Origin of the sequence: Blastococcus saxobsidens (genome assembly GCF_002938435.1) — a bacterium.
Lineage (GTDB): Bacteria > Actinomycetota > Actinomycetes > Mycobacteriales > Geodermatophilaceae > Blastococcus > Blastococcus saxobsidens.
Genome location: NZ_POQT01000010.1, coordinates 1 through 113,694, shown reverse-complemented (window position 1 = coordinate 113,694; position 113,694 = coordinate 1). Strand labels below are relative to the sequence as shown.

The following is a 113,694-nucleotide window of genomic DNA, read 5'->3' as shown; positions in this document are numbered from 1 at the left end:
AGGAGGAGGCGCGCCGCGCCGAGCAGGCCCGGGCCCGCGATGCCGCGCTGGAGGCCGCCACCCGCCGGTCCGCGGCCGGGCCGGCGTCCGCGGAGCCGGACGACATCGACCCCGAGGACCCCTGGGCCCCGACGTCCCGGCGCTGAGCGCGGCGAAGGACCGCCTCCGCGAGCCGGGCGACGGCCCCCCCGCCGGCCCTCAGGCCGTGGTCACCGCCACGGCCGGGCGCGCGGGCCGCCGACTCCGCGTCCGGGACACCGCCACGCCCAGGAGGCAGACCGCACCGCCGACGACGGCCAGCGCCGGCGGGGCCTCGTCCAGCAGCAGCCAGCCGAAGCCGATCACCAGCGGCGGCACCAGGTAGGTGGTGACCCCGAGGCGGCCGGCGTCCATCCGCCGCAGGGCGTAGGCCCAGGTGCTGAAGGCCAGCGCCGTGGGCACGACCCCGAGGTACACGACACCGGCGAGGGAGGTCGCGGGCGCACGCCCGAGCTCGGTCACCAGGGCCCCGGCCCAGGGCAGGCAGCAGACGGCACCGATGGCGCAGGCCGTGAAGGTGACCTGCAGCCCCGGGAGCCGGCCCAGCAGCGGCTTCTGCGCCACGACCCCGACGGCGTAGGTGAGCGCGGCCACCAGGCACAGCAGCACGCCCACCAGGTCGGCGTCCGCGCCCCGGGTGGCCAGGCCGATGAGCAGCACACCGGCGAAGGCGACCGTGACGCCGAGCACCAGCCGGCGCGGGAAGCCCTCCCCCAGCCACAGACCGGCGAACAGCGCGATGAGGATCGGCCCGAGGTTGACCAGCATGGCCGTGGTGCCGGCGTCGAGGTGCTGCTCGGCTGCGTTGAGCGCCACGTTGTAGACGGCGAACCAGCCCACCCCGCACACCGCGAGCAGCCGCCAGTCGCGCGCCGCGGGGCGCACCCAGCCGCGCCGGGTCACCAGCAGGCCGAGGACCAGGGTGCCGACGAGGAGGCGGGCGAGCGCCAGCGGACCCGGCGAGAGGTCCTCGCCGACCGCGCGGATGCCGATGAACGCCGACGCCCAGGCGAGGACGGTGACGGTGACCGCCATCAGGGTGCGGGCGTCGAGGGCGGCGGGCCGGGGCGTGCTCACGACCGGACCATAGGCGGCGCCCCCGACGGGGACCGGCGGCTTTCGGACACGGCGTCCGGAGTTGGCCGTCCACCGCCGGAGACTGGCAGGGACGACGCGGTCGGCTCAGCCCGGGGACGGGCTCCCGGCCAGGTACTCCGCCCAGGTGCGCCGTCCCCGCCCGCCACGGGCGGGCAGTGCGGCGCCGTCGCGCAGGGCCGCGCCCAGCCGGCCCGGGAACGGCGTGGAGAGGACCCGCGCCGTCGGTGCGCGCACCGCCGCCCACGCGCGGGCGAGGTCCCCGACCGAGTGCTCCTCGGGCCCGCCGAACTCCACCACGCCGCCGTCCGGCTCGGCCGAGGCGGTCGCGGCCAGGTGGGCGGCGGCGTCGTCGACGTCCACCGGCTGGACCCGCCAGCCCATCGGGACCGGCAGCAGCGGGCCGCGGCGGGCGGTCCCGAGGAGTTCGTCGGCGAACTCGTGGAACTGGGTGATGCGCACCAGGGTGATGGGGAGCCGCGAGGCGAGCAGCACCTGCTCGGCGGCGTACTTGGCCCGGTAGTAGCTCAGCGGCACCCGGTCGATCCCGACGATCGACACGTAGACCAGGTGCCGGAGGCGGTCGCGGTCCACAGCCTCGACCAGCCGACGGGTGCCCGCGACGTCCACCTCCCACGGGTTCCCGCGCGGATCGCTGGCGGCGTGCACGACCACCTCGGCCCCGGCCAGCGCGTGCCCGAGGTCGCGGCCGGTGACGAGGTCGCCCCGGACGCCACCCGGGCCGGTCCCGCGGCGCGACATCTGCCGGACCCGGTGCCCGGCGTCCTGCAGGTGCGGCACGAGACGGCGGCCGAGCCGGCCGGTGGCTCCGGTGACGAGTACATCCACGGTCGGCAGTCTGCCGCGCCCCGCCGTCCACCGACAGGGGGCGCTCCGGGACCATGCCCCGCACGGGCGTGCGCGGGGTCCTCGTCGACCGGCGGGGAATGGTCGCCGCGAGCACCGACCAGGAGCCGTGGGTGCCGGTCGCCCCGGCTTTCCGCGGGGTCAGCGCTCCTGGCCGGTGGGCCGCACGAGCACCTCGTTGACCGCCACGTGGGCGGGCTGCGAGACCACGTAGACGACGGCGCGGGCGATGTCGTCGGCCTCCAGCGCCCGCATGCCGGCGTGCATCCGCTCCGAGGCAACCTTGGCCTCGGGCTGGGTGATGTGGCTGGTCAGCTCGGTCGTGACCGCGCCCGGCTCGACCAGGCTCACCCGCACGCCGCGGCCGGTCACCTCCTGCCGCAGGGACTCGCTGAAGGCGTTCACCGCCCACTTGCTGGCGTTGTAGACCCCTGCGCCCTTGCGGGCGGTGCGCCCGGCGACGCTGGACATGTTGACGATGTCGCCGGACCCCTGCTCGACCATGCCGTCGAGCGCCGCGTGGGTCATGTACATGAGTCCCAGCACGTTGGTGTCCATCATCCGGCGCCAGTCCCCGGGGTCCGCGCCGGCGATCGTCCCCAGCAGCATGACCCCGGCGTTGTTCACCAGGACGTCGAGCCCGCCGAGCTCCGCGCGGGTCCGCCGGACGGCGTCGGCGCAGGCCTGCTCGTCGGTGACGTCGAGCTCCAGCGGCAGCACCCTGGCGCCGCCCTCGCGGAGCCGGCCGGCCAGCGACTCGAGCCGGTCGGTGCGCCGGGCGCCGATGGCGACGGACGCCCCTGCGCCGGCGAGGGCGAGCGCCGTCGCCTCCCCGATGCCCGACGACGCGCCGGTCACGAGGGCGACCCTGTCGACGAGGGGCTGTGCTGCCTTGGTCATGCGGCTCTCCTCCCGCGCCGCGACGTGCGGCGCTCCGGCGTCAGCCTTCCCGGGCTCAGGCCGGACCGCTCCCCGGGGCGGTCGCGCGGGTCAACGAGACGCCGAACCCGTGCACGGCCAGCCGCAGGAGGACCGGGCCGGGACGGAGCAGGTCCCCGATGCGCGCGGTGCTCGCCGCCTCCAGCTCCGCCAGGCCCGCGGCGTACACACCGGGCCCGCGGAGCCGGGCGGCCTGCAGCACACCGGTGTTCGCCCAGACCCTGCGCCGGGACTCCCGGAGGAAGGTGACGGCGGCCAGCCGGTTGGCCGGCGTGAGCAGCCGGTCCAGCCGGGTGCGGCTGCCGCCGGCCCGCCGCAGTTCGGCGTCCTCCGCGCCGACGCGCCGGGCGAGGACGCCGTCGATCCGGCCGTGGTCGCGGTGCCGGCGGTCGAGCACCGCCGGGTCGGTGAAGTGCTCGGGTGGGATGACGGCGAGCAGCGACTGCGGCAGGTCGTAGTTGATGTGCGCGTTCATGCCGAGGAGCACGTGCCCCTCCGGCCGCAGCTCCGGGTCCGCGCCGAACGCCCGGCGCCAGGGGCCGGGCGGGGCGCCGGGATCGGCCCGGTGCGCGGCGAGGGCGTCCAGGTAGCGCTCGGCGAAGTCGACGTCCCAGCGGGTCACCCACCCGGCGTCCTCGAACAGCCCGCGGTCGAGCCCGGCGGCCACGGCCCTGGTCGTGCGCAGGTACGTGCCGAGGAAGAACCGCGCCGGATTCCCGGTGTCCTCCAGCTCGGCGAGCAGATCGGACATCCGGGCCACCAGCGCGGCGACGGGCGAGCTCACCGCAGCGGGTCCCGGTGTCCGTCCGCGGCGGGTCAGAGGAGCGCGTCGAAGCCGTCGTCGGGGCCCAGGCCGAGCCCGGCCTCCAGCGGCGGCCGGTGCGGCTGGTCCAGCCCCCGCATGCGAGCCGCGTGCAGCGCCAGCAGCAGGTTCAGCCGCAGCGTCGGGTCGGTCGTGAACGGCCCGAGCATCCGCTCCAGCTTGCCGATGCGGTAGCGCATCGTGTTGTAGTGGAAGTGCAGCCTCCGAGCCGACTCGGCGACGTTGAGGTTGGTCTCCAGCAGGACGCGGAGCGTCTCGCGCAGGTCCGCCGAGTCGGCGTCGACGGCGTCGGCCAGCGGACCGAGCACCTCGTCGACGTAGGACCGCAGCTCGGAGCTGTCGGGGATGAGGGAGAGCAGCCGGAAGACGCCCAGCTGGTCGAAGTGGGTGACCGATGAGCTGCCGTGGATCTCCTGACCGACGCCCAGCGCCCGCTGCGCCTGGCGGTGCGCCTCGGCCAGCTCCGGCAGCGCCCCGGCAGGGCGCCCGATACCGGTCCCGAGCAGCCGCCCGACGCGGCGCAGCCGGCCGTTCACCCGCGAGGTCACCGCGGACACGAGCGCGGACAGCTCCTCCGGCGTCCGCCCGTCCAGCGGGAGCAGCGTCACGATCTCGGTGGCCAGGCCCGCGACGGCGGCGCCGGCCACCTCGGACTCCAGTGCCGCCCGCCAGCCGTCGGCCAGCCGGTCCAGGACGTCGAGGGCGCGGGTCGGGTCGGCGGTGGCGTCGGCCACGGTCTCGGTGGCGGTGACCAGGACCGCCACCGGGCCGTCCAGCCGCCAGCCGAACGACCGGGTGTAGGCCAGGGTGCGCTCGGTGTGCCCGACCGCGCCGCCGACCAGGCGACGGACCAGGTCCCCCTGGAAACGCAGCTCGACGGAGTGCACGGCCTGCAGCCGGATGACCGACAGCGCCGCGATGACGGCGGCCCGCTCCAGGACGCCACCGGCGCCGAGCATCATCGCGCCGGTCCGGTGCACCGCGACCAGCCAGCCGTGCCGCTGGTCGCCGGCCATGATCGGGGCGACGGCGTACTCACCCACACCGCCGGGCAGCTCGTGGTGCCCGGGGACCAGGAGGATGCCGTCGGCCGGCGAGAGGTCGGCGTCGGCCAGCACGTCGGCCGGGGTGACCACGGTCCGGTCGGCGCGCACGCCGGAGAGCCGGCGGGACGGGGTCAGCTCGGCGAGCGCGTCGTCGGCGGCCGCGTCGAGCAGCCAGAGCCAGTCGCTGATCTCCTCGACGTCCTCGGCGGGACCGGCGCTGGTGACGATGTCGCGGTCGGGGCCCAGGCCCAGCACCGCGGTGCCCTCGAGCATGACGGCCAGGCGATGGGTCACCTCGGCCAGGCCCCCGCCGGTCAGGGCGACCTCGGTGAACTCGTCGTCCATGCGCGAGGACAGCGCCAGCGCCTCGCCCTGCTTGGCCACGACGGTGCCGAGGACGGCGGAGACGATCTCGTCCAGGCGCGCGGTCGAGGGCAGGGCCAGCACCGGGAATCCGCGGCGGTCGGCCTCGGCCAGCAGTTCGCCCGGCAGCGGCGGGGGCCCGTCGGTCCGGCGGTAGGCCAGGGCGGCGGTGCCGACGGAGTCCAGCCGCTCGACCAGCGCCCGGCAGCTCGCCGGGTCGGCGGGCGGGAGGCGGGCGCCCAGGACGACGAGGACGTCGGGTCCGGCCGCGGCCAGGGGCTCGGCGGGGTCGTCGACCACCATGTGGCGGACGACGCGGCTGAGACCGGCCGCTCCGGCGGCGACGGCCGTGCCGGCCAGCGACGGCAGGTCCAGCGCCTCCTCGACGGTGAGACCCATGCGCTGCTGCCAGCTCCTGCGGTCGTCCCGGGCCTCGGCGCGCGGCGACTCGTCGACAGCCCAGTTACGACGGAACGGCAGGGTTCCATTACCGTGCGTAGAGGCCATCAGCGACGCGTCACTCTGGGTCACGAAGCGTCCCCTTTCAGTTCGCGTCCACAGTGCCACACCGCAGGATGATGTCAGGTGTCCCTGGACGCCGAGACCCATTCTTGGCGACTTCCGCCATAAGAAGGCGTGCGACGCGCCGCTTAGGTTCAACCCGATCGACCCGCTCGCTGGATGGTAGGCGTTCCCGCTCAGGCGGTGCCGCCGGTCCTCCCGCGAGGGGCTGGATCCAGCGGTAGGGGGCCGACCCACCGGCCTCCTCCGACCCGTCGGGGAGGGGCCGAGATGCGCGCGATCGACGACACCACAGTCCGGACCGGCACGAGCGATCGGGTCGCGCTGCGCGGCCAGGCGGCCCGCGCCGGTGTGCCCACCATCCCGCTCCCCCGGGAGTCCGCGCGGGCGACCGCGCGCACCGCCCGCCCGGCCAGAGCGGCGACCGCGGTGCCCGCTGCCGCCAGCACCGGCGTCGCCGAGCTGCTCCGCGGCCCGGTCCGCCCCGCCCGCGTGCTCCTCAGCTCACCGACGGCGGTCTACCTGCACGTGACCGGTGAACGCGGCTGCAGCGACGTCGTCGGCATCCTGACCGGCGACGCCCCCCGGCTGCCGCTCGGCTGCATCCTGTTCCGCCCGAGCAACGGCCGCCCGCTCGTCGGGCTGCCCGCGGGCGCCCCCGCGGAGGTGGGTGGCGGACGGGTCGCCGTCGGCGACCTCGCCGTCAGTGCCGCCGCCTGGTGGGACCCGCGCCCCCGGCTGCCCGGGGGGCGCCCGGCCCTGCTCCCCGAGGGCGTCCGCCAGCTCCGCAACACCCTCTACGGCGAGGGCGTGCCGCACAGCGCGTTCACCCTGCCGGGTCTGCCGACCGGCCCTGGCGGGCCGCTGGCGGCGCTGCGCGGCGCCGTCCGCCGGGCCGACCTCGAGGCGGCGCTGCGCACCGCGACCCGGCTCATCGGCGTCGGGCCGGGGCTCACCCCGGCCGGCGACGACGTCATGGCGGGCACGATCGCGGGCCTGGTCCTCCTCGGCCACCCCTCGGCGGAGCGGTTCGCCGCGGGCGTCTGCTCGCTGGCCGCCGGGCGCACCACTGAGCTGTCGGGGGCTCTGCTCCGGCACGCCGCCGCGGGCCGGGTGAGCGCCGAGTACGCGGCCGTGCTGCGCGGGCTGGTCGGTGAGAAGCTGCTCGCGCCGGCCGTCGAGCGGCTCCTGGCGACCGGCCCCGTCACCGGCCGGGCCCTGGCGCTCGGCCTGTGCACGGCGATCGACCTGGTGGAGCGGACGACCCGCCCCCGCTGACCGGAGCCGGCGTCAGCCGAGCGGCTGGACCCCTGTCACCGGGACCGGCAGGACCGGGCCCAGCGAGTCCCACTGGGCGATGCGGCACCCGTCGACCCGGGAGAGCTCGAGGTCGACGGGGCCACCCTGCCAGCGGCCGGTGATCCGCGCGGTCTGCGGGCCGCCGTACTGCTGGATGCACATCGTGTCGGCCGCGATCGGCGCGAACGGGTCGGTCATCCCGGCGAGGTGGTCGCAGGCCGCCTGCGCCTGGGGGTGGGTGCCCTCCACGAAGCCGACGCAGACCAGCGTCCACGACTCGGGCGGGCTGCCGTCCCCACGGTCGACGTCGATGCGCAGGTCGTTCTCCGCCTGGGAGATGCCGGTGCCGCCACCCGGACCGGCCGCGTCCGAGGGCGCCGGGCCGGCACCGCCGTCGGCGGCGGGCGTGCCGCAGGCGCCGAGCACGACCGCCGAGGCGAGCAGCAGGAGCGGCAGCAGACGTCGCATGCCGGTCCGACGAACGGAGCCCGCGAAAAGTTGCCCGCCGGTCACCGGGCTCAGATCCGGGAGGCGTGGATGCTGGTAACCAGGATGGCGCGGGCCCCGAGCTCCCACAGCTCGTCCATGACCCGGTTGGTGTCGGCCTTGGCCACCATGGCGCGGACGGCCGACCAGCCGGGGGTCTGCAGCGGGCTGACCGTCGGCCCCTCGATGCCGGGCGTGATCGCGGTGGCCGCGGGCAGGATCTCGTTCGGGCAGTCGTAGTCGAGCATCACGTACTGCCGGGCCACCAGGACGCCCTTGAGCCGGCGGCGGAGCTGGGCCACCGCCGGGATCTCCTCGGCCCCCTCGCGGCGGACCAGGATGGCCTCGCTGGTGAGCACCGGCTCGCCGATGATGTGCAGGCCCGCGGCGCGCAGCGTCGTCCCGGTCTCCACCACGTCGCAGACCGCGTCGGCGACCCCCAGCCGGCAGGCGGTCTCGACGGCCCCGTCGAGCTTGACGACGTCGGCCTTGATGCCCGACTCGCGCAGGTAGCGCTCGGCCAGCACTGGGTAGGCGGTGGCGACCCGCTTCCCGCCCAGCTGCTCCACCTGCTCGATGCCGGACTCCACGGGCGTGGCGAAGCGGAAGGACGACCGCCCGAAGCCCAGCGGCATGACCTCGACCGCGGCCGGGCCCTCCCCGTCGGCCGGCGCCGTCTCCAGCAGCATGTCGCGGCCGGTGACGCCGACGTCGAGCGTGCCGGCGGCGACGTAGACGGCGATGTCGCGGGGCCGCAGGTAGAAGAACTCGGTGTCGTTCTCCGGGTCGTAGACCGCGAGGTCCTTGGTGCTGCGGCGCTGCCGGTACCCGCTCTCGGCGAGCATTTCCGCGGCGGGCTCGCTCAGGACGCCCTTGTTCGGCACGGCGACGCGCAGCATGGGGGAACTCCTTCAGAAGCGGATGGAACGGCCCTCGCGCAGGGACCCGCGGCGCGCGAAGCGTGTCGTGGGGAGCGCGAGGGTCCTTCTACAGGTGGGTGTAGACGTCGTCGAGGGTCAGCCCGCGGGCGAGCATGAGCACCTGCACGCGGTAGAGGAGCTGGCTGATCTCCTCGGCGGTGCGCTCCTCGCCCTCGTGCTCGGCGGCCATCCAGGACTCGGCCGCCTCCTCGACGACCTTCTTGCCCGCCGCGTGCACACCGTCGCGGACGGCCGCGACGGTGCCGGACGCCGGGTCGCCGTCGGCCACCTTGGCGCTCAGCTCGGCGAAGAGGGAGTCGAAGGTCTTCACGAGCGGGCCTCCTGGCCGGCAGGGGTGGCGGCGAAGCCGGTCGTCCGCTGGGGCGCCCGCAGCTCGCGGAGCACCAGCGCCGTCTGCAGCGCGGCGATCGTGGCCTCCCAGCCCTTGTCCTCTGCTGCGCCGGGCAGGCCGGAGCGGTCCCGGGCCTGCTGCTCGTCGTTCGTGGTGAGGACCCCGTTGCCGATCGGCTTCCCGGCGTCGAGGGCCACCCGGGTGAGCCCGGCGGTCACCGAGTCGCACACGTACTCGAAGTGCGGGGTGCCGCCGCGGACGACCACGCCCAGCGCGACGACGGCGTCGTGCCGCTCGGCGAGCGCCTGCGCGACCACCGGCAGCTCCACGGCTCCCGGCACGCGCACGACCGTCGGCGCGACGACGCCGGACGCCTGCGCCGCGGCGAGCGCCCGGTCCAGCAGCGCGCCGGTGATCTCGGCGTGCCAGGTGGTGGCCACGACGCCCAGCGACAGGCCGGCCGCGTCGACCGGTCGCGCCTCGGGTGCGCCCGCGCCGCTCATGCCGGCTGCTCGTTCTGCCCGAGGGGCACGTCGGTGCCCGGGACGGTCGTGGCACCCGGGGCGTCCGCGGGGCCGGCCTCCGTCTCGGGCTCGATGATGTCGAGCAGGTGCCCCATGCGGTCCCGCTTGGTGCGCAGGTAGCCGAGGTTCTGCTCGGTGACGTGGCTCGGCAGCGGCACCCGGCCGAGCACCCGGAGGCCGTAGCCCTCGAGGCCGGCGCGCTTGGCCGGGTTGTTCGTCAGCAGCCGCATGGTGCGGATGCCGAGGTCGACGAGGATCTGCGCGCCGGTGCCGTAGTCGCGGGCGTCGGCGGGCAGCCCCAGGTCGAGGTTGGCGTCGACGGTGTCGGCGCCCATGTCCTGCAGCTGGTAGGCCTGCAGCTTGTGCAGCAGGCCGATGCCCCGGCCCTCGTGCCCGCGGATGTAGAGGACGACGCCGCGGCCCTCCTGGGCGACGGCGGCGAGCGCCGTCTGCAGCTGGGGACCGCAGTCGCAGCGCAGCGAGCCGAACACGTCGCCGGTGAGGCACTCGGAGTGCACGCGGACGAGGACGTCGTCGCCGTTCCCGATGTCGCCGTAGACGAAGGCCACGTGCTCGCGCTCGTCGTAGGAGCTGCGGTAGCCGACCGCGGTGAAGGTGCCCGGCGCCAGCGGGACGATCGCCTCGGCGACCCGCTCGACCAGCTTGTCGAACCGCTTGCGGTAGGCGATCAGGTCGGCGATCGAGATCAGGCACAGGTCGTGCTCGTCGGCGAAGACGCGCAGCTCCCCGCTGCGCGCCATGCCGGTCGGGTCCTTCTCGCTGACGATCTCGCAGAGCACGCCCGAGGGGCGCAGGCCGGCCAGCAGCGCCAGGTCGACGGCGGCCTCGGTGTGCCCGGGCCGGCGCAGCACGCCGCCGTCCCGCGCCCGCAGCGGCACCACGTGCCCGGGCCGGGCCAGGTCCGCCGACGTCGTCGCGGCGGCGGCGAGGGTCCGGATGGTGTGCGCCCGGTCCGAGGCGGAGATGCCGGTCGTGACGCCCTCGCGGGCATCCACCGTGACGGTGTAGGCCGTGCCGAGGCGGTCCTGGTTCACCCGGTGCATCGGCGGGAGGTCCAGGCGGTCGGCGTCGGCCTCGCTCACGGCCACGCAGATGTAGCCCGAGGTGTACCGGACCATGAACGCGACCAGCTCCGGGGTGGCGAGCTCGGAGGCGAAGATCAGGTCGCCCTCGTTCTCGCGGTCCTCGTCGTCGATGACGACGACGGGCTTGCCGCTCTTGATGGCGGCCAGGGCGGATTCGATGGAATCCAGCCGGACGGGTCCGCTCATGCGCGGGCCTCCAGCAGACGCTCCACGTACTTGGCGATCACGTCGACCTCCAGGTTGACGGGCTCCCCCGTGGCGCGCGCACCGAGCGTGGTCTCGCGGAGGGTGGTGGGGATGAGGCTGACCTCGAACCAGGGCTCGGGGTCGGCCAGGGGGCTGACGGCGCTCACGGTGAGCGAGACGCCGTCGACGGCGATGGAGCCCTTCTCGACGACGTAGCGGCCGAGCCCGGCCGGCAGTCCGATCCGGACGACCTCCCAGTGCTCGGCCGGGGTGCGGGACACGATCCGGCCCACGCCGTCGACGTGCCCCTGCATGAGGTGGCCGCCCAGCCGCGTCTGCGGGCTGACGGCGCGCTCGAGGTTGACCGGTGCGCCGTCGACGACGGCGCCGAGGCTGCTGCGGCGCAGGGTCTCGGCCATCACGTCGGTGGTCCAGACGCCGGTGCCGTCGGCCCCGTGCTGCACACCGGTGACCGTGAGGCAGACGCCGTTGACGGCGATCGAGTCGCCCAGCGAGACGTCGGTCAGGACGGTGCGGGCGCGGATGCGAAGGACGGCGGAGTCGCCCTGGTCCTCCCGTGCGGCCAGGGTGCCCACCTCTTCGACGATGCCGGTGAACACCTCAGCTCCCTCCGTCCGTGCCGTCCCCGCCGGTGCGGGTGCCCCCACCAGTGTGCCGGGTGGGGTGCAGCCGGATCTGCACGTCCCCGCCCAGGGGGGTGAGACCGGCGACCGAGAAGGACAGCGCCGAGCCGATGCCGCTGATTCCCAGGTCACCCACCAGGGAGGGACCGGCACCCAGGAGCTTCGGCGCGAGGTGGACGACGGCCTCGTCGACGAGCCCGTCGCGGAGGAAGGCGGCGGCCAGGGTGGGGCCGCCCTCGAGCAGCACCCGGCGGACGTCGCGGGCGAACAGCTCGGCCAGGAGCTCCGCCGGCGTCGAGGCACGGCTGACGTAAGTGGGCGCGGCGCCGTCCAGCACCCGGGCGGTGGCGGGCAGCCGGTCGCGGCGGTCGACGACGACCCGCAGCGGTTGCCGGGCGGCGTCCCGGCCGTCGGCGTCGCGGACGGTGAGCTGCGGGTCGTCGGCGAGCGCGGTGCCCGAGCCGACGACGACGGCGTCGCACCCGGCCCGGATGCGGTGCACCTCGGCGCGCGCCTCGGGGCCGGTGATCCAGCGGCTGCTGCCGTCGGCCGCCGCGACCCGCCCGTCCAGGGTCGCGGCCACCTTCCAGACGACGTAGGGGCGCTGCTCGCGGACGCCGGTCAGCCACCCGGCCAGGGCCCCGCGCTCGGCCGCCTCCTGCTCGACGCCCACGACGACGTCGACCCCGGCGGCCCGCAGCCGCTCCGCTCCCCCGCCGGCGAGCTCCGTCGGCTCGGGGACGGCGACGACGACCCGCGCGATCCCGGCCGCCAGCAGGGCGTCGGCGCACGGGCCCGTGCGACCGGTGTGCGCGCACGGCTCGAGGGTGACCACCGCGGTGCCGCCGCGTGCGCGGTCGCCGGCCTGCGTCAGGGCGCGGACCTCGGCGTGCGGTCCTCCGGGCGGCTGGGTGGCCCCCTCGCCGACGACCGTCCCGTCGGCGGCGAGGACCACGGCGCCCACGGCCGGGTTCGGGCTGGTGGTGCCCAGCACCGTCCCCCCGAGCTCGCGGGCCCGGGCCATCGCGCGCAGCTCGGCGTCGCTGACGGTCACCCGCGCATCGCCGCAGCGGCCTGCGCGCGCAGGGCCGCGATGGCCTTGCCGGGGTCGTCGGCGCCGTAGACGGCGGAGCCGGCGACGAACATGTCCACCCCGGCCTCGGCCGCCTGCTCGATGGTGTCGGCGTTGATGCCGCCGTCGATCTCGACGAGCAGGGTGAGCTCACCGCTGTCGACGAGCCGGCGGGCCTCCCGCACCTTGGGGAGCACGTCGGCGATGAAGGACTGGCCGCCGAAGCCGGGCTCCACGCTCATGACCAGCAAGGTGTCGAAGTCGCGCAGGACGTCGAGATGGTCCTCCAGCGGGGTGCCGGGCTTGACGGCCAGGCCGGCGAGCGCTCCGGCGGCCCGGATGTCGCGGGCGACGGCCCGGGCGTCGCGGCAGGCCTCGGCGTGCACCGTGACGTTGCGGGCGCCGGCCTCGGCGTACCCGGGCGCCCAGCGCTCGGGGTCGGTGATCATCAGGTGGCAGTCCAGCGGCACCGGGCTCACCCGCTGGATGGCCTCGACGACCGGCAGGCCGAGGGTGAGGTTCGGGACGAAGTGCGCGTCCATGACGTCGACGTGCAGCCAGTCGGCGTCGGCGACCCGGGCCACCTCGTCGGCGAGGCGCGCGAAGTCCGCGGCCAGCAGGCTCGGAGCGATCATCGGTTCCCGGGACACGTCCGCCGAGTCTAGGTGCGGCCTTCTCGTGGGCCCGCCCACTCCCGCGACCGCCGCCTGCTGCGCGAACGGGTGAAGCGGTTGTCCGTGGTCCACCGACGAGGTCGTGCATCCCCGACCTGCCCTCGTGAGCGACCCCGGCGCGCCCGACCAGCCGGAACTGATCGCGGACGACGCGACGGCGGCGGTCCGTGTCCAGGCCCGGCATGAGCTGCGCCACCTGGCCATGACGTCAGCACCGTTCATCGTCGGCTTCGCGCTCCTGCGCCTGGAACCGGCGCAGTGATCCCCGGGGGCGTGGGAAACCACGGTGGCGATAAGTCTGACCTTGGCGCTTGCAGCCTGGGCGCTCCTGGGTACCGAGCCCGGCCGCCGGCTGCAGAGCCGGCGCCTGCTGGCCGAGTACGCGGTGCGGCGGCACGCCGACCGGGACTGGGGCGTCGGCAGGCAGCCGACCGTCGCGCGGCGGACATGGCCCGGATGCGGGTCCTCGGTCCGCTGTTCCTGCTCGTCCTGTTCGCTCCGCACGTGGCGTTCGTGTCCTGGCAGGACCTGGCCACGACCCTGCCGGGCGCCGCGTTCGCGTTCGTCGCAGCGCTGTTGTTCCTCGCGGGGTGTCTTCGCCAGGCCCGCGCCGGACGCCGCTGGCTCGCTGACCCTCCCGGCCCGCCACGCGACTGACGGGCGCGCGGCCCCACATGTCTCCTGTGGCGACCGGGGTAGGGCCTGATCATGGCTTCCGACGCCCTTCCGCCCTACGACGGTTTCGACCGGATGGCGATCGCCGGCACCTGGCGCACCGGTCGCGCGGGAAAGACCGCCACCCACACCAACCCCCACACCGGCGAGACGTCGACCGAGATCCCGCTCGCCACCGCCGACGAGCTCAACGAGGCCTACGCCCGGGCCACGGAGGTCCAGCGCAAGGACGAGGTCGTGCGCTGGCACATCGAGGAGAGCGGGGCCGCCGCCCCCGCCGCCACTTCCGGGTACGCGGTCACCCTGCGTCCGATGAGCTCCGGCGGACGACCTGGTCGGAGCGCCGGAACTGTCGTACCCCCTGCATAGCCTGCGGGTATGTCGTCGGGTGGCGGGTTCGCGGTCGGGGTGACCGTGGTGCCGGTGGACCCGGTGCCCTCGCCGTGGGAGCTGGTCGATCCGGATCCGGCTCCCCGGTCGGGTGAGCCGTTGAGCGCGTGGTTGCCGGCCGGCCGCAGTGCTGGGGAGGCCGCGGCGCTGCTGGGGCAGATCGTGGTGGCCGAGGCCCAGCTGGCGGCGTTGCGGGTGGAGCTGGCGATGGACCTGGCCGCCGCCCGCCCGGCTCCGATTGGTGCGCTGCCGGGCGGTGAGCGTGCCGGGCACACCGGCCCGCGCGATGCCAGTGAGTTCGTGCCCGATGAGTTGGCGGCGGTGCAGAACTGCAGCCGGGCGGCGGCGGTCACCCTGCTGGAGCACGCGGAGATCCTCACCACCGTGCTCACCGGGGTGTTCGAGCAGCTGCGGCTGGGGCGGCTGGACTGGCCCCGTGCCCGGGCCATGGCCGCAGAGGTCGCCGCCACCGGGCGGGAGACCGATCCGGGCGTGATCGCCGGGATGGAGGCCGCGGTGCTGCCCGGCGCCGGGGAGCTGGGGGTGGGCAAGCTGCGGGAAGCGGTGCGCGCCGAGCTCATCGCCCGGGATGCCACGGCCGCCGACCGGCGACGGGAGTCCCGCCGCCGCGCAGCGGACGTCACTGTGCGCCCGGTCGGGGACGGGATGAGCGAGTTGCGCGCCCTCATGCCCCATCCCGAGGCCCGCGCCTGCCGGGACACCGTGGACCGGCACGCCCGTGCGGCGAAGGAGGCCGGTGACGACCGGCCGATCGGCATGCTGCGGGCCGGGGCTGCGGCTGATCTGATGCTGCGCCCCTGGCAGGACCAGCCGCCGGTCACCGCGCAGCTGACCGTGGTGGCCCCGCTGACGGCGCTCACTCCCACCGGATTCATGGCCGCCGGTGGCCCGCGGCCGGCCGCGTTCACCCCGCCCGGCACCGCTACCCCGCCCGGCACGGCTTCCCCGGTGGGTGAGGTCGATGGTGAGCCGATCACCGCCGCCCACCTGCGCGAGCTGCTCACCCAGCTGGACGCGCTGTGCCCCGGCGGGCTGCAGGCCCCGACGGGCGGCAGCCTGGAGATCGCGATCACCGACCGCACCGGCGCGCTGCTGGCCTTGACCGACCGCGGCGAGGTCGCACGGCTGGCCCGCCGCGGCTGCCCCGAGCATCCCGAGGCAGCCTGCGCCTGCCCGGTGCTGACCGCACCCGGCGCGGTCGACCGCTACCGCCCCTCGGCAGCCCAGCAACGGTTCCTGCGGGTGCGGGACCGCACCTGCCGGCATCCCGGCTGCACCGTGCGCGCCGGCTGGGCCGATCTGGACCACGTCGTCCCGCACGCCGCCGGCGGGGAGACCTCCTGCGACAACCTCTGCTGCCTATGCCGGCGCCACCACCGGCTCAAGACCCACGCCGAGGGCTGGGTCCACACGTTGAGCGACGAGGGGGTGCTGACCGTCATCACCCCCTCCGGGGTGACCCGCACCAGCCGACCACCCTGCTACCGCGTGCTCACCGAACCACCGCACCCACCACCATCGCTACCCGACCCGGACGACGATCCACCGCCGTTCTGAGCGAGCGTCAGCTGGTGCGGCGGAGCAGCGCCATGAACATGGCGTCGGTGCCGTGCCGGTGCGGCCACAGCTGCCCGTGCTCGCCGCGGGCCATGTCCGGGACCTCGGGGAACAGCGGCGCCACCGGGAGCACCTCGACGTCGTCCCGCCGTGCCGCGGCCTCCACCACGTCGGTGGTCTCGGCGGAGTGCGGCGAGCACGTCACGTAGGCGACGACCCCACCCACCCGGACCGAGCGGAGCGCGCTGTCCAGCAACGCCGTCTGCAGCTCAGCCAGCGGTGCGACGTCCTCGGCGGTCCGGCGCCAGCGCACCTCCGGGCGACGCCGCAGGGCGCCCAGCCCGGTGCAGGGTGCGTCGAGCAGCACGCGGTCGAACGAGCCGGGCTGCCACGGCGGCTGCGTGCCGTCGGCGGCCAGCACCTCGACGTCCCGCTCGTCGCGCAACGCCTGCCGGACGAGGTCGGCACGGTGCGGCGCCCGGTCGGCGGCGGTGAGCCGGACGCCGTCGGGCCTGGTGGCGGCCAGCAGCCCGGACTTGCCGCCGGGGCCGGCGCACATGTCCAGCCAGGCGGTGTCCGTGCCCTCGAGGGGCGCACGGGTGAGCAGCAGGGCGGCGAGCTGGCTGCCCTCGTCCTGCACCGCGGCGCGGCCGGAGCGCACCGACGCCAGCCGGCCGGGATCTCCCCCACGCAGCCGCACCGCGTACGGCGACCAGGGGCCGGGTTCGCCACCGGACTCGGTCAGCAGGTCCGCACGGCCCATCCGCCGGGCGACGAGGTGCACCTCGGGAGCCGCGTCGTCGGCCAGCAGCGCCGGCTCCAGCTCGTCCTCACCGTCGAGGGCGTCCCGCCACGCCTCGACGATCCACCGCGGGTGGTCGGTGGCCAGCGCCAGCCGCTCGTCACCCTCGGCGCCGAGCGCGGCCAGCCACGCGGCCCGGTCCCCGCCCGCGGCCACCTTGCGCAGCACGGCGTTGACCAGCCCGGCCGCCCCCGGCCCCACGATGGCGCGGGTCAGGTCGACGGTCGTGTCGACGGCGGCGTGCGCCGGCACTCTCAGGTCGACGACCTGGTACGCGCCGAGGCGGAGCAGGTCCAGCACCCGCGGGTCCAGCTCGGCCAGTGGCCGCGAGACGAGGCCGGTGAGGATCGCGTCGAGGGTGCCCTGCGCCCGCAGCGCCCCGTAGGCCAGCTGGGTGGTGAACGCGGCATCCCGCTCGTCGAGCTTCCGTTCGCGCAGCAGCTGCGGCAGCAGCAGGTTGGCGAACGCCTCCCGGGAGGAGACGGCGTCGAGCACGTCGTAGGCGGTCAGCCGCGGCCCGTCCAGCACCGGGCGACGGGTGGCCGGGTGCCGGCGGGGTCCACGCCGCGACGGCGGCCGGGTCACGCGCCCACCCGCTCGCCGGCCGCGGGACGCGCGCCCCGGGCCCAGTCAGCGGCGGGCAGCATCCTCTTCCCGGCCGGCTGCACCTGGGAGAGGCGGACCGCGCCGCTGCCCGTGCCGACGACGACCGCACGTCCGTCGAGCAGGACCTCGCCCGGCGACAGGTCGGGCCCGCCGGCCACCGGCTCCACGGGTGCGACGCGCATGCGCTCGCCGCGCCAGGTGGTCCACGCGCCCGGGGCGGGCGTCACCCCACGGACCCGCCGGTCAACGACATGGGAGGGCAGCGCCCAGTCGACGCGGGCGTCGGCGGTCTCCACCTTCGGCGCGAGGCTGATCCCGTCCGACGGCTGGGGCCGGGGCTCGAGCGCCCCGGCCTCGATGCCGTCGAGGGTCGCGACGAGCAGCTGCGCCCCGCTCACCGCGAGCCGCTCCAGCAGGTCCCCGGCGGTGTCGCGCGCGCCGATCGCCTCGGTGAGGGTGCCGAACACCGGCCCGGTGTCCAGGCCCGCCTCCAGCCGGAACGTGGATGCGCCGGTCACCTCGTCGCCGGCCATGATCGCGTGCTGCACCGGCGCCGCCCCGCGCCACGCGGGCAGCAGCGAGAAGTGCAGGTTGACCCACCCGTGGCGGGGCAGGTCCAGCGCCGGCTGCGGCACGAGGGCGCCGTAGGCGACGACGGGCGCGCAGTCGACGGCGAGGTCGGCCAACTGCGCCAGGAACTCCGGCTCGCGGGGCGAGCGCGGCTGCAGCACCGGGATCCCGGCCGCGTCGGCGCGCTCGGCCACCGGCGAGCGGCTCACCGTGCGGCCCCGTCCGGAGCGGGCGTCGGGCCGGCTCAGGACGGCGACGACGTCGTGGTCGGAGGCGAGCAGCGCCTCCAGCGACGGGACTGCGGGCGCCGGCGTACCGGCGAACAGGAGCTTCAGTGCGGGCTCACCTTCACGACGGGGAGGTAGCTGCCGTAGCCGGACCACTCGGCAGCCTGGATCTCGGCGAGGGCGGCGGCACGGTCGGCATCGGCGAGCCGGTCGACGAACAGCACGCCGTCGAGGTGGTCGGTCTCGTGCTGGATGGCGCGGGCGAGCAGCTCCGAGCCCTCGATCCGCACCGGGTCGCCGTGCATGTTCCAGCCGGAAGCCGCCACGTGCAGGTGCCGCAGGCAGTCGTAGCGCAGGTCGGGGATGGACAGGCAGCCCTCGGGGCCGTCCTGCATCTCCTCCCCCACCGCGGCGACGTCGGGGTTGACCAGGTGACCGACCTCGCCGTCGACGAACCAGGTGAACACCCGCAGGCCGACGCCGATCTGGGGTGCGGCCAGGCCCGCGCCACCGGCGGCGTGCATGGTCTCGGTCAGGTCGGCGACGAGCTGCCGGAGCTCCCGGTCGAAGTCGACGACCGGGGCGGCGGGCCGGCGCAGGACCGGGTCGCCGAACAGCCGGATGGGGGTCACGCTCACCGGTCGATCGTAGGTGGCCACAGCAGGTCGCCCGCGCCCGCACGAGGTCGGCCGCCCTGCAGGGGCCCGCCGCGAGCCTGCGAGCGGTGGGGGGCAGGGTGGTCCCTTCTCAGACGAGGTCGAGCGGGTCGAGCTGCACGCGGACGTGCTCGGGGGCCTTCTTCGCGCTGCGCACGCCCTGGACCTCGGCCAGCGCGTGCGCCAGCGCCCCGCCGTCGGTGCGCGGCACCCGGACCAGGTACCGCTCCCGCTCGCCCTCCTGCCCGGGCCGCGGCCGCTCCGGCACCGGGCCGAGCAGGTCGGCGTCGCCCGGCAGCCGCGCGGCCGCCAGGAACTCCGCCAGCGCGGCCGGCGACCCCGCCAGCGACGCCATCCGGGTGACCGGCGGGAATCCGAGCTCCCGCCGGTCGGCCAGCTCGCGCTCGGCCAGCCAGGCCGGGTCCCAGCGGACCAGCGCCTGGGCGACGGGGTGCGCGGCGTCGGCGGCCACGATCACCAGCCCACCGGCCGACGCCGGCCGGACGAGCGCCGAGGCGTTGGTCCACCGGCGCAGCGTCTCCTCACCGGCGCGCAGGTCGGCCCGGCCGAGGAGCGCCCAGGAGTCCAGCAGCAACGCGGCGCCGTAGCCGCCCTCGGCCACCGGCTCGGCCCCCGGGGTGGCCACCACGAGCGCCGGCCCGGCCGGGACCGACGCGAGCACGCCCGACGTGCTGCCGGAGGTCCGGACGGTCGTGCCCGGGAAGGCGCGGGCCAGCTCCTCGGCGGTGCGCGACTCCCCCACCACCGCGGCGCGCAGCTTCGTGGCGTGGCAGTGCGGGCAGTCGAAGGTCGCGGCCGGGCGGGCGCACCAGCGGCAGGCCGGGATCCGGGTGCCCCCCGGACCGGGACGCGGGGAGATGCCCAGCGGCCCGGCGCAGGCGGCGCACCGCGCGGGCGCCCGGCACCGGGCGCACGACAGCGACGGCACGTACCCGCGGCGCGGCACCTGCACGAGCACCGGCGCACCGGCGGCCAGCGCCTTGCGGGCCGCCTCGTACGCCAGCGAGGGCAGCCGGGCGGTGCGCGCGGCGGGGTCGCGGGCGAGCTCGAAGTCGTCACCGAGCGCCTGCACCCGCGGCGCCGCGGCCCGCAGCACCGCACGGTCGGCGACCAGCTCGTGCGCCCACGCCGACTCGACCAGCAGAGCCGCCTCGGCGGTCCGCGAGGTCCCGGCGACCACCGCGGCGCAGGAGTCCAGCCAGGCCCGTTGCACCAGCACGTCCCGCGCGTGCGGGTAAGGCGCGTGGTCGTCCGAGTGCAGGTCGTCGCCGTCGTCCCAGACGACCACCAGGCCCAGCTCGCGGACCGGGGCGAACATCGCCGCCCGGGTGCCCAGCACCACCTGGGCGGCACCCCGCGAGGCGGCCAGGAACCGGCGGTAGCGCTTCTCGGGCGAGTCGTCGGCGCGCAGCACCGTGAACGAGTCGGCGGGCAGCAGCCGCTGCGCCGCCGCCGTGAGCCGGTCGAGGTCCTTGCCGTCCGGCACGACCACCAGCGACCCGCGCCGGCCGGAGAGCGCGGCCCGGCAGAGCTCCACGAGCCGGGTGGGCCAGTCCTCCCCGGGCAGGGCCGTCCAGACGGCGCGTGCGGGCCGCCCCTCGGCGAGCGCCGTCAGCAGTGCCGGCCCGGCCTGGTAACGGGCGAAGCCCGCCGGGTCGGGCGGCTCGGGCAGTTCCTCCGGCGTGGGCGAGGGCCGCTTCTCCGCCGCGGCGCGGCGCGGCGGCAGCGCGAGGCGCAGCACGTCGCTCGCCGTGCCGGCGTACCGGTCGGCGACCGCGCGGACCAGCCGCGCCACCTGCGGGGTGAGCACCGGCTCCCCCGAGGGCACGTGCGAGAGCGGCTGCAGGGTGCCGCTGAACTCGGTCGTATCGCCCAGCTCCCAGACGACGCCGTCGACCAGCCGGCCGTGGAAGCGCACCCGCACCCGGCAGCCGGCCTGCACCACGTCGGCGAACTTCTCCGGCACCGCGTAGTCGAACGGCCGGTCCAGGTGGGCCAGCGGGACGTCGACGACGACCCGGGCCACCTGCACCCGGCCAGTCTCCCCGCTCATGCCGACAGTCCTGGCCCCGTCGGGGCCGGGCGCGGTGCTAGGCGACAGCCGAGCGCAGCGCCTCGACGCGGTCGAGGCGCTCCCACGGGAGGTCGAGATCCGACCGGCCGAAGTGCCCGTAGGCGGCGGTGGGCCGGTAGATCGGCCGCAGCAGGTCCAGGTCGCGGACGATGGCGCCCGGACGGAGGTCGAACACCGAGGTGATCGCCTTCTCCAGCAACTCGTCTGCGACGGTGCCGGTGCCGAAGGTCTCGACGAACAGACCCACCGGGTGCGCTGTACCGATGGCGTAGGCGACCTGCACCTCGCACCGACGGGCCAGGCCCGCGGCGACGACGTTCTTGGCCACCCAGCGCATCGCGTAGGCGCCGGAGCGGTCGACCTTCGACGGGTCCTTGCCCGAGAAGGCACCGCCACCGTGCCGCGCCATGCCGCCGTAGGTGTCGACGATGATCTTGCGGCCGGTCAGTCCCGCGTCACCCATGGGTCCGCCGATGACGAACTTGCCGGTCGGGTTCACCAGCAGCCGGTGGCCGGTGGTGGGCAGTCCGAGGGCGGCCAGCTCCGGCTCGACGACCAGTTCCTCGATGTCGGGGGTCAGCAGCGTCTCGATCGAGATGTCCTCGGCGTGCTGGGAGGAGACGACGACCGTGTCGACGGCGACCGGGCGGTCGTCCTCGTAGACGACGGTGACCTGGGTCTTGCCGTCGGGGCGCAGGTAGGGCACGGACCCGTCCTTGCGGACCGCCGACAGCCGCCGCGACAGCCGGTGTGCCAGCGCGATCGGCAGCGGCATCAGCTCGGGCGTCTCGTCCGTGGCGTACCCGAACATCAGGCCCTGGTCGCCGGCGCCCTGGCGCTCGATGGCGTCGTCGGAGGTGCCGCCGGTGCGGGCCTCGTAGCCGGTGTCGACGCCCTGCGCGATGTCGGGCGACTGCGCGCCGATGGAGACGCTCACGCCGCAGGAGGCGCCGTCGAAGCCCTTGCGGGAGGAGTCGTAGCCGATGCCGAGGACCGTCTCGCGGACGATCGCCGGGATGTCGACGTAGCCGGCGGTGGTGACCTCACCGGCGATGTGCACCAGTCCGGTGGTGATGAGGGTCTCCACCGCGACCCGGCTGCGCGGGTCCTGGGCGAGCATCGCGTCCAGGATCGAGTCGCTGATCTGGTCGGCGATCTTGTCCGGGTGGCCCTCGGTCACCGACTCGGACGTGAAGAGGCGGCGTGGCACTCGGGGACTCCCTGGGATCGAGGGCGGGTGGGCGGTGCGATCGGGGCGAACGTTACCGCCGCGGCGCGTCAGCGCTCGCCGCGGTCTCCCAGACGCGTGGTGACGGCCGTCCAGATCGCGGCGGCGACGGCGTCCTTCGTGCCCCGTGGCACCTCGGTGCTGCCGCCGTCGGAGGCGAGCACGACCGCCGCGTTCTCCGGCCGGCCGAACACCTGCCCGCCCGAGACGTCGTTGACGACCAGCAGGTCGCAGCCCTTGCGGGCGAGCTTGGCGCGCGCGTGGGCCAGGACGTCGCCGTCGTCGTCGCCGGTCTCGGCGGCGAAGCCGACGACGAGCTGCCCCGGTGCCCGCTTGGTGACCAGTTCGGCCAGCACGTCGGGGTTGCGCACCAGCGGTATCGAGTTCGGCTCGCTGGCCGCACCCTTCTTCATCTTGGTGGCGGCGACCGCGGCGGGGCGGAAATCGGCGACCGCGGCGCTCATGACCACGGCGTCGGCGTCCGCCGCCTCGGTGAGCACCGCCGAACGCAGCTCCTCGGCGGTGCCGACCGGCACCACCCGCACGCCGAAGGGGGCCGGCAGCTCGACGTTCGCCGCGACGAGGACGACCGCGGCACCACGGGCGGCGGCGACCCGCGCGAGCGCCCAGCCCTGCTTGCCCGAGGAGCGGTTGCCCAGGTAGCGGACGGGGTCGAGCGGCTCGCGGGTACCGCCGGCGCTGATGACGACCCGGCGGCCGGCGAGGTCCGGGGCCAGCGCGTCGGCACCGCCGGCGAGGACGACGGCGGCCAGCGCCGCGATGTCGGCCGGCTCCGGCAGCCGCCCGGGACCCGAGTCGGGCCCGGTCAGCCGGCCGACCGCCGGGGGCAGGACCACGGCTCCGCGGCGGCGCAGGGTGGCCACGTTGTCCTGCGTGGCGGGGTGCAGCCACATCTCGGTGTGCATCGCCGGCACGAACACGACCGGGCAGTGCGCGGTGAGCAGCGTGGCGGTGAGCAGGTCGTCGGCGCGGCCCATGGCGGCCCGGGCCAGCAGGTCCGCGGTGGCGGGGGCGACCACGACGAGGTCGGCTTCCTGCCCGATCCGCACGTGGGCCACCTCCGGCACGTCCGACCAGACGTCGGTGGTGACCGGGTTGCCCGACAGCGCCTCGAACGTGGCGGCGCCGACGAAGTGCAGCGCCCCGGGCGTGGGGACGACCCGGACGTCGTGCCCGGACTCGGTGAGGGCGCGCAGCAACAGCGCGGCCTTGTAGGCGGCGACTCCACCGCTGACACCCAGAACGATCCGGCTCACGTGCTCATCCTCCCAACACGGCGACGCACCCGGCAGGGACTGCCGGGTGCGTCGTCATCAGTCTGGGTGGCCCGTCCGCGCAGGGACGGGACCGTCTCAGTTCTCGCCGGCGGTGTGGGCGAGCAGGCCCTCGTTGATCTCGCGGAGCGCGATCGACAGGGGCTTCTCCTGAGGAGCGGTGTCGACCAGGGGGCCGACGTACTCGAGCAGGCCCTCGGAGAGCTGGCTGTAGTAGGCGTTGATCTGGCGCGCGCGCTTGGCGGCGAAGATGACCAGGCCGTACTTGCTGCTGGTGCGCTCGAGCAGCTCGTCGATCGGCGGGTTGGTGATGCCCTCGGGGGCGGGTGCGACTCCGGACACGGGCGGGCGTGCTCCTCAATCGGTTCGGCGGGAGTGAGCGCCGGCGGCGACGGCCTTCGGCCGCCATCTCACTCGTGAGCGCCGGCACCCTGGGAGAGCCCGGGTGACGGCGCAGTCAGCAAGCCTACCAACTCGTCCGCGGCGCGGGCCACGTCGTCGTTCACGACGACCACGTCGAACTCCCCGGAGGAGTCGAGCTCGGCCTGCGCGATGCGCAGCCGGTGCTCCTGGACGGCGGCCGGCTCCGAGCCCCGGCCGGCCAGCCGGCTCTGCAGCTCCGCCCAGGACGGCGGGGCGAGGAAGACCAGTTGCGCCTCGGGGGCCCGGGCCCGCACCTGGCGGGCGCCCTGCAGCTCGATCTCCAGGAGCGCCGGCCGACCTGAGTCCAGCCGGGCCCGGACCGGGGCCACGGGGGTGCCGTAGCGGTTGCCCGCGTACTCGGCCCACTCGAGCAGCCCGTCGGTGGCGATCAGCCGGTCGAACTCGGCGGCGTCGACGAAGTGGTAGTGCACCCCGTCGACCTCACCGGGCCGGGGGCGGCGGGTGGTGGCCGACACCGACACCCAGACGTCAGGGTGCCGGCGCCGGACCTCCGCGATCACGGTGCCCTTGCCCACTCCGGAGGGGCCGGAGAGCACGGTCAGCCGTGCCGGTGTTGCTGCTGCCACTCGTCGTCCTCGCCCGGTCGTGCGTGCGTCGGGCCGGGCTCAGCCGACCTGGTCGCCGCCGAACTCGGTCTCCAGCGCACGGCGCTGGTTGGCGCCCAGACCCCGCACGCGGCGCGTCGGGGAGATCTCCAGGCGTTCCATGATCTTCGCAGCCCGGGCCTTGCCGACCCCCGGCAGGGACTCCAGGACGGCGGAGACGCGCATCTTGCCGATGACCTCGTCGGTCTCGCCCTGCTTGAGGACGTCGCCCACGGTGGCGCCCTTGCTCTTGAGGCGTTCGCGGAGCTCGGCGCGCGCCTTGCGGGCGGCGGCGGCCTTCTCGAGGGCTGCGGCGCGTTGTTCCGGGGACAGGTCAGGGAGGGGCATGGTGCAACCCAATCGTGTCGACGCCGACCCCGCTGGGCCGGCGGTGTTCCGCTGTGTCAGAAGGAGCGGCAGCTCGCTGCTGAAAGCGTCACCGCCACGGTAGTGCCCGGCAAATCCGCAGGTCACGCGCCACCGCGCAGGGACGGTGCGACTGTCGCGCGGCGACGAGCCCGCACCCTGGCCACGCGGCCGGTTACGCAGCGTAATGACAGCAGGTCACTGGCGAAGACCGACCGGACTCGTTCCGCAACGCGTCGGCCCGTCCCAGGTCGGTGCCACGGCGTCGACACGCCGTGGATCCGACACGCCGGAGGGCGGAGCCGGAAGGCCGTGGTCGGGCGCCGCCGTCAGGTGGCCAGCTCCCCGGCCCACCGCTCCGCGGCGGCCCGCAGCGCCGCCGGGTCGGGACCGGCGCCCAGCACGGCCCGGGACACCGTCGGGACGACGGCGCGCCCGGTGCCGAACAGCCGGCGCAGGTCGGCCACCGTGCCACCCTGCGCGCCCAGGCCGGGGGCGAGGACCGGCCCGCGGAGACCGTCCAGGTCCAGGTCCAGCTCGGGCAGGGTGGCGCCGACGACGACGCCGAAGGAGCCGAGGGGGTCCCCGGGGCCGTTCCAGCCCGCCACGGTGTCGACGACGACCTGGGCGACCGAGCGCTCCCCCACGGTCGCGTGCTGGAGGGTGCCCGCGTCCGGGTTCGAGGTGCGGGCGAGCACGAACAGGCCGCCGCCGTGGTGCTTCGCGGTGCTGACCGCCGGCGCCAGCGACTCCGGCCCCAGGTAGGGGCTCACCGTCATCGCGTCCACCGCCAGCGGGTGGTCGGGACGCAGGTAGTCGGCGTAGGCCGCCATGGTGGAGCCGATGTCCCCGCGCTTGGCGTCCAGCAGCACCAGCGCGCCGGCCGCGCGGGCCCGTGCGACGCCGTCCTCCAGGACCGCGAGGCCCCCGGAGCCGAAGCGCTCGTAGAAGGCGATCTGCGGCTTCAGCAGGGCCACCGATCCGGCCAGCGCCTCGACGACGGCGTCGGTGAACCGGCGCAGCCCGTCCAGCGAGTCGCCCACCCCCCAGTCGAGGAGCAGCTGCTCGTGCGGGTCGATGCCGACGCACAGCGGGCCGCGCTCGGCGACGGCGGCCGACAGGCGCTGCCCGAAGGGGACGATCACGAGACCTCCACGGCTCGGGGCAGGGTCTCCCCCAGTGCGGTGATGCACCGCTGGGCGAGGAAGGGGTCGGAGAAGGCGCCGGAGGCGGACTGCACGGCGTCGGCGCCGAGGGCGAACAGCGCCTCGAACGACGCCGGGTCGGTGACCCCGCCCATCGCCAGGACGTCGAAGTGCACGCCGCCGGCCTCGCGCAGGCCGACCAGCCGGCGGGTGAAGTCCAGCGCGGGGTCGCGGACGGCGATCCCCGACAGCCCGGCCAGCTCGCGGCCGGGGAAGGTGGGCACGCCGTCGCTGCGGCGCACCCGGCTCTGCAGCGTGTTGATCCCGGCGATGCCGTCCACCAGCGGGGCCAGCCGCGGCACCAGCGCCGCGAGCTGCCCCTCGTCGAGCCAGGACAGCTTCGCGACCAGCCCGGTGCGGTCGTCCAGCGCCCGACGGACGGCCTCGACCACCGCCACGGTCGCGTCGGGGTCCAGGCACAGCGGGGGCTTCACGCCGCTCCCGGAGGCCGACAGCGTGTTCGGGCACGACAGGTTCAGCTCGACCACCGGCGCACCGGCCTCCTGCGCCATCCGCGCGGTCCCGGCGAAGTCCTCGACCAGGTCGGTGCCGTTGCCCTCGCCCATGACGCTGACCAGGAGCAGCACGTCGTCGGAGACCGCGGCCAGCGACCGCTCCAGGTCGGCCATCCACTCCTCCGGCTCCGGCGACGGGACGCCGAAGGAGTTGACGCTGCTGACCGTCGGCGAGCCGGGGCCGACCCAGTCCCAGGGGTCGGAGACCACCTCGGCGGCGGCGCCCGGCGGGAGGCTGGCGGTCTGCCGCGGGGCGAACGTCCAGTTCGGCTGCTCGTTGGCCGGGTGCGCCCGGCCGCGGACCGTCTTGTAGGTGAGCACGCTGTAGCCGTTGGCCACGTTGTGCCGCACCCACGCCTCGCTGCCGTTGAGCACGCAGGCGGGCACCCCGAGCGGGAAGCCCACCGTGCGGCCCAGCAGCGGCCAGCGCCGCGCCCCGGCGGTGGGCCGCTCCGGCAGCCGGGGCCCCACCGGGCGGGCCAGGTTCGCACCGAAGGACCCCAGGACGTCGTAGGCCGGCGTCGGGACGCCGTGCGCGGCCAGGAGCTCGGCGTGCCCGGCGAAGAACAGCACGCGGGTCAGCAGGGGGAGGTCGTGCTCCCCCGCCTCCCCGTCGGCCAGCCGCCGCGCCAGGGCCCCGGCGTCCGCCGCCAGGGCGTCCAGCTCCGTCTGCGGGGGTCGGGCGAACCGCGTGACGCCGGCGAGGAACGCCGCCGGCAGGTCCGCGAGCGCCCCCCGCACGGCCAGCTGCCCCGCGATCCGCCGGACGACGTCCTGTCCCGGCGGCGGGGTCACGCCTGCGTTCCCGCGAAGGCGCTCGGCCCGCCGCGCGTGCCCCCGGCCAGCGCCGCGTGCACCTCCTGCAGGCTGCGCACGCCGACGTCCCCGCGCCGCAGCGCCTCGATCCCCTGGACGGCGGCGGACAGCCCCTGCACCGTGGTGATGCACGGGATGCCGGAGCTCACCGCGGCAGTGCGGATCTCGTAGCCGTCCAGCCGCGGACCGCTGTTGCCGGGCGAGCCGAACGGCGTGTTGACGACGATGTCGACGTCGCCGGCCAGGATCGCCTCGACGACGTTGCCCGGGCCCTCGCTGAACTTGCCGACGACCTCGCAGGTCACGCCGTGGCGGCGCAGCACCTGCGCGGTGCCGGCGGTGGCCAGCACCCGGAACCCGAGGTCGGCCAGCCGCTTGACCGGGAAGACCGCCGAGCGCTTGTCCCGGTTGGCCAGCGAGACGAACACCGTGCCCTCGGTGGGCAGCGCGCCGTAGGCGGCGGCCTGCGACTTGGCGAACGCGGTGCCGAACTCGGCGTCGAGGCCCATGACCTCGCCGGTCGACTTCATCTCCGGCGACAGCACCGTGTCCACGCCGTGGCCCTCGACCGTCCGGAAACGGTGGAACGGCAGGACCGCCTCCTTGACGGCGATCGGCGCGTCCTCGGGCAGGTCGGTGCCGTCCCCGCTCGCCGGCAGCACCCCGAGGATGCGCAGCTGCGCGATCGTCTCGCCGACGGCGATCCGGGCGGCGGCCTTGGCCAGCTGCACCGCCGTCGCCTTGGACACGAACGGCACCGTGCGGCTGGCCCGCGGGTTCGCCTCGATGACGTAGAGGATGTCGTCCTTGATCGCGTACTGGACGTTGATCAGGCCGCGGACGCCGATGCGGGCGGCGAGCTTCTCCGTCGCCGCGCGGATCTTCAGCAGGTCCGCCGACCCCAGGGTGATCGGCGGGAGGGCGCACGCGGAGTCGCCGGAGTGGATGCCGGCCTCCTCGATGTGCTCCATGACGCCGCCCAGGTAGAGGTCGGTGCCGTCGTAGAGCGCGTCGACGTCGATCTCGACGGCGTCCTCCAGGAACCGGTCGACCAGCACCGGGTGGGCGGTGCTGACGTCGGTCGCCTTGGCGATGTAGGCCTCGAGCGTGGCGTCGTCGTAGACGATCTCCATGCCGCGGCCACCGAGCACGTAGGACGGGCGGACCAGCACCGGGTAGCCGATGCCCGAGGCGATCTCGTGGGCCTCGGCGTAGGTGGTGGCCGTGCCGTGCTTGGGAGCCAGCAGCCCGGTGTCGGCCAGCACCCGGGAGAACGCCCCGCGGTGCTCGGCGTCGTCGATGGCCTCCGGCGAGGTGCCCAGCACCGGGACGCCGGCGTCCTTCAGCCGCTGGGCCAGGCCCAGCGGGGTCTGGCCACCCAGGGTGCAGATGACCCCGGCCACCGGGCCGGCCGCGCGCTCGGCCTCGACGACCTCGAGGACGTCCTCGAAGGTGAGCGGCTCGAAGTAGAGCCGGTCGGCGGTGTCGTAGTCGGTGGAGACGGTCTCGGGGTTGCAGTTGACCATCACCGCCTCGTAGCCGGCGTCCTGCAGCGCCATGACGGCGTGCACGCAGGAGTAGTCGAACTCGATGCCCTGCCCGATCCGGTTCGGCCCCGAGCCCAGGATGAGCACCGCGGGCTTCTCGCGGGGCCGGACCTCGGTCTCCTCGTCGTAGGAGGAGTAGTGGTACGGCGTTCGGGCGGCGAACTCCGCGGCGCAGGTGTCGACGGTCTTGTAGACCGGCCGTACGCCCATCCGGCGGCGCAGCGCGCGGACGCCGTCCTCGCCGGCCAGCTCCGGCCGCAGCGCGGCGATCTGGCGGTCGGACAGGCCGTGCCGCTTGGCCCGCCGCAGCAGCGGCTCGGTCAGCGACGGCGCCTCGCGGACGGCCTCGCCCACCTCGCGGACCAGGGCGATCTGGTCGACGAACCATGGATCGAACCCACTGGCAGCCGCTACCTCCTCCACCGTGGCACCGGCGGCCAGCGCGGCCTCGGCCGTGTAGAGCCGGCCGTCGACGGGCGTGCGCAGCGCCTCCAGCAGCTCCTCGGCCGACCGGTTGTCCGGAGCGCCGGTCCAGAAGCCTGCCGCCTTCGTCTCGGTGGAGCGCATCGCCTTGCCGAGGGCCTCGGTGAAGTTGCGACCCATCGACATGACCTCGCCGACGCTCTTCATCGTCGTGGTCAGCCGCGGGTCGGCGCCGGGGAACTTCTCGAACGCGAACCGCGGGATCTTCACGACGACGTAGTCCAGCGACGGCTCGAAGGACGCCGGGGTGACGCCGGTGATGTCGTTGGTGATCTCGTCGAGGGTGTAGCCGATGGCCAGCTTTGCGGCGATCTTCGCGATCGGGAAGCCGGTTGCCTTCGACGCCAGGGCCGAGGACCGGGAGACGCGCGGGTTCATCTCGATGACGACGAGGCGCCCGTCGGCGGGGTTGACCGCGAACTGGATGTTGCAGCCGCCGGTGTCGACGCCCACCTCGCGCAGCACAGCGATGCCGACGTCGCGCATCCGCTGGTACTCGACGTCGGTGAGGGTCATGGCCGGGGCGACGGTCACCGAGTCACCGGTGTGCACGCCCATCGCGTCGATGTTCTCGATCGAGCAGATGACGACGACGTTGTCGCTGCGGTCGCGCATCAGCTCGAGCTCGTACTCCTTCCAGCCGAGCACCGACTCCTCGATGAGCACGGTGTGCACCGGGGAGTCGGCCAGGCCGTGGGAGGCCATGCGGCGCAGCATCGCCTCGTCGGTGGCGAAGCCCGAGCCGAGACCGCCCATGGTGAAGCTGGGGCGGATGACGACCGGGTAGCCGACCTCCCCGGCGGTCTCGATCGCCTCCTCGACGGTGCCGCACACCCGGGAGCGCGGGGCGTCGGCGCCGATGGACCGGACGATGTCCTTGAACTTCTGCCGGTCCTCGCCGCGGTTGATCGCGTCGACGTCAGCGCCGATGAGCTGGACGCCGTACTTCTCCAGCACGCCGTTCTCGTACAGGCCGATGGCGATGTTGAGCGCGGTCTGCCCGCCGAGGGTCGCCAGCAGCGCGTCGGGGCGCTCCTTGGCGATGACCTTCTCGACGAACTCCGGCGTCAGCGGCTCGATGTAGGTCGCGTCGGCGATCTCCGGGTCGGTCATGATCGTCGCCGGGTTGCTGTTGACCAGGCTGACCCGCAGGCCCTCGGCGCGCAGCACCCGGCAGGCCTGCGTGCCGGAGTAGTCGAACTCCGCGGCCTGCCCGATGAGGATCGGCCCGGAGCCGATGACGAGGACGTGCTTCAGGTCGGTGCGCTTGGGCATCAGGTGTTCTCCCCGGTGGTGTGCTCGACGACCGGGGCGGGCCCGCCGGCGTGCACCTGGTGCGACCGGGCCTCCTCCATCAGGTCGACGAAGCGCTGGAACAGTGGCGCGGCGTCGTGCGGACCGGCCGCGGACTCCGGGTGGAACTGCACGCTGAACGCGGGCACCTCCAGGCAGCGCAGGCCCTCCACGACGTCGTCGTTGAGACCGACGTGGCTGACCTCCACCTGCCCGTAGGGGGTGTCGGTCGGGCGGTCCAGCGGGGCGTCGACGGCGAAGCCGTGGTTGTGGCTGGTCACCCGGACCGTGCCGCTGACCCGGTCGAGCACCGGCTGGTTCAGGCCGCGGTGGCCGAAGCGCAGCTTGTAGGTGCCCAGGCCGAGGGCGCGGCCGAGGATCTGGTTGCCGAAGCAGATGCCGAACAGCGGGCGCCGGGCGTCGAGCACGCCCCGCACCGCGGCGACGGCGTAGTCGGCGGCGGCCGGGTCACCCGGGCCGTTGGAGAGGAACACCCCGTCCGGGCCCGCGGCCAGCAGCTCCTCGGCCGTCGCGGTCGAGGGCAGCACGTGCGTCTCCACGCCGAGGGCGGCCAGGTGGCGCGGCGTCGCCGTCTTGATGCCGAGGTCCAGCGCGGCGATGGTGAACCGCTTCTCCCCCACCGCCGGGACGACGTAGGCCTCCTGCGTGCTCACCGTCGGCGCCAGATCGGCTCCGGTCATGCTCTCGGCCGCCGTGACGCGAGCCAGCAGCTCGTCCGCGGAGAGCTCGGTGCTGATGCCGGCCCGCATGGCGCCGCGGTCGCGCAGGTGCCGGGTCAGCGCGCGGGTGTCGATGCCGCTGATGCCGACGACGCCCTGGGCGGCCAGCTCGTCGTCCAGGGTGCCCGTCGCACGCCAGTTCGCCGGCCGGCGGGCGGGGTCGCGCACGACGAAGCCCGCGACCCACATGCGGCTGCTCTCGTCGTCCTCGTCGTTGACCCCGGTGTTGCCGATGTGCGGGGCGGTCATCGCGACGATCTGGCCCGCGTAGCTGGGGTCGGTCAGCGTCTCCTGGTAGCCGGTCATCCCGGTGGCGAACACCGCCTCCCCGACCGTCGTCCCGGTGGCGCCGTAGGCCTCGCCGCGGAACGTGCGCCCGTCCTCGAGGACGAGCAGTGCCTCTCTCACTTGGTTGCCTTTCCGTCGAGCACGGTCGGCACGCCCCGGAGGAACGTCGCGACCACCCGGCCGGGGAGCTCCCGGCCGGCATAGGGGCTGTTGCGGCTGCGGCTGGCCAGCGCCGCCGGGTCCACCGTGGCGCGGGCCGACGGGTCGACCAGGACCAAGTTCGCGGGCTCACCGGGGGCAAGCGGCCGGCCGTGCTCGCCGAGCCGGCCGATCACGGCCGGGCGCACCGACATGCGGTCGGCGACGCCGGCCCAGTCCAGGCGGCCCGGCTCCACCATGGTCTGGATGACCACCGAGAGGGCCTGCTCGAGCCCGAGCATGCCGGGCCGGGCCTGGGCCCACTCGCTCTCCTTGTCCTCCACCGCGTGCGGCGCGTGGTCGGTGCCGACGGCGTCGATGGTGCCGTCGGCCAGCCCCGCGCGGAGCGCCTCGACGTCGGCATCGGTGCGCAGCGGCGGGTTGACCTTGAACACCGGGTCGTAGCTCTCGGCGCACTCGTCGGTGAGCAGCAGGTGGTGCGGGGTGACCTCCGCGGTGACCTGGACGCCGCGGGACTTCGCCCAGCGCAGGATCTCCACCGAGCCCGCCGTCGAGACGTGGCAGACGTGCAGCCGCGCACCGACGTGCTCGGCCAGCAGCACGTCGCGGGCGATGATCGCCTCCTCCGCGGCGGCCGGCCAGCCGGTCAGGCCCAGCTTCGCCGACCGGTCGCCCTCGTGCATCTGGGCGCCGACGGTCAGCCGCGGCTCCTCGGCGTGCTGGGCGACGACGCCGTCGAAGGCCTTCACGTACTCCAGCGCGCGGCGCATCAGCGCCGGGTCGCTGACGCAGTGCCCGTCGTCGGAGAAGACCCGCACGCGGGCGGCGGAGTCGGCCATGGCGCCGAGCTCGGCCAGCCGCCCGCCCCCCAGCCCGACGGTCACCGCGCCCACCGGGACGACGTCGACCAGCCCGGCCTCCTGGCCCAGCCGCCAGACCTGCTCGACGACGCCGGCGGTGTCGGCGACCGGGTCGGTGTTGGCCATCGCGTGGACCGCGGTGAACCCGCCGAGCGCGGCGGCGCGGCTACCGGTCTCCACCGTCTCGGCGTCCTCGCGGCCCGGCTCGCGCAGGTGGGTGTGCAGGTCGACCAGGCCGGGCAGGGCGACCAGCCCGGCGGCCTCGATCACCTCGGCGCCGGTCGCGGACAGCGAGTCGCCGATCGCGGCGATCCGGCCGTCCTTCACCAGGATGTCGGCGGGGTCGCTGCCCAGCGGCCGCGCCCCCCTGATCAGGTACGTGGTCATTGCTGAGACCCTCCGAGCAGCAGGTAGAGCACGGCCATGCGGGTGGAGACCCCGTTGGCGACCTGCTCGACGATCGTGGAACGGACGGAGTCGGCCACCTCGGCGGCGATCTCCATGCCGCGGTTCATCGGGCCCGGGTGCATGACGATGGCGTCGTCGGGCAGCGCGGTCATGCGCCGGGCGTCCAGCCCGTAGCGGCGGCTGTACTCCCGGGCGCTGGGGAAGTACGAGGCGTTCATCCGCTCGGCCTGCACCCGCAGCATCATCACCACGTCGCTCTTGGGCAGCACGGCGTCCAGGTCGTAGCCCACCTCGGCCGGCCAGCTGCCGACGCCCACCGGCAGCAGCGTGGGCGGGGCCACCAGGGTCACCTCCGCGCCCAGGGTGTGCAGCAGACCGACGTTGGAGCGGGCCACCCGGCTGTGCAGGACGTCGCCGACGATCGTCACCCGGACACCCTCGAGGCGGCCGAGCCGCTGCCGGATCGTGTAGGCGTCCAGCAGCGCCTGCGTGGGGTGCTCGTGGGTGCCGTCGCCGGCGTTGACCACGCTGCCGCGCACCCAGTTGGCCAGCCGGTGCGGCGCCCCGGAGGCCCCGTGCCGGACGACGACGGCGTCGGCGCCCATGGCCTCCAGCGTCAGCGCGGTGTCCTTGAGGCTCTCGCCCTTGGAGACGCTGCTGCCCTTCGCCGAGAAGTTGATGACGTCGGCGGACAGCCGCTTGGCCGCGAGCTCGAAGGAGATGCGGGTGCGGGTGGAGTCCTCGTAGAAGAGGTTCACCACGGTGCGCCCGCGCAGGGTCGGGAGCTTCTTCACCTCCCGGCCGGCCAGCGCCTGGTCGATCTGCGCCGCGGTGTCGAGCACCAGCGTCGCGTCGTCCCGGTCGAGGTCGGCGGCCTCCAGCAGGTGCCGTTTCACAGGACCTCCTCCGTCACGAGCACCTCGTCGACGCCGTCGGTCTCGGCGAGGTGCACCTTGACCTGCTGGCTGCGCGACGTCGGCACGTTCTTGCCGACGAAGTCGGCCTTGATCGGCAGCTCCCGGTGCCCGCGGTCGACCAGCACGGCGAGCTGGACGCTGCGCGGCCGGCCGAGGTCGCGCAGGGCGTCCAGGGCGGCACGCACCGATCGGCCGGAGAAGAGGACGTCGTCGATCAGCACCACCAGCCGGCCGTCGATACCCGCGTCGGGCAGCACCGTGGGCTCCAGCGCCCGGACGCCGCGCAGGCGCAGGTCGTCGCGGTAGAGGGTGATGTCGGCGGTGCCGACGTCGACGCTCGTCCCGGTGAAGGCCTCGATGCGTGAGGCCAGCCGGCGGGCCAGCGGGGCACCGCGGGTGGGGATGCCGACCAGCACGAGGTCGGACAGGCCTCCGTCGGCCGATCCTGGGTCGATGGTCGCGGCCCGCTCGATGAGCTGGTGGGCCATGCGGTCGACGACGCGGGCGACGTCGGCGGAGGAGAACAGCGTGCCGGACGTGCTGCCGGGAGTCGTACTCCGGGCAGGCTCGGACGAGCGGGCCATGAGGCCTCCTTCCCCGCCTCACTGGACGGGTCGTTAAAGGAGTGGTCGGACCGGGGCCGACGGTACTGCACCCACGTGCGCTGCACGTCGGGCACCCGTCGGCGGCCGGTCCCAACACTCAGCGTGACCGGGCGCTCACACTCGATTCCCGAGCAGGCTGCCTGTTGTGATCCGGGCTCGGCCAGTACGCTGCGTGACGACGAAGACCCATCCGAGACGACGGACAGTGAGCAGACAGCGATGAGCACCGACTACTCACGGGCCCTCGGCGCCCGGCTCCGCGCCATCCGCAACCAGCAGGGCCTCTCGCTGCAGGGCGTGGAGGACAAGTCGCACGGCCGCTGGAAGGCGGTCGTCGTCGGGTCCTACGAACGAGGCGACCGCGCCGTCACCGTGCAGCGCCTGTCGGAGCTCGCCGTCTTCTACGGCGTCCCGGTCTCCGAGCTGCTGCCCGACCCGCGGCCGAGCTCCGCGGTGACCTCGACCAACAAGATCGTGCTGAACCTGGAGTCGCTGGGCTCGCTGCCGGCCGACGAGGCGGGCCCGCTGGCCCGCTACGCCTCCACCATCCAGGCGCAGCGGCACGACTACAACGGCAAGGTCCTCTCCATCCGCGCCGAGGACCTGAAGTCGCTGGCGATCATCTACGACATGAGCCCCGACGAGCTCACCTCGCGGCTGATCGAGTGGGGCGTCCTGTCGCCCGGCATGGAGGGCATCGTCAGCGCCGGTGGCGACGACGAGCTCGAGGAGGACGTCGACGAGTCCGCCTGGGGCGACCGGCGGCGCGCGCCGCGCTGAGCGACCGCACGACGACGGGCCCCTGCCGATCCGGCGGGGGAACGTCGGCATTCCGGCCCTCGTCGGTATCGACACGCGCGGCGGACGCCGGGCTCGCCCTCGCGCCAAGGTGCTCCCACCCCGGGCGGCGGTCCCGGCAGGCACGGGGGCGCGCATGCCGGCTGTGGAGATGGCGGAGGTCACCAGGACCCGGCGCAGACGGGCTGCTCGTCGGCGTGGGCGTCTGGCTGTTCGCCCGCCGCGACATCCACTGAGACCGGCTACGCCGTGGGCACCTCGGCGGCGAGGATGCCGCCCAGCACGCCGTTCACGTACCCCGGGGAGTCGTCGGTGGACAGCGCCTTGGCCAGCTCCACCGCCTCGTCGATGACGACGGCGTCGGGTACGTCGTCGACCCAGAGCAGCTCGTAGGTGGCCATGCGCAGGATCGCGCGGTCGACGTCCGGCAGCCGGTCCAGCGACCAGTTGGCGGCGTGCGCCTCGATCAGCTGGTCGATGCGCGTGCCGTGCTCCTCGACGCCCTCGACCAGCCGGACGGCGTGGTCGGGCACCGGCGGGTTGCCGTCGGCGACCCGCTCGCGCAGCAGCTCGAGGCGGTCGCGGCTGCGGACGTCGGCCTCGTAGAGGACGTCGACGGCGCGCTTGCGCGCCTTGGTCCGTGCGGCCATGAGGGGATCCGGTCGCTCAGTTGACGCGGCCGAGGTACCGGCCGTCGCGGGTGTCGACCTTCAGCTTCTCGCCGGTGGTGATGAACAGCGGCACCTGGATCTGCGCACCGGTCTCCAGCGTGGCCGGCTTGGTGCCACCGGTGGAGCGGTCGCCCTGCAGGCCCGGGTCGGTGTGCTCCACCACGAGCTCCATGGTCACCGGGAGCTCGACGTAGAGCGGGTTGCCGTCGTGCACCGCGACGACGACCTCGGTGTTCTCCAGCAGGTAGTCGGCGCCGCCGCCGACGGTGGTGGCCGGCACGTAGATCTGGTCGAACGTGTCGCCGTCCATGAAGACGAAGTCGGTGCCGTCCTTGTACAGGTAGGTCATCGACCGCTTGTCCACGTTGGCCGTCTCGACCTTGGTGCCGGCGTTGAACGTCTTGTCGACGACCTTGCCCGACAGCACGTTCTTCAGCGTGGTGCGCACGAAGGCGCCACCCTTGCCGGGCTTCACGTGCTGGAAATCGGTGACGGTCCAGAGCTGGCCGTCCAGGTTGAGGACGATGCCGTTCTTCAGGTCGTTGGTGGTAGCCATCTAGAGGACCAGCAGTTCCTTGCTCGTGAGGGTCAACAACTCGGGCGCGTCGTCCGTGACGACCAGGGTGTCCTCGATCCGGACACCACCGTGGCCGGGCAGGTAGACCCCCGGCTCCACGGTGACGGCCATGCCGGCGGCCAGAGTACCCGCGCCCAGCTGGCCGATGCCCGGCGCCTCGTGGATCTCCAGGCCCACGCCGTGGCCCAGACCGTGGGGAAAGTGCTCGCCGTGGCCGGCCTCGACGATCACGTCGCGGGCGGCGGCATCCACCGCGACGACGTCGGCACCGGCCACCAGGGCGGCCCGCCCGGCCGCCTGGGAGGCGGCGACCAGCTGGTAGATCTCGCGCTGCCAGTCGGCCGCGTGGCCCAGCACCAGCGTGCGGGTCATGTCGGAGTGGTAGCCGTCGACGGTCGCGCCGAAGTCCAGCTTGAGGAAGTCGCCGGCCCGCAGCTCGGTGCCGTCGGGGCGGTGGTGCGGGATGGCCGAGTTGGCGCCGGCCGCCACGATCGTCTCGAACGATGGCGCCTCCGCGCCCAGGGCGAGCATCCGGGCGTCGAGCTCCCGGCCGACCTCCAGCTCCGTGCGGCCGGGCCGCAGCGCGCCCTCGGCGGCCAGCTCCGCCAGCGCGTGGTCGGCCACCGCGCAGGCGCGGCGCAGCGCCTCGATCTCGCCGTCGTCCTTGATCGCCCGCTGGTCCTCGACCGCCCGGCGCACCGACGCCAGCTCGGGCACCGTGCCGCCGGCGGCGGCGTCGGCGAGCACCCGCTGCAGCCCGTGCAGGCCGTCGACGGTGAGCTCGTGGGACTCGAAGCCGAGCCGGCCGGCGCCCCGACGGACCGCCTCGCGGGCGAGCGCGGCCACCGTCGCGCGGTCCACCACGAGCTCCACGTCGGGGACCTGGAGGCCGGCCTGGGTGGTGTACCGGCCGTCGGTGCCGAAGAGGTCCCCGCCGTCGGTGCGCACCAGCAGCGCACCGTTCGAGCCGGTGAAGCCGGTCAGGTACCGCACGTTGAGCAGGTTGGTGACCAGCACTGCGTCGAACCCGCGCTCGGCGGCGGTGGCCCGGAGGACGTCGCGCCGTCCGGCGGCGCTCACGAGACGCCGCGCAGCGTCATCCACTGCAGCGCCAGCACGTAGCCGTGCACGCCGAGCCCGACGATGGCGCCGTCCGCGGCCCGGGAGACGTAGGAGTGCCGCCGGAACTCCTCGCGCCGGTGGATGTTGCTGATGTGCACCTCGACCACGGGCGCGGCCACCGCGGCCAGCGCGTCGTGCAGCACCACGGAGGTGTGCGTCCAGCCACCGGGGTTGATGACGATGGCGTCGCCGGCGTCGGTGGCCTCGTGGATCCAGCGCAGCAGCTGGCCCTCGTCGTCGGTCTGGCGCACCTGCACGTCGATGCCGAGCTCGCGAGCCGCCGCCTCGACCAGCTCGACGAGCTGTTCGTAGGTCGTCGTCCCGTAGATCTCCGGCTCGCGGGTGCCGAGCCGGCCGAGGTTGGCCCCGTTGAGCACCTGGATGGTCATGCGGTTCCTTCGTTCGGGGTGGCGGGCGGGTGGTCAGGCGGCGACGGCGGCCCAGGCGGCGTCGAGCCAGGCCTGGTCCGGGTCGGTCAGGATCGTGGGGTGGCCCAGCCCGTCGAGGACGACGAACCGCAGGGACGCGCCGCGGGCCTTCTTGTCCACCCGCATCACCTGCTGCAGCCGCCCCCAGTCGCCGGCGTACCGGGTGGGCAGGCCCATCGCCGCGACCAGCTCCCGGTGGCGGGCCACCTCGGCCGGCGCGAGCAGGCCCGCCTGCCCGGCCAGCTCCGCCGCGAAGACCAGCCCGACGGCGACGGCCTCGCCGTGCCGCCAGCCGAAGTCCTCCAGCCGCTCGATGGCGTGCCCCAGCGTGTGCCCGTAGTTGAGGAACTCCCGCCGGCCGGTGTCGTACAGGTCCTCCCCCACGGCGTCGGCCTTGACCCGCACCGCGCGCTCGATGAGCTCCTCGATCTCCCGGCGGCCGGTCGGGTCGGCGTCCAGCAGGCGCAGGATCTCGCCGTCGGCGATGAAGCCGCACTTCACGACCTCGGCCATCCCGGAGCGGAACTCCTCCTCGGGCAGCCCGGCGAGCAGGTCGGTGTCGGCGAGCACGGCCGCCGGCGGGTGGAACGCGCCGACCAGGTTCTTGCCGCTACCGGTGTTGATGCCCGTCTTGCCGCCCAGGGCCGCGTCGACCATGCCGAGCACGCTGGTGGGCACCGTCACGAAGCGGACCCCCCTGGTCCAGGTGGCGGCCACGAAGCCGGCGAGATCGGTCACCGCTCCGCCGCCCAGGCCGACCACGGCGTCCGAGCGGGTCATGCCGAGCCGGCCGAACTCCTCCCAGAGCCCGGCGGCCACCTCGGCGGTCTTGGCCGCCTCGCCGTCCGGGACGACGACCGCCTCGGCGGCGACCCCGGCGCTCTGCAGCGTCTCGACGGCCGCACCGGCGGCGGCGGCCAGCGGCGGGGCGTGGACGATCGCCACCTTCGGCGTGCCGGCCAGCACCAGCGCGAGCTCCGCCTGCACACCGGCGCCGATGGACACCTCGTAGGGCCGCTCCCCGGCGACCGGGACGCGGCGGGTCATCGGGCCTCCTCCGGCACCAGTACTCCGAGCACCTCGGCGACGACCTCCTCCGGTGAGCGCCCCGCCGTCGTCACCCGGTGTGTGGCCACCTCGGTGTAGAGCGGGGCGCGCTGTTCGAGCATCGAGCGCAGCATGGCGCGGGGGTTCACGGCGAGCAGCGGCCGGTCACGGGACAGGCCCACCCGCCGGGCCGCGGAGGCGACGTCGACGTCGAGCCAGACCACGGTGCCGCCGGCCCGGCCGTGGGCGACGAGCAGCTCCCGGACCGCCGAGCTGGTCACCGCCCCGCCGCCCAGGGCCAGCACGCCGGGGTGCTCGGCGAGCGCCCGGGCGACGGCCCGCTCCTCCAGCGCCCGGAAGTGCGGCTCACCCTGCTGCACGAACAGGTCGGCGATCGACGTGCCGGTCTCGGCCTCGACGTCGCGGTCGGTGTCCCGGAAGGGCAGGTCCCGGGCCGCGGCGACGGCCGTGCCGACCGTGGTCTTGCCGGAGGCGGGCGGACCCACCAGGACGAGCGCCGGGGCGGTCACCGGTACGGCAGCGCGTCGAGGTAGGCCTGCACGTTGCGACGGGTCTCGACGATCGAGTCGCCACCGAACTTCTCCAGGACGGCGTCGGCGAGCACCAGGGCGACCATCGCCTCCATCACCACGCTGCCGCGGGGCACCGCGCAGGCGTCGCTGCGCTGGTTGATGGCGACCGCGGGCTCGCCGGTGGCGACGTCGACCGTCTGCAGCGCGCGGGGCACGGTGCTGATCGGCTTCATGGCCGCCCGGACGCGCAGCACCTCGCCGTTGGTCATGCCGCCCTCGATGCCACCGGCGCGGTCCGTCAGCCGCTGGATGCGCTGCTGCCCGTTCGTCGAGTCCACGCCGACGATCTCGTCGTGGGCCACCGAGCCGCGGCGGCGGGCCGTCTCCAGCCCGTCGCCGACCTCGACGGCCTTGACCGACTGCACGCCCATGAGCGCGGCGGCCAGGCGGGCGTCGAGGCGGCGGTCCCAGTGCACGTGGCTGCCCAGGCCCGGCGGCAGGCCGTGCACGACGACCTCGATGACGCCGCCGAGCGTGTCGCCGTTCTTCCGGGCGTCGTCGATCTCGGCGGTCATGCGCCCGCTGGTCGCCGGGTCGGCGCAGCGCACCGGGTCCTCGTCCAGCCGGGGGGTGTCCTCCGGGCCGGGCACCAGGCCGTCCGGGGCGACGACGGGGCCGATGCCGACCACGTGGCTGACCACCGTGACGTTGAGTGACTGGCGCAGGAACGCCTGCGCGATGGTGCCGAGCGCGACCCGTGCCGCGGTCTCCCGGGCGCTGGCCCGCTCGAGGACCGGCCGGGCGTCGTCGAAGCCGTACTTCTGCATGCCGGCGAGGTCGGCGTGGCCGGGGCGCGGCCGGGTCAACGGGGCGTTGCGCGCCTGACCGGCGAGGATCTCGTCGTCCACCGGGTCGGCGGACATGACCGTCTGCCACTTGGGCCACTCGGTGTTGCCGACCTGCACGGCGATCGGCCCGCCCTGCGTCCGGCCGTGCCGCACACCGCCGGTGAGCGTGACGACGTCCTGCTCGAAGGCCATGCGAGCACCCCTGCCGTGCCCGAGCCGGCGGCGCGCCAGCTGCAGGTCGAGGTCGGAGGTCTGCACCTCGACCCCGGCAGGGAGGCCTTCGAGAATGGCGGTGAGCTGCTGGCCGTGCGACTCACCGGCGGTCAGCCAGCGCAACATGGGGGTGATTCTGCCAGTAGGAGGACCCCGGTCCCCCTCCCCCCTCGCAAGCTCGGGGCGAGCCTCTGGACCGGGGCCGTTCCATCATGGAAGGGGCGGGACGCCCCCGACCGCCAGCGCCAGGACGGCGCCGGCCAGCAGCGGCGGCCCGAGGGGCACGGTGCTGCGCCAGCTCGCCCGCCGGGTCGCGACCAGCACCACCGAGACGACGGTGCCGAGCAGCAGCCCGAGGAAGAGCCCGGCGATCAGCACGCCCCAGCCGAACCAGCCGAGCACCAGGCCCAGCAGCGCGAGGAGCTTGACGTCGCCGTAGCCCAGCGCCGCCGGGGAGACCGCGGCCGCGGCCGCGGCGACCAGGTACAGCAGCCCCCCGGCGAGCGCCCCGCGCGCCAGCGCTCCCCACGTCCCGAGCACGGCGGCGTCGGCGAGCAGGGCCGCGGTGAACGCCGCGGCCGCCGGGAGGAGGACGCGGTCGGGCAGCCGGTGCGCGGTGAGGTCGACGGCGCCCAGCACGACGGCCGCGGCCGCCACCCAGGCGAGTCCGGCCGTGAGCGGCCGGACTCCGCCGAGCAGCGCCGCGGCGCACAGCAGCCCCGCGGTCAGCGCGCCGACCAGCGCGTCGCGCAACGGGGTCGAGCGGGCCGTGGCGTCCCTCGTGGCGAGGCGCGCGGCGACCCGCGCGCAGCACGGGCCCAGCACCAGCCCGACGACCACCGCGATCCCGGCCAGGACCGGGCGCGAGACGTCCACCGCGCCGGTCAGCGTGCGGCGAGCGCCGCGTCCAGCGCGGCCCGCATGGCGCCGATCGGCGCGGCGTCACCGGTCATCAGCTCCACCTGCTCGGTGGCCTGCCAGAAGAGCACCTCGAGGCCGCTGATCACCGTTCCGCCGGCGGCGGTGACCCGTTCGGCCAGCGGCGTGGGCCACGGGGCGTACAGCACGTCGAGCACCGTCTGACCGGCCCGCCAGTCCAGCCCCGCGACGGCGGGCTGCCCGGCGACGGGCACGGTGCTCACCACCACCGGGGCGGGAACCGCGCTGCCGTCCAGCGGGAGGACCCTCGCCTCCACGTCGAGCGCCTCGAGGACCCGGGTCACCTCGCCGGCCCGGCGGGGCTCCCGCACGACGACGTCGACCTGCCGGGCGCCCAGGGAGGCCAGCGCGACCACCGCGGCGGTCGCCGTGCCCCCCGCGCCGAGCACGGCCGCGTGCGGCGCCTCCTCGACGCCGGCCAGCTGCAGCGCCATGCCGATGCCGGTCACGTCGGTGTTCTCCGCGCGCCAACCGCTCCCGGTGCGGACCAGGGTGTTGGCCGCCCGGAGCAGGCCCGGCAGCGGCTGCACCGTGTCGGCCACCGCGACCGCTGCCTGCTTGCACGGCATGGTCACCGAGAACCCGCGCCACTCCGGGCCGAGGCCGGCCAGGAGGTCCGGCAGGTCCTCGGCCCCGACGTCCAGGGCGTCGTAGGTCCAGTCGCTCAACCCGAGGGCCGCGTAGGCGGCACGGTGCAGCAGCGGGGAGAGCGAGTGGGACACCGGCCGGCCGAGGACGGCCGCCCGTCGGCGCGGCTCAGCCACCGCATCCGAGACCGGCGTCGGCACACCGCTGGCGTGCCTGCTGGAACTCCGCGTAGTCGCTGGTGAAGAAGTGCGAGCCGTCCTCGTCCGCCAGCACGTAGTACAGGAGGTCCCCGGTGGTCGGGACCAGCGCGGCCTCCAGGCTGCTCTCCCCCGGAGAGCTGATGGGTGTCGGCGGCAGGCCCTGGCGGGTGCGGGTGTTGTACGGCCCGTCGGTCCTCAGGTCCGTGACGGTCAGGTCGTTGCCGCTCTTCTTCAGCCCGTAGGCCAGCGTCGCGTCGATGCCGAGCGGGATGCCCTGTGCCAGCCGGTTGTAGACGACCTGCGCGACGTCCGCCCGCTCGCTGTCCAGTCGCGTCTCCGACTGGATCATCGAGGCCACCGTCACCAGCTCGGCCGGGGTGCGGCCCAGGGCGGCGGCGCGCTCCTCCAACCGGAGACGGCCCGCGACCTCGGTGAACGTGTCGACCATCTCCTGCAGCATCTGCTGCGGCGTGGTCCCGGGCTCGAAGGCGTACGTGGCCGGGAAGAGGTAGCCCTCCAGCTGACCGCCCGCGTAGGCGGGCAGCTCGAGCGCGCCGGGAGCGGCCGCGGCCTGCAACTCCTCCAGTGGGGTGCCGGTCTGCTCGGCGAGGCGCGCGAGCACCCGCTCCACGGTGAAGCCCTCCGGGACGGTCACGCGCGACACCTGCCGGGAGGCCGGCTCCAGCAGCGCGTCGAGCGCCGCCTGACCGCTCATCTGCAGGCGCAGCGAGTACACGCCCGGCTGGATGCCGGTGGCCGCGGGGTTGTCCTTGGCGGCGCTGACGAAGGGCCCGGTCGAGGCGATGACGTCGGCGCCCTCGAGCGTGCCGGCGATGTCGCTGAGGGTGTCGCCCTGGTTCACCCGGATGTCGACGCTGCCGGACCCGCTCCCGGTGTAGTCGCGCGAGGTGGGGTCCAGGAGGGAGAACAGCTGCTGGCCGCCGAAGACGATGCCGGCGATGATGCCGCCGAGCACGAGCAGCGCGAACGCGACGGCGAACGGACGCCGGCGCCGACGACGGCGCTGCCGGTCGCTGCGCGGGTCGTAGGGGGCGACCGGGATCTCGTCGTCGGTCAGGGGGCCGACCGGCTCGGCGGCCAGGGCCTGCTCCTCGTGGACCGGGTCCGCCTCGGGCACCGCCGCGGCCGGGGCCACGGGGGCGACGGCGGGCATCGCCTCGGTCTCGGGCTGGTCGGTCGTGGTGGGAGCGCTCCGCCGTCCCCGCAGGAGCCCGCGACGGCGCGGGGTCGGCTCGTCGACGTTGGCGCCGATGACCTCGAGGCCGCCGGTCTGCTCCTCCCACCACCGGAAGTCGTCCGCGGGCTGCACGTCGCCGGCGGAGGAGTGGTCGTCTCGACCGCTGCCGAGCCGGGGCGTGGCCACGGTGGGTTCGTCGTCGCCGGCGCCCGCCCGGGCGGCGAGCCGGTCCCACGCGCCGGTGGGCATCGGGGGCAGCGGCGCCGAGGGGTGCTGGCGGCCGAAGCCGTGCCCGTCGTCGGACCGGGCGGGGGCGCCGGGGTGGTCCGGGTGGTCGGTCGAACCGTAGGACCACCAGGAGGGCTCGACGAGCGGTCCGGTGTGGTCGGCGCCGCGGTCGATGGTCCCGGACCGGGAGCGGGGAACGCCCGGGCGGTCGACGGGACGGTGCGGCGGATGCAGGGGCGAGCCCGGCGGGTAGCTGCCCCCGGTGGGGGCGCCCGGAGTCGTCCAGGAGGACGCGGGCACTCCACCGGTTCGGTCGTCGGAGGAGTGCCTCCCCCGGCGCGGCGGCCCGCCGGGCGCGCTCACGTGGGCGCCCGCCGGCTGTCGAGGTACTGCTGCAGGATGACCACGGCGGCCGCCTGGTCGATCACCGGGCGCGATCGGCGGCTGTCGATGCCACCCTCGCGGAGGTGACTGGCTGCGGTCACGGTGGAGAGCCTCTCGTCGATCATGTGGACCGGCACATCCGCTATGCGGTCGGCCAGTTCCTGAGCGTAGTTGCCCGCATCGACGGCGGAGGCGCCTGACGCACCTGACAGATGCCTCGGCTCTCCCACCACCACCTCGGTCACCTCGTGTTCCACGACGAGCCTGACGAGACGGTCCAGATCGGATCCGTCCTTCGCCCGCCGGAGGGTCTCCAGCGGGCTGGCGAGCGTGCCGGTCGGGTCCGACAGCGCCAGCCCGATCCGGACGGTGCCGACGTCGATGCCGAGCACGCGCCCTCGGGCCGGGCCGGCACCGGGACGCCGCGGCGGCACCTTGAGGTGCTGCGGCCAGCCGCCGCTGAGGTCGATCTCGGTGGTCTCGTGCTTGACCGGCGGGAACCCCTGGCTGAGGTCGATCTCCGTGGTCGGGTGGTACGTCGGCTGCTCACCGGTGGACCCGGGCGTGCGCGGCCGCGCCGGCGGCACGGCCGGCAGCTCCCGGCGGCGCTTGCCGACCGGGCCGGTGTCCTCGGGGTTGTACTCGGTGTCGGACACGTTGGTCACCTTCCCGTGGCGGCCGCAACCGCCTGCTCGCCGGCCTGCAGTGCTGCGGGGATACCCGCGGGATCAGTGCCGCCTCCCTGGGCGACGTCGGACTTGCCGCCACCGCGGCCGCCGACCGGTGCCGAGGCCGCCCTGAGGACGTCGTTGGCCGACAGCCCCTGCGCGACCGCGGCCGGGTTCAGTGCGGCCACCAGGGCCACCTTGCCACCGGACTCCGAGGCCAGCAGCACGACCGAGGGCCGGTCGGCGGCCAGCCGGCCCCGGACGTCGAGGGCGAGCGTGCGCAGGTCGCCGCCGCCCAGCCCGGCCGGTGCCCCCGTGACGACGGCGACGCCGCCCACGTCGCGGGCCGATCCGGCGAGCTGCCCGGCCGCGGCCAGGGTCTGCTGACTGCGGAGGTCGGCGAGCTCGCGGTCCAGGTCGCGCAGGCGGGTGACCATGCCGCCGACCCGCTCGACGAGGCCGTCCTGCGGCGACTTGAGGATCTCGGCGAGCTGGCGGACCAGATCGCGCTCGCGGGCCAGGTACCGGAAGCCCTCGAGTCCGACGACGGCCTCCACGCGCCGGGCGCCCGAGCCGACCGACGACTCGCCGGTCAGCGCCAGCGTGCCGATCTGGGCGCTGCCGCGGACGTGCGTGCCACCGCAGAGCTCGCGCGACCAGGGGCCGCCGATCTCCACGACGCGGACCTTCTCGCCGTAGGTCTCCCCGAAGAGCGCCAGTGCGCCGGAGGCCTGCGCCTCGGGCAGCGTCATCCAGGACGCGCGGACCTTGTGGTCGGCGCGCACCGCGGCGTTGGCGACGTCCTCGATGTCGGTGCGCTGCTGCTGGCTCAGCGCGCCCTGCCAGGCGAAGTCCAGCCGGAGGTAACCGGGGCGGTTGTAGGAGCCGGACTGCAGCGCCTGCGGACCGAGCACCTCGCGCAGCGCGGCGTGCACCACGTGGGTGCCCGAGTGCGCCTGGCAGGCCGAGAGCCGCCACTCGTAGTCCACCTCGGCGGTGAGCTCCGCGCCCTCGCGCAGTTCGCCGTCCAGCACCCGGACCTGGTGCGCGACGAGGCCCTTGACCGGTCGCTGGACGTCGATCACCTCGGCGCGGCCGCCGTCCCAGGTGAGGATGCCCGCGTCGGCGACCTGCCCGCCGGACTCCGCGTAGAAGGGGGTGCGATCCAGCACGACCCGCACGATGTCGCCCTGCTCGGCGACCTCCGGTCCTTCCTCGTCGGTCACGACGGCCAGCACGCGGGAGTCGGTGCGCAGGGTGTCGTAGGCCCGCCAGTCGGTCGGGCCGTGCTCGGCGAGCAGCCGGCGGTAGGCCAGGACGTCGACCGAGCCGGTGCGCTTGGCGCGGGCGTCGGCGCGGGCCCGGTCCCGCTGCTCCTTCATGAGGGCGCGGAAGCCCTCCTCGTCGACGACCACGCCCTGCTCGGCGGCCATCTCCAGGGTCACGTCGATCGGGAAGCCGTAGGTGTCGTGCAGCGAGAAGGCCTGCTCCCCGGACAGCTCCGGCGTGCCCGCCCTCTTCGCCTGCGCCACGGCGGTGTCGAACAGCGCCGTGCCGGAGGTGAGGGTGCGGCGGAACGCCTCCTCCTCGGCGTAGGCGACGCTGCTGATCCGCGCGAAGTCGGTCTCCAGCTCGGGGTAGCTGGCCTTCATCGCCTCCTTCGACACCGGCAGCAGCTCCGGGAGGGTGGCGTCCTCGACGCCGAGCAGCTTCATCGACCGGACGGCGCGGCGCAGCAGCCGGCGCAGGATGTACCCGCGGCCCTCGTTGCCGGGCGTGACGCCGTCGCCGATGAGCATGAGACCGCTGCGCACGTGGTCGGCGACCACGCGCAGCCGGACGTCGGCCTCGGCGTCCTTGCCGTAGGTGACACCGGACAGCTCGGCCGCGCGCCGCAGCACCGGCGCGACCTCGTCGATCTCGTACATGTTGTCCACGCCCTGCAGCAGGTAGGCCACCCGCTCCAGGCCCATCCCGGTGTCGATGTTCTTGTTCGGCAGTTCGCCGACGACCGTGAACTCCTCCTTGCTCCGGACGTCGGTCAGCTCGTACTGCATGAAGACGAGGTTCCAGATCTCCAGGAACCGGTCACCGGCGGTGTCCACGAGCGGGCCGCCGTCGGGGCCGAACTGCGGGCCGCGGTCGAAGTAGATCTCCGAGCACGGGCCACCAGGGCCGGGCGCCCCGGTGTGCCAGTAGTTGTCCTTCTTCCCCAGCCGCTGGATGCGCTCGACCGGCAGGCCCGCGATGCGGCGCCAGGCCTCGGCCGCCTCGTCGTCGTCCAGGTAGACCGTGACCCAGAGCCGCTCGGGGTCGAAGCCCAGCCCGCCGTCCTCGACGGACCCGGTGAGCAGCCCCCAGGCGTGCTGGATGGCGCCTTCCTTGAAGTAGTCGCCGAAGGAGAAGTTGCCGTTCATCTGGAAGAACGTGCCGTGGCGGGTGGTCTTGCCCACCTCCTCGATGTCGAGGGTGCGCACGCACTTCTGCACGCTGGTCGCGCGCGGGAACGGGGCCGGTTCCCGGCCGGTCAGGTACGGGATGAACGGCACCATGCCGGCGACGGTGAACAGCAGCGACGGGTCCGGCGAGACCAGCGAGGCGCTGGGCACGACGGTGTGGCCACGCTGGGCGAAGTGCTCCAGGAAGCGGCGGCGGATCTCGGCGGTCTGCATCAGCGATCTACTCGGTTCGACGGGACCGGGACGACGCGGGCCGTCCCGGCCGATGGATCAGGAGTCGGCGGCGTGGGCGCCGCGGCGCAGGGCGGCGGCGTCGCCCGCATCGGGCAGCGGCGCGTCCAGGCCGGTGCCCGCACGCAGCTCCTGCTCGCGCTCGGACATGGCCTCGCGGACGTCGGCACCGAAGTCGCCGATGGCGTCGGCGAGGTCGCGCAGACCGTCGGCGATGGAGGCGCCGATGCCGGCCGGGGTCATCTTCTCGGCGGCGGCGGACAGCTTGCGCACGACCAGTACGCCGATCGTCACGCCCATCGCCAGCCAGAACAGCCGGCGCATCAGGCGGCCCGCCGGGCGGCGCGGCGGGAACGACGCGCCTCCCTGTCGCGGCGGGCGGCGTCGGCCAGGGCCTGCCCCTCCCGCTTCTTCTTGGTGGCGCTGCGCACGCCGTAGCTGAACGCGGCGACCTTGATCAGCGGGCTGCCCAGGGTCGCGGCGACCACGCTGGTGAGCGCGGCGACGTTGCTGGAGACGTTCGCGGCGTTGCCGGTGATGTCGTCGACCCGCTCCAGGTTGCTGTTCACGTGCGCGACCGTGGTGCCGGCCTGGCTGAGGATCGGCGCGCTCTGCTCGCGCACCTGGCGGATGGTCAGGGTGGCCTCGTCGAGCGTCCGGCCGAGCTTGAGCAGCGGCACGGCCACCAGCACCACCAGCAGCACCAGGGCGCCGGCTGCGATCAGCCCGGCGATCTCTCCTACGGACACGCGTGCTCCTGTTCTCGGGGGATTCAGCGCCGGGAGCGACGTTCCGGCCTCGTCACACTAGTCGCGGCCACCTGCCGACGTCCGTCCCCCGCCGGGAGGTCAGCGGGTCCGGCGGATGATCGCGCGCAGCTTGGCCAGCCGCTCGCCCAGCCGCGCCTCCGCGCCGCGGTTGGTCGGCCGGTAGTAGTCCTTGCCCACCAGGGCGTCGGGCGGGTACTGCTGCGAGACGACGCCGTCGGGGTGGGAGTGCGGGTAGACGTAGGTCTTGCCGTGCCCGAGCTTCTTCGCCCCGCCGTAGTGGGCGTCGCGCAGGCCGGGCGGCACCGGGCCGCCCAGGCCGGCCCGCACGTCGGCCACCGACTCCCCCATCGCGGCGGTGACCGCGTTGGACTTGGGGGCCGTGGCGAGGTGCACGACGGCCTGCGCCAGCGGGAAGTGGCCCTCGGGCATCCCGATGAAGGCCACCGCGTCGGCGGCGGCGACGGCGGTCAGCAGGGCGGTCGGGTCGGCCATCCCGATGTCCTCGCTGGCGGAGATGACCAGCCGCCGCGCGATGAACCGCGGGTCCTCCCCCGCCTCGACCATGCGGGCCAGGTAGTGCAGGGCGGCGTCGACGTCGCTGCCCCGGATGCTCTTGATCAGCGCGCTGGCGACGTCGTAGTGCATGTCGCCCTGCCGGTCGTAGCGGACCGCGGCCTGCGCCACCGCCGTCTCCAGCGTGGCGAGGTCGATCTCGGTCGCGCCGACGGCCCGGGCCGCCCCCGCGCCGGACTCCAGCGCGGTCAGCGACTTGCGCCCGTCGCCGCCGGCGATCCGGATGAGGTGCTCCTCGGCCTCGTCGGTGAGCGTGAACTCACCGTCCAGCCCGCGCTCGCTGGCCAGCGCCCGGCGCAGCAGCGTGCGGACGTCGTCGTCGGACAGCGGCTGCAGCGCGAGCACGAGGCTGCGCGACAGCAGCGGGCTGACCACGGAGAAGAACGGGTTCTCCGTGGTGGCCGCGATGAGGCTGACGATCCGGTCCTCGACCGCCGACAGCAGGCTGTCCTGCTGCGTCTTGGAGAAGCGGTGCACCTCGTCGATGAACAGGACCGTGCGGCGACCGGAGAAGGTGAGCTCGCGCTTGGCGCTGGAGATGACCGCCCGGACCTCCTTGACCCCGGAGTCGAGCGCCGACAGCTGCACGAACTGCCGCTTGGTGGCCAGCGAGATGACGTGGGCGAGGGTGGTCTTGCCGGTGCCGGGGGGGCCGTAGAGGACCAGCGACATCGGTTCGTCGGACTCCACCAGCCGCCGCAGCGGCGCGCGCGGGCCCAGCAGGTGCTGCTGGCCGACGACCTCGTCGAGGCTGCGCGGTCGCATGCGGACCGCGAGCGGCGCACCGGGGTCGAGCGCGGGCGCGCCGTCCTCGTCCGGCGCGGGGTCGAACAGCGAGGTCACGGTTCCCGACGCTACCCGCGGGGCACGACAGGGCCGTGCAGCAGCGATGCATCGGGGACATGACGGTCAGCGCCATCGGACTGGGCGCGATGCCCCTGTCGACCAAGGAGCCGCGGCCGTCCGACGACGACGCGGTCGGCGTGGTGCACGCCGCCCTGGACGCCGGCGTCACGCTGATCGACACGGCCGACGCCTACTCCCGGGACGAGGCGGAGTTCGGGCACAACGAGTCGCTCGTCGCCGCGGCGCTGCGCTCCTACGGCGGCGATCCGTCGTCGGTGCTGGTGGCCACCAAGGGCGGGCACACCCGCCGCGGCACCGACTGGGAGCTGAACGGGTCGCCGGCCCACCTGCGGCGCGCCTGCGAGGCGTCGCTGCGCCGGCTGGGGGTGGACGCCATCGGGCTCTACCAGTTCCACCGGCCGGACCCGGCGACGCCCTGGGAGGACTCGATGGGCGCGCTGCGGCAGCTGGCCGATGCCGGGCTGGTGCGCATGGTCGGGATCTCCAACGCCGACGTCGCGCAGATCGACGCGGCCCGGGCGATCGTCGGCGAGGCGCTGGTCAGCGTGCAGAACCAGTTCTCCCCCGGCTGGCGGTCCTCCGCCGACGAGCTGGCGCACTGCGCGGCGCACGGACTGGCGTTCCTCCCGTGGAGCCCCTTCGGCGGGGTGGGCGCGGCCGGCTCGCTGGACTCGACCGCGCCGGCGTTCGCCGAGGTGGCCGAGGAGCTCGGGGTGTCGGTCTACCGGGTGGCGCTGGCCTGGCACCTGGCGCAGGCCGACACGGTCGTCCCGATCCCCGGGGCCTCGCGGGCGGCCTCGATCACGGACTCAGCCGCGGCCGCCGACCTCGAGCTCTCCCCCGAGCAGCTGGCCCGGTTGAACGCCTGACCCTCCTCCCCCGCGATCATCGAGTTCTTGCCAGGGACACGCGGGGACGCGCCGACGGGTGCCCGCACAACTCGATGATCGCGGTCCACAGCCACTCCGAGCGTCCACAGTTGGTGGCGTCGGGCCCCATCGAGGGCGACTCGCCCCGACCGTCGGGCGCATGGACGGTGTGGAACTTGGCCCGAGCTACACCTGGGACGAGGCGCGCGACCGCGGCGTCTCCCGGCGGCAGATCGCTCATGACGGCATCCGGCTGGGGCGCGGCCTCTACCTCTCATCGGCCGTCGAACCGACACTCGCCGAGCGTTGTGCGGCGTGGGCGCGGGTCCTCCCACGGGACGCGGCGTTCGGGCTGACGACCGCCGCTCAGCTCTGGGGTGCTCCCGTTGCACCGGCTCGCTCGGTGCAGGCCGTGGTGACGCCGCGGAGCGTGCTCCCGCAGCGTCGTGGTCTCCAGGTGCTGGTCCGCAAGGACCTCACGACGGCCGACGTCGTGGAGACGGCCGGCCTCCGGCTGACCACGCCCGCGCAGACCTTCCTCGATCTCTCCGCTCGGCTCCCCCCTCAGGAGCTGGTGGCCGTGGGCGACTCGCTGCTGCGGGCCGGGCTCGCCGCACGTGAGGACATCGACGAGCGACTCGCCCGGGCGCTCGGCGCCCGGGGCGTCATCCGGGCCCGCGAATGCACCGCACTGCTGTCACCGCTCTCGATGTCCCGCCCCGAGAGCCTGATCCGGTACTGGCTGACGTCGAGCGCCCTGCCCGAACCCGAGCTGCAGGTGGCGATCCGCGACCGCTGGGGGGTCGCCGTGGCCCACGCGGACATCGGCTGGTCGCGGTGGAAGGTGGCGGTCGAGTACGAGGGTCGGCAGCACGCGGAGCGGGAGCAGTTCGGCCGCGACATCGACCGGTACTCGCTCATGGCGGCAGATGGGTGGCTCACGCTGCGATTCGCCGCGCGGCACCTGCAGGAGTGCACGGTCGTCGACCGAGCACGCCGGGCCCTGCTCTCACGCGGCTGGCACTGATCCCGCGATCATCGAGTTGTTGCCACCGACACGCGCCGGCGCGCCCAATCCCGCGAGCACAACCCGATGATCGCGGCGAGGTCAGCGGCCGAGGACGTCCCGCAGGGCCGCGAGGACGAGCGCCACCTCGTCCGGCGCGGCGTTGGGGCCCATCAGCCCGATCCGCCACACGGTGGCCGCGTAGGCCCCCACTCCCCCGCTGATCTCCAGGTCGAACCGCTCGAGCAGCTCCTTGCGCACCGCCGCCGAGTCCACCCCGTCGGGCACCGTCACCGTGGTGAGCTCGGGCAGCCGGCGCTCCTCGGCGGCGAAGAGCTCCAGCCCCAGCTCCTGCAGGCCCTCGTGCGCCGAGCCGTTGCCCGTGTCCCCGTCGGGAGGGCCTCCGGCCCCCGCCGCGGGTCCACCCCGGATTACTTCGTCGGGTCGGAGGGCCCTGGGGCGCCAGGCTGACCGGGCAGCGCCGGCTCCTCCGGCTTCGCGTCGATGCCGGACTCCTTGCGCTGGGCGGTGGTGATCGGCGTCGGGGCGCCGGTCAGCGGGTCGTGGCCGGCGCCGGTCTTCGGGAAGGCGATGACCTCGCGGATCGACTCCACCCCGGACAGCAGCGCCGACAACCGGTCCCAGCCGAGGGCCGCGCCGGCGTGCGGCGGCGGACCGTAGGCGAACGCCTCGAGGAAGAACCCGAACCGTTCACGGGCCTCCTCGCGCGACATGCCGAGCGTCTCGAACACCCGCTCCTGCAGGTCGGCGTCGTGGATGCGCACCGAGCCGCTCATGACCTCGTTGCCGTTGATCACCATGTCGTAGGCGTCGGACAGCGCCGCGCCCTTGTCCTCGGCGAACCGGTCCCGCCACTCGGGCGTGGGCGAGGTGAACGGGTGGTGCATGAAGGTCCAGTCGCCGTCCTCGGTCTCCTCGAACATCGGGAAGTCGACGACGAAGAGGAACGACCACGAGCCCGGCTCGATCAGCTCCAGCCGCTTGGCGATCTCGTTGCGGGCGGCGCCCAGCAGCTCCTGCGACGAGCGGCGCTGGCCGGCGGCGAAGAAGACGCAGTCCCCGGGCTTCGCCCCGACCGCCTCCACCAGGCCGTCGCGCTCGGCGTCGGAGATGTTCTTGGCGACCGGCCCGCCCAGCGTGCCGTCCTCGGCGATGGTCACGTAGGCCAGGCCCTTGGCGCCGCGGGACTTCGCCCAGTCCTGCCAGGCGTCGAACGCCCGCCGGGGCTGCGCACCGCCGCCGGGCATCACGACGGCACCGACGTAGGGCGACTGGAAGACGCGGAACGGGGTGTCGGAGAAGTACGACGTGAGCTCGGTGAGCTCGATGCCGAAGCGCAGGTCCGGCTTGTCCGACCCGAAGCGGTCCATCGCCTCGCGGTAGGTCATCCGCGCGATCTCGGGGATCTCGTACGACGCCAGCTCCCGCCACAGCGACCGGACGACGTCCTCGGCGATGGCCAGCACGTCGTCGCGCTCGACGAAGCTCATCTCGAAGTCCAGCTGGGTGAACTCCGGCTGGCGGTCGGCGCGGAAGTCCTCGTCCCGGAAGCAGCGGGCGATCTGGTAGTAGCGCTCCAGGCCGCCGATCATCAGCAGCTGCTTGAACAGCTGGGGCGACTGCGGCAACGCGTACCACTTGCCCTGCTGCAGGCGGACCGGCACGAGGAAGTCCCGGGCGCCCTCGGGCGTCGACCGGGTGAGCGACGGCGTCTCCACCTCGGTGAAGCCGTGCTGCGCCATCACCCCGCGGGCGATGCGGCTGATCTCCGAGCGCAGCCGGATGGCCTTCGCCGGCCCCTGCCGGCGCAGGTCGAGGTAACGGTACTTGTAGCGGACGTCGTCGGACGCCGCCTGGTCGGTCTCGATCGGGAAGGGCAGCGGCGCCGAGGCCGACAGCACCCGGAGCTCCGACGTCGCCACCTCGATGTCGCCGGTCGGCAGCTCCGCGTTCTCGTTGCCCTCGGGGCGGGACCGCACCTCACCGGTGACGAGCACGCAGTACTCGTTGCGCAGGTGGTGGGCCTCCTCCTCGCGGACGACGACCTGCACGTACCCGGAGGCGTCGCGCAGGTCGAGGAAGACCACCCCGCCGTGGTCGCGGCGGCGGGCCACCCAGCCGGCGAGGGTGACGGTGGTACCGGCGTCGGACGCGCGGAGCGCGCCGGCGTCGTGGGTGCGAAGCACAGGAAGAGCCTTTCGAAGGGAGGATTACCAGCGGTCGTGCACGTGGGCGCGGATGCGCTCGTCGTACAGCCGCTCGAGATCGGCGAGCTGGGCGTCCGACAGCGGGGCCATCGAGGCGGCGGCGACGTTGCCGCGCACCTGCGTGACGTTGCGGGCGCCGGGGATGACGGTGGTGACGCCGGGCTGGTCGATGACCCAGCGCAGCGCGAAGGCGGCGGTCGGCACGGCGTCGCCGGCGATCGCGGCGACCTCGCGGGCGGCCTCCACACCGACGTCGAAGGGCACGCCGGCAAACGTCTCGCCGACGTCGAAGGCCTCGCCGTTGCGGTTGAAGTTCCGGTGATCGTCGGCCGGGAAGGTCGTCGACTCGTCGTACTTGCCGGTCAGCAGCCCGCTGGCCAGCGGCACGCGGGCGAGGATGCCCACACCGGCCCGCTGGGCGGCCGGGAGCAGCTCCTCGAGGGGCTTGCGCCGGAAGATGTTGAGGATGACCTGGATGGTGGCCACGCCGGGGTGCTGCAGCGCGGTGAGGCCCTCCTCGACGGTCTCCACCGAGACGCCGTAGGCGGCGATGGCGCCGTCGGCCACGAACGAGTCCAGCGCGTCGTACACCCGCTGGTCGGGGTAGACGGCCGGCGGCGGGCAGTGCAGCTGCACCAGGTCCAGGGTGTCGACGCCGAGGTTGCGGCGGGACCGGTCGATCCAGGCGCGCAGGTTCTCGGGGGTGTACTGCTCGGCCTCGAACGGGTCGGCGCGGCGGCCGGCCTTGGTCGCCACGAACGGTCGGTCGGCCCGGGGCGCCAGCGCCTTGCGGATCCGCTCCTCGCTGCGCCCGTCGCCGTAGACGTCGGCGGTGTCGAGCAGGGTGACCCCGGCGTCGAGGGCGGCGTCCAGGACGTCGGCCGCATCGTCCTCGGTCACGTCGCCCCAGTCGCCGCCGAGCTGCCAGGTGCCCAGGCCGATCACGCTGACGTCTGCTCCGGTCCGCCCGAGCGGTCGCTGCTCCATCGAAGAATTCACTCCCCCACGCTTTCACGAAGGCGCTGGAACAGCTCACCGACGGGGACGGCGTGCTGCTCGCCGGTGCGCATGTCCTTGAGCTGGCCGACTCCCTCGGCCAGGTCCCGCTCGCCCACGACGACGACGTGCGTGGCGCCCGACCGGTCGGCCGCCTTCATCGCACCCTTGAGCCCGCGGTCGCCGTAGACGGTGTCGGCGGCGACGCCGGCCTGGCGCAGCTGCCCGACCAGGCGCACCGCCAGCCGTTTGGCCTCCGCACCCAGCGGCACGACGAAGGCCTGCACCCCCGCGGTCGCGCCGATGTCCAGACCCTCGGCCTGCACGGCGAGCAGCGTCCGGTCGACACCGACGGCGTAGCCGATGCCCGAGACGTCGGGTCCGCCGAGCGCCGCGGACAGGCCGTCGTAGCGCCCGCCCCCACCGATCGCCGACTGCGCGCCGAGCCCGGAGTGCACGAACTCGAACGTCGTCTTCGTGTAGTAGTCCAGCCCGCGCACCAGCCTGGGCGCCTCGGTCCAGGGCACCCCGAGGTCGGTGAGGTGCTGGCGGACGGCGTCGTAGTGCGCCCTGGTGGTGTCCGAGAGGTGGTCGACCATCAGCGGGGCGTCGTCGAGCTGCGCCTGCACCTCGGGCCGCTTGTCGTCGAGCACCCGCAGCGGGTTGATCGCCGCGCGCCGCCGGGTCTCCTCGTCCAGGTCCAGCTTGTCCAGGTAGGCCACCAGCAGCTCGCGGTACTGGGGCCGGCAGGTGGCGTCGCCCAGCGAGGTGAGCAGCAGCTCGAAGTCGGTGAGCCCGAGGTCGCGGAAGCCCTGCACGCCCAGTGCGACCACCTCGGCGTCCAGCGCCGGGTCGTCGGTGCCGAGGGCCTCCATGTCCACCTGGGTGAAGTGCCGGTAGCGGCCGGCCTGCGGGCGCTCGTAGCGGAACGCCGAGCCGACGGTCCACAGCTTCACCGGCAGCGCGCCGTCGTGCAGCCGGTGCTCGATGAAGGCGCGCATCAGCCCGGCGGTGAGCTCGGGGCGCAGGGTCAGCGAGCGGCCGCCCCGGTCGGCGAACGTGTACATCTCCTTGGTGACGACGTCGGTCGACTCGCCGACGCCGCGGGAGAAGACGGCCGTCTCCTCGAAGACCGGTGTCTCGACGTACCCGTAGCCGGCCCGGCGCAGCGGTGCGGTGAGGGTGTCGCGGACGGCGAGGAAGCGCGCCGAGTCCGGCGGCAGCGTGTCGAAGGTGCCCTTCGGGGCGGTCAGACCGGCGCTCACAGTCCACGCCCCCTGGGTGCGCTCGCGGCCTCGGCGAGGTAGGGGTTGCTGGCCCGCTCGCGGCCGATCGTCGTCGCCGGGCCGTGACCGGGCAGCACGACCGTCTCGTCGTCCAGCGGGAGGACGACCTCGCGCAGCGACCGCAGCATCGCGTCCCACGACCCGCCGGGCAGGTCCACCCGGCCCACCGAGCCGGCGAAGAGCACGTCACCGGCCAGCAGGCCGGGGGCCTCGCCGAGGTCGAGGGAGAACATGACCGAGCCCTGGGTGTGCCCGGGCGCGTGCCGGACCGTGAGGTCGACGCCGGCCAGCGACAGCACCTCGCCGTCGTCCAGGCTCTTCACCTCCGACGGGTCGGGGAGCCGGACGCCGGTGATCAGCGGCGCCAGCTGGGGCCCGTGCCACGTCGCGGGGTCCGACAGCATCCCGGAGTCGGCGGGGTGCAGGTAGGCGGGGATGCCGTAGCCCTCGCAGACGGGCAGGACCGAGAACGTGTGGTCGAGGTGCCCGTGCGTGAGGACGACGGCGACCGGCTTCAGCCCGTCGTCGGCCAGCATGCGGGCCAGCGGTTCGACGGCGTCCATGCCCGGGTCGACGACGACGCACTCGGCCCCCGGCCCGGAGGCGACGGCGTAGCAGTTGGTGCCGAACGCGCCGGCAGGGAACGAGCGGATGAGCACCCGTGCAGGTTACGCGGATGCACCCGGGCTCCCCGGTGCTGCCAGGGATTCCCCAGCCCCGCCACCTAGACTCCCTCCCCGACCAGCGCGGTGCGGCCCCGCCCGGCACCGCCGTCGAGGCCGCCCTGTCGCGCCCGTCCGCCCGAGGAGTCCGCACCCGTGCCCACGAACAAGCAGCGTCGCGAAGCCGCGCAGCGTCACCTGCAGCGCCAGCTGGAGCGCCGCGCGGAGCTGGCCAAGAAGCGCCGCCGGAACCTGGGCCTGCTCCTCACCGCGCTCGCCGTCGTCGTGGTGGTCGGCGTCGCGCTGCTGGTCACCGGCGTGTTCTCCGGCGACGACGACACCGACGACCAGGCCGCCGACCCGTCGACGCCGGCCCCCACCGAGCCGGCGGCGCGCACGACCAACCCCGACGGCACGGTGACCTGCGAGTACCTGCCCGACGAGACCGGCAACCCGAACCTCACCGACGTCGGCACCCCGCCCACCCCGGAGGCCACGCCCACCGAGGGCACCGCCACCCTGCGCATGGCCACCAACGAGGGCGACCTGACGCTGACCCTCGACCGGGCCACGGCGCCGTGCGCGGCGGCGAGCTTCGTCTACCTCGCCCAGCAGGACTTCTACGACGGCAGCACCTGCCACCGGCTGGTCACCCAGGAGGCCTTCGGGCTCCTGCAGTGCGGCGACCCGACCGGCACCGGCTCCGGCGGCCCGACGTACAAGTACGCCGAGGAGGTCACTCCCGAGACGACCTACCCGCGGGGCACGATCGCCATGGCCAAGACGGCGGCCCCGGGCACGACGGGCAGCCAGTTCTTCCTCACCTTCACCGACGTCACGCTGCCGCCCGAGTACACCGTCGTCGGCACGATCGACGAAGCCGGCCTGGCGATCCTCGACCGCGTCGCCGAGGGCGGCATCCAGGGCGCCGAGGGCCCCGGCGACGGCACGCCCAACACCACCGTGACCATCGACGACATGGCCGTCGTCTAGTCCGCGTCCTGCTCGCGCCGAGAGCGCCGGTGCCCACGCGGCACCGGCGCTCTCGGCGTCAGGCCGTGACTCGCTCGACGTCGAAGACGCCCTCGACGTTGCGCACCGTCTGCAGCACCGCGCCGAGGTGCGCCGGGTCGGCGAGCTCGAAGGTGAACCGGCTGATGGCCACGCGGTCGCGGCTGGTCTGCACCGAGGCCGACAGGATGTTGACCCGCTCGTCGGCCAGCGCCTTGGTGACGTCGGACAGCAGCCGGTGCCGGTCCAGCGCCTCGACCTGGATCGCCACGAGGAACACCGAACCGGGCGACGACGCCCACTCGACCTCGACCAGACGTTCAGGCTTGGTCTGCAGGTCCGCGGCGTTGGTGCAGTCGGTGCGGTGCACGCTGACGCCGCCGCCGCGGGTGACGAAGCCGAGGACCGAGTCGCCCGGCACCGGCGTGCAGCACTTGGCCAGCTTCGCCCAGACGTCGCTCATCCCGTGGACGATGATCCCCGGGTCGCCGCTGGCCGACCGGCGCGGGGCCGGGCGCCGGGTGGGGATCGCGGTCTCGGCGATGTCCTCGGCCGCGCCCTCGCTGCCGCCCAGGGCGACCATGAGCTTCTCGACCACCGACGTCGCGGACAGCTGGTTCTCCCCCACCGCCGCGTACAGCGCGGTGACGTCGGCGAAGCGCAGGTCCTTGGCCAGCGTCGAGAGCGCCTCGCCGCCCAGCAGCCGCTGCAGCGGCAGGCCGGCCTTGCGCATGGCGCGGGTCAGGGCCTCCTTGCCGGCCTCGACGGCGTCCTCGCGGCGCTCCTTGGTGAACCACTGGCGGATCTTCGTGCGGGCCCGCGAGGAACCTACGAACGTCAGCCAGTCCTTGGACGGCGCGGCGTTGGGCGACTTGGAGGTGAAGATCTCCACCACGTCGCCGTTGGTGAGCTTGCTGTCCAGCGACACCAGCGAGCCGTTCACCCGGGCGCCGATGGTGCGGTAGCCGACCTCGGTGTGCACCGCGAACGCGAAGTCGACCGGCGTCGCCTCGCCGGGCAGGCTGACGACGTCGCCCTTCGGCGTGAAGACGAAGACCTCCTGCGGCCCGAGGTCGTAGCGCAGCGTCTCGAGGAACTCGCCGGGCTCCTGGGCCTCGCGCTGCCAGTCCAGCAGCTGGCGCAGCCACAGCATGTCGTCGGGCGAGCCGGCCTTGGGCGGGGCCCCGAACTCGCCGGCGCTGGGCTTGCCACCGGCCCGCGCCTTCTCCTTGTACTTCCAGTGCGCGGCGATGCCGTACTCGGCCGTCCGGTGCATGTCGTGCGTGCGGATCTGCAGCTCGACCGGCTTGCCCTGCGGGCCGATCACCGTCGTGTGCAGCGACTGGTACATGTTGAACTTCGGCATGGCCACGAAGTCCTTGAAGCGGCCGGGCACCGGCTGCCAGTGCGCGTGCATGATGCCGAGCGCGGCGTAGCAGTCGCGCACCGAGTCGACCAGGATCCGGATGCCGACGAGGTCCCAGATGTCGGTGAAGTCGCGGCCGCGCACGATCATCTTCTGGTAGATCGAGTAGTAGTGCTTGGGCCGGCCGGAGACGACGGCGTCGATCTTGGCGGCCTTGAGCTGCTCGTTGACCGTCGAGGTGACCTCGGCCAGGTAGGTGTCGCGCGACGGGGCGCGCTCGGCGACCAGCCGAACGATCTCGTCGTAACGCTTGGGGTACAGCGTGGCGAACGCGAGGTCCTCCAGCTCCCACTTGATCGTGTTCATACCCAGCCGGTGGGCCAGCGGGGCGAGGATCTCCAGCGTCTCGCGCGCCTTCTTCTCCTGCTTCTCGGGCGGGAGGAAGCGCAGCGTGCGCATGTTGTGCAGCCGGTCGGCGAGCTTGATGACCAGCACCCGCGGGTCCCGGGACATCGCCACGATCATCTTGCGGATCGTCTCGGCCTGGGCGGCGTCACCCAGCTTCACCTTGTCGATCTTGGTGACGCCGTCGACGAGGTGCGCCACCTCGGACCCGAAGTCGGTGGTGATGGTCTCCAGCGTGACGCCGGTGTCCTCGACGGTGTCGTGCAGCAGCGCCGCGATCAACGTCGTGGTGTCCATGCCGAGACCGGCGAGGATGGTGGCCACGGCCAGCGGGTGCGTGATGTACGGGTCGCCGCTCTTGCGCTTCTGCGACGCGTGCGCAGCCTCGGCGACGTCGTAGGCGCGCTGCAGCAGCGCGAGGTCGGCCTTCGGGTGGCTCTGCCGGTGCAGCACCGCCAGCGGCTCGAGCACCGGGCGGACCAGCGTGCTGCGCTGACCGGCCACGATCCGGCGGGCCAGCCGGTCCCGCACGCGGCGACGCGGCGCTCCGGAGTCCGGATCGACCGGCTCGGCGCCGACGTCGTCCGGACGGCGCACCAGCGGACGCTCCGGAAGCGGGCTGCGCACCGGCGCCTCGGCCGGTGGGCCCGGGACGGTCCCCTGGTCCGCGACGGCCGGGCCGGGCCGCGCGGGAGCCGCGTCAGCGGCTACTTCGGAGGCCACGGCTGCTCCTGCAGGCTCGAGGAGTGGGGACCCTCCCCATGCTAGCGGGCAGGTGCGCGCGCCCGCCCCGTCCGCAGCCCGCGTCTCCCTCGGTCAGGTGGTCCAGAGCGCGTGCACCGTGTGCGGGGCCAGCCGCTGCCGGCCGGCCAGCGCGGACAGCTCCACGACCACCGCCACCGCGGACACCACCCCGCCCAGCTGCTCCACCAGCGTGACCGCGGCGGCCAGCGTGCCGCCGGTGGCCAGCACGTCGTCGACGACGAGCACCCGCTGGCCGGGGCGGATCGAGTCGGCGTGCAGCTCGAGGGTGGCGGTGCCGTACTCCAGGGCGTAGTCGGCGGCGATCCGCTCGCGCGGCAGCTTGCCGGCCTTGCGGACCGGGACCACACCGACGCCGGTGTGCAGGGCGACCCCGGCGGCCAGCAGGAAGCCCCGCGCCTCCACGCCGACGACGACGTCGAAGGGCCGCTCCCCCGCCCGCGAGTCGGCGAGGGCCGCCGCCCGCGGGTCCGACGCCGACGCCGCGGCGAGCCCCTCCACCACCCGGCGGAACGCCGGGCCGTCGGCGAACACGGGCGTCAGGTCCCGGAACAGCACCCCGGGTTCGGGGTGGTCCGGCACGTCGACGGTGAGCCCGGAGATCAGCTCGTCCAGCCGCTCGGCCACGCTGCCGCTCACCGTCTCCGCTTGCCCGCGGGTCGGTTCTGCCCACCCGGGCGCTGCGGCCGGGCGCCCGGCCGGGGCGCCGCGGTGGCGCCGCGCAGGGTCTCCGGCCGGACGGTGGCCGGGGACTCGACGACGACGTCGGCGTCCACGGTCTCCGGCAGCTCCGCGACCGCGACCGCCCCAGCGGGGCGACGCCGGCGCGCACTGGCGACCGGCCCGGCCGGAGCACCCCCCGTGCGGGCCACGGACGCCCGGCGGGCCAGCACCCGGCGGCGCAGCGCCACCATCTCCGGCTCCCGCTCCTTGAGGTCGGCCACGATCGGCGTCGCCAGGAAGATCGAGGAGTACGTCCCGGCGGCCAGACCGACGAACAGCACCAGCGCGAGGTCCTTGAGCGTGCCGACGCCCAGCAGGCCTGCGCCGACGAAGAGCAGGCCGGCCACCGGCAGCAGCGCGATGACGGAGGTGTTGATCGAGCGCATGAGGGTCTGGTTGACCGCCAGGTTGGCCGCCTCGCCCCAGGTCATGCGGGCGCTCTTCTCCAGGTCCTTGACGTTCTCGTCGACCTTGTCGAAGACGACCACGGTGTCGTAGAGGGAGAAGCCCAGGATGGTGAGGAACCCGATGACCGTCGACGGGGTGACCTCGAAGCCGACCAGCGCGTAGATCCCTGCCGTCACGAGGATGTCGTGCAGCAGGGCGGCCATGGCGCCGATCGCCATCTTGGGCTGGAAGCGGACGGCGAGGAACAGCACCACCGCGACGAGGAACACCGCGAGCGCGACGAGCGCCTGGTCGGTGATGTCGCTGCCCCACTCGGCGCTGACCGACTCGGGGCTCACCTCGTTGGGCGCGATGCCGACGGTGTCGGCCAGCGCCTCCACGACGGCGCGCTCGTCGGCGTTGGCCAGCTGCTCGGTGCGGATCAGCAGCTCGTTGCCGCCGACCACCTGGGCGCTGGCCACCTGGGCACCCGCCTCCTCGGCCGCGGCGCGCGCGTCCTGGAGCTGCTCCGCGGTCCCGGGCAGCCGGAAGCTGTTGCCGCCGGCGAAGTCGATGCCGAAGTTGAAGCCCCGGAAGACCATGGCGAGCAGGCACAGCAGCAGGACCACCGCGGTGATGCGGTAGATGAGCTTGCTGCGACCCACCACGTCCAAGCCGGCCTCGCCGTTGTACAGCCGGTGCGTCAGGCCGCCCCGACCACGCTGCGGCGCCGGCTCGGAACCCCCCTCGGCACCCGGGTCCTGCGGCAGGCCGGCGTCGGCGAGCGCGTCGTCCCCGGACGTGGCCGGCCCCTCCTCCGGCGTCGTCTCCACCGGATCGGTCGGGCGGGTCATGAGCTGCTCCTGTCCTGGCGGCCGGCCCCGGTGGCGGCGGCAGCGCCGACGAGCGCACGGCCGCCGTCCGGCGCCCCGCTCGGGGACCGGCGGGTGTGCTCCACCCGGCCGAGTCCGGAGAAGCGGTTCGTCGAGAAGGACTTGACCCGCGACAGCACCGCCATGAGCGGGTGGGTGAAGAGGAAGACGACGATCAGGTCCAGCACCGTGGACATGCCCAGGGTGAAGGCGAAGCCCTTAACGTCCCCGATCGCGAGCAGGTACAGGATCGCCGCGGCGAGGAAGCTCACCGCGTCCGCCGACAGGATCGTCCGCCGGGCGCGCACCCACGCCCGCGGCACCGCCGACCGCAGCGACCGGCCCTCCCGGATCTCGTCCTTGAGGCGTTCGAAGTAGACGACGAACGAGTCGGCCGTGATGCCGATGGAGACGATGAACCCCGCGATCCCGGCGAGGCTGAGCGTGAAGCCGATCTCCCGGCCGAGCAGCACCAGGCAGCCGTAGACCACCACCGCGGACAGCAGCAGGCTGGCGATCATCACCAAGCCCAGCAGCCGGTAGTAGGCCAGCGCGTAGACGAAGACGAGCGCGATGCCGAGCGCACCGGCGATGAGGCCGGCCTGCATCTGCTCCTCGCCGAGCTCGGTGGAGATGGACTGGGCCGTCGCCTGGGTGAAGGTCAGCGGCAGGGCACCGTACTTCAGCTGGTTGGCCAGCTCGGTGGCCGACTCCTGGTCGAAGCTGCCGCTGATCGTGGTCTGGGTGTTGATGGCGGCCCGGATGACCGGCGCGGAGATCACCCGGCCGTCAAGGGTGAACGCCACGTTCGTGCCGATGTTGCCCGCCGTGTAGTTCGCCCAGGCCTGCCGGCCCGCGGACTGGAAGTCCAGGAGGACGACCCAGCTGCCGTCGGTCGGATCGGTCGCCGCGCTGGCGTCGTCGATCTCGGTGCCCTCGATGATCGTCTGCCCGAGCAGGTACTTCGCGGATCCGTCCTCGCTGCAGGTGGCGACGAAGTCGTCCGACCGGGAGACCTCACCGGTGACGTTCTCCGCCTCGCAGGTCAGCGTCGCGAAGGCGGCAGCCGCCTCCTCCTGGGTGACCAGCGGCGCGTCGGCGTCGGGCAGGGCCGGGTCCTCGACCGCGCCGTCGGTGCCGGTCGGCGCCTCGGCGTCGTCGGTGCTCTCGGCGGCGTCCCCGTCGGTCGCCCCGTCCGCGGTCTCGGGATCGGTCCCCTCGGCGCTCTCGGTCGGCTCGGCGGGCTCCTCGGCGGGCACGGCCGGCTCGGGACCGGCGATGACCGGCCGGAAGCGCAGCTGGGCGGTGGCGCCCAGTTCGCGGGCCTGCTCGCCGTCGTCGCCAGGGACCGAGATCACGATGTTCGCGCTGCCCTCCGTGACCACCTCGGCCTCGGCGACACCCAGGCCGTTGACCCGCTGCTCGATGATCCGTCGGGCCAGCTCCAGGTCCTCCGGAGCTGGGGCCTGGCCGTCGGGGGTGCGCGCGGTCAGGGTCACCGTGGTGCCGCCGCGGAGATCCAGCCCGAGCTGCGGCGTCCGGGTGTCACCGACGAAGAAGACGAGCCCGTAGATCAGGGCGATGATGGCGACGAGCGCGGCGAAGTACCCGCGCGCCGGAGCCGGGCGGTTGGCCACGGACGTCCTCCCGGTCAGACGGTGCCGTCGGCCGGGCGCGCCTGGTCGTCGTCGACCGTCGGCGTCGCGTCGGCCGGGCGGCGGACCTCGAGGATGGCCTGGCGGGCGAAGGTGGCCACGACACCGGGAGCGATCTCCAGGTCGACCGTGGTCTCGTGCAGGCCGGCGACCGTGCCGTGCAGCCCGCTGGTCGTCATGACCGGGGTGCCGACCGTGAGCGAGGCCTGCATCGCGGCGTTCTGCTCCTGGATGCGCTTGCGCTGCCGGGCGGGCAGGACGAACAGCACGACGGCCAGCAGGGCCAGCATGATCAGCGGGAAGTACTCCACGACAGGTGTGCCTCTCTTCCGCGACTGGTGCGTCGCGGTGGGTGCGGTCCGGGACGGATCCGCTCGGGTACTCGATACCGGCGCGCGCGGCGACCAGACGGGACGCGCACGGCCCGGCCTGCGAGTTGCGCGCCAGCGTCTGCGGAGTCTAGGCGTCGAACAGGGGTTCTGACGACGACCCCGGGGCGTGTGGGTCCACTGTGACCCGGCCGAGGGCGACGCCGCCGCGCGGGAGCGGGTACCCGAGGTGCTGCCAGGCGGCCTCGGTGGCGACCCGGCCGCGCGGGGTCCGGGCCAGCAGCCCGGCGCGGACCAGGAACGGCTCGCACACCTCCTCGACGGTGTGCGGCTCCTCCCCCACCGCGACCGCCAGCGTCGCGACGCCCACCGGCCCACCGCCGAACTTCGCGACCAGCGCCTCGAGCACCGCGCGGTCGAGGCGGTCCAGACCCAGGTGGTCGACGTCGTAGAGCGCCAGCGCGGCTTCGGCGACGGCGCGGGTCACCCGGCCGTCCGCCTCGACCTCGGCGTAGTCGCGCACGCGGCGCAGCAGCCGGTTGGCGATGCGCGGTGTGCCCCGCGAGCGGCCGGCGATCTCGGCGGACCCCTCCGGGGTCAGCTCGACGCCCAGGAGCTCGGCGCTGCGGGCGAGAACCAGCTGCAGCTCGGCCGGCTCGTAGAACTCCATCTGGCCGACGAAGCCGAAGCGGTCCCGCAAAGGGCCGGTGAGCAGGCCGGCCCGCGTGGTGGCGCCGACGAGCGTGAACGGGTTGATCTCCAGCGGGATGGCGGTGGCTCCCGGCCCCTTGCCGACGACGACGTCGACCCGGAAGTCCTCCATCGCCATGTACAGCAGCTCTTCGGCCGGCCGGGCGATCCGGTGGATCTCGTCGATGAACAGCACGTCGCCGGAGGCGAGGTTGGAGAGCATGGCGGCGAGGTCACCCGAGCGCTCGATCGCCGGACCGCTGGTGATCTTCACGGAGGTCCCGAGCTCGGAGCCGATGATCAGCGCGAGGCTGGTCTTGCCGAGCCCCGGCGGGCCGGACAGCAGCACGTGGTCGGGGGCGCGGCCGCGCCGCTTGGCCCCCTCGAGCACCAGCGCCAGCTGCCGCGCCACCTTCGGCTGCCCGATGAAGTCGTGCAGCGAGTGCGGACGCAGCGCCGACTCGACGACGCGCTCCTCGTCGCCGGCCTGCGGGGAGACCGCCCACTCCTGGCCGGCGTCGCCGGCCGGCCCGCCGGCCAGCTCGCCGGTCAGCGATCGGTCGAACGGGGCGCTCATGACCGGCCCAGCAGCTGCAGCGCCTGGCGGAGGAGGACCGCGACCTCCACCGAGCCGGTGGCCGCGATCTGCTCGTCGGCGACCGGGGCCAGCTGCGCCAGGGCGGTGTCGGCCTCCTTGGCCGACCAGCCCAGCCCCACCAGCGCGGCGGTGAGCTGGTCGCGCCACGGGGCCACCGGGGTGACGGCGGGCAGGCCGGGCGGCGCGTCCAGCTGGGTGTCGGTGGTGGTGGAGCCGAGCCGGTCGCGCAGCTCCAGGATCAGCCGCTCGGCGCCCTTCTTGCCGATGCCCGGCACCTGCATGAGCGCCTTGACGTCGGCCATCGAGACGGCCCGGCGGACCTCGCGCGGCGGGTGGATGGCCAGCACGGCCTGCGCCAGCCGCGGCCCCACACCGTTCGCGGTCTGCAGCAGCTCGAACAGCTGCCGCTCGTCGTCGTCGGCGAAGCCGTAGAGGGTGAGCGAGTCCTCGCGCACCACCAGGCTGGTGGCCAGCCGGGCGGTCTCCCCCACCTGCAGGCGGGCGATCGTGCCGGGCGTGCACTGCACGGCCAGGCCGATGCCGCCGACCTCCACCACGGCGCCGTCGGGGCCGACCGCGGCGACCCGGCCGTTCACACTGGCGATCATCGGGCCGCCACCCCCTGCCAGCGGGGCAGCGTCCGCTGCACGACCGGGGCGCCGAGGCCACCGGCGAGCGCCGCGGACCGCAGCCGCTGCTGGGCCGGGCCCCGCCACGCGTGGCACACCGCCAGGGCCAGGGCGTCGGCGGCGTCGGCCGGCTTGGGGGCGGCGGCGAGCCCCAGTACGCGGGTGACCATCAGGGTGACCTGCTCCTTGTCCGCGCGACCGTTGCCGGAGATCGCGGCCTTGACCTCGCTGGGCGTGTGCCAGGCGACCGGCCGGTCCGCCTGCGCGGCGGCCAGCGCCGCGACGCCGGCCGCCTGCGCGGTGCCGGTGGCCGTGCCCTTGTTGTTCTGGGTGAACACCCGCTCGATGGCGACGACGTCGGGCCGGTGCTCGCGCAGCAGCGCGGTGACCGCGGTGTGCAGCTCGAGCAGCCGCAGCTCGAGGTCGAGCTCGGGCAGCGTGCGGACGACGCCCACGCCCACCGCCGTCGGGCGGGCGCCGGGGCGACCGTCGACCACTCCCCACCCGCACCGGGTGAGGCCGGGGTCGATGCCGAGCACCCGCATGGTCACGCTCCCGTCAGCCGAACTGGTGTTCGACCGAGGCTAACCGGCACGGGGGATGTCGCCGCGGCAACACGCTGGAACGGCCCCGGTGCAGGGTCCCGCGGCGAGCTCGCGAGCCGTGGGGGGCACCGGGGTCCTTCTTCAGGCGTCGGCGGTGACCTGCTCCATGACCTCGTCGGACACGGCGTAGTTGGCGTACACGTTCTGCACGTCGTCGAGGTCCTCGAGCGCGTCGATCAGCTTGAAGACCTTGGCCGCGCCGTCGGCGTCGAGCTCGACCTGGACGCTGGGCAGAAACCCCATGTCGGCGGAGTCGTACTCGATCCCGGCGTCCTGCAGCGCCGTGCGCACCGCCACCATGTCGCCGGGCTCGCTGACCACCTCGAAGGTGTCGCCCAGGTCGCGGACCTCCTCGGCCCCGGCGTCGAGGACGGCCATCAGCACGTCGTCCTCGGTGTGACCGGCGGCCGGGACCACGACGACGCCCTTGCGGGAGAACAGGTAGGAGACCGAGCCCGGGTCTGCCATGTTCCCGCCGTTGCGGGTCATCGCCGTGCGCACCTCCATCGCCGACCGGTTCTTGTTGTCGGTCAGGCACTCGATGAGCACCGCCACGCCGCCGGGGCCGTAGCCCTCGTAGGTGATGCCCTGGTAGTCCACGCCGCCGGCCTCGAGGCCGCCGCCGCGCTTGACCGCGCGGTCGATGTTGTCGTTGGGCACCGAGCTCTTCTTCGCCTTCTGGACGGCGTCGTAGAGCGTCGGGTTGCCGGACAGGTCGGCGCCGCCGGTGCGGGCCGCGACCTCGATGTTCTTGATCAGCTTGGCGAAGAGCTTGCCGCGCTTGGCGTCGATGCCCGCCTTCTTGTGCTTCGTCGTCGCCCACTTGGAGTGGCCACTCATGAGTTCTCCTCGCTGGCGCTCGTCGCCCGCATGAGCGGCCGCGGCGCTGTGTCCGTTGGTGAACTCGCACGCTCGTTCACGACGACAGTCCCCTCTCGTCCCCGGCGTCGGCGCCGGCCCTCTCCGCCAGGCGACGGCGCACGATGTCGACGAACAGTGCGTGCACCCGGCGGTCCCCGGTCAGCTCGGGGTGGAAGCTGGTGGCCACCACGTTCCTCTGGCGGACCGCGACGATCCTACCGTCGGCCGGACCACCGACGACCCGGCCGAGCACCTCGACGCCGTTCCCGGCGTCCTCCACCCACGGCGCGCGGATGAAGACGGCGGTCAGCGGACCACCGTCCAGACCGGCCAGCTCCACCCGCGACTCGAAGGAGTCGACCTGCCGGCCGAAGGCGTTGCGCCGCACGGTGACGTCCAGTCCCCCGACGGTCGCCTGGTCCGGCGGGGCGTCCAGCAGCCGGTCGGCCAGCAGGATCATCCCGGCGCACGTGCCGTAGGCGGGCAGGCCCGAGCCGACGGCGGCGCGCAGCGGCTCGAGCAGCCCGAACCGGCCGGCGAGCTTGGCCATGGTGGTCGACTCGCCCCCGGGGAGAACGATCCCGTCGACGTCGGCCAGCTCCTCCGGGCGCCGGACGGGACGGGGGTCGGCGCCCTCGGCGCGCAGCGCGGCCACGTGCTCGCGGACGTCGCCCTGCAGCGCCAGCACCCCGATGACGGGACGGTCGGGAGCGGAGGTCACGAGCGAGCACGGTACGTCGGGGACGACGGCGCGACGGCGGCAGCCCGGGTCGAGCTCCACGTGAGCAGCCGTTCCAGCGGTCCGCGGCGCAGCCTCCACCGCCACATCCCGGCGACGGACAGGGCGGTGAGGCAGAACAGCACCCATGCGCCGGTGCCCCGCGCCGCCTGGGGGTCCACCTGCAGCAGCGCCCACAGGACGACGACCTGCGCCGAGTAGACCGACAGCGCCAGCGCCCCCACGGCGCGCAGCGGAGCGGTGGGCAGCGGAAGGAGGTCGGCGGCGACGAGGCCCAGCGCCAGGACGAGCAACGCGAAGCCGGCGGACCCGACCAGCTCGGACGTCGTCCCGCTGTGCGGCTCGGCGCCGGTGAACCAGGCCGCCTGCCACTCCCCCACGGGCGAGGCGAACCCCGCGGCCGGGCCCCGGGACGGTTCCCCGCCGGCGAGGAGCCGGGTGGTGAGCCAGCCGCCGCCGTAGCCGAGCACGGCGGCGACCGCACCGGACGCCGCCAGCCGGGCACGGACGCCGGCTGCCTCCAGGTCCAGCCGTCCGACCCCGAGACCGACGAGCAGGAACGCCAGCCACAGCAGTGCCGGGTAGCTGCCGGTGACCAGCAGCTCGGCCACGTAGTGGGCCTCCGTGTCGGCGACGGACAGCACCTGGCCGAGGAGGGCGTCGAGCGGCGGACCCACCACCGCCAGGGCCCCGGCGAGGAGGAACAGCCGCCGGGGGGACATGCGCAGGAACGGCAGGGCCAGCACGAACAGCACCGCGTAGACGCCGAGGATGATCGCGACGAAGGTGTCCAGCCACTCCAGCACCGCGCCGATCGCGAAGACCCAGGCGGCGCGGACGACGATCCGCAGGCGGGCCTGCACCAGCTCGATCCCGTCTACCGGTCGGGTGCCGCCGGACAGCAGCGCGATCGAGACGCCGGCCAGCGTGGCGAACAGGACCGACGACCGGCCGTCGACCACCGCCGCCCACGTGGACGGGTCGGTCGTCAGCTCGGCGCCGATGTCCAGATGGGCGCCGAACATGCCCAGGACCGCGAGACCGCGGGCCAGGTCGAGCCCGCCGATGCGGTCCCGGCCGGCGGCTCGGCTCACCAGCCCCGGGTGGCGTACCGCTCGCTCTCGGGGAGCGTGGACACGTTGATGCCGACCATGGCCTCGCCCAGACCGCGCGAGACCTTCGCGATGACGTCGGGGTCGTCGAAGAACGTCGTCGCCTGCACGATCGCCGCCGCCCGCTGGGCCGGGTCCCCGGACTTGAAGATGCCCGAGCCCACGAAGACGCCCTGGGCCCCGAGCTGCATCATCATCGCCGCGTCGGCCGGGGTGGCGATGCCGCCCGCGGTGAAGAGGACGACCGGCAGCGCGCCGAGCCGGGCCACCTCGACCACCAGGTCGTGCGGCGCACGCAGCTCCTTGGCCGCGACGTAGAGCTCGGACTCGTCCAGCGTGGCCAGCCGCTTGATGCCGGCCCGCAGCGCACGCATGTGCCGGGTGGCCTCGACCACGTTGCCGGTACCGGCCTCGCCCTTGGAGCGGATCATCGCCGCGCCCTCGGAGATCCGGCGCAGCGCCTCGCCCAGGTCGGTGGCACCGCAGACGAACGGCACCGTGAAGGCGTGCTTGTCGATGTGGTGGGCCTCGTCGGCGGGGCTGAGCACCTCGGACTCGTCGATGTAGTCCACGCCGAGGGACTGCAGGACCTGCGCTTCGACGAAGTGGCCGATGCGGGCCTTGGCCATGACCGGGATGGAGACCGCGTCGATGATGCCCTGGACCATGTCGGGGTCGCTCATGCGCGCGATGCCGCCCTGGGCGCGGATGTCGGCCGGCACGCGCTCCAGCGCCATGACGGCCACCGCGCCGGCGTCCTCGGCGATGCGGGCCTGCTCCGGGGTGACGACGTCCATGATGACGCCGCCCTTGAGCTGCTCGGCCATGCCGCGCTTCACCCGGTCGGTGCCGGTCGCGCCGACGGTCTGCTCGGTGGGAGTGCTCACGGATTCCGCCTCGGGTCGAGAAACGCCTGGGGCGCCACTCTACGGCGTTCAGCGAGCGGGCCGGCCGGCCCCGTCGGCGTCCTTGGTCACGTTCCCGATCCGGTCGTCGATGTCGAAGTACCGCGGCAGCGGGCGCGACCGGTGCAGGCCCAGCCACCGGGGGACGCGGCGGCCGCGCAGCTCCCGGGTGTCGCGGACGGCGTCGTTGTAGAACCGGCGGGCCAGCGCGACCCTCGTCATCGTGCCGTCGAGGTCGGTGCGCAGGGGTGGGGGCACGCCCGGGAGGTCGGCCGGGAGCTCGCGCAGCTCGCGCCCCAGCGCGTTCTCCGCCAGTTCCCGGTCACCGGCCGCCGAGGCCCGCGCACCGGCGGCGGCCGCGGCCAGGCGTGCCCCGGTCTGCTCGCCGAGGGCGGCCGGGTGGTTGCGCGTCAGCTCCTCGGCCAGGCCCACCCGCCGGCGCAGTTGCGCGTCCAGGGCCGCCCAGGCCCGGTCGACCCGCACCGCCAGCCGCCGCAGCCGGGTCAGCGTCCACCCGGTCCAGGCCAGCAGCACCAGGAGGACGCCGGCGGCGAGCAGCACCCACACCTCGGACGTCACGGGGGACGAGGTTAGCGGCGACCCCGCCGGATGCGGGGAGGTCGCGGCGCAGTGCCCGTCGGCGGCACGGCCGGGAAGTCGTCGTCGGGGCCGGCGGTCACCGCGCCGCCGCCGGCGGGCAGGACGGTCTCGTAGACGGCGAGGATGCGGCGGGCCAGGACCTGCCAGTCGTACTGCGCGGCCACCTCCGCGCCCCGGGCGGCGAGCGCGGCGCGGCGGCCGGGGTCGGCCAGCAGGTCGCAGAGCGCCCGGGCCAGCGCCGTCGCGTCGTCGCGGCGCACCAGCACGCCGGCCCTGCCGCCGTCGAGCACCCGGGCGAAGGCGTCGAGGTCGCTGGCCACGACCGGGGCCCCGGCGGCCATGGCCTCGACGAGGATCACGCCGAAGGACTCACCGAGCAGGTTCGGCGCGCAGTAGACGTCCACGGAGCGCAGCAGCGCCGCCTTCTCCGCCTCCGGCACCTCGCCCAGCAACGTCACGGCGCCGCGGAGCTCCTCCCCGACCATCGTCCGCAGCGCGTCGGCGTTCCCGCGACCGGCGATGAGCAGCCGGACGCCCGGGTGCTCCCGGACGACGGTGCGCATGGCCTCCAGCAGCACCGGCAGGCCCTTGCGCGGCTCGTCGAAGCGGCCGACGAACCCGATGGTCGGGCCGTCGGCGCCGCGCGGCCGGCCGGTCAGCGTGGGCCCCTCGGCGAAGAGACCGACGTGCACGCCGTTCGGGATGATCACCGCGTCCCCGCCCAGGTGCTCCACCTGCAGCCGCCGGGCGAAGTCCGACACGGCGATCCGGCCGGCGATGCGCTCCAGCCAGGGCCGCACCATCGGCCCGAGCGCGGCCAGCGCCTTGGACCGGGTGCTCGCCGCGTGGAAGGTGGCCACGATCGGGCCGCGGGCGATCATGCAGACCAGCAGCGACACCGACGGCGACGCCGGCTCGTGCACGTGGACGACGTCGAAGCGGCCGTCGCGCAGCCACCGCCGGACACGCGAGGCCGACACCGGGCCGAACTGGGCGCTGGCCATCGAGCCGTTGTACGGGACCGGCACGGTGCGCCCGGCGAAGGTCGTGAACGGGTCGGTGATCGACTCCTCCCGCTCGGCCGGGGTGAGCACCTCCACGTGGTGGCCCATCCGGCGCAGCGTCTCGGCCAGGTCGCGCACGTGGTACTGGACGCCCCCGGGGACGTCCCACCGGTACGGCGAGACCAGGCCGATGCGCATCAGGCCGGCTCCCTCTGCGGGGACCGGGGCGCGTCGGCCCCGACGTCGGGCCAGACGCGGCCGAGCATGTGCCAGTCCTCCGGCGCCTGCGCGATGCCGGCGGTGAACGCGTCGGCCACCTGCTGCATCGCGGCGGCGACGGCGGTCCGCGACGCGTCGGCGACCGGCACCTCCGGGTACACCCGGTGCCGCCAGCCCGGCCCGTCGAACCGGCTCACGACCGGGTGCAGCGCCGCGCCGGTCTCCGCGGCCAGCGCCGCCGCGCCGCCGGGCATCGTCGCCGGGCGGTCGAAGAACCGCACCGGCACACCGCCGGCGCCGAGGTTGCGGTCGACCAGCAGGCACGCCGAGCCCCCGGCCGCCAGCCACTCCCTGAGCACCTCGGCGCTCGGCCGCGGCCCGCCGGTCAGCGGGACGACCCGGAAACCCAGGGACTCGCGGTAGTCGAGGAAGCGCCGGTAGAGCGACTCCGGCCGCAGCCGCTCGGCGACGGTCATGAACGGGCCGTCGAGCCAGTCGACGAACCACACCCCGGCGGCGTCCCAGTTCCCGCTGTGCGGGAGGGCGATGATCACACCGCGCCCCTCGTCCCGGGCCTTCCGCAGGTGCTCGACGCCGTCCACCGTGGTGCCGGCCAGGATCCGCCGGGTGCCGAGGGTGGGCAGCCGGAACGCCTCCTGCCAGTACCTGGCGTAGGACCGCATGGCGCGGCGGGTCAGCTCGTCGAGCTCCGGCTCGGACAGCGCCCCGCCGGTGACGACGCGCAGGTTCGCCCGCAGCCGGCGGACGCCGGCGCCGTCCCGCCCGGCCGCCCACTCGCCCGCGCGGTCGAACAGGCCGCGCGCCACCGGCTCGGGCAGCATCCGCACCGCCCGCCAGCCCGCGGCGTAACCGCTGTCGGTCAGCCGGGCGAGCACCCGCTCCCGGGCGCCGCTCACGACGGGATCCGCGCGTTCGCGGCGGCCCGCTTCACCGCCAGGACCCGCTGGGCCACCGTGACCGCGCTGCCGACCAGCAGCACCCACAGCGCGACGTCGACGGCGTACGGGATGCCCAGGCCGGTGAAGCCGGTGCCGACCAGCACCAAGATCAGCCGCTCGGTGCGCTCGACCACGCCCACGTCGCAGGCCAGACCCATGCCCTCGGCGCGCGCCTTGATGTAGGAGGTGAGCACGCCCAGCACGAGGCAGAGCAGGGCGAGGAGGACCAGCAGCCGGTCGTCGCCCGCGCCGGAGTACCACCAGATCAGCGCGCCGAAGATGGCGGCGTCGGCGGCGCGGTCGCCGGTGGAGTCCAGCACCGCGCCGAACACCGAGCCGCCGCCCCGCAGCCGGGCCAGCGCACCGTCGAGCATGTCGAGCAGCACGAACACCGTGACGGCGAACGCCCCCCAGAACAGCTGACCGGTGGCGATGAGCCCCGCGGCAGAGGCGACGGCGCCGACCGTGCCGGTGATCGTCACCATGTCCGGCGTGACGCCGACCCGCGCGAGCCGGGCGGCGAGCGGGTTCACGACCTTGGCCACCAGCGGGCGGGCGTTGACGCCGAGCACTCAGGCCTCCGCGCGGGTGGAGGGGTGGGTGGTGGGAGCCGCGGGCACGGCGTGGTCGGGCCACGCAGCGGCGAGCAGGTCCCGCGTCTCGCGCAGCACCTGCGGGAGCACGCGGGTCAGCCCGACCACCGGCATGAAGTTGGTGTCCCCGCCCCACCGCGGCACCGTGTGCTGGTGCAGGTGGTCGGCGATGCCCGCACCGGCCACCGATCCCTGGTTCATGCCGATGTTGAAGCCGTGCGCGCCGGCGACCGCGCGGATGGTGCGCATCGCGGTCTGGGTGAAGTCGCCCAGCTCGGCGACCTCCTCGGCCGTCAGGTCGGTGTAGTCGGGCACGTGCCGGTACGGCACCACCATCAGGTGCCCGGCGTTGTACGGGTAGAGGTTGAGGACGGCGAACACCGTCGACCCGCGGGCCACGATCAGCCCCTCGTCGTCGGGCATCGTCGGGATGACGCAGAACGGGCAGTCGTGGGCGCCGGTGGGCTTGCCCTCGCCGCGGATGTAGGCCATCCGGTAGGGCGTCCAGAGGTGCTCGAAGGGCTGCCCGGTCGGCAGATCCGACCCCGGCTCGGTCATCCGCTGGTCTCCGCCGTCGGGTCGGCGTTGTTGCGCACCGCCACCCAGGCCGCGATCTCCTCGACCGCGTCGGCGACCGGCACGCCGTTGCGCTGGCTGCCGTCGCGGAACCGGAAGGAGACCGCACCCGCCGCGGCGTCGGTGGCGCCGGCGATCAGGACGAACGGCACCTTCTGCTTGCTGGCGGTCCGGATCTTCTTCTGCATGCGGTCGTCGGAGTCGTCGAGCTCGAAGCGCAGCCCGCGCTGCCGCAGCCGCAGGCCGAGGTCGCGCAGGTAGGGCACCTGCTCGTCGGTCACCGGGATGCCCACGGCCTGGACCGGCGCGAGCCAGGCCGGGAACGCGCCGGCGTAGTGCTCGGTGAGGACGCCGAAGAACCGCTCCAGGGAGCCGAACTTCGCCGAGTGGATCATCACCGGCTGCTGCCGGGTGCCGTCGGCGGCGCTGAACTCCAGGCCGAACCGGGCGGGCTGGTTGAAGTCGTACTGGATGGTCGACATCTGCCAGGTCCGGCCGATGGCGTCGCGTGCCTGCACGGAGATCTTCGGGCCGTAGAAAGCAGCGCCGCCCGGATCGGGCACCAGCTCGAGCCCGGTCTCCTTCGCCGCCTCCTCGAGGACCGCGGTGGCGACCGCCCACTCCTCCTCGGACCCGATGAACTTGGCCTGCTTCTCCGGGTCGTCCCCGCGGGTGGAGAGCTCGAGGTAGTAGTCGTCCAGGCCGAAGTCGCGCAGCAGCCCGAGCACGAAGTGCAGCAGGTGCCAGATCTCCCCGGGCGCCTGCTCGGGGGTGACGTAGCTGTGCGAGTCGTCCTGGGTCAGGCCGCGGACGCGGGTCAGCCCGTGCACGACGCCGGACTTCTCGTAGCGGTAGACGGTGCCGAACTCGAAGAACCGCAGCGGCAGCTCCCGGTAGGACCGCCCGCGCGACCGGAAGATCAGGTTGTGCATCGGGCAGTTCATAGCCTTGAGGTAGTACTTCGAGTTCTCCAGCTCCATCGCCGGGAACATCGTGTCCTCGTAGTACGGCAGGTGCCCCGAGGTCTCGAACAGTCCGCCCTTGGAGATGTGCGGGCTGCCGACGTAGTCGAAGCCCTCCTCGATGTGCCGGCGGCGGACGTAGTCCTCCATCTCCCGCTTGACCACCCCACCCTTGGGGTGGAACACGACCAGCCCGGACCCGATCTCGTCGGGGAAGCTGAACAGGTCCAGCTCGGCGCCCAGCCGGCGGTGGTCGCGGCGCTCGGCCTCGGCCAGGTGCTCCAGGTACGCCTTGTGCGCGTCCTTGCTCTCCCAGGCGGTGCCGTAGATGCGCTGCAGCTGGGGGTTCTTCTCGCTGCCCCGCCAGTAGGCCGCGGCGCTGCGGGTCAGGGAGAAGGCGGGGATGTTGTTGGTCCGCGGCAGGTGCGGGCCGCGGCACAGGTCGGTCCAGACCCGCTCGCCGCTCCGGGGGTCGAGGTTGTCGTACATGGTCAGCTGCGCACCGCCGACCTCCACGTCGGCGCCCTCGGTGGGGTGGGCCGGGTCGACAGCAGAGCCCTTGAGCCCGATCAGCTCGAGCTTGTACGGCTCGGAGGCGAGCTCGGCCTGGGCGTCGGCGTCGCTGATCTCCCGGCGGGCGAAGTTCTGCCCCGCGCGGACGATCTCGGTCATCTTCTTCTCGAGGGCGGTGAGGTCCTCGGGGGTGAAGGGGCGCTCGGGCTCGAAGTCGTAGTAGAAGCCGTTCTCGACCGGCGGGCCGATGCCCAGCCGGGTGCCCGGGAAGAGCCCCTGGACGGCCTGGGCCAGGACGTGCGCGGTCGAGTGCCGGATGACCGCCCGGCCCTCGGCGCTGGCGGCCGGGACGGGCTCCACCTCGGCGTCGGTGTCCGGGGTCCACGCCAGGTCCTTGAGGTCACCGGAGGCCAGGTCACGGACGACGACGGCGCCGTCGGCACCCTTGAGCGGGATCCCGGCGTCCTTGAGCGCCTGCTGCGCCGTCGTCCCGGCCGGCACCCGGATCGGTGCGACGGCGGTTGGCGAGGGCGGGGTGGACACAGGTACTCCCAGGGGTCGGCGCGACGTCACCGGCGGCCGGGCAGGCCGGTCACCGGCCCTTGAGCCTAGTGCCGTCCCCGCCCCGCGCCCCGCAGCGCGTCACCCGGGGACGACGGCGAGGCCGGCGGCGACCGCGCCGCGCCGGTCGAGCACCTCGGCCACCCGCTGGGCCGTCGCCGGGTCGGCCGGGCGCACGGTCACGGCGTCGCTCCCCAGGTCGATGGTCAGCGGCACCGCCTCGGCCCGCGTCACGGTGAACCCGCCGTCCGGCCCCTCGGTGAAGGTGAACCGCGCGGCGACGGAGTCCTCGGTCGGGTACCCGCGGATGGCGTGCTCGGCGAGGTGGTTGCCGAGGCCGTAGGCCACCCACTCCCCCGCGATCTGCTCGAACGGCTGGACGACGTGGGCGTGGTGCCCGACGACCAGGTCGACGTCGGGCGAGGCGAGCAGCGCCCGCGTGGCGGCCACCTGCGTGTCGGTGGGGTCGTGCCGGTACTCCTGGCAGCAGTGCAGGCTGGCGACGACGATCTGCGCACCGGCCGCCCGCGCCCGCGCGGCGGCCTCGAGCATCGCGTCGACGTCCGGCAGCGCGGCGACGTCCACCGACCACTCCCGGCCCGCGGGCAGCGGGACGCCGTTGAGGCCGAAGGTGCTCGCGACGTGCCCGACGGTCACCCCGGCGACGTCGACGAGCGTGGGCCGCCCGCTCTCCTGCTCGCTGCGGTACGTGCCGGTGTGCGCGATGCCGGCCGCGTCGAGGACGTCGAGGGTCCGGGCGAGCCCGTCGAACCCGGCGTCCAGCGAGTGGTTGGACGCCGTGGAGCAGAGGTCGTACCCCACCCCGGCGAGCGCGTCGACGACCTCCGGCTGGACCTCGAAGCTCGGGTACCCCCGGTAGGGGCCGCCGGGTGCGGCGACCGGGGTCTCCAGGTGGCAGATCGCCAGGTCGGCATCGCCGATCAGGTCGGCGACCGGCGCGAACACGCCGCTGAAGTCGTAGGAGCCGTCCGGCTGCTCGGCACCCGCGGCGAGCGCCCGGTCCTGGTGGACCAGGACGTCGCCGGTGGCCACCAGCGTGATGCTCCGCGGCTCGGCCGCCGGCGTGGACCGGGCACCGGGGACGCCGGCCGGGCTCCAGGGCGTGCCCTCCTCGGCACCGCACGCGGCGACCAGCACCACGGCCGCCCCGACGGCCCAGACGCGACGCACGGCCGCAGGCTAGAGCAGGACGACGTCGCCGACGGCGATCTCACCGGGTTGCCGCACCTCGGCGTAGACGCCCAGGCAGTGCTTGGGCGTGCGGGTGACGTGCAGCTCGGCGTCCCCGATGCGGACCGTGCGGCCGACCCAGGTGCGCTCGTCGTCGTCGGGCAGGTCGAGCAGGACGTTGGCCCGCGGGTCGTCGGCGGAGCAGCCCTCGGGCACGTCGCCCAGTTCCGCCCGGTCGACCGCCTGCCGCGAGACCAGGTGGACCGCCGCGGCGTCGGCCGCCGAGCCACCGGGCGCGGGCTCGACCCGCACGGGCCGGCCGAGCGCCTCGGCCACGGCCCGGCCGTCGGCGTCGGGGTCCCCCGTGGGCCTGAGCCCGGCCAGCCCTGGGGCGTGCCTGCCGCGCAGCACCTCGCCGCTGCCGGCGTCCACGACGGTCCAGGCGCGATCGCCCTCCGGGCCCGCCGGGGTCAGCCGGACCCGGTCCAGCGGCGTGCCTGCCAGGGACTTCACCGGATAGACCCAGATGCGGGCCACCCGGCCCGTCGTCGCGTGCGCTGCCGTCACGAGCGAGACCCTAGGCGGGGACCTCGGCCGCCGGACCGCCCGACCGGCGGAGCCGCCGCAACTGGGCGTCGAGGTAGGGCCGGGCCCGGCGCTGCCCGCCGGTGCGCGCGATCGCCCGGTCGAGCGCCTGCAGACTGCTCGCCAGCCGGGCCGCGTCGGCATGCCAGCCGCGCCGCCGGCACTCCTCCAGCCACTCGACGGGGGTGCGGTGCCCGCGCTCGCCGTTGCAGCGGCCGCACGCCGCGACCTCGTTCTCCAGCCAGGAGGGGCCGCCCTTCACCCGTGGCACGACGTGCTCGGTGGTCGGCCGGACCTGTCCGGAGAAGCCACGCCCGCACCAGATGCAGGTCGGCCCGTCCCGCTCGAGGATCAGCAGCAGCCGGGCCGCACGATCGGGCTGGGCGCTCACCTCCGCCATGGTCCCGCGTTCCGGCGCACCGCGCCGTCCTCGACCCTGCGGACCCGCGTGCCGACCGACCGTGACGGATCGCGGGTCGGGCTCACCCGCCACGACGTCCGCCGCAGCGTGACCAACCACAGAACTCGCTGGTTCGCAACTCTGCACCGTCGACACGATGCGGAACGGTTCGCCGTCCACCGTCAGAGAGGCTGGGATGTCCGATGCACACGACGACGAGGAGCCGGTGGTCGGCGACGGGCACGGCGCTGGTGGTGGCACTGGCCGTCGCCGCCTGCGGCTCCGACGAGGAGCCCGGCGGCGACAGCCAGGCTGCGGCCACCTCCGCCGAGACCTCGGCCGCCGCCGATCCGGCGGAGTTCTGCGAGGCGGCCGTGGACGTGGAGTCGGCCGCCGCCGCCGGCCCACCGATCGACGAGACCACGCCGCCCGCCGAGGCCCAGGCCGCGATGGAGGAGTTCAGCGCACGGCTCGGCCCGCTGCTGGAGCGCGCGCAGGAGACCGCACCCGAGGAGGTCGCCGACGACGTCGCCACCTCGATCGCCACGATGCAGCAGGCGCTCAGCACGGGAGACATGGCCCCGATGGAGGGCGCCGAGTTCATGGCGGCCGACGACGCGATCGACGAGTACATGCTCGCCGAGTGCGGCTACGAGCAGATCGAGGTCACCGGGGTCGACTACGAGTACGAGGGGGTCCCCGATTCGGTGCCCTCCGGCGTCGTGGCCGTCACCTTCCGGAACGAGGGCGAGGAGCTCCACGAGATCGGCATCGTCCGGATCGACGACGACGTCGACATGCCGCTGGCCGAGCTCGCCGCGCTGCCCCCCGAGCAGTCCGAGTCGATGGTCCAGTTCGCCGGCGCCGCCTTCGCCGCCCCCGGCGAGTCCGACACGGTGTTCCTCCGCATGGAGCCGGGGCGCTACGGCGCGGGCTGCTTCGTCCCGCAGGGCACGACCCCTGAGGCCGAGGGCAGCGGACCGCCGCACCTGACCCTCGGGATGCTGGCGGAGTTCCAGGCGGAGTGAGCGGTCTCCGGACGCCGCTGACCCGCCGGGCGTTCCTGGCCGGGTCGGCGGCAGCCGGGCTCGCGCTGGTCCCGGGTTGCGGGGCGCCGGCGCCGGCTGCCGCCCCGGCCCTGCGACTGCGGCCGGCTGCCATGACCCTCGACCTGGCCGGGACGCCGGCGCGCACCTGGGGCTACGGAACGGTCCCCGGCCCGGAGATCCGCCTCCGGGCCGGGGAGGTGCTGCGGGTGCAGGTCGACAACGCACTGCCCGAGGACACGACCGTGCACTGGCACGGCCTCGCCCCACCCAACGCCATGGACGGCGTCCCCGGGGTCACGCAACGTCCGGTGCGACCGGGCGAAGAGTTCCTCTACGAGTTCCCGGCCACGGTGCCCGGGTCGTTCATGTACCACTCCCATGTGGGCATGCAGCTGGACCGCGGGCTGTACGGGCCCCTCGTCGTGGAGCCCCGGGACGAGCCGCTGGCCTACGACCGCGAGTACGTCCTGATGCTGGACGACTGGGCCGACGGCCTGGCGGACCACACCTCCCACAGGGGCGGCGGACGTCCTCCGCCCCCGCCCGTCGACCCGCGCGACGTCGTCTCCTTCGGCGGCCGCACGTACCCGGCGCTGCTGGTGAACGGACGACCGCCGCAGGACCCCGCGGTCCTCGAGGGACGGCCGGGCGACCGGCTGCGGCTGCGCGTCATGAACGTCGCGGCCGACACCGGCTTCCGGTTCGCCGTGGCCGGCCACCGACTGACGGTCACGCACACCGACGGCATGCCCGTCGAGCCGGTTGCCGTGGACACCGTCCGCCTCGGCATGGGTGAGCGGTGCGACGTCCTGGTCCAGCTCGACCGGAGCGGCGGCGCCTGGCAGGTCGCGGCGCAGCCGGAGGGCCGGCCCGGCCTCGGACGGGCGGTGCTCCGCTACACCGGTAGCCCGGTGTCCACCGCTCCCCCACCCGACGCCCGGCCGGCCGAGCTCGACGGCCGCCTCGTCGGCTACGACGAGCTGCTGGCGGTCGACCCCCTCCCCCTGCCGGCCGGCGGCCCGGACCGCGTCTTCGACCTCACGCTGGAGGGCACGGAGATCAGCGGGCAGAGCTATCCGGACGCCGATCCGCTACCGGTCGTGGAGGGCCAACGCGTCCGGCTGACGATGCGCAACACCGGGGCCAAGTGGCATCCGATGCACCTGCACGGCCACCACTTCCAGGTCCTCACCGCGAGCGGCCGCGGACCGGTCAAGGACACCGTCGCGGTCCCCGCGCACGGCGGCGAGGTGACGATCGACTTCCTCGCGACCAACCCCGGGCGGTGGCTGTTCCACTGCCACAACCACCACCACATGGAGGACGGCATGGTGCGGTTGGTCGAGTACCGCCGCTGACGACGGCGCCCCGGCCGGCCGATGAGTTAGGCCTGCCGCCCACGTCACAGCCTCCAGGAGACCGACGCACCCGCACCCCGGGGGCGGGGGCGGGAAGCGGTTCTTCCCCGACGGCGTGCGCCTCGATCTCCACCTGGTCGAGCAGCGCGCCTTCGGCAGCGGGCTGGTCCACGCGCGCTACCGGACCCGCTGAGCCCCTCCCGGGCGGGATACGACGAAGGGCCAGGCTTCCTATCTCTGGAACTGCCTGGCCCGACGTGTGCGGTGGGCGATACTGGGTTCGAACCAGTGACCTCTTCGGTGTGAACGAAGCGCTCTACCACTGAGCCAATCGCCCGTTGCGCGTCCGATTGTGCCAGACGCTCATCGCCAGAGCGGCACCCACCCCGGCACCCAGTCCGGCACTCCCATGAAGTGCAGCGCGACGACCATCGCGCCGTAGACGAACGCCGCGGTCACCAGCGCGATGAGCAGCCGGAGCCAGACCGGCTGGGCGCCCACCCAGTCGGTCCACCGCTTGACGTGCCGCTTGGTGAACTCGAGCAGCCGCTCGGCCCAGGTGAACTCGGTGGCCAGCACGAAGAGCCCCGCGATGACCGTGAGCCAGCCCGGCCCCACCAGGGGAACCATGATCAGCCCCGCAACGACGACCACCGCGCCCACGATGCCGACCCCGACCCGGTAGCCGTGGTTCAGGCTCCGCTTCGCGGCCAGCCGGCGTCGCCAGCCGGCCTGGGCCACGCGCTCGCGCAGGCTGTGGGTGTCGTCGGAGTCGTACCGCGCACGTCGCTCGTCGGCGGTCTCCGCGGCCGGCCGCGCCCGCTTCGCCGGCGCCGCCGTGGTGTCTGGTCCGCTCAGCTGGTCACCTGCCCGGTCGCGACGACCTCCGTCGGAGCCGACGGAGCCTGCCGACCGGGCTCGATGCTGACGCCGTATCCGGAGAACTCGTTCCCGGTCGCTCCGGAGCCTACGGTTCGGACGCCGATCTGTGACCCAGCGACGTCGAACTCCCCCAGGGGCACGGGCGCCTCCTCGCCGAGACCCCACAGCACGTAGATCTCCGACGACGTGTCGTTGCGCCTCAGGCCGTCGGTGACGACGTGGACGCCGTCGTCGCGGACGACCACGGTGGCGACCTCGCGCTCACCGGTGGTGAGGGGCACGACGGTCGAGGTGCCGGGCTCGGTGAGCTCGGCGACGACCTGTTCCTGCGCGGCCAGGGTGGACCGGAGGTCGTCGCGCGACTGGCTCAGCGCCACGGTCCAGCCGCCCAGCCCGACGACGGCGGCGACGGCGGCGGCCGCCAGCACCCGGGTCAGGACCGTACGGGAGGGCACGCGGCGCAGCGGGACCGGCCGCGGGCCCGTCTGCTCGGCGGCGCTGACCGGGATGATCGGCACCGGCTGCTCGGCGGGACGCGGAGGCAGCTGCTCGGTGCTCGCCACGGCGGCACGCAGCCGTTCGCGCAGCTCCGGGGAAGGCTCGGCCGCCGGCAGGTCGCGCGCCATGGCCGCCATCGCCTCGGAGGTGTCGGCGATCGTCAGCGCGCAGCGCTCGCACCCGGGGAGGTGGCGGAGGAACTCCGCCTCGTCGTCGGGCTCGAGCGCGTGCAGGGCGAACCCCACCGCCAGCTCGTCGTAGCCGTGCTCGCCGGTCATCGTGCCGTCCCGTCCAGGGGCGAGATGTCGTCCAGGGCACTTCCACCCGGGCCCGAGAACCCGCCCAGTTCCGTCTTCAGCCGGCGCATCCCGGCCAGCATCCGTGTCTTCACCGTGCCCAGGGGCGTCCCGGTCAGAGCCGCCACCTCCCGCTGCGTGTACCCGCCGTAGTAGGCGAGCGTCAGCGCCTCCCGTTGCGGCGTGGGCAGCACCCCGAGAGCGGCCCGCACCTGGTCGGCCACCACGCGGGACCAGGCGTCGTCCTCCACGTCGCGGGCCGCGACGGGCGCCTCGAGCACGGCCTCGTCCTCGGCGCGGGCCTGGCGCCGGCGCTGCGACTCCTCACGGCGGACGGCGTCGACCGCCTTGTGGTGCACGACCGCCAGCAGCCAGGAGGCGAAGCTGCCGCGGGTGCCGTCGTACCCGCTCGGATCCCGCCACACCCCGAGGAAGACGTCCTGGAGGACGTCCTCGGCCAGACCGTCGTCGGCGAGGATGCGCCGGGCCAGGGCGAACGCCGGCCGGCGGAAGCGGTCGTAGAGGTCGTCGACGGCACTCCGGTCACCTGCGCGTATGCGCCGGAGGATCTCGACGTCCCCGTCGCCGTCCTCCGGCCGGCGGACCGGTCGGCTCACGGCTCCCATGGTCACACGAGGTGTTCGGATCGACCCGGGCAGGCGGTTCAACCCCTCCCACGAGTGACGCCTGTGACTGGTGTGACTGGTGTGACCGGTGTGGCCCGTGTGGGTCGACTTCTTGGCAGGACGTCACTTCCGGGGACCCCGTTCGTTGACCTGACATGACGAGCCGATGGACCCCCGGTCACATCACCCCCATCACTCTTCAACTGGTCGGCCCGCAGTCCTGGACCGAGGTCCCGGCGCTGCTGTGCTACGACCCCTCGGACCCGTTCGCGGTCCGCATCGCCTTCGGCGAGCAGGACGGCGCCGACGGCGAGGAGGGCATCGCGTGGCTGGTCGGGCGCGAGCTGCTGCAGGCCGGCCTCGAGCGCCCCGCCGGCGACGGCGACGTGCGCGTGTGGCCGGCACACACGGCCAGTGACGTGCTGTTCCTGCACCTGCGGGCCCCGTCGGGCGAGGCGCTCTTCGAGCTCTCCCGCGCCACGGTCGCCGCCTTCCTGCGGCACACCGAGGCGCTCGTGCCCACGGGTTCGGAGACCGCGCTGCTGCACCTTGACCAGGAGCTCGACGCTCTCCTGTCCAACGGCGGACCGGACTTCCCGGGCCGCTGACTTGCGGGAAGGCCTCGGCGGCCGCCATCCGGGGAAGGACCGGGGACCCCCCCTTCGAACCCCCTCCGGACGTCCGCTAGAGTTCTCCCCGTAACGCGGATGTGGCTCAGTGGTAGAGCATCACCTTGCCAAGGTGAGGGTCGCGGGTTCGAATCCCGTCATCCGCTCGGAACCGCGGGCCTTGGTCGGAAGACCTGGGCCCGTGTGTGCGGTGGAGTGGCCGAGAGGCGAGGCAACGGCCTGCAAAGCCGTCTACACGGGTTCAAATCCCGTCTCCACCTCGTCTCCTCCGCGGAGCACGAGCGTGGAGGTGGGTCCGGCCGCGAGGCCGGGACGGGCGATTGGCGCAGCGGTAGCGCGCTTCCCTGACACGGAAGAGGTCACTGGTTCGATCCCAGTATCGCCCACCAGCGAGAACAGCAGGTCAGACCCACAGCCCCGACCGGGCGGGGGTCTTCTGCTTCGTGGCGTGCACACGGCACGGGCACCGGGCACACGCGGAACTCAGTCCGGCACCCCGACCACGTGCCGGTCCCAGAACTCCTCCACCTGCTCCGCCAGCCGTTGCGGCGTGCCGCTGTTGTCCAGGACGACGTCGGCAGCGGCCCGGCGCTGCTCATCGGTGGCCTGGGCGGCGATGCGGGCCCGGGCGTCGACCTCGGCGAGCCCCCGGCCGACGAGCCGCGCGACCCGCGTCTGGGCGTCGGCCTCCACCACCAGCACGAGGTCGTAGGAGCCGGCCTGCCCGGTCTCCACCAGAAGCGGCACATCGTTGACCACGACGGCGTCAGGGGGCGCCGCGGCGACGAGTTCCGCGGTCCGCCGACGCACCAGCGGGTGGACGATCGCGTCCAGCCGGCGACGCGCCGCATCGTCGCTGAAGACCACCGCCGCGAGGGCCGCACGGTCCAACGAGCCATCCGGCGCCACGACGTCCGGGCCGAATTCCGTCACGACTGCAGCGAGGCCGGGGGTCCCGGGCTCCAGCACCTCGCGGGCGATGCGGTCCGCGTCGACCACGACGGCGCCCCGCTCGGCCAGCAGGGCCGACACCGTGCTCTTACCCGAGCCGATACCGCCGGTCAGTCCGATCCTCAGCACGTACGGACAGTAGCGACCTCCCGGCGAGGATTACGGACCGGTAACGCCGCCCCACTCGCCCGGCGCGTCGCAGTAGTCACACGAGCCCCACCACTAACGTTCGTCCTGGCGATCTTCCCCGCCGAGAGAGGCAGAACGAGAACATGTCCGGTCACCCGCCCGCTGCATCCCCGTCGACCCGTGCCGCCCGCCGAGGCGCCGGCCGGCACCGGCTCGGCGCCACCGCCGGTGTGCGTTGCGCCGACATCCCCGCCGTTCGCGACCGGATGCAGTTCCAGCGTCCGACCATCGCGCACCGCAGCTCGCTGCTGCGCTGGATGTTCTCCACGCCGACCACCGGTCGCCACACGTGGAGCTTCCTGGCCGGCTCCGGCGGCCGTCCGCGCACCGCCTTCGCGATCATCCTCAGCCTCTGATCACCCCCGGTCCGGCCGCGGGCACGTCCGTGTGGTGCGGCCGACCGGGTACCGCGCACTGCCCGGTCGACTGATCCGCCGATCGCCTCGCCGCGCCCGGCCGCCGAGCAGGTGCCGGTCCGGCCCGTGCCGGCAGACAGGACCCGTGGACCTCGTCCACGGGTCCTTCGTCGTCTGCCCCGACCGGCACGCTCCGGGCACGACGGAGGCCCAGGACCTGATGGGTCCTGGGCCTCCGGCGTTCAGCGCTGGGTCAGCGCCGGATCAGCTGTTCACTCACCGCCGGCGAGCTTGGCCCGCAGCGCGGCGAGGGCCTCGTCGCTGGCCAGGGTGCCACCGGTGCCGGCCGGGGCGTCCGGACCAGCGGCGTCGTCGCTGGAGTAGCTGCCACCGGCAGCCGCCTCGGCGTCGGCCTCCTTGGCGGCCGCGATCTGCTTGCGGTGCGCCTCGAAGCGGGCCTGGGCCTCGGCGTACTGCCGCTCCCACGTCTCGCGGGCCTCGTCGTAGCCCTCGAGCCACTCGCCGGTCTCCGGGTCGAAGCCCTCGGGGTAGATGTAGTTGCCCTGCTCGTCGTACGCGGCGGCCATGCCGTAGGCGGCCGGGTCGAACTGCTCCTCGTCGCCGACGACGCCCTCGTTGGCCTGCTTGAGCGACAGCGAGATACGACGACGATCGAGGTCGATGTCGATGACCTTGACGAGGATCTCGTCGCCGACCTGCACGACCTGCTCCGGGATCTCCACGTGGCGCTCGGCCAGCTCGGAGATGTGCACCAGGCCCTCGATGCCCTCGTCGACACGCACGAACGCACCGAAGGGGACGAGCTTGGTGACCTTGCCCGGGACGACCTGGCCGATCTGGTGCGTGCGGGCGAACTGACGCCACGGGTCCTCCTGCGTCGCCTTCAGCGACAGGGAGACCCGCTCGCGGTCCAGGTCGACGTCGAGGACCTCGACGGTGACCTCCTGGCCCACCTCGACGACCTCGGACGGGTGGTCGATGTGCTTCCACGACAGCTCGGAGACGTGCACGAGACCGTCGACGCCGCCGAGGTCCACGAACGCACCGAAGTTGACGATCGAGGAGACGACACCCGAACGGACCTGGCCCTTGGCGAGCTTGTTGAGGAACTCGCTGCGGACCTCGGACTGGGTCTGCTCCAGCCACTGACGACGGGAGAGCACGACGTTGTTGCGGTTCTTGTCGAGCTCGATGATCTTCGCCTCGAGCTCGCGGCCCACGTAGGGCTGCAGGTCGCGGACGCGTCGCATCTCGACCAGCGAGGCGGGGAGGAACCCGCGCAGGCCGATGTCGAGGATGAGGCCGCCCTTGACGACCTCGATGACGGTGCCGGTGACGACCTCGTCGGCTTCCTTCTTGGCCTCGATCGTGCCCCAGGCGCGTTCGTACTGAGCGCGCTTCTTGGAGAGGATCAGCCGGCCTTCCTTGTCCTCCTTCTGGAGGACCAGGGCTTCCACCTCGTCGCCGACCTTGACGACCTCGTTCGGGTCGACGTCGTGCTTGATGGAGAGCTCGCGCGAGGGGATGACGCCCTCGGTCTTGTAGCCGATGTCCAGCAGCACCTCGTCCCGGTCGACCTTGACGATGACGCCCTCGACGATGTCGCCATCGTTGAAGTACTTGATCGTCTGGTCGATCGCCGCGAGGAAGTCCTCGGCGGAACCGATGTCGTTGATGGCGACCTGGGGGGTGCTGGAAGGACGGACCTGAGTGGAGGTCATGTGGTTGGTTGCTCCGGACGGTTTATGCGTAGGGACAGGACGACCCGCGGCCGTCGGACCACGGGGAGGTACAGCGGGGAGAACCGACGCGGGCGTCCCCCGGAGGGGAAGAGCACGACAGACCTCTGGCGCCCTCCCATGGTACGGACGCCGGGAGGCTGCGGTCCACCTGGGTTCGGGCGGTCACCGCGCCCGGCGGCGTGTCACGATCGGCGCGCCATGACCCAGCCCCCACCCCCCTCCCCGCTGCCGCTCGCGAGCGACGGCTATCCGGTCGCCGGCGGGGTGGCCCGCCGCCCCGCCGACTCCGCCGAGTCGGTGCGCGCCAACCGCCTCTGGTGGGACGCGGCCGCCCCCGCGTACCTGGCCGAGCACGGTTCGGACCTGGGCGACGCCGACTTCCTGTGGTGCCCGGAGGGCCTGCGGGAGGCCCAGGCGCACCTGCTCGGCGACGTGGCGGGGCGACGGGTGCTGGAGATCGGCTGCGGATCGGCGCCCTGCGCGCGGTGGCTGCGCTCCGCCGGTGCCGACGTCGTCGCCCTGGACCTGTCCGCCGGCATGCTGGCCCGCGCCGCCGAGCTGAACCGCTCCACCGGTATCGCCGTCCCGCTGCTGCAGGCGGACGCCGGCGCGCTGCCGCTGGCCGACGCGAGCGTGGACCTGGCCTGCTCGGCGTTCGGCGGCCTGCCGTTCGTCGCCGACGTGGCGGGCGCCCTGCGGGAGGTGGCCCGGGTGCTGCGCCCGGGTGGGCGCTTCGTCGCGTCGGTGAACCACCCGATGCGCTGGCCCTTCCCCGACTCCCCCGACCCCGAGGACCTGCGGATCGTCTCCTCCTACTTCGACCGCACGCCGTACGTGGAGACCGACGGCTCCGGCCGCACCGTGTACGTGGAGCACCACCGCACCGTCGGCGACTGGGTGCGCGCCGTCGTCGGCGCGGGCCTGGTGCTGGCGGACCTGCTGGAGCCGGAGTGGACGCCCGGCCGGACGGAGACCTGGGGGCAGTGGTCACCGGAGCGCGGCGAGCTCGTGCCCGGCACGCTCATCCTGGTCGGCACGAAAACCTGAACCTCCGGTCGACGTTCAGAGTCCCGCGACGGGCCGGGATCCGTGCCGGACCCACACCTCGCGCGCGGCGGCCGTGACCGCGGCGGTGAGCGGGACGAACAGCAGCGCCCCGGCGATCCCCCACAGCACGCCGCCGACGGTGACAGCGACCAGCACCGTCGCGGCGTTGAGCGGCAGCCGGTTGCGCATGACGTACGGCTCCACGAACGAGTTGCCGAGCTGCTGCACCACCACGACCAGTCCCAGGACGAGGGCCGCCGTGACGAGACCCCCGGAGGCGTAGGCGACGACCACGGCCACGAGGCCCGCGACGAACGCACCGATCGTGGGGATGTAGGACGCGAGGAACTGCAGCGCCGCGAGGGTCAGCGCGAGGGGCACGCCGATCAGCAGCAGGCCGACGCCGATGCCCACGGCGTCGAACACCGCGACGATGGTCAGGCCGCGGACGTAGCCGCCCACGGTCGTCCAGGCCGCGCGGCCGCCCGCGTCGACGTCCTCGCGGAGCCGGCCGCCGAACTTCCCCAGCAGCCAGCGCCAGATGCCCGGCCCCCCGTGCAGGAAGAGGTAGGCCAGCGCCACGACGAGGAAGGCGGCGATCACGACCTCGCCAGCCGTCCGCGCGGGGCCGAGCAGGTCGCCGGCGGAGGTGCCACCGCCGGAGCCGCCTCCGCCGCCCCCCGAGGAGCCGAGGCTCGGCAGCTCGACGCCGAAGCGCTGCGACAGGTCCGAGGAGACCCTCTGGAACTGCTCCCGCAACCGGGGCAGCTGGCCGGCGATGCGCGCACCCAGGGCCAGGAGCACGGCACCGAGGACGCCGACCAGGAGCAGCACCGCCCCGCCCGCGGCCAGCCAGCGCGGCGCCCCGCGGCCGTGCGACCACTCCACGAGCGGCGCCAGGATGCCCGCGACGAGCAGGGCGATCAGGACGGTCACCAGCGGCAAGGTCACCTTGACGGCGAAGCCGGCGAGGAGCCACAGCAGTACCGCGAGGACGAGCAGCCGGCCGCCCACGGCCGAGGACGTGGCGAGCCAGGCGGGGACTGCGGGGCGGGTCCGGTCGGAGGGGGCTGGGGATTCCATGGACCCGATGTGCACCGGGGAGCGGCCCCTGACACATCGACCGCGGATACCGACCCGGATCCACAGCAGCCCGCAACGCGGGGCGCCCCGGGCGGGCACCGCCCTCAGTGCGCGGCGGCGTCCCAGCTGGCGCCGACACCGACGGAGACCTCCAGCGGCACGGACAGCTCCGCGGCCCCGGCCATCTCGCGGCGGACCAGCGTCTCCAGGGTGTCCTTCTCCCCCGGCGCCACCTCGAGCACGAGTTCGTCGTGCACCTGGAGCAGCATCCGGGACCTGAGCCCCTCGGCCGCGATCGCCTTCTCCACGTTGAGCATCGCGACCTTGATGACGTCGGCCGCCGACCCCTGGATGGGCGCGTTGAGCGCCATCCGCTCGGCCATCTGCCGGCGCTGCCCGTTGTCGCTGGTGAGGTCCGGCAGGTAGCGCCGCCGGCCCAGCGTGGTCTCGGTGTAGCCGGTCTGGCGGGCGTCGTCCACGACCCCGTCGAGGTAGTCGCGGATGCCGCCGAAGCGCTCGAAGTAGGCGTGCATCTGCTCCCGCGCCTCCTCGACGGAGATGCGCAGCTGCCCGGACAGCCCGTAGGCGGACAGGCCGTAGGCCAGCCCGTAGCTCATCGCCTTGATCCGCCGGCGCATCTCCGGGTCGACCTCGGAGATCGGGATGTCGAAGGCCCGGGAGGCGACGAAGGAGTGCAGGTCCTCCCCCGACGTGAAGGCCTCGATCAGGCCCTCGTCGCCGGACAGGTGCGCCATGATCCGCATCTCGATCTGGCTGTAGTCCGCCGTCATCAGCGACTCGTAGCCCTGGCCCACGACGAACGCCTGGCGGATGCGCCGACCCTCGGCGGTGCGGATCGGGATGTTCTGCAGGTTCGGGTCGGTGGACGACAGCCGCCCGGTCGCGGCGATCGTCTGCTGGAACGTCGTGTGGATGCGGCCGGCGTCGTCGACCATCGGGATGAGGCCGTCGATGACGGTGCGCAGCCGGGTCACGTCGCGGTGCCGGAGCAGGTGCTCCAGGAACGGGTGCCCGGTGGAGGCGAGCAGCGAGGTCAGCGCGTCGGCGTCGGTCGTGTAGCCGGTCTTGTTCTTCTTCGTCTTCGGCAGGCCCAGCTCGTCGAACAGGACGGTCTGCAGCTGCTTCGGCGAGCCGAGGTTCACCTCGCGGCCGATGACCGCGTAGCACTCGGCTGCCGCGGCGGCGACGCCGTCGGCGAACTCCTTCTGCAGCTCGTGCAGGAAGTCCAGGTCCGCGGCGATGCCGCGGTACTCCATCGAGGCGAGCACGCGGGTGAGCGGCAGCTCGATCCCGCCGAGCAGGTGGTCACCGCCGCGCTGGCCGAGCACCTGCTCCAGCGCGTCGGACAGGTCGTTGACCGCCACGGCCTTGAGGACGTCGGCCTTCGCCGCCTCGGCGGCGACGTCGGCCTCGCTGGGGCCGAGGCCGTCGAGGGTCAGCTGGCCCTCGGGCTCGGCGGCGTCCTTGAGCTCCCGGCGCAGGTAGCGCACCGCGAGGTCGGCGAGGTCGAAGGAGCGCTGACCGGGCAGGGCCAGGTAGGCGGCGAGCGCCGTGTCGCTGACCACGCCCTCGAGCTGCCACCCGCGGGCCCAGATCGCCAGCAGCGGGCCCTTCACCTCGTGCACGACCTTGGGGCGGTCGGCGTCGGCCAGCCAGGCGGCCAGCGCCTGCACGTCGGCGACGTCGAGGTCGGGGCCGAGGTCGACGAAGGCGGTGTGGTCGTCGGCGGCCGCGAGCGCCAGGCCCGTCAGCTCACCGGTGCCGCGCCCCCACGTGCCGCGGAAGATCAGCCCGGTGCGGCCGGTGCGCGCGTGCGCGTCGAGCCAGGCACCCAGCCCGCCGCCCGGCACGTCGTCGACCGTGACGTCGAAGCCGCCCTCGACCTCCGGCTCGGCGCTGGTGAGCGTGGCGAAGAGCCGGTCCCGCAGCACCCGGAACTGCAGGTTGTCGAAGAGGGTGTGCACCTCGTTGCGGTCCCACGCCTGGACCGCGAGGTCCTGCGGGCCCACCTCCAGCGGGACAGCGCGGTCGAGCTCGGTCAGCCGCCGGTTCTGCAGCACCGAGGACAGGTGCTCGCGCAGCTTCTCGCCGACCTTGCCCTTGACGGTGTCGACCTGGTCGACCAGCGCGTCCAGCGAGCCGTACTCCCGCACCCACTTGGCCGCGGTCTTCTCCCCGACGCTCGGGATGCTCGGCAGGTTGTCGCTCGGGTCCCCCCGGAGCGCGGCGAAGTCGGGGTACTGCGCCGGCGTGAGGTTGTACTTGGCCTCGACCTCGGCCGGCGTGAAGCGGGTCATGTCCGACACGCCCTTGCGGGGGTAGAGCACCGTGACGTGCTCGTTCACCAGCTGCAGGGCGTCGCGGTCACCGGTGGCGATCAGCACGTCCATGCCCTGCTCGACCGCCTGCACGGTGAGCGTGGCGATGACGTCGTCGGCCTCGTAGCCCTCGGCGGTGATGACCGGGACCCGCAGGGCGCCGAGCACCTCCTGCACGAGGCTGACCTGGCCGCGGAAGTCGGTCGGGCTCTCCGCCCGGTTGGCCTTGTACTCGGCGTAGATCTCGCTGCGGAAGGTCGTGCGGCCGACGTCGAAGGCGACGGCGAGATGGGTGGGCTGCTCGTCGCGCAGGATGTTGATCAGCATCGACGTGAAGCCGTAGACGGCGTTCGTGGGCTGGCCCGTGGTCGTGGAGAAGTTCTCCACCGGCAGCGCGAAGAACGCGCGGTAGGCCAGGGAGTGCCCGTCGAGCAGCAGCAGTCGCGGCCGGGGCCCCGAACTGGTGGCGGCGGCGGACTGCGGGGCGCTGGGGGTACTCACCGGAGCGGACATCGATGCCGATCCTAGTAAGAGGGCCCCGTCGCCCCCCCACGACTCGCACGCTCGCCGCGGGCCCCTGCGACGGGGCCATTACGGTGCCGGGGTGACCACCCCTCCCCCGGCCTGGCTCCCCGACGGCATCAGCAGCCCGCTCGACGACAAGCTCGGCGTCCGGATCACCGACTGGAACCCCGACCGCATGGTCGCCACCATGCCGGTGGCCGGCAACGAGCAGCCCTTCGGCCTGCTCCACGGCGGTGCCACCTGCACGCTGGCCGAGACGATCGGGTCGATGGCCGCGGCCGTGGGAGCCGGTCCCGACCGGCAGGTGGTCGGCATCGAGCTCAACGTCAGCTACCTGCGCGCCGCCACGGGGGGCACCGTCACGGCCATCTGCACGCCGGTCCGGCGTGGCCGCACCCTCTCCACCTTCCTCATCGAGATCAGCGACGAGCGGGGCCGGCCGACGGCCAGCGCCCGGCTCACGTGCATGAGCCTCGCGGCCTCGCGGAAGGCCTGAGCGGCCACTCCCGGCGACGACCGCGTGCCGCCCGGCGTGTCGCAGAAAGGTCACAGCTCGGCCCGCGCCCGCGGCTGCCGGGCAGAACTGCGTTAGGTTCCCTCCTCAACGAATCCGCCGAGGAGGTCGAGTGACGCACCCGACGGACCGTGTCCGCCGGCACGGTCGACGTAGCAGTCCCACGAGAGCGGGGGCTCGGACGCCGGCCGGTAGGCCACCGCGTCGAGGTCTGACCGCGCTCCGGCTGCTGCTGGTCGCCCTCTTCACCGCCGGTCTGGCCGCGCTGGTCCCCGGCGCCGCCCTTGCCGCCGACGACGCCAGCGAGCAGATCTCCGGCACCATGCGGACCAGCGTGAGCGGTCCCATCGAGGGCATCGAGGTCGTCGTCACCACGCCGGACGGTGACGAGGTCGGCACCGACGAGACCGACGAGAACGGCCGGTTCGTCGTCGACCTGCCCGGTCCCGGCCAGTACACCGTGACCGTCCCCGAGGACTCCCTCCCCGAGGGCGTCGAGTTCAGCTCCGGCAACAGCCGGACCGTGACGGTCGACGCCAACCGCAACCAGGGCGTGATCATCGGCCTGGACGACGGCAGCGGGGGCGCCGGGGGCGGCAACACCCGGTGGGTGCAGCTGCTGGTCGACGGCTTCCGTTTCGGCCTGCTGATCGCCATGGCCGCGGTCGGGCTGTCGCTGATCTTCGGGACCACGGGGCTCACCAACTTCGCGCACGGCGAGCTGGTGACCATCGGCGCGATCGTCGCCTGGTTCATCAACGTCGAGGGCGGCGTCCCGCTGATCCCGGCCGCGCTGCTGGCGATGGTCATCGGCGCCGGCGTGGGCCTGCTCAACGAGCGGCTGCTCTGGCGCCCGCTGCGCCGCCGCGGCACCGGCCTGGTGGCCGCGCTGGTCATCTCGATCGGCCTGTCGCTGCTGCTGCGCTACGCGTACCAGATCTTCTTCGGGGGCGGCTCGGAGGCCTACGCCGACTACCGCGGTCAGCGCGCGGTGAGCTACGGCGCGTTCACGCTGACCAACAAGGCCCTCGCCTCGATCATCATCGCGCTGGTCGTGCTGGTCCTGGTCGCGCTCATGCTGCAGAAGACCAAGATCGGCAAGGCGATGCGCGCGGTCGCCGACAACCGCGACCTCGCGGCGTCGTCCGGCATCGACGTGAACCGCGTGATCCTCGTCGTCTGGATGATGGGCGGGGCGCTGGCCGCCCTCGGTGGCGTGCTGCTCGGCCTGTCCGACGAGGTCCAGTGGGACATGGGCTTCCGCCTGCTGCTGCTGATGTTCGCCGGGGTCACCCTGGGCGGGCTGGGGACCGCCTACGGCGCCCTCGTCGGCAGCCTCGTCGTGGGCGTCTTCGTGCAGATGTCCACGCTGGTGATCCCGAACGACGTCAAGTACGTCGGCGGGCTCCTGCTCCTGATCATCATCCTCATGGTCCGCCCGCAGGGCATCCTCGGCAGCCGGGTACGGGTGGGTTGAGCAATGGGTGAATTCATCGACGCAGTGGCCATCGCCGTCAAGGCGGGGATCGGCTTCCAGGCCGTCTTCCTGGCGCTCCTCGCCATCGGCATCAACATGCAGTTCGGCTACGCCGGCCTGCTCAACTTCGGCCAGATCGCCTTCGCCCTCCTCGGCGCGTACGGCATCGCCATCTCCGTGAGCCAGTGGGGCCTCGACTTCTGGGTCGGCGTGCTGATCGGGCTGGTCGCCGCGGTCGTCCTGGCCCTGCTCCTCGGGTTGCCGACCCTGCGGCTGCGCGCGGACTACCTGGCGATCGCGACCATCGCCGCCGCCGAGGGGCTGCGGCTGCTGTTCCGCTCGGTCTCGGCCACGCCGGTCACGAACGGGTCCCGGGGCATCTCCGGCTTCAACCGGCAGTTCGTCGAGCTGGCCCCCTGGGACACCGGCCGCCGGTACTCCCTGCTGGGGACCTTCTGGAGCGGGGCGGACCTGTGGGTCGCCGCGGTCGGCTGGACCCTGGTGGCGCTCGCGTCGCTGCTGGTGTGGGGCCTGGTCCGGAGCCCGTGGGGCCGTGTCGTCAAGTCCATCCGCGAGGACGAGGACGCCGTGCGCGCCCTCGGCAAGAACGTGTACGTCTACAAGATGCAGGCGCTGGTCCTGGGCGGGATCTTCGGTGCGCTCGGCGGCATGATCTACGCCGTCGGCACCGGGTCGACGACCCCGGACCAGTACCAGAACGCGAACACCTTCCTGGCCTACGCGGCGCTGATCCTCGGCGGCGCGGCGCGCGTGCTCGGCCCCGTGGTCGGCGCGATGCTGATGTACTTCATCATCCAGTTCGCCGACTCCGGGCTCCGGAGCCTGATCGAGAACGGCGTGATCCCCGCGGGCCTGCTCTCGACGACCGACGTCGCCCAGATCCGCTTCGTCATCATCGGTCTCGGGCTGATCCTGCTGCTGGTCTTCCGGCCGCAGGGCATCTTCGGTGACCGACGAGAGGTGATGCTCGATGCCCGCTGAGCCCAACCCCACCGGCGCGACGGCCTCCGGCGCGAGGGTGCCCGCCCGCCTCGCGCAGGCCGCCCTCCGCGACGTCCCCTGGGAGGTCGGCGTCGCCAAGCCGGACCCGACCATCGTCGTGGACGGCGTCACCCGCACCTTCGGCGGCCTGACGGCCGTCTCGGTCGACCACCTGGAGATCCAGCGCGGCGGCATCACCGGTCTGATCGGCCCCAACGGCGCCGGCAAGACCACGCTGTTCAACCTGCTGACCGGGTTCGACCAGCCCGACAGCGGCACCTGGACCTTCGACGGCCGCTCGCTCGGCAAGCTGGCGCCGCACCAGGTGGCCCGGCTCGGCGTCGTCCGCACCTTCCAGCTGACCAAGGCGCTGTCCCGGCTGACCGTGCTGCAGAACATGCTGCTCGGCGCCCAGGGCCAGAAGGGCGAGAGCTTCTTCTCCGCCCTGGTGCCGGCGCTCTGGCGGGGGCAGGAGAAGGCGAACACCGAGAAGGCGATGGAGCTGCTCCGTCGCTTCAAGCTCGACGCCAAGAAGGACGACTTCGCCGGCACCCTCTCCGGGGGTCAGCGGAAGCTGCTGGAGATGGCCCGCGCCCTGATGAGCGACCCGCAGGTCGTCATGCTCGACGAGCCGATGGCCGGCGTGAACCCCGCGCTGACCCAGAGCCTGCTCGGGCACGTCAAGGACCTCCGGGAGGAGGGCATGACGGTCATCTTCGTCGAGCACGACATGGACGTCGTCCGTGACATCAGCGACTGGGTCGTGGTGATGGCCGCCGGCAACGTGATCGCGGAGGGCCCGCCCGAGTCGATCAGCCAGAACAAGGCGGTCGTCGACGCCTACCTCGGCGCGCACCACGACGCACCGCTCACCGTCGAGGACGAGGACCGCCAGCTGGCCGAGGCCGAGGCGGCCATCGCCCGCGAGTCCGAGGGCACCGAGGCCGGCACGTCCGCGCCGGACCAGGGAGGCACCGCTCGATGAGCACCATGGACGACCCCGCCAGCCAGGACCCGATGTTCCAGGTCGAGAAGGGTGACGACGGCGGCACGCCGGACGAGCGCGCCCTCGCCGGGACCACGGACCTGTCCCCCGCCGAGAAGGCCGCCACCCGCGGGGAGCACGCGCGCCTCGCGGAGGGGGCCCTGGTGCGGGCCGACGAGCTGGTCGCCGGGTACGTGCCCGGCGTCAACATCCTCAACGGCTGCGACTTCTACCTGCAGGAGGGCGAGCTCGTCGGCATCATCGGCCCGAACGGGGCCGGCAAGTCGACGCTGCTCAAGACGCTGTTCGGCCTGATCCCGGTCCGCTCGGGCGCGGTCACCCTGCGCGGGGAGGAGATCACCTCCGCCCCGGCGCACCGGCTGGTGTCCCTCGGTGTCGGCTACGTCCCCCAGAACAACAACGTGTTCCCCTCGCTCACCATCGAGGAGAACATGGAGATGGGCGCCTACCTCCGCCCGAAGGTGTTCCGGGAGCGCTTCGACTACGTGGCCGAGCTGTTCCCGATGCTCGGCGAGCGCCGGAAGATCAAGGCCGGCTCGCTGTCCGGCGGCGAGCGCCAGATGGTGGCGATGGGCCGGGCGCTGATGATGGAGCCGTCGGTGCTGCTGCTCGACGAGCCCTCGGCCGGCCTCTCCCCCGCTTACCAGGACGAGGTGTTCATCCGCTGCCGGCGGATCAACGCCACCGGCGTCTCGATCATCATGGTCGAGCAGAACGCACGCCGGTGCCTGCAGATCTGCGACCGCGGCTACGTGCTCGACCAGGGCCGCAACGCCTACACGGCGACCGGCGAGTCCCTCATGAACGACCCCAAGGTCATCGAGCTCTACCTCGGGACGCTGGCCAAGGCGCACTGACCCCGTTCCACCCGGCAGCGCCGGTCCCCACCCGGGGACCGGCGCTGCTGTCGTCGCGGCCCCGACCAGGACCCCGCACGGCCTGGCCGGTGCCCCAGCTCCCCGGCGAGCGCCCGCCGGCCGTCCTGGAGGCGCAGGAGCCGCTGCCGGACCTGGCCACCCGGGAACGACAGTGGCCCGGCACCTGGAGAGGTGCCGGGCCACTGCGGTGCGCTACCGGGTCACGGACCCGGCGGGCGCATCAGCGCTGGGGGCCGATGCCCTGCGAGTTGAGCCCCTCGATGATGCGGGCGGACTCCTCGAAGCCGATCACCACGATGGCGTCGGGGTTGAGGTCGACCATCCGCTGGACCTCGGCGTCGAAGTTGGCCGCCGTGGGGTCGTAGACGACCAGCTCGATGCTGTCCTCGGCCAGACCGCTGGACACCAGGTTGTCGACGGTGCCCTCGGCCAGACCCGTGCCGTAGGAGTCGTTCCGGGCCAGGATCCCGACGGTGTTGGCGCCGTCCTCGATGATCAGGTCCGAGAGCGCCCGCGACTGCAGGGTGTCCGGCGGAGCGGTCCGGAAGTACAGACCGTTGTCGTTGTACGTCGTGAACTCGTCCGACGTGTTGGCGGGCGAGATCTGCACGACGCCGGCACCGGTGATCTTGTCGATGACCGTGCGGGTCACGGCCGAGGAGGCCGCACCGACGATCACGTCGACGTTCTGCTGCAGCAGGGCGTCGACCGACTGGGTGGCGATGTCGGTGGAGGTGTCACCGGAGTCGCGCTGGATCAGCTGGACCTGCTGGCCCAGCACGCCGCCGGCGGCGTTGATCTCCTGGACGGCCAGCTCGGCGCCCGCGATCTCCGGGGGACCGAGGAAGGCGAGGTCACCGGTCTGCGGCAGCAGGGTGCCGACGACCAGCGGGTCCGCGGCGGTGGCACCGGGCGCTGCCGGGGCCGGGCCCTCGTCGGACGCCGCGTTGGCCTCGTCGCCGGCCAGTTCGAACGTGGTGTCGTCGGAGATGGCGTTGTCCGGGCCGAACTGCAGGATGCCGAAGCTCGCCACGGAGGGCTCACCGGCCTCGGCGAACGCCAGCGGCCCGGAGACGCCGTCGAAGTCGGGGTTGCCGCCGCCGTCGATGATCTCCTTGCACGCGGCGAAGTCGGTGCAGGTGTCGCCACCGAAGGTCACGCCGTTGATGTAGGGCGCGAAGACGGCCGGGTCGGTGCTGCCGGCCAGCTGCGAGGCGATCGCCGCCACCATGACGGCGTCGTAGGTCTCGCCGGCGTAGTTGAAGTCCTGCAGGTTCGGGTCGATCTCCAGCAGCCGGTCGGTGAAATCGTCACCGAGGTCGGTCAGCGGGGTGGTGCCCTTCATCCCGGCGAGCGCGCCCTCCTCGGAGAAGGACTCCCCGAGGGCGTTGCCCATGTTGCCGTCGGTGCCGTAGACGTTGACCTGCTTCTCGCCGCTGTCGCCGCCGGTGTCGCCGGTGTCGCCGCCGGAGTCGCCACCACCGCAAGCGGTGAGAGCGAGGAGGGCGGCACCGGTCACGGCGATGCCTCGGGCAGTGGTGCCAGTGCGCATCAAGCAACTCCCAGTGTCATCTGACATGCGTCGCGCGGCGCCCGGAGGAAGTCGTTCCAGCCGGGAGGCGCCCGATCAGTGGGCAGAACGTAGCTGCCATCCGGGGCCCTGGCTCCGGGCGAGGACCGACCGTGATGAGGTCGTGACCAAGATATCCGCATGCTGGAACAACTTCGACCCAGTGTGATCGCTGCCGAACGTACAGTGACGGCTCCCGGTGCGCCACGCCGGCTGCGTCAGGCCGGCGCCTCCTCAGCGGTCTCCGGACCGGCCAGGATCGACTCCGCCAACGCCTTCATGCTCGTCCGCTGGTTCATGGCGGTGCGCTGGATCCACCGGAAGGCGTCGGCCTCCGACATGCCCTGGTCGGCCATGAGCCGGCCCTTGGCCTGCTCCACCACCTTGCGCGTCTCGAGGCGCTCCTCCAGGGATCGGACCTCCCCGTCCAGGGCCGTCATCTCGGCGAACCGGCCGCGGGCCACCTCGATGGCGGGCACGAGGTCGTTCTTGGAGAACGGCTTCACCAGGTACGCCATGGCCCCGGCGTCACGCGCCCGCTCGACGAGCTCCCGCTGGCTGAACGCGGTGAGGACGATGACGGGCGCGATGCGGGCCGAGGCGATCTGCTCGGCCGCGGACAGGCCGTCGAGGACCGGCATCTGGATGTCGAGGATGACCAGGTCCGGGCGCAGTTCCTGCGCGCGGTCCACGGCCTGCTGCCCGTCGCCCACCTCGGCGACGACGCGGTAGCCCTCCTCCTCCAGCATCTCCTTGAGGTCGAGGCGGATGAGCGCCTCGTCCTCGGCGATCAGAACGCGGATCGGGTCGCTGCTCACGGTTGCAGAGCCTATCGACGTCGGCCGCCGCCCACCGCCCCGCTACGCTGCTCGGGCGTCCGGGTCGACCCCGGCCACGCCCCCGTACCCCAATCGGCAGAGGGAGCGGATTCAAAACCCGCGCAGTGTGCGTTCGAGTCGCACCGGGGGCACCCACTGATCGTCGTCCTCCGGACGACACCGCGGCCACGTGCCGTTCCCCCGCTGCGCTGAGCCCCTACCGGCACTCGTCGCCGAAGCCTCCGGCCCCGGCTCCTCGCACCGCCTCGCGGGGGCGGCTCACGTCCCGGCGTCTTCGTCCTGCGGTCCGGCGCTCCTCGCGGACAGCCTCCGGGGCCCACTCGTCGCGCCGATACGGTTGCACCGTGACCGAGCCTGTCCCGCACATGACCCCTGAGCAGTTCCGGCGCCACGGCCACGAGGTGGTCGACTGGATCGCCGACTACTGGACGCGGATCGGCACCTTCCCGGTGCGATCGCAGGTCTCCCCCGGCGACGTCCGAGCCTCGCTGCCCGCCGCCGCTCCGGAGCACGGTGAGGGCTTCGACGCCATCCTCGCCGACCTCGACCGCGTCGTCCTGCCCGGCGTGACGCACTGGCAGCACCCTGGGTTCTTCGGGTACTTCCCGGCGAACACCTCCGGCCCCTCGGTGCTGGGCGACCTGGTCTCGGCCGGGCTGGGCGTCCAGGGGATGTCGTGGGTGACCAGCCCGGCCGCCACCGAGCTCGAGCAGCAGGTCATGGACTGGCTGGCCGACCTGCTCGGGCTGCCGGAGTCGTTCCGCTCCACCGGCACCGGGGGCGGCGTCGTCCAGGACTCCAGCTCCGGGGCGAACCTCGTCGCCCTCCTCGCCGCACTGCACCGGCGGTCCGGCGGTGCCACGGTCCGGCAGGGGGTCGAGCCGGAGCGGGCCACCGTGTACGTCTCCAGCGAGACGCACTCGTCGATGGAGAAGGCGGTGCGCATCGCGGGTCTCGGCACCGACGCCGTCCGGATCGTGGAGGTCGACGGCGACCTCGGCATGAACCCCGGCGCGCTGGCCGCCCGCCTGGAGCGCGACGTCGCCCGCGGGTACCGGCCGGTGCTGGTGTGCGCCACGGTCGGCACGACGTCCACCACCGCCGTCGACCCGCTGGCCGCGATCGGGTTGATCTGCCAGAAGCACGGCGCCTGGCTGCACGTCGACGCCGCCTACGCGGGCGTCAGCGCCGTCGCGCCGGAGCTGCGGGAACTGCAGGCCGGCGTCGAGTGGGCCGACAGCTACACCACCGACGCGCACAAGTGGCTGCTCACCGGCTTCGACGCCACGCTCTTCTGGGTCGCCGACCGGGCGGCCCTCACCGGCGCGCTGGCGATCCTGCCGGACTACCTGCGCAACGCCGCCACCGACGCCGGCGCGGTCGTCGACTTCCGGGACTGGCAGATCCCGCTCGGCCGCCGGTTCCGCGCGCTGAAGCTCTGGTTCGTCGTCCGCTGGTACGGCGCGGAGGGGCTGCGGGCGCACATCCGCTCGCACGTCGCCCTGGCGCAGGAACTGGCCGGCTGGGCCGACGCCGACGAGCGGTTCGACGTCGTCGCGCCGCACCCGCTGTCGCTGGTGTGCCTCAGGCCGCGTTGGCCCGAGGGTGTGGACGCCGACGTCGCCACCATGACGCTGCTGGAGCGGCTCAACGACGGTGGCGAGGTCTTCCTGACCCACACGACCGTCCGCCGGGAACCGGTGCTGCGCGTGGCGGTGGGCTCCCCGGCGACGACGCGGGAGCACGTCGAGCGGGTCTGGGCGCTGCTCACGGAGGGCCACGACTGGCTGGCCGCCGACTTCGCCGCTCAGGCCGCCGAGCAGGCCGCCGCCCGCGCGGCCGAGCGGGCACGTGCCGAGGAGACGCCTGCCGCGGACACCCCGGCCTGATCGCCGCCCGGCGGGACGGAGGAGCTCAGCGGTCCAGGGACCGGATGAGCCCCTCCTGGGCGACGGTGGCCACGTGCGTGCCGTCCGCGGACCAGATCTGCCCGAAGCACAGCGCCCGGCCCGACGACGCCGCCGGGCTGTCGGTCTCGTAGAGCAACCAGTCGTCGGCGCGCACGGGCCGGTGGAACCAGACCGCGTGGTCCAGGCTTGCGCCGATGAAGTCCGGCCAGCCCCCGCCGAGCCGCGCGAACCCCGCGGAGAGCAGGGTCAGGTCGCTCACGAACGTCAGGGCCGCGGCGTGGACGACAGGGTCGTCGTCCAGGTCGCCGGCGACGCGGAACCAGGTGTGTGACTGGGTGTGCGGCGGGGACTTCGGCGGGGCGGCGAAGGGGTCCTGGGTGAAGCGCTGCTCGACCACCGTGCCCATCGCCTCCATCCAAGCCGCGCGCTCGCCGTGCCGGGCGACGATCTCGCCGGTGCCGGGCAGCTCCTCGGGGCGGGGCACGCCGGGCATCGGCAGCGAGTGCTCGGCGACGGCGGCCTCCCCCGCGTGGAAGTCGGCGGTCAGCGCGAAGATGGCGACGTCCTCGCCCTTGCGCCGCTGGCAGGCGATCACCCGCCGGGTGGTGAAGGACCGGCCGTCCCGGATGCGGTCGACGGAGTAGCGGATCTCCTCCGTCGGGTCCCCGGGCCGCAGGAAGTAGGAGTGCAGCGAGTGCACACCCCGGTCGGCCGGGACGGTGCGCCCCGCGGCCACGATCGCCTGGCCGGCCACCTGGCCGCCGAAGATCCGCTGCCGCTCGGTGCTCGGCGTCTTCCCGACGAAGACGTCCTCCTCGCGCTCGGCGAGGTCGAGCACCGACAGCAGCGATGCCGCCTGGGTGTCCTCCGGCCCGTCGCTCACGAGTCCGTCCCCACCTCGTGGACCCGGATCAGGTTGGTCGACCCCACGGTGTTGGGCGGGCTGCCGGCCACGACGACGACGCGGTCGCCGACCTTGAGCCGGCCGATCGACAGCAGCGAGAAGTCCACCTGCTCGACCATGTCGTCGGTGTGCTCCACCGCAGGGACCAGGAACGTCTCGACACCCCAGGACAGGGCCAGCTGGCTGCGGACGCGGGCGTCGACGGTGAAGGCGAGCAGCGGCTGACGGGGGTGCAGCGCCGCCAGCCGGCGGGCGGTCTCCCCCGTCTGCGTGAACGTGGCCAGCGCCTTCACGTCGAGCGACTCACCGATGTCCCGGGCCGCGCGCACGATCGCACCCGACCGCGACCGGGAGACCCGCGCCACCTCGGGCACCCACAGGTGGTCGCTCTCGACGGCCTCGATGATCCGCTCCATCGTCCGCACGGCGCCGATCGGGAACGCCCCGACCGAGGTCTCCCCGGACAGCATGACCGCGTCGGCGCCGTCGAGCACCGCGTTGGCGACGTCGGAGGCCTCGGCGCGGGTCGGCCGGGAGTTGGTGATCATCGACTCGAGCATCTGCGTGGCCACGATGACCGGCTTGTTCCGCTCGCGGGCGGCCTGGATGGCCCGCTTCTGCACCAGCGGGACCTGCTCCAGGGGCAGCTCCACGCCGAGGTCACCGCGGGCGACCATGATGCCGTCGAACGCCTCGACGATCGCGTCGAGGTTCCGCACCGCCTCGGGCTTCTCCAGCTTGGCGATGACGGGGACGTGGATGTCCTCCTGCCGCATGATGTCGCGCACCAGGGAGGCGTCGGCGGGCGAGCGCACGAACGACAGCGCGACGAAGTCCACGCCCATCTGCAGCGCGAAGCGGAGGTCCCGCTCGTCCTTGTCCGACAGCGGCGGGACGCTCACCGCGACGCCGGGCAGCGAGAGACCCTTGTTGTTGGAGACCGGGCCGCCCTCGACGACGAGGCAGAAGACGTCGGGGCCCTGCACGCGGACCACGCTCAGCGACAGGTTGCCGTCGTCGACCAGGAGCCGGTCGCCGACCTTCACGTCGTTGGCGAGGTTCTTGTAGGTGGTGGAGACCCGCTCGGCCGTGCCGGCGACGTCCTCCACGGTGATGCAGACCTCGCTGCCGGTGGTCCAGGTGACCGGGCCGTCCGCGAAGGTGCCGAGGCGGATCTTGGGGCCCTGCAGGTCGGCGAGGATCGCCACCGCATGACCGATGCGGTCGGAGGCCTCGCGCACCCGGCCGTAGCTGGCGGCGTGGTCCTCGTGCGACCCGTGGCTGAAGTTGAGCCGGGCCACGTCCATGCCCGCCTCTACGAGGGCAGCCACCTGCTCCGCCGAGGTGGTGGCCGGACCCAGGGTGCAGACGATCTTCGCGCGTCGGGACATGGCGACAACGCTATGGCATGGCGATCCTCCGGACCGCACCGCGGCCCCGTGCCGTTCCCCACTGGCGCGGAGCCGTTTCCCGTGTCCCGGTCGGGGACCCTTCGGGCCCCGCGACCGGTCCACAGGCTGCGCGCTCGGTGAGCCGAACGCGACTTCGTCTACCGGAGCGCGACCGCGGTGGGGGTCACCGGGCGCGGCAGCATCGAGCTGCCGGTGAGCCAGGTGTCGACGGCGGCCGCGGCGGCACGGCCCTCGGCGATCGCCCAGACGATCAGCGACTGCCCGCGGCCGATGTCGCCGGCGACGAACACGCCGGGCACGGTGGACATGAACTCGTCGTCGCGGGAGACGTTCCCGCGACCGTCGACCTCGACGCCGAGGGTGTCGACCAAGCCCTCGCGCTGGGCGCCGGTGAACCCCATCGCGAGGAAGACCAGGTCCGCCGGCAGCTCGCGCTCGCTGCCCTCGATCTTCTGGAACCGGCCGTCGACCCGCTCCACCTCGTGGATGAGCAGCGCCCGGACGCGACCCCCCGTGCCGTCGGCGCTGTCTCCCACGAATCGCTCGGTGTTGACCGAGTAGAGCCGCTCGCCGCCCTCCTCGTGCGCGCTGGAGACACGCATGATCATCGGGTAGGTCGGCCACGGGTTGCTGTCGTGCGCCCGCCGGTCCGGAGGCTCGGGCATGATCTCCAGCTGCGCGACCGAGGCCGCGCCCTGCCGGTGCGCAGTGCCCAGGCAGTCCGCCCCGGTGTCACCGCCGCCGATGATCACGACGTGCTTGCCGTGGGCGTCGATCGGCGGGGAGTCCAGCTCGCCGAGGGCCTGCCGGTTGCCGTAGGGCAGGTACTCCATGGCCAGGTGGATGCCGGCGAGCTCGCGGCCCGGGGCGGGCAGGTCACGGCCGACGGTCGCCCCACCGGCCAGCACCACGGCCTCGAAGTCCCCGCGCAGCTGCTCGACCGACAGATCGGCCTCGGCGCTGCCGCCGACCTCGACGCCGGTGACGAACCGGGTGCCCTCGGCGCGCATCTGGTCCAGCCGCCGGTCCAGGACGGACTTCTCCATCTTGAACTCGGGGATCCCGTAGCGGAGCAGACCACCGATCCGGTCGGCCCGCTCGAACACCGTGACGTCGTGCCCGGCACGGGTGAGCTGCTGGGCGGCGGCCAGGCCGGCCGGCCCGGAGCCGACGACGGCGATCTTCTTGCCGCTGCGCTCGGCCGGGGTCTGGGGGGTCACCCAGCCCTCGTCCCAGGCGCGGTCGATGATCTCCCACTCGATCTGCTTGATCGTGACCGGCGACTCCTGCAGGTTCAGCACGCAGGAGCCCTCGCACGGCGCCGGGCAGAGCTTCCCGGTGAACTCCGGGAAGTTGTTCGTCGCGTGCAGCCGCTCGATGGCGTCCTGCCAGTCGTCGCGGCGGGCGAGGTCGTTCCACTCCGGGATCAGGTTCGCCACCGGGCAGGCGTGGTGGCAGAACGGGATGCCGCAGTCCATGCAGCGGGCCGCCTGGGTGCGCACCTCAGCCGTCGGGAACAGCGGGTCCTCGCCGTTCTGACGCCTGCTGTAGACGTCCTTCCAGTCCATGATCCGCAGCTCGACGGGACGCCGGGGCGGCGTCGCGCGCTCGTACTTCAGGAAACCGGTCTGGTCAGCCACGAGCGGCCTCCATCACTGCTCGATCCACATCGATACCTGCGGCCTCGGCGGCACGCCGGGCCTCCAGCGCGCGGCGGTAGTCCCGCGGCATGATCACGCTGAACTGCTCCGACCAGCGGCCCCAGTCGGCCAGCAGCGCGGCGGCCACGGTCGACTCGGTGTCGGCGGCGTACCGCACGAGCACGTCGCGCAGCCACTGCGCACCCTCGCCGTCCAGCGGCTCCACGTCGACCATCTCGGGATTCACCCGGTGCCGGGCCAGGTCCAGCACGTAGCCGATCCCGCCCGACATGCCCGCGGCGATGTTGCGGCCGGTCTGGCCGAGGATCACCGCGCGACCGCCGGTCATGTACTCCAGCGCGTGGTCGCCCACGCCCTCGACGACGGCCAGCGCACCGGAGTTGCGCACGCAGAAGCGCTCGCCGACCCGGCCGCGCAGGAAGATCTCCCCGCCCGTGGCGCCGTAGCCGATGACGTTGCCGGCGATGACGTTGTCCTCCGCGAGGAAGGGCGCCTCGCGCGAGGGCCGGACGATGATCCGACCGCCCGAGAGCCCCTTGCCGACGTAGTCGTTGGCGTCGCCGAACAACCGCATGGTGATGCCGCGGGGCACGAAGGCGCCGAACGACTGGCCGGCCGACCCACCGAAGGTGAGGTCGATCGTGCCGTCGGGCAGGCCCTCGCCGCCGAAGCGCCGGGTGACCATCGAGCCCAGCATCGTGCCGACGGTGCGGTTGACGTTGCGCACCGGCAGCTCGAGGCTCACCGGTCGGGCGTCGAGGAGCGCGCCCTCGCACAGCTGGATCAGTGTCTGGTCCAGGGCCACGTCCAGGCCGTGGTCCTGCCCGCGCACCCGGCGGCGCGGCGCGCCCTCCGGGAGGTCGGGCACCACGAGGACCGGCGAGAGGTCGAGCCCCTGCGCCTTCCAGTGGCCAACGGCCTTGCGGGTGTCCAGCAGCTCGGCGCGCCCGACGGCCTCGTCGATCGAGCGGAAGCCCAGCTCGGCGAGGTAGCCGCGCACCTGCTCGGCGAGGAACTCGAAGAAGGTGACGACGAACTCCGGTCGCCCGGTGAACCGCTTGCGCAGCTCCGGGTTCTGCGTGGCCACGCCCACGGGGCAGGTGTCGAGGTGGCAGACCCGCATCATCACGCAGCCGGAGACCACCAGCGGCGCGGTGGCGAACCCGAACTCCTCGGCACCCAGCAGCGCGGCGACGACGACGTCGCGCCCGGTCTTCATCTGCCCGTCGACCTGCACGGTGATGCGGTCGCGCAGCCCGTTGGCCAGCAGCGTCTGCTGGGTCTCGGCCAGCCCCAGCTCCCACGGGGAACCGGCGTGCTTGAGCGACGTCAGCGGGGCGGCACCGGTGCCGCCGTCGAACCCGGAGATGAGGACGACGTCGGCGTGCGCCTTGCTGACACCGGCCGCGACCGTCCCGACGCCGACCTCGGCGACCAGCTTGACGTGGACCCTTGCTGCGTCGTTGGCGTTCTTAAGGTCGTGGATCAGCTGCTTGAGGTCTTCGATGGAGTAGATGTCGTGGTGCGGCGGCGGGCTGATCAGGCCGACGCCCGGCGTCGAGTGCCGGGTGCGGGCCACCCACGGGTAGACCTTGGCGCCGGGCAGCTGCCCGCCCTCGCCGGGCTTGGCGCCCTGGGCCATCTTGATCTGGATGTCGTCGGCGTTGACGAGGTACTCGCTGGTGACGCCGAACCGGCCGGAGGCCACCTGCTTGATCGCCGAGCGGCGCAGGTCGCCGTTCGGGTCGGCCGTGAAGCGGTCCGGGTCCTCGCCGCCCTCACCGGTGTTGGACCGCCCACCGAGGCGGTTCATCGCGATGGCCAGGGTCTCGTGGGCCTCCTGCGAGATGGAGCCGTAGCTCATCGCGCCGGTGTTGAAGCGCTTGACGATCTCGCTGACCGGCTCGACCTCGTCGATCGGCACCGGCGGGCGCACGCCGGTCCGCAGCGTGAACAGGCCGCGCAGCGTGGCTGCGTCCTCGGACATCTTGTCGACCGTCTGCGTGTACTTCTCGAAGACGTCGAACTGCCGCGACCGGGTGGCGTGCTGGAGCAGGAACACCGTCTCGGGGTTGAACAGGTGCACCTCGCCCTCGCGACGCCACTGGTACTCGCCGCCGGTCTCGAGCCGGCGGTGCGCCCGCTCGGTCGGGTTGTCCGGGTAGGCGCGCCGGTGGCGCATGGCCACCTCCTCGGCCAGCACGTCGATGCCGACGCCGCCCAGCGGCGCGGAGGTGCCGGTGAAGTACTCGTCGACGATCTCCTGGGAGAGGCCGACGGCCTCGAAGATCTGCGCCATCGTGTACGAGCCGACGGTGCTGATGCCCATCTTGCTCATCACCTTCAGGACGCCCTTGCCCAGCGCCTTGACGATGTTGCGGACGGCCTGGGCGGGTTCGACGCCGGTGAGGACGCCGTCGCGGATGAGGTCCTCGATGGACTCGAACGCCAGGTAGGGGTTGACCGCAGCCGCGCCGTAGCCGAGCAGCAGCGCGACGTGGTGCACCTCGCGGCAGTCGCCGGACTCGACGACGAGGCCGACCTCCATGCGGGTCTTCTCCCGCACCAGGTGGTGGTGAACGGCGGCGGTCATGAGCAGCGACGGGATGGGCGCGCGCTGCTCGTCGCAGTCCCGGTCGGACAGCACGATGATCCGCGCCCCGGCGGCGATCGCCTTGCTCACCTTGCCGCGCAGCTGCTCGATGGCCTCGGCCAGCGCCGTCCCGCCGCCGTCGACGTCGAAGTGGCCGGTGATCCGGACGGCGGCGAAACCGGGCAGGTCGCCGTCGTCGTCGATGTGCAGGATCTTGGCCAGCTCGTCGTTGTCGATGACCGGGAACGGCACGGTGACCTGCCGGCAGGAGGCCGGCATCGCCTGGAGCAGGTTCTGCTCGGGGCCGAAGGTGCGCCCGAGGCTGGTCACCAGCTCCTCGCGGATGGCGTCCAGCGGCGGGTTGGTCACCTGGGCGAACAGCTGCCCGAAGTAGTCGTAGAGCAGCCGGGAGCGGTCCGACAGCGGCGCGATGGGGGTGTCGGTGCCCATGGACCCGATGGGCTCGGCACCGCTGGCCGCCATCGGCTGGACGAGGAGGCGCAGGTCCTCCTCGGTGTAGCCGAAGAGCATCTGCCGCCGGACGACGGACTCGTGGCTGGGCCGCGAGCGGCGGCGCTCGGGCAGCTGGGGCAGGTGCACCAGGCCGGCGTGCAGCCAGTCCTCGTACGGCTCGGCCGCGGCCAGCGCGCCCTTGACCTCCTCGTCGGAGACGATCCGCCCGGAGGCGGTGTCGACGAGGAACATCCGGCCCGGCTGCAGCCGGCCCTTGGCGACGATGTCGGCCGCGGGGATGTCGAGGACGCCGACCTCGCTGGCCATGACCACGAGGTCGTCCTTGGTGTGCCACCAGCGGCCCGGGCGCAGGCCGTTGCGGTCCAGGACCGCGCCGATCAGCGTGCCGTCGGTGAAGCAGACGGCGGCAGGGCCGTCCCAGGGCTCCATGATCGAGGAGTGGAACCGGTAGAAGGCCCGGCGGGCCGGGTCCATCTCGTCGTGGTTCTCCCACGCCTCCGGGATCATCATGAGAACGGCGTGCGGCAGCGAGCGGCCCGACAGGTGCAGCAGCTCGAGCACCTCGTCGAAGGTCGCCGAGTCGCTGAAGTCGCTGGCGGTGACGGGGAAGATCCGCTCCAGGCCCAGCTCCGACGCGGGGCCCGCCGGCCCGTCGAACATCTCGGTCTCGAGCTTGGCCTCGCGGGCTCGCATGCGGTTGCGGTTGCCCTTGATCGTGTTGATCTCGCCGTTGTGCGCGATGAAGCGGAACGGGTGGGCCAGCGGCCAGCTCGGGAACGTGTTGGTGGAGAACCGGCTGTGCACCAGCGCGATCGCCGACTCGTAGCGCTCGTCGCGCAGGTCGGGGAAGAACAGCGGCAGCTGGTCGGTCGTCAGCATGCCCTTGTAGGTGATCGTCCGCGACGACAGCGAGGCGATGTAGAGCGAGCTCCCGGCGTCGACCGCGGCGCGCTCGGCCCGCTTGCGGAGCACGAACGAACGCCGCTCCAGGCGGGTGACGCCGTTGCACTCGACGTTGCCGCCGAAGGCCTTCTCGTCGGCGCGGGCGCCCATCGTCTCGGCGACGAACAACTGCGCGAAGTGCGGCATGACCGCGCAGGCGGTGGGGCCGAGGTCGGCGCGCTCGGGGTCCACCGGCACGTCGCGCCAGCCGAGGACGGTCAGGCCCTCCTCCTCCGCGAGCCGGGCGACGTCGGAGTAGCGGGCGGCCCTCTCGGAGTCGTCGGTCGGGAGGAAGGCGATGCCGACCGCGTACTCGCCCATGGGCGGCAGGTCGAAGTCGACCGAGGCCCGCAGCAGGGCGTCCGGGATCTGGGTCAGGATGCCGGCGCCGTCGCCGGAGTTCGGTTCGGCACCGGCGGCACCGCGGTGGTCGAGGTTGTGCAGCGCCGTGAGGCCGGCCTGCACGATGCGCCTGCTGCGTCGGCCGCGGGCGTCGGCCACGAAGGCGACACCGCAGGCGTCCTTGTCGTTCGCCGGGTCGTACAGCCCCACCGGGGCGGGCAGGGCGGAGAACGGGACAGCCGTGGGGGCGGGGGCGGGAAGGTCGGTCATGTCACTCCCGTCGTCGGCGCACGTCGTCCCTCGGGTGAGGGCGGACGGCGGGCGGGGCCGAAAGGTCGAAGGCGGCAGGTGCGGAGCGCCGGGGTCCGGCCGGTCAGAGGTGCCCCGGCCGTCTCTGGCGTGCGAACCCGACGGGTGGTGCCACCGGGCCGTCGTCCGCGGGGCGACGCTGGCCCGGTCCGACTCTGAGACCCTGCCAGGATCGCTGGCGAGTCAGCCCGAAGGGTACACAGCCGTAACAGGTCTCTGACATGACGGAGAACACGCCACGCCAGGCTGTCCGGATCGCCGCGATCCCTGGCCGGGCAGGGGCGTCCCGGACATGACTCAGGTGGCGGCGGGCGGCTCGTGATCGCTGTCGCGGGCATGGGTGCGGCTGTTCCCCGACCGGCGGCCGGTCACCTCCGGGGTCCGCTCCGCCGCGACCTCGGAGCGGTCGATCACCTCGCGGGGCCTGCCCCGCTGCCAGACGAAGTAGGCCACGGCCAGGAGGCCGACGATCACCGCGGTGTAGACGTTGAGCCGGACGCCGAGGAACGTCTCGGCCGGGTCGACGCGCAGGAGTTCGATCCACAACCGGCCGGCGGTGTAGGCCATGACGTAGAGCGCGAACACCCGGCCGTGGCCGAGCCGGAACCGTCGGTCCGCCCAGATCACGAAGGCGGCGGCCGCGAGGTTCCACAGCAGCTCGTAGAGGAACGTCGGGTGGAAGGTGCCGAGCACGACCGGCTCCCCGTCGGCCCCGGTGACCGCCCGGCCGCCGCTCCACTCGTAGATCGTGAGGGCCCACGGCAGGTCGGTCGGGCCGCCGTAGAGCTCGTTGTTGAACCAGTTGCCCAGCCGCCCGATCGCTTGGGCGACCAGCAGTCCGGGCGCCACCGCGTCGGCGAAGGCCGGCAGCGGGATGCCACGGCGCCGGCACGCGATCCACGCTCCTACGCCGCCGAGGGCGATCGCGCCCCAGATACCGAGGCCCCCCTCCCAGATGGCGAAGGCCCGCAGCGGGTCACCGCCCTCGCCGAAGTAGGGGCGGGGGCTGGAGATCACGTGGTAGATCCGGCCGCCGACGATGCCGAAGGGCACCGCCCAGACGGCGATGTCGAGCACGTCCTCGGCCAGCCCGCCCCGGGCGACCCAGCGCTTCTGCGTGATCCAGACGGCCAGCACGATGCCGGCGACGATGCACAGCGCGTAGGCGCGGATCGGCAGCGGGCCGAGCTCCCACACGCCCTGGGTCGGGCTCGGGATGGCGGCGAGGACGGTCATGCCCGCACCCCCGCGCGGCGGACGCCGGCGGCCAGGTCCTCGGTCAGGGCACGCACACCGTCGGGGCCACGGCCGTCGAGCATCGCCCGCACGTAGGCCGAGCCGACGATGACGCCGTCGGCGAAGGCGGCGAGCTCCGCGGCCTGGGCGCCGTTCGAGACACCGAGCCCGACGCACAGCGGGATGTCCGGACGCGCCTCGCGCGTGCGGGCCACCAGCGTCTGCGCCGCGTCGCTCACGGTGGCCCGGGCACCGGTCACGCCCATGGTGGAGGCGACGTAGACGAAGCCCCGGCTCGCGGCGGCCGTGGAGCGCAGCCGTGCGTCGGTCGACGAGGGGGCGACCAGGAAGACCCGGTCGAGGTCGGCCCGCTCGCTCGCGGCGATCCACTCCCCCGCCTCGTCGGGGATGAGGTCGGGGGTGATCGCTCCGGCGCCGCCGGCCGCGGCCAGGTCGGTCGCGAAGCGGTCGACGCCGTAGCGCTCGATCGGGTTCCAGTAGCTCATCACCACGGCGGCGGCACCGGCCGCGGACACGGCCTCGACCGCGTGCAGCACGTCGCGCATGCCGACCCCGGCCCGGACGGCGACGTCCACGGCCTCCTGGATGACGGGGCCGTCGATGCCGGGGTCGCTGTAGGGCACGCCGATCTCGATCGCGTCGGCACCGGCCTCCACGATGGCGACCATGGCCGCGATCGAGGCGTCGACGTCCGGGTAGCCGACCGGGAGGTAGCCGATCAGGGCGGCCCGCCCCTCGGCCTTCGCGGCCCCGATGCGGTCCTCGAGCGTGCTCATGCCCGTTCCCCCGCGTCCTGGCCGGCGACGGCCTCGTGGTTGCTGACCGCGCCCTCGGTGGGCTGCTGGTCGGTGTCCATGCCCGGCCCCGGGGCGACCTGCTCGCGGTCGCCCAGCCCGAACCAGCGGGACGCCGTCTCCACGTCCTTGTCGCCGCGGCCGGAGAGGTTCACCAGCAGCAGCGCGCCAGGGTCGACCTCCCGGCCGAGCTTCATCGCCCCGGCCAGTGCGTGCGCGGACTCGATCGCCGGGATGATGCCCTCGGTGCGGCAGAGCAGCGCGAACGCCTCCATCGCCTCGGCGTCGGTGATCGGGCGGTACTCGGCGCGGCCGATGTCGTGCAGGTAGGAGTGCTCGGGGCCGACGCCCGGGTAGTCCAGACCGGCGCTGATCGAGTGCGACTCGATCGTCTGGCCGTTGTCGTCCTGCAGGAGGTACGAGCGGGCGCCGTGCAGCACGCCCGGGGTGCCGCCGGTGATGGTGGCCGCGTGCCGCGGGGTGTCGACGCCGTCGCCACCGGCCTCGAGGCCGATCAGCCGGACGCCGCCGTCGGGCACGAAGGCGGTGAAGATGCCGATCGCGTTGGAGCCGCCGCCTACGCAAGCCAGGACGGCGTCGGGCAGCCGTCCCTCCCGCTCGAGCACCTGGCCGCGGGCCTCGTCCCCGATGACCCGCTGGAAGTCGCGGACCATGGCCGGGAACGGATGCGGGCCGGCGACGGTGCCGAAGACGTAGTTGGTGGTCTCGACGTTGGTCACCCAGTCGCGGAACGCCTCGTTGATGGCGTCCTTGAGGGTGCGCGATCCGGTGGTCACCGGGACGACCTCCGCGCCGAGCAGCCGCATGCGGGCCACGTTCAGCGCCTGGCGGCGGGTGTCCTCCTCGCCCATGTAGACGGTGCAGGACAGCCCCATGAGCGCCGCCGCGGTCGCGGTGGCCACACCGTGCTGGCCCGCGCCGGTCTCGGCGATGACCCGCGTCTTGCCGATCCGCTTCGTCAGCAGGGCCTGACCCAGCACGTTGTTGATCTTGTGCGAGCCGGTGTGGTTGAGGTCCTCGCGCTTGAGCAGCACCCGGGCGCCGCCGCAGTGCTCGGCGAACTTCGGCACCTCGGTGACCGGACTGGGGCGGCCGGTGTAGTCGCGCTGCAGCCGGGCGAACTCGTCGAGGAACGCCGGATCGACCCGCATGGCCTCGTAGGCCTCGGTCAGCTCGTCGAGCGCGGCGATGAGCGCCTCGGGCACGAAGCGGCCGCCGAAGATGCCGAAGTGGCCCGTCGCGTCGGGCCAGCTCGGGCGCGCCGGGAGGGAGAGTTCTCCGGGCTGCGGCGGGCTGGTCGTCGTCATGTCCCCCAGTGTCTCCCGTAACCGCCGGACAGCGGCGCAGGGGTCACCGCCATGTCACCGGACCGGTGTCAGAACGGCGGTGGATCGTCCGCCGGGTCCGGTGGCGGTTGCGGTGGTTCGGGAAGCACTCGGTAGCCGGGGGGTCGGCTGGTGCGGGTGACGCCGGAGGGCGTGAGGACGGTGAGCACGCCGTCGTCGTCGAGCGTGTGGACCCACCCCGGTGCGTGGGTCTTGAGCCGGTGGTGGCGGCGGCACAGGCAGCAGAGGTTGTCGCAGGAGGTCTCCCCGCCGGCGGCGTGCGGGATGACGTGGTCCAGGTCGGCCCAGCCGGCGGGCACGGTGCAGCCGGGGTGCCGGCAGGTGCGGTCCCGGGCCGGCAGG

The 113,694-nt window shown here is 73.8% G+C and carries 107 protein-coding genes and 5 tRNA genes; 24 read left to right on the top strand and 88 right to left on the bottom strand.

The annotated features are described in order from the left end of the window. Nucleotides 1-198: 198 nt before the first annotated feature. The 5 genes from C5507_RS08845 to C5507_RS08825 form a co-directional block, all read right to left on the bottom strand. Nucleotides 199-1,116 carry a DMT family transporter gene (locus C5507_RS08845; RefSeq protein WP_242611003.1) on the bottom strand — a complete coding sequence of 306 codons (918 nt, stop codon included), beginning with the start codon at nucleotides 1,114-1,116 and terminating at the stop codon, nucleotides 199-201. Nucleotides 1,117-1,221: 105 nt separating this feature from the next. Further along, entirely contained in the window at nucleotides 1,222-1,983 is a 762-nt protein-coding gene (locus C5507_RS08840) for an SDR family oxidoreductase (protein WP_104528158.1), read from the bottom strand. A 159-nt stretch (nucleotides 1,984-2,142) separates the two neighbouring features. Further along, nucleotides 2,143-2,901 (bottom strand): SDR family NAD(P)-dependent oxidoreductase, encoded by a 759-nt coding sequence (locus C5507_RS08835; RefSeq protein ID WP_104528157.1) that lies wholly within the window; start codon nucleotides 2,899-2,901, stop codon nucleotides 2,143-2,145. A 55-nt stretch (nucleotides 2,902-2,956) separates the two neighbouring features. Next, nucleotides 2,957-3,724: a DUF5995 family protein gene (locus C5507_RS08830; RefSeq protein WP_104528156.1), complete on the bottom strand. Its 768-nt coding sequence runs from the start codon at nucleotides 3,722-3,724 to the stop codon at nucleotides 2,957-2,959. Nucleotides 3,725-3,756: 32 nt separating this feature from the next. Beyond that, complete coding sequence (locus tag C5507_RS08825; RefSeq protein WP_242611002.1) at nucleotides 3,757-5,703, bottom strand: helix-turn-helix domain-containing protein; 1,947 nt, start codon at nucleotides 5,701-5,703, stop codon at nucleotides 3,757-3,759. Between the two features lie 261 nt (nucleotides 5,704-5,964). On the opposite strand from C5507_RS08825, the gene C5507_RS08820 reads away from it, so the two are divergent. Further along, nucleotides 5,965-6,972 (top strand): oxamate carbamoyltransferase subunit AllH family protein, encoded by a 1,008-nt coding sequence (locus C5507_RS08820; protein ID WP_104528154.1) that lies wholly within the window; start codon nucleotides 5,965-5,967, stop codon nucleotides 6,970-6,972. A 12-nt stretch (nucleotides 6,973-6,984) separates the two neighbouring features. On the opposite strand, the gene C5507_RS08815 is transcribed toward C5507_RS08820, so the two are convergent. The 8 genes from C5507_RS08815 to rpe all read right to left on the bottom strand — a co-directional run bounded on the left by C5507_RS08815 (nucleotide 6,985) and on the right by rpe (nucleotide 12,933). Then, entirely contained in the window at nucleotides 6,985-7,461 is a 477-nt protein-coding gene (locus C5507_RS08815) for an SSI family serine proteinase inhibitor (RefSeq protein WP_104528153.1), read from the bottom strand. Between the two features lie 50 nt (nucleotides 7,462-7,511). Next, on the bottom strand, nucleotides 7,512-8,378 hold the full coding sequence (gene hisG, locus C5507_RS08810) for an ATP phosphoribosyltransferase (RefSeq protein WP_104528152.1): 867 nt from the start codon (nucleotides 8,376-8,378) through the stop codon (nucleotides 7,512-7,514). Between the two features lie 88 nt (nucleotides 8,379-8,466). After that, nucleotides 8,467-8,730, bottom strand: a complete 264-nt coding sequence (locus tag C5507_RS08805; RefSeq protein ID WP_104528151.1) for a phosphoribosyl-ATP diphosphatase — start codon at nucleotides 8,728-8,730, stop codon at nucleotides 8,467-8,469. Next, nucleotides 8,727-9,254, bottom strand: a complete 528-nt coding sequence (ribH, locus tag C5507_RS08800) for a 6,7-dimethyl-8-ribityllumazine synthase (protein WP_104528150.1) — start codon at nucleotides 9,252-9,254, stop codon at nucleotides 8,727-8,729. Before ribH ends, C5507_RS08805 begins: the two co-directional genes overlap by 4 nt. Further along, entirely contained in the window at nucleotides 9,251-10,567 is a 1,317-nt protein-coding gene (locus C5507_RS08795; RefSeq protein WP_104528149.1) for a bifunctional 3,4-dihydroxy-2-butanone-4-phosphate synthase/GTP cyclohydrolase II, read from the bottom strand. Before C5507_RS08795 ends, ribH begins: the two co-directional genes overlap by 4 nt. Next, nucleotides 10,564-11,187, bottom strand: a complete 624-nt coding sequence (locus C5507_RS08790) for a riboflavin synthase (RefSeq protein ID WP_104528148.1) — start codon at nucleotides 11,185-11,187, stop codon at nucleotides 10,564-10,566. The genes C5507_RS08795 and C5507_RS08790 overlap by 4 nt, the downstream gene beginning before the upstream one ends. Before the next feature lies 1 nt (nucleotide 11,188). Further along, nucleotides 11,189-12,265, bottom strand: a complete 1,077-nt coding sequence (ribD, locus tag C5507_RS08785) for a bifunctional diaminohydroxyphosphoribosylaminopyrimidine deaminase/5-amino-6-(5-phosphoribosylamino)uracil reductase RibD (protein ID WP_207225685.1) — start codon at nucleotides 12,263-12,265, stop codon at nucleotides 11,189-11,191. Beyond that, nucleotides 12,262-12,933, bottom strand: a complete 672-nt coding sequence (gene rpe, locus C5507_RS08780) for a ribulose-phosphate 3-epimerase (protein WP_242611001.1) — start codon at nucleotides 12,931-12,933, stop codon at nucleotides 12,262-12,264. Before rpe ends, ribD begins: the two co-directional genes overlap by 4 nt. 127 nt (nucleotides 12,934-13,060) lie before the next feature. On the opposite strand from rpe, the gene C5507_RS22195 reads away from it, so the two are divergent. From C5507_RS22195 to C5507_RS08765, 4 genes are all read left to right on the top strand, one after another. Beyond that, nucleotides 13,061-13,219 carry a hypothetical protein gene (locus C5507_RS22195; RefSeq protein ID WP_158657549.1) on the top strand — a complete coding sequence of 53 codons (159 nt, stop codon included), beginning with the start codon at nucleotides 13,061-13,063 and terminating at the stop codon, nucleotides 13,217-13,219. 185 nt (nucleotides 13,220-13,404) lie between these two features. Next, nucleotides 13,405-13,614, top strand: coding sequence for a hypothetical protein (locus C5507_RS08775; protein ID WP_104528147.1), 210 nt, complete (start codon nucleotides 13,405-13,407; stop codon nucleotides 13,612-13,614). Nucleotides 13,615-13,665: 51 nt separating this feature from the next. After that, a complete protein-coding gene (locus C5507_RS08770; protein ID WP_104528146.1) occupies nucleotides 13,666-14,001 on the top strand; it encodes a hypothetical protein in 336 nt (111 codons plus the stop codon). Nucleotides 14,002-14,010: 9 nt separating this feature from the next. Continuing rightward, nucleotides 14,011-15,600 carry an HNH endonuclease signature motif containing protein gene (locus C5507_RS08765; protein WP_104528145.1) on the top strand — a complete coding sequence of 530 codons (1,590 nt, stop codon included), beginning with the start codon at nucleotides 14,011-14,013 and terminating at the stop codon, nucleotides 15,598-15,600. Between the two features lie 7 nt (nucleotides 15,601-15,607). On the opposite strand, the gene C5507_RS08760 is transcribed toward C5507_RS08765, so the two are convergent. The 16 genes from C5507_RS08760 to pyrR form a co-directional block, all read right to left on the bottom strand. Then, nucleotides 15,608-16,987, bottom strand: a complete 1,380-nt coding sequence (locus C5507_RS08760; RefSeq protein WP_104528144.1) for an RsmB/NOP family class I SAM-dependent RNA methyltransferase — start codon at nucleotides 16,985-16,987, stop codon at nucleotides 15,608-15,610. After that, nucleotides 16,984-17,961 (bottom strand): methionyl-tRNA formyltransferase, encoded by a 978-nt coding sequence (gene fmt / locus C5507_RS08755; RefSeq protein WP_242611000.1) that lies wholly within the window; start codon nucleotides 17,959-17,961, stop codon nucleotides 16,984-16,986. The genes C5507_RS08760 and fmt overlap by 4 nt, the downstream gene beginning before the upstream one ends. Beyond that, nucleotides 17,910-18,443 (bottom strand): peptide deformylase, encoded by a 534-nt coding sequence (gene def / locus C5507_RS08750; protein WP_104528166.1) that lies wholly within the window; start codon nucleotides 18,441-18,443, stop codon nucleotides 17,910-17,912. Before def ends, fmt begins: the two co-directional genes overlap by 52 nt. A gap of 109 nt (nucleotides 18,444-18,552) precedes the next feature. After that, on the bottom strand, nucleotides 18,553-20,535 hold the full coding sequence (locus C5507_RS08745) for a primosomal protein N' (RefSeq protein WP_242610999.1): 1,983 nt from the start codon (nucleotides 20,533-20,535) through the stop codon (nucleotides 18,553-18,555). A 37-nt stretch (nucleotides 20,536-20,572) separates the two neighbouring features. Further along, entirely contained in the window at nucleotides 20,573-21,766 is a 1,194-nt protein-coding gene (gene metK, locus C5507_RS08740; RefSeq protein WP_104528143.1) for a methionine adenosyltransferase, read from the bottom strand. Between the two features lie 68 nt (nucleotides 21,767-21,834). Continuing rightward, on the bottom strand, nucleotides 21,835-23,061 hold the full coding sequence (gene coaBC, locus C5507_RS08735; protein ID WP_104528142.1) for a bifunctional phosphopantothenoylcysteine decarboxylase/phosphopantothenate--cysteine ligase CoaBC: 1,227 nt from the start codon (nucleotides 23,059-23,061) through the stop codon (nucleotides 21,835-21,837). A gap of 96 nt (nucleotides 23,062-23,157) precedes the next feature. Continuing rightward, complete coding sequence (gene rpoZ, locus C5507_RS08730; protein ID WP_014376157.1) at nucleotides 23,158-23,421, bottom strand: DNA-directed RNA polymerase subunit omega; 264 nt, start codon at nucleotides 23,419-23,421, stop codon at nucleotides 23,158-23,160. Nucleotides 23,422-23,489: 68 nt separating this feature from the next. Next, nucleotides 23,490-24,089, bottom strand: a complete 600-nt coding sequence (gene gmk, locus C5507_RS08725; RefSeq protein ID WP_104528141.1) for a guanylate kinase — start codon at nucleotides 24,087-24,089, stop codon at nucleotides 23,490-23,492. A gap of 39 nt (nucleotides 24,090-24,128) precedes the next feature. Continuing rightward, the gene (gene mihF / locus C5507_RS08720; RefSeq protein WP_104528140.1) at nucleotides 24,129-24,455 is read right to left on the bottom strand and encodes an integration host factor, actinobacterial type; all 327 of its coding nucleotides are present in this window, start codon (nucleotides 24,453-24,455) and stop codon (nucleotides 24,129-24,131) included. Between the two features lie 347 nt (nucleotides 24,456-24,802). Next, on the bottom strand, nucleotides 24,803-25,618 hold the full coding sequence (pyrF, locus tag C5507_RS08715; RefSeq protein ID WP_104528139.1) for an orotidine-5'-phosphate decarboxylase: 816 nt from the start codon (nucleotides 25,616-25,618) through the stop codon (nucleotides 24,803-24,805). Next, a complete protein-coding gene (locus tag C5507_RS08710) occupies nucleotides 25,615-26,988 on the bottom strand; it encodes a beta/alpha barrel domain-containing protein (protein WP_242610998.1) in 1,374 nt (457 codons plus the stop codon). The genes pyrF and C5507_RS08710 overlap by 4 nt, the downstream gene beginning before the upstream one ends. Continuing rightward, nucleotides 26,985-30,314, bottom strand: coding sequence for a carbamoyl-phosphate synthase large subunit (gene carB, locus C5507_RS08705; protein ID WP_104528138.1), 3,330 nt, complete (start codon nucleotides 30,312-30,314; stop codon nucleotides 26,985-26,987). Before carB ends, C5507_RS08710 begins: the two co-directional genes overlap by 4 nt. Next, a complete protein-coding gene (gene carA, locus C5507_RS08700; protein WP_104528137.1) occupies nucleotides 30,314-31,480 on the bottom strand; it encodes a glutamine-hydrolyzing carbamoyl-phosphate synthase small subunit in 1,167 nt (388 codons plus the stop codon). Before carA ends, carB begins: the two co-directional genes overlap by 1 nt. Next, nucleotides 31,477-32,766: a dihydroorotase gene (locus C5507_RS08695; protein WP_104528136.1), complete on the bottom strand. Its 1,290-nt coding sequence runs from the start codon at nucleotides 32,764-32,766 to the stop codon at nucleotides 31,477-31,479. The genes carA and C5507_RS08695 overlap by 4 nt, the downstream gene beginning before the upstream one ends. Then, on the bottom strand, nucleotides 32,763-33,683 hold the full coding sequence (locus C5507_RS08690) for an aspartate carbamoyltransferase catalytic subunit (RefSeq protein WP_104528135.1): 921 nt from the start codon (nucleotides 33,681-33,683) through the stop codon (nucleotides 32,763-32,765). Before C5507_RS08690 ends, C5507_RS08695 begins: the two co-directional genes overlap by 4 nt. Continuing rightward, nucleotides 33,680-34,288 (bottom strand): bifunctional pyr operon transcriptional regulator/uracil phosphoribosyltransferase PyrR, encoded by a 609-nt coding sequence (gene pyrR, locus C5507_RS08685; protein ID WP_104528134.1) that lies wholly within the window; start codon nucleotides 34,286-34,288, stop codon nucleotides 33,680-33,682. The genes C5507_RS08690 and pyrR overlap by 4 nt, the downstream gene beginning before the upstream one ends. Nucleotides 34,289-34,528: 240 nt before the next feature. Between pyrR and bldD the strand changes: the two genes are divergently transcribed. Further along, nucleotides 34,529-35,089: a transcriptional regulator BldD gene (gene bldD / locus C5507_RS08680; protein ID WP_104528133.1), complete on the top strand. Its 561-nt coding sequence runs from the start codon at nucleotides 34,529-34,531 to the stop codon at nucleotides 35,087-35,089. A 260-nt stretch (nucleotides 35,090-35,349) separates the two neighbouring features. On the opposite strand, the gene nusB is transcribed toward bldD, so the two are convergent. The 15 genes from nusB to C5507_RS08605 all read right to left on the bottom strand — a co-directional run bounded on the left by nusB (nucleotide 35,350) and on the right by C5507_RS08605 (nucleotide 49,627). After that, nucleotides 35,350-35,757, bottom strand: coding sequence for a transcription antitermination factor NusB (gene nusB / locus C5507_RS08675; RefSeq protein ID WP_104528132.1), 408 nt, complete (start codon nucleotides 35,755-35,757; stop codon nucleotides 35,350-35,352). A gap of 16 nt (nucleotides 35,758-35,773) precedes the next feature. Continuing rightward, on the bottom strand, nucleotides 35,774-36,334 hold the full coding sequence (gene efp / locus C5507_RS08670) for an elongation factor P (RefSeq protein WP_104528131.1): 561 nt from the start codon (nucleotides 36,332-36,334) through the stop codon (nucleotides 35,774-35,776). Beyond that, a complete protein-coding gene (locus tag C5507_RS08665) occupies nucleotides 36,335-37,435 on the bottom strand; it encodes a M24 family metallopeptidase (RefSeq protein WP_104528130.1) in 1,101 nt (366 codons plus the stop codon). Further along, the gene (aroQ, locus tag C5507_RS08660; RefSeq protein WP_104528129.1) at nucleotides 37,432-37,866 is read right to left on the bottom strand and encodes a type II 3-dehydroquinate dehydratase; all 435 of its coding nucleotides are present in this window, start codon (nucleotides 37,864-37,866) and stop codon (nucleotides 37,432-37,434) included. The genes C5507_RS08665 and aroQ overlap by 4 nt, the downstream gene beginning before the upstream one ends. A gap of 33 nt (nucleotides 37,867-37,899) precedes the next feature. Next, complete coding sequence (gene aroB, locus C5507_RS08655) at nucleotides 37,900-38,952, bottom strand: 3-dehydroquinate synthase (protein ID WP_104528128.1); 1,053 nt, start codon at nucleotides 38,950-38,952, stop codon at nucleotides 37,900-37,902. Beyond that, nucleotides 38,949-39,482 carry a shikimate kinase gene (locus C5507_RS08650; protein ID WP_104528127.1) on the bottom strand — a complete coding sequence of 178 codons (534 nt, stop codon included), beginning with the start codon at nucleotides 39,480-39,482 and terminating at the stop codon, nucleotides 38,949-38,951. Before C5507_RS08650 ends, aroB begins: the two co-directional genes overlap by 4 nt. Beyond that, complete coding sequence (gene aroC / locus C5507_RS08645) at nucleotides 39,479-40,672, bottom strand: chorismate synthase (RefSeq protein WP_104528126.1); 1,194 nt, start codon at nucleotides 40,670-40,672, stop codon at nucleotides 39,479-39,481. Before aroC ends, C5507_RS08650 begins: the two co-directional genes overlap by 4 nt. 84 nt (nucleotides 40,673-40,756) lie before the next feature. Beyond that, on the bottom strand, nucleotides 40,757-41,422 hold the full coding sequence (locus C5507_RS08640) for a prepilin peptidase (protein WP_104528125.1): 666 nt from the start codon (nucleotides 41,420-41,422) through the stop codon (nucleotides 40,757-40,759). 8 nt (nucleotides 41,423-41,430) lie between these two features. Continuing rightward, the gene (locus C5507_RS08635) at nucleotides 41,431-42,249 is read right to left on the bottom strand and encodes a shikimate dehydrogenase (protein WP_165400432.1); all 819 of its coding nucleotides are present in this window, start codon (nucleotides 42,247-42,249) and stop codon (nucleotides 41,431-41,433) included. After that, nucleotides 42,242-43,999 (bottom strand): endolytic transglycosylase MltG, encoded by a 1,758-nt coding sequence (gene mltG, locus C5507_RS08630; protein WP_104528123.1) that lies wholly within the window; start codon nucleotides 43,997-43,999, stop codon nucleotides 42,242-42,244. Before mltG ends, C5507_RS08635 begins: the two co-directional genes overlap by 8 nt. Before the next feature lie 59 nt (nucleotides 44,000-44,058). Beyond that, on the bottom strand, nucleotides 44,059-44,739 hold the full coding sequence (gene ruvX / locus C5507_RS08625; protein ID WP_104528163.1) for a Holliday junction resolvase RuvX: 681 nt from the start codon (nucleotides 44,737-44,739) through the stop codon (nucleotides 44,059-44,061). Nucleotides 44,740-44,744: 5 nt separating this feature from the next. After that, the gene (gene alaS, locus C5507_RS08620; RefSeq protein WP_104528122.1) at nucleotides 44,745-47,423 is read right to left on the bottom strand and encodes an alanine--tRNA ligase; all 2,679 of its coding nucleotides are present in this window, start codon (nucleotides 47,421-47,423) and stop codon (nucleotides 44,745-44,747) included. 57 nt (nucleotides 47,424-47,480) lie between these two features. After that, nucleotides 47,481-47,765 carry a hypothetical protein gene (locus C5507_RS08615; protein WP_104528121.1) on the bottom strand — a complete coding sequence of 95 codons (285 nt, stop codon included), beginning with the start codon at nucleotides 47,763-47,765 and terminating at the stop codon, nucleotides 47,481-47,483. Further along, complete coding sequence (locus C5507_RS08610) at nucleotides 47,765-48,190, bottom strand: DUF948 domain-containing protein (protein ID WP_104528120.1); 426 nt, start codon at nucleotides 48,188-48,190, stop codon at nucleotides 47,765-47,767. The genes C5507_RS08615 and C5507_RS08610 overlap by 1 nt, the downstream gene beginning before the upstream one ends. Nucleotides 48,191-48,289: 99 nt before the next feature. Continuing rightward, on the bottom strand, nucleotides 48,290-49,627 hold the full coding sequence (locus tag C5507_RS08605; RefSeq protein ID WP_104528119.1) for a replication-associated recombination protein A: 1,338 nt from the start codon (nucleotides 49,625-49,627) through the stop codon (nucleotides 48,290-48,292). A gap of 59 nt (nucleotides 49,628-49,686) precedes the next feature. Between C5507_RS08605 and C5507_RS08600 the strand changes: the two genes are divergently transcribed. Further along, on the top strand, nucleotides 49,687-50,520 hold the full coding sequence (locus C5507_RS08600) for an aldo/keto reductase (RefSeq protein ID WP_249027812.1): 834 nt from the start codon (nucleotides 49,687-49,689) through the stop codon (nucleotides 50,518-50,520). Between the two features lie 160 nt (nucleotides 50,521-50,680). Continuing rightward, entirely contained in the window at nucleotides 50,681-51,547 is an 867-nt protein-coding gene (locus C5507_RS08595) for a type IV toxin-antitoxin system AbiEi family antitoxin (RefSeq protein ID WP_104528117.1), read from the top strand. 81 nt (nucleotides 51,548-51,628) lie between these two features. Here the strand turns inward: C5507_RS08595 and C5507_RS23085 are convergent, their stop codons facing one another. The 5 genes from C5507_RS23085 to C5507_RS08570 form a co-directional block, all read right to left on the bottom strand. Further along, nucleotides 51,629-51,820 carry a hypothetical protein gene (locus tag C5507_RS23085; RefSeq protein WP_242610997.1) on the bottom strand — a complete coding sequence of 64 codons (192 nt, stop codon included), beginning with the start codon at nucleotides 51,818-51,820 and terminating at the stop codon, nucleotides 51,629-51,631. 137 nt (nucleotides 51,821-51,957) lie between these two features. Beyond that, complete coding sequence (aspS, locus tag C5507_RS08585; protein WP_104528116.1) at nucleotides 51,958-53,733, bottom strand: aspartate--tRNA ligase; 1,776 nt, start codon at nucleotides 53,731-53,733, stop codon at nucleotides 51,958-51,960. A 24-nt stretch (nucleotides 53,734-53,757) separates the two neighbouring features. Further along, nucleotides 53,758-54,741 carry an aldo/keto reductase gene (locus C5507_RS08580; RefSeq protein ID WP_104528115.1) on the bottom strand — a complete coding sequence of 328 codons (984 nt, stop codon included), beginning with the start codon at nucleotides 54,739-54,741 and terminating at the stop codon, nucleotides 53,758-53,760. Nucleotides 54,742-54,749: 8 nt separating this feature from the next. Beyond that, the gene (hisS, locus tag C5507_RS08575; protein ID WP_104528114.1) at nucleotides 54,750-56,015 is read right to left on the bottom strand and encodes a histidine--tRNA ligase; all 1,266 of its coding nucleotides are present in this window, start codon (nucleotides 56,013-56,015) and stop codon (nucleotides 54,750-54,752) included. Next, complete coding sequence (locus C5507_RS08570; protein ID WP_104528113.1) at nucleotides 56,012-56,695, bottom strand: MBL fold metallo-hydrolase; 684 nt, start codon at nucleotides 56,693-56,695, stop codon at nucleotides 56,012-56,014. Before C5507_RS08570 ends, hisS begins: the two co-directional genes overlap by 4 nt. Nucleotides 56,696-56,854: 159 nt before the next feature. Between C5507_RS08570 and C5507_RS08565 the strand changes: the two genes are divergently transcribed. Continuing rightward, nucleotides 56,855-57,691, top strand: a complete 837-nt coding sequence (locus C5507_RS08565) for a peptidylprolyl isomerase (protein ID WP_104528112.1) — start codon at nucleotides 56,855-56,857, stop codon at nucleotides 57,689-57,691. A gap of 58 nt (nucleotides 57,692-57,749) precedes the next feature. Here the strand turns inward: C5507_RS08565 and C5507_RS08560 are convergent, their stop codons facing one another. From C5507_RS08560 to C5507_RS08460, 21 genes are all read right to left on the bottom strand, one after another. Next, nucleotides 57,750-60,203 (bottom strand): RelA/SpoT family protein, encoded by a 2,454-nt coding sequence (locus C5507_RS08560; protein ID WP_104528111.1) that lies wholly within the window; start codon nucleotides 60,201-60,203, stop codon nucleotides 57,750-57,752. Nucleotides 60,204-60,296: 93 nt separating this feature from the next. After that, nucleotides 60,297-60,881, bottom strand: a complete 585-nt coding sequence (locus tag C5507_RS08555; protein WP_104528110.1) for an adenine phosphoribosyltransferase — start codon at nucleotides 60,879-60,881, stop codon at nucleotides 60,297-60,299. Further along, a complete protein-coding gene (gene secF, locus C5507_RS08550; protein WP_104528109.1) occupies nucleotides 60,878-62,206 on the bottom strand; it encodes a protein translocase subunit SecF in 1,329 nt (442 codons plus the stop codon). Before secF ends, C5507_RS08555 begins: the two co-directional genes overlap by 4 nt. Beyond that, entirely contained in the window at nucleotides 62,203-63,861 is a 1,659-nt protein-coding gene (gene secD / locus C5507_RS08545; protein WP_104528108.1) for a protein translocase subunit SecD, read from the bottom strand. The genes secF and secD overlap by 4 nt, the downstream gene beginning before the upstream one ends. Before the next feature lie 14 nt (nucleotides 63,862-63,875). After that, nucleotides 63,876-64,190, bottom strand: coding sequence for a preprotein translocase subunit YajC (gene yajC / locus C5507_RS08540; protein ID WP_104528107.1), 315 nt, complete (start codon nucleotides 64,188-64,190; stop codon nucleotides 63,876-63,878). Nucleotides 64,191-64,338: 148 nt separating this feature from the next. Then, complete coding sequence (gene ruvB, locus C5507_RS08535; protein ID WP_207225684.1) at nucleotides 64,339-65,475, bottom strand: Holliday junction branch migration DNA helicase RuvB; 1,137 nt, start codon at nucleotides 65,473-65,475, stop codon at nucleotides 64,339-64,341. Then, the gene (gene ruvA / locus C5507_RS08530) at nucleotides 65,472-66,104 is read right to left on the bottom strand and encodes a Holliday junction branch migration protein RuvA (protein WP_104528106.1); all 633 of its coding nucleotides are present in this window, start codon (nucleotides 66,102-66,104) and stop codon (nucleotides 65,472-65,474) included. Before ruvA ends, ruvB begins: the two co-directional genes overlap by 4 nt. Beyond that, nucleotides 66,101-66,670, bottom strand: coding sequence for a crossover junction endodeoxyribonuclease RuvC (ruvC, locus tag C5507_RS08525; RefSeq protein ID WP_104528105.1), 570 nt, complete (start codon nucleotides 66,668-66,670; stop codon nucleotides 66,101-66,103). The genes ruvA and ruvC overlap by 4 nt, the downstream gene beginning before the upstream one ends. A 141-nt stretch (nucleotides 66,671-66,811) precedes the next feature. Next, a complete protein-coding gene (locus tag C5507_RS08520; protein ID WP_104528104.1) occupies nucleotides 66,812-67,570 on the bottom strand; it encodes a YebC/PmpR family DNA-binding transcriptional regulator in 759 nt (252 codons plus the stop codon). Between the two features lie 76 nt (nucleotides 67,571-67,646). Beyond that, the gene (gene pdxT / locus C5507_RS08515) at nucleotides 67,647-68,312 is read right to left on the bottom strand and encodes a pyridoxal 5'-phosphate synthase glutaminase subunit PdxT (protein WP_242610996.1); all 666 of its coding nucleotides are present in this window, start codon (nucleotides 68,310-68,312) and stop codon (nucleotides 67,647-67,649) included. After that, nucleotides 68,309-69,424, bottom strand: a complete 1,116-nt coding sequence (locus C5507_RS23080) for a heparan-alpha-glucosaminide N-acetyltransferase domain-containing protein (RefSeq protein ID WP_104528102.1) — start codon at nucleotides 69,422-69,424, stop codon at nucleotides 68,309-68,311. The genes pdxT and C5507_RS23080 overlap by 4 nt, the downstream gene beginning before the upstream one ends. Next, nucleotides 69,421-70,329, bottom strand: coding sequence for a pyridoxal 5'-phosphate synthase lyase subunit PdxS (pdxS, locus tag C5507_RS08505; protein ID WP_104528101.1), 909 nt, complete (start codon nucleotides 70,327-70,329; stop codon nucleotides 69,421-69,423). Before pdxS ends, C5507_RS23080 begins: the two co-directional genes overlap by 4 nt. A 48-nt stretch (nucleotides 70,330-70,377) precedes the next feature. Further along, nucleotides 70,378-70,926, bottom strand: coding sequence for a LemA family protein (locus tag C5507_RS08500; protein ID WP_104528100.1), 549 nt, complete (start codon nucleotides 70,924-70,926; stop codon nucleotides 70,378-70,380). 11 nt (nucleotides 70,927-70,937) lie between these two features. Then, nucleotides 70,938-72,149, bottom strand: coding sequence for a glycosyltransferase family 4 protein (locus tag C5507_RS08495; protein WP_104528099.1), 1,212 nt, complete (start codon nucleotides 72,147-72,149; stop codon nucleotides 70,938-70,940). Further along, nucleotides 72,149-73,087 carry a phosphatidylinositol mannoside acyltransferase gene (locus tag C5507_RS08490; RefSeq protein ID WP_104528098.1) on the bottom strand — a complete coding sequence of 313 codons (939 nt, stop codon included), beginning with the start codon at nucleotides 73,085-73,087 and terminating at the stop codon, nucleotides 72,149-72,151. The genes C5507_RS08495 and C5507_RS08490 overlap by 1 nt, the downstream gene beginning before the upstream one ends. Beyond that, on the bottom strand, nucleotides 73,084-73,701 hold the full coding sequence (gene pgsA, locus C5507_RS08485) for a phosphatidylinositol phosphate synthase (protein ID WP_104528097.1): 618 nt from the start codon (nucleotides 73,699-73,701) through the stop codon (nucleotides 73,084-73,086). The genes C5507_RS08490 and pgsA overlap by 4 nt, the downstream gene beginning before the upstream one ends. Continuing rightward, complete coding sequence (locus C5507_RS08480) at nucleotides 73,702-74,280, bottom strand: HIT family protein (RefSeq protein WP_104528096.1); 579 nt, start codon at nucleotides 74,278-74,280, stop codon at nucleotides 73,702-73,704. It abuts the gene before it with no gap. Then, complete coding sequence (gene thrS / locus C5507_RS08475) at nucleotides 74,277-76,316, bottom strand: threonine--tRNA ligase (protein ID WP_104528095.1); 2,040 nt, start codon at nucleotides 76,314-76,316, stop codon at nucleotides 74,277-74,279. Before thrS ends, C5507_RS08480 begins: the two co-directional genes overlap by 4 nt. 99 nt (nucleotides 76,317-76,415) lie before the next feature. Continuing rightward, complete coding sequence (locus C5507_RS08470) at nucleotides 76,416-77,525, bottom strand: CapA family protein (RefSeq protein ID WP_104528094.1); 1,110 nt, start codon at nucleotides 77,523-77,525, stop codon at nucleotides 76,416-76,418. Nucleotides 77,526-77,534: 9 nt separating this feature from the next. Continuing rightward, nucleotides 77,535-78,092, bottom strand: a complete 558-nt coding sequence (locus C5507_RS08465) for an MOSC N-terminal beta barrel domain-containing protein (protein ID WP_104528093.1) — start codon at nucleotides 78,090-78,092, stop codon at nucleotides 77,535-77,537. Nucleotides 78,093-78,102: 10 nt separating this feature from the next. Further along, complete coding sequence (locus C5507_RS08460; protein ID WP_242610995.1) at nucleotides 78,103-78,501, bottom strand: HNH endonuclease; 399 nt, start codon at nucleotides 78,499-78,501, stop codon at nucleotides 78,103-78,105. A 212-nt stretch (nucleotides 78,502-78,713) separates the two neighbouring features. On the opposite strand from C5507_RS08460, the gene C5507_RS08455 reads away from it, so the two are divergent. Then, nucleotides 78,714-79,538, top strand: a complete 825-nt coding sequence (locus C5507_RS08455) for a hypothetical protein (RefSeq protein ID WP_130504182.1) — start codon at nucleotides 78,714-78,716, stop codon at nucleotides 79,536-79,538. Beyond that, on the top strand, nucleotides 79,535-80,917 hold the full coding sequence (locus C5507_RS08450) for a multicopper oxidase family protein (protein ID WP_104528090.1): 1,383 nt from the start codon (nucleotides 79,535-79,537) through the stop codon (nucleotides 80,915-80,917). Before C5507_RS08455 ends, C5507_RS08450 begins: the two co-directional genes overlap by 4 nt. A gap of 265 nt (nucleotides 80,918-81,182) precedes the next feature. Here the strand turns inward: C5507_RS08450 and C5507_RS08445 are convergent. From C5507_RS08445 to C5507_RS08430, 4 genes are all read right to left on the bottom strand, one after another. Beyond that, a tRNA-Val gene (locus tag C5507_RS08445) sits at nucleotides 81,183-81,254 on the bottom strand. Between the two features lie 26 nt (nucleotides 81,255-81,280). Further along, the gene (locus C5507_RS08440) at nucleotides 81,281-81,658 is read right to left on the bottom strand and encodes a TIGR02611 family protein (protein ID WP_104528089.1); all 378 of its coding nucleotides are present in this window, start codon (nucleotides 81,656-81,658) and stop codon (nucleotides 81,281-81,283) included. Nucleotides 81,659-81,771: 113 nt separating this feature from the next. After that, on the bottom strand, nucleotides 81,772-82,575 hold the full coding sequence (locus C5507_RS08435) for an anti-sigma factor (protein ID WP_104528088.1): 804 nt from the start codon (nucleotides 82,573-82,575) through the stop codon (nucleotides 81,772-81,774). After that, nucleotides 82,572-83,219: a sigma-70 family RNA polymerase sigma factor gene (locus tag C5507_RS08430; protein WP_242610994.1), complete on the bottom strand. Its 648-nt coding sequence runs from the start codon at nucleotides 83,217-83,219 to the stop codon at nucleotides 82,572-82,574. Before C5507_RS08430 ends, C5507_RS08435 begins: the two co-directional genes overlap by 4 nt. A 155-nt stretch (nucleotides 83,220-83,374) precedes the next feature. Between C5507_RS08430 and C5507_RS08425 the strand changes: the two genes are divergently transcribed. The 4 genes from C5507_RS08425 (at nucleotide 83,375) to C5507_RS08410 (ending at nucleotide 84,237) form a co-directional block, all read left to right on the top strand. Next, nucleotides 83,375-83,827, top strand: coding sequence for an SsgA family sporulation/cell division regulator (locus tag C5507_RS08425; RefSeq protein ID WP_104528086.1), 453 nt, complete (start codon nucleotides 83,375-83,377; stop codon nucleotides 83,825-83,827). Nucleotides 83,828-83,922: 95 nt separating this feature from the next. Beyond that, a tRNA-Gly gene (locus C5507_RS08420) sits at nucleotides 83,923-83,994 on the top strand. Between the two features lie 43 nt (nucleotides 83,995-84,037). Beyond that, a tRNA-Cys gene (locus tag C5507_RS08415) sits at nucleotides 84,038-84,108 on the top strand. A 54-nt stretch (nucleotides 84,109-84,162) separates the two neighbouring features. Continuing rightward, nucleotides 84,163-84,237 (top strand) — tRNA-Val (locus C5507_RS08410). Nucleotides 84,238-84,331: 94 nt separating this feature from the next. On the opposite strand, the gene coaE is transcribed toward C5507_RS08410, so the two are convergent. Next, complete coding sequence (coaE, locus tag C5507_RS08405; RefSeq protein ID WP_104528085.1) at nucleotides 84,332-84,928, bottom strand: dephospho-CoA kinase; 597 nt, start codon at nucleotides 84,926-84,928, stop codon at nucleotides 84,332-84,334. Nucleotides 84,929-85,194: 266 nt separating this feature from the next. Between coaE and C5507_RS23075 the strand changes: the two genes are divergently transcribed. Beyond that, nucleotides 85,195-85,344, top strand: a complete 150-nt coding sequence (locus C5507_RS23075) for a hypothetical protein (RefSeq protein WP_249027811.1) — start codon at nucleotides 85,195-85,197, stop codon at nucleotides 85,342-85,344. Between the two features lie 272 nt (nucleotides 85,345-85,616). On the opposite strand, the gene rpsA is transcribed toward C5507_RS23075, so the two are convergent. Continuing rightward, a complete protein-coding gene (gene rpsA / locus C5507_RS08395; protein ID WP_104528083.1) occupies nucleotides 85,617-87,086 on the bottom strand; it encodes a 30S ribosomal protein S1 in 1,470 nt (489 codons plus the stop codon). Between the two features lie 219 nt (nucleotides 87,087-87,305). Between rpsA and C5507_RS08390 the strand changes: the two genes are divergently transcribed. Beyond that, nucleotides 87,306-88,154 carry a class I SAM-dependent methyltransferase gene (locus C5507_RS08390; RefSeq protein WP_104528082.1) on the top strand — a complete coding sequence of 283 codons (849 nt, stop codon included), beginning with the start codon at nucleotides 87,306-87,308 and terminating at the stop codon, nucleotides 88,152-88,154. A gap of 15 nt (nucleotides 88,155-88,169) precedes the next feature. On the opposite strand, the gene C5507_RS08385 is transcribed toward C5507_RS08390, so the two are convergent. Then, nucleotides 88,170-89,237: an AI-2E family transporter gene (locus tag C5507_RS08385; protein WP_130504181.1), complete on the bottom strand. Its 1,068-nt coding sequence runs from the start codon at nucleotides 89,235-89,237 to the stop codon at nucleotides 88,170-88,172. Nucleotides 89,238-89,341: 104 nt separating this feature from the next. Further along, complete coding sequence (polA, locus tag C5507_RS08380) at nucleotides 89,342-92,089, bottom strand: DNA polymerase I (protein ID WP_104528080.1); 2,748 nt, start codon at nucleotides 92,087-92,089, stop codon at nucleotides 89,342-89,344. 91 nt (nucleotides 92,090-92,180) lie between these two features. Here polA and C5507_RS08375 point away from each other — a divergent pair, with 91 nt between their 5' ends. The 5 genes from C5507_RS08375 (at nucleotide 92,181) to C5507_RS08355 (ending at nucleotide 96,957) form a co-directional block, all read left to right on the top strand. Next, nucleotides 92,181-92,597, top strand: coding sequence for a PaaI family thioesterase (locus C5507_RS08375; protein WP_104528079.1), 417 nt, complete (start codon nucleotides 92,181-92,183; stop codon nucleotides 92,595-92,597). A gap of 130 nt (nucleotides 92,598-92,727) precedes the next feature. After that, nucleotides 92,728-94,092: a branched-chain amino acid ABC transporter permease gene (locus tag C5507_RS08370; protein WP_207225683.1), complete on the top strand. Its 1,365-nt coding sequence runs from the start codon at nucleotides 92,728-92,730 to the stop codon at nucleotides 94,090-94,092. 3 nt (nucleotides 94,093-94,095) lie between these two features. Then, nucleotides 94,096-95,094: a branched-chain amino acid ABC transporter permease gene (locus C5507_RS08365; protein ID WP_104528078.1), complete on the top strand. Its 999-nt coding sequence runs from the start codon at nucleotides 94,096-94,098 to the stop codon at nucleotides 95,092-95,094. After that, nucleotides 95,084-96,079, top strand: coding sequence for an ABC transporter ATP-binding protein (locus tag C5507_RS08360; protein ID WP_207225682.1), 996 nt, complete (start codon nucleotides 95,084-95,086; stop codon nucleotides 96,077-96,079). The genes C5507_RS08365 and C5507_RS08360 overlap by 11 nt, the downstream gene beginning before the upstream one ends. Further along, the gene (locus C5507_RS08355) at nucleotides 96,076-96,957 is read left to right on the top strand and encodes an ABC transporter ATP-binding protein (RefSeq protein ID WP_207225681.1); all 882 of its coding nucleotides are present in this window, start codon (nucleotides 96,076-96,078) and stop codon (nucleotides 96,955-96,957) included. Before C5507_RS08360 ends, C5507_RS08355 begins: the two co-directional genes overlap by 4 nt. A 241-nt stretch (nucleotides 96,958-97,198) precedes the next feature. Here C5507_RS08355 and C5507_RS08350 read toward each other — a convergent pair whose 3' ends face one another. Next, nucleotides 97,199-98,530: an ABC transporter substrate-binding protein gene (locus C5507_RS08350; protein WP_104528077.1), complete on the bottom strand. Its 1,332-nt coding sequence runs from the start codon at nucleotides 98,528-98,530 to the stop codon at nucleotides 97,199-97,201. A 236-nt stretch (nucleotides 98,531-98,766) separates the two neighbouring features. Further along, on the bottom strand, nucleotides 98,767-99,366 hold the full coding sequence (locus C5507_RS08345; protein WP_104528076.1) for an ANTAR domain-containing response regulator: 600 nt from the start codon (nucleotides 99,364-99,366) through the stop codon (nucleotides 98,767-98,769). 78 nt (nucleotides 99,367-99,444) lie between these two features. Between C5507_RS08345 and C5507_RS08340 the strand changes: the two genes are divergently transcribed. After that, nucleotides 99,445-99,518 (top strand) — tRNA-Leu (locus tag C5507_RS08340). A 213-nt stretch (nucleotides 99,519-99,731) separates the two neighbouring features. Beyond that, the gene (locus tag C5507_RS08335; protein WP_242610993.1) at nucleotides 99,732-101,276 is read left to right on the top strand and encodes a pyridoxal-dependent decarboxylase; all 1,545 of its coding nucleotides are present in this window, start codon (nucleotides 99,732-99,734) and stop codon (nucleotides 101,274-101,276) included. A gap of 25 nt (nucleotides 101,277-101,301) precedes the next feature. Here C5507_RS08335 and C5507_RS08330 read toward each other — a convergent pair whose 3' ends face one another. The 8 genes from C5507_RS08330 to C5507_RS08295 form a co-directional block, all read right to left on the bottom strand. Next, nucleotides 101,302-102,180: an acyl-CoA thioesterase gene (locus C5507_RS08330; protein WP_104528075.1), complete on the bottom strand. Its 879-nt coding sequence runs from the start codon at nucleotides 102,178-102,180 to the stop codon at nucleotides 101,302-101,304. Then, nucleotides 102,177-103,592 (bottom strand): pyruvate kinase, encoded by a 1,416-nt coding sequence (gene pyk, locus C5507_RS08325; protein ID WP_104528074.1) that lies wholly within the window; start codon nucleotides 103,590-103,592, stop codon nucleotides 102,177-102,179. Before pyk ends, C5507_RS08330 begins: the two co-directional genes overlap by 4 nt. 158 nt (nucleotides 103,593-103,750) lie before the next feature. Further along, the gene (locus C5507_RS08320; protein ID WP_104528073.1) at nucleotides 103,751-105,253 is read right to left on the bottom strand and encodes a glutamate synthase subunit beta; all 1,503 of its coding nucleotides are present in this window, start codon (nucleotides 105,251-105,253) and stop codon (nucleotides 103,751-103,753) included. After that, nucleotides 105,246-109,895 (bottom strand): glutamate synthase large subunit, encoded by a 4,650-nt coding sequence (gltB, locus tag C5507_RS08315; protein WP_104528072.1) that lies wholly within the window; start codon nucleotides 109,893-109,895, stop codon nucleotides 105,246-105,248. The genes C5507_RS08320 and gltB overlap by 8 nt, the downstream gene beginning before the upstream one ends. 336 nt (nucleotides 109,896-110,231) lie before the next feature. After that, the gene (lgt, locus tag C5507_RS08310) at nucleotides 110,232-111,170 is read right to left on the bottom strand and encodes a prolipoprotein diacylglyceryl transferase (RefSeq protein ID WP_104528071.1); all 939 of its coding nucleotides are present in this window, start codon (nucleotides 111,168-111,170) and stop codon (nucleotides 110,232-110,234) included. After that, a complete protein-coding gene (gene trpA / locus C5507_RS08305; RefSeq protein ID WP_104528070.1) occupies nucleotides 111,167-111,967 on the bottom strand; it encodes a tryptophan synthase subunit alpha in 801 nt (266 codons plus the stop codon). Before trpA ends, lgt begins: the two co-directional genes overlap by 4 nt. Further along, a complete protein-coding gene (gene trpB / locus C5507_RS08300) occupies nucleotides 111,964-113,313 on the bottom strand; it encodes a tryptophan synthase subunit beta (RefSeq protein WP_104528069.1) in 1,350 nt (449 codons plus the stop codon). Before trpB ends, trpA begins: the two co-directional genes overlap by 4 nt. Nucleotides 113,314-113,381: 68 nt before the next feature. Then, a partial coding sequence (locus tag C5507_RS08295; RefSeq protein ID WP_170107056.1) for an HNH endonuclease signature motif containing protein occupies nucleotides 113,382-113,694 on the bottom strand: 313 nt, incomplete at its 5' end.

What these genes read in the sequence shown, in the direction of transcription:
- C5507_RS23075 (WP_249027811.1), top strand. Translation starts at nt 85,195, where the DNA reads ATGCAGTTCCAGCGTCCGACCATCGCGCACCGCAGCTCGCTGCTGCGC.
- C5507_RS08815 (WP_104528153.1), bottom strand. Translation starts at nt 7,461, where the DNA reads ATGCGACGTCTGCTGCCGCTCCTGCTGCTCGCCTCGGCGGTCGTGCTC.
- aroB (WP_104528128.1), bottom strand. Translation starts at nt 38,952, where the DNA reads ATGACCCGCCGCGTCCCGGTCGCCGGGGAGCGGCCCTACGAGGTGTCC.
- carB (WP_104528138.1), bottom strand. Translation starts at nt 30,314, where the DNA reads ATGCCCAAGCGCACCGACCTGAAGCACGTCCTCGTCATCGGCTCCGGG.
- pyrR (WP_104528134.1), bottom strand. Translation starts at nt 34,288, where the DNA reads ATGGCCCGCTCGTCCGAGCCTGCCCGGAGTACGACTCCCGGCAGCACG.
- efp (WP_104528131.1), bottom strand. Translation starts at nt 36,334, where the DNA reads ATGGCTACCACCAACGACCTGAAGAACGGCATCGTCCTCAACCTGGAC.
- aroQ (WP_104528129.1), bottom strand. Translation starts at nt 37,866, where the DNA reads ATGACCATCCAGGTGCTCAACGGGGCCAACCTCGGCCGGCTCGGCACC.
- ruvC (WP_104528105.1), bottom strand. Translation starts at nt 66,670, where the DNA reads ATGCGGGTGCTCGGCATCGACCCCGGCCTCACCCGGTGCGGGTGGGGA.
- C5507_RS08435 (WP_104528088.1), bottom strand. Translation starts at nt 82,575, where the DNA reads ATGACCGGCGAGCACGGCTACGACGAGCTGGCGGTGGGGTTCGCCCTG.
- ribH (WP_104528150.1), bottom strand. Translation starts at nt 9,254, where the DNA reads ATGAGCGGCGCGGGCGCACCCGAGGCGCGACCGGTCGACGCGGCCGGC.
- C5507_RS08455 (WP_130504182.1), top strand. Translation starts at nt 78,714, where the DNA reads ATGCACACGACGACGAGGAGCCGGTGGTCGGCGACGGGCACGGCGCTG.
- rpsA (WP_104528083.1), bottom strand. Translation starts at nt 87,086, where the DNA reads ATGACCTCCACTCAGGTCCGTCCTTCCAGCACCCCCCAGGTCGCCATC.
- C5507_RS08360 (WP_207225682.1), top strand. Translation starts at nt 95,084, where the DNA reads ATGCCCGCTGAGCCCAACCCCACCGGCGCGACGGCCTCCGGCGCGAGG.
- C5507_RS08770 (WP_104528146.1), top strand. Translation starts at nt 13,666, where the DNA reads ATGGCTTCCGACGCCCTTCCGCCCTACGACGGTTTCGACCGGATGGCG.
- aroC (WP_104528126.1), bottom strand. Translation starts at nt 40,672, where the DNA reads ATGTTGCGCTGGCTGACCGCCGGTGAGTCGCACGGCCAGCAGCTCACC.
- gltB (WP_104528072.1), bottom strand. Translation starts at nt 109,895, where the DNA reads ATGACCGACCTTCCCGCCCCCGCCCCCACGGCTGTCCCGTTCTCCGCC.
- lgt (WP_104528071.1), bottom strand. Translation starts at nt 111,170, where the DNA reads ATGACCGTCCTCGCCGCCATCCCGAGCCCGACCCAGGGCGTGTGGGAG.
- C5507_RS08350 (WP_104528077.1), bottom strand. Translation starts at nt 98,530, where the DNA reads ATGCGCACTGGCACCACTGCCCGAGGCATCGCCGTGACCGGTGCCGCC.
- C5507_RS08765 (WP_104528145.1), top strand. Translation starts at nt 14,011, where the DNA reads ATGTCGTCGGGTGGCGGGTTCGCGGTCGGGGTGACCGTGGTGCCGGTG.
- trpA (WP_104528070.1), bottom strand. Translation starts at nt 111,967, where the DNA reads ATGAGCACGCTCGAGGACCGCATCGGGGCCGCGAAGGCCGAGGGGCGG.
- alaS (WP_104528122.1), bottom strand. Translation starts at nt 47,423, where the DNA reads ATGCAGACCGCCGAGATCCGCCGCCGCTTCCTGGAGCACTTCGCCCAG.
- polA (WP_104528080.1), bottom strand. Translation starts at nt 92,089, where the DNA reads ATGTCCGCTCCGGTGAGTACCCCCAGCGCCCCGCAGTCCGCCGCCGCC.
- secF (WP_104528109.1), bottom strand. Translation starts at nt 62,206, where the DNA reads ATGACCCGCCCGACCGATCCGGTGGAGACGACGCCGGAGGAGGGGCCG.
- C5507_RS08600 (WP_249027812.1), top strand. Translation starts at nt 49,687, where the DNA reads ATGACGGTCAGCGCCATCGGACTGGGCGCGATGCCCCTGTCGACCAAG.
- C5507_RS08495 (WP_104528099.1), bottom strand. Translation starts at nt 72,149, where the DNA reads ATGCGCATCGGCCTGGTCTCGCCGTACCGGTGGGACGTCCCCGGGGGC.
- C5507_RS08745 (WP_242610999.1), bottom strand. Translation starts at nt 20,535, where the DNA reads ATGAGCGGGGAGACTGGCCGGGTGCAGGTGGCCCGGGTCGTCGTCGAC.
- C5507_RS08385 (WP_130504181.1), bottom strand. Translation starts at nt 89,237, where the DNA reads ATGGAATCCCCAGCCCCCTCCGACCGGACCCGCCCCGCAGTCCCCGCC.
- C5507_RS08595 (WP_104528117.1), top strand. Translation starts at nt 50,681, where the DNA reads ATGGACGGTGTGGAACTTGGCCCGAGCTACACCTGGGACGAGGCGCGC.
- pyk (WP_104528074.1), bottom strand. Translation starts at nt 103,592, where the DNA reads ATGTCCCGACGCGCGAAGATCGTCTGCACCCTGGGTCCGGCCACCACC.
- ruvA (WP_104528106.1), bottom strand. Translation starts at nt 66,104, where the DNA reads ATGATCGCCAGTGTGAACGGCCGGGTCGCCGCGGTCGGCCCCGACGGC.
- C5507_RS08390 (WP_104528082.1), top strand. Translation starts at nt 87,306, where the DNA reads ATGACCCAGCCCCCACCCCCCTCCCCGCTGCCGCTCGCGAGCGACGGC.
- C5507_RS08820 (WP_104528154.1), top strand. Translation starts at nt 5,965, where the DNA reads ATGCGCGCGATCGACGACACCACAGTCCGGACCGGCACGAGCGATCGG.
- bldD (WP_104528133.1), top strand. Translation starts at nt 34,529, where the DNA reads ATGAGCACCGACTACTCACGGGCCCTCGGCGCCCGGCTCCGCGCCATC.
- C5507_RS08365 (WP_104528078.1), top strand. Translation starts at nt 94,096, where the DNA reads ATGGGTGAATTCATCGACGCAGTGGCCATCGCCGTCAAGGCGGGGATC.
- C5507_RS08430 (WP_242610994.1), bottom strand. Translation starts at nt 83,219, where the DNA reads ATGGGAGCCGTGAGCCGACCGGTCCGCCGGCCGGAGGACGGCGACGGG.
- C5507_RS08520 (WP_104528104.1), bottom strand. Translation starts at nt 67,570, where the DNA reads ATGAGTGGCCACTCCAAGTGGGCGACGACGAAGCACAAGAAGGCGGGC.
- C5507_RS08795 (WP_104528149.1), bottom strand. Translation starts at nt 10,567, where the DNA reads ATGAGCGGACCCGTCCGGCTGGATTCCATCGAATCCGCCCTGGCCGCC.
- C5507_RS08580 (WP_104528115.1), bottom strand. Translation starts at nt 54,741, where the DNA reads ATGGAGCAGCGACCGCTCGGGCGGACCGGAGCAGACGTCAGCGTGATC.
- C5507_RS08480 (WP_104528096.1), bottom strand. Translation starts at nt 74,280, where the DNA reads ATGACCGAGCCGGGGTCGGATCTGCCGACCGGGCAGCCCTTCGAGCAC.
- C5507_RS08775 (WP_104528147.1), top strand. Translation starts at nt 13,405, where the DNA reads ATGGCCCGGATGCGGGTCCTCGGTCCGCTGTTCCTGCTCGTCCTGTTC.
- mihF (WP_104528140.1), bottom strand. Translation starts at nt 24,455, where the DNA reads ATGCCCCTCCCTGACCTGTCCCCGGAACAACGCGCCGCAGCCCTCGAG.
- nusB (WP_104528132.1), bottom strand. Translation starts at nt 35,757, where the DNA reads ATGGCCGCACGGACCAAGGCGCGCAAGCGCGCCGTCGACGTCCTCTAC.
- C5507_RS08835 (WP_104528157.1), bottom strand. Translation starts at nt 2,901, where the DNA reads ATGACCAAGGCAGCACAGCCCCTCGTCGACAGGGTCGCCCTCGTGACC.
- trpB (WP_104528069.1), bottom strand. Translation starts at nt 113,313, where the DNA reads ATGACGACGACCAGCCCGCCGCAGCCCGGAGAACTCTCCCTCCCGGCG.
- C5507_RS08615 (WP_104528121.1), bottom strand. Translation starts at nt 47,765, where the DNA reads ATGCGCCGGCTGTTCTGGCTGGCGATGGGCGTGACGATCGGCGTACTG.
- ruvB (WP_207225684.1), bottom strand. Translation starts at nt 65,475, where the DNA reads ATGAGCGCCCCGTTCGACCGATCGCTGACCGGCGAGCTGGCCGGCGGG.
- C5507_RS08355 (WP_207225681.1), top strand. Translation starts at nt 96,076, where the DNA reads ATGAGCACCATGGACGACCCCGCCAGCCAGGACCCGATGTTCCAGGTC.
- hisG (WP_104528152.1), bottom strand. Translation starts at nt 8,378, where the DNA reads ATGCTGCGCGTCGCCGTGCCGAACAAGGGCGTCCTGAGCGAGCCCGCC.
- C5507_RS08425 (WP_104528086.1), top strand. Translation starts at nt 83,375, where the DNA reads ATGACGAGCCGATGGACCCCCGGTCACATCACCCCCATCACTCTTCAA.
- C5507_RS08695 (WP_104528136.1), bottom strand. Translation starts at nt 32,766, where the DNA reads ATGACCACGTACCTGATCAGGGGGGCGCGGCCGCTGGGCAGCGACCCC.